106 protein-coding genes, 1 tRNA gene, 3 pseudogenes and 1 riboswitch (1 of these 111 running past the window's edge) are annotated in these 112,868 nt (G+C 74.6%); of the genes and pseudogenes, 55 read left to right on the forward strand and 55 right to left on the reverse strand.

Annotated features, from left to right (window positions below):
• The coding region (locus LWC33_RS11485) for an HNH endonuclease signature motif containing protein (protein ID WP_233304283.1) at positions 1–264 on the forward strand (264 nt) is incomplete at its 5' end.
• Here the strand turns inward: LWC33_RS11485 and LWC33_RS36500 are convergent.
• The 3 genes from LWC33_RS36500 to LWC33_RS11495 all read right to left on the reverse strand — a co-directional run bounded on the left by LWC33_RS36500 (position 188) and on the right by LWC33_RS11495 (position 2,220).
• A complete protein-coding gene (locus LWC33_RS36500; protein WP_372476591.1) occupies positions 188–727 on the reverse strand; it encodes a PASTA domain-containing protein in 540 nt (179 codons plus the stop codon). The genes LWC33_RS11485 and LWC33_RS36500 overlap by 77 nt on opposite strands.
• Complete coding sequence (locus tag LWC33_RS11490) at positions 702–1,418, reverse strand: DUF4097 family beta strand repeat-containing protein (protein ID WP_233304284.1); 717 nt, start codon at positions 1,416–1,418, stop codon at positions 702–704. Before LWC33_RS11490 ends, LWC33_RS36500 begins: the two co-directional genes overlap by 26 nt.
• Before the next feature lie 166 nt (positions 1,419–1,584).
• Entirely contained in the window at positions 1,585–2,220 is a 636-nt protein-coding gene (locus LWC33_RS11495) for a flavin reductase family protein (RefSeq protein ID WP_233304285.1), read from the reverse strand.
• 33 nt (positions 2,221–2,253) lie between these two features.
• Between LWC33_RS11495 and LWC33_RS11500 the strand changes: the two genes are divergently transcribed.
• Positions 2,254–3,222 (forward strand): cobalamin biosynthesis protein, encoded by a 969-nt coding sequence (locus LWC33_RS11500; RefSeq protein WP_233304286.1) that lies wholly within the window; start codon positions 2,254–2,256, stop codon positions 3,220–3,222.
• A 72-nt stretch (positions 3,223–3,294) separates the two neighbouring features.
• On the opposite strand, the gene LWC33_RS11505 is transcribed toward LWC33_RS11500, so the two are convergent.
• Positions 3,295–4,158 (reverse strand): SURF1 family cytochrome oxidase biogenesis protein, encoded by an 864-nt coding sequence (locus tag LWC33_RS11505; protein WP_233304287.1) that lies wholly within the window; start codon positions 4,156–4,158, stop codon positions 3,295–3,297.
• A 110-nt stretch (positions 4,159–4,268) separates the two neighbouring features.
• Between LWC33_RS11505 and LWC33_RS11510 the strand changes: the two genes are divergently transcribed.
• From LWC33_RS11510 to LWC33_RS11540, 7 genes are all read left to right on the forward strand, one after another.
• Positions 4,269–5,798: a cobyric acid synthase gene (locus tag LWC33_RS11510; RefSeq protein WP_233304288.1), complete on the forward strand. Its 1,530-nt coding sequence runs from the start codon at positions 4,269–4,271 to the stop codon at positions 5,796–5,798.
• The gene (locus LWC33_RS11515) at positions 5,795–7,978 is read left to right on the forward strand and encodes a putative cobaltochelatase (RefSeq protein ID WP_233304289.1); all 2,184 of its coding nucleotides are present in this window, start codon (positions 5,795–5,797) and stop codon (positions 7,976–7,978) included. Before LWC33_RS11510 ends, LWC33_RS11515 begins: the two co-directional genes overlap by 4 nt.
• Positions 7,979–8,054: 76 nt before the next feature.
• Positions 8,055–8,669 carry a cob(I)yrinic acid a,c-diamide adenosyltransferase gene (gene cobO / locus LWC33_RS11520; protein WP_233304290.1) on the forward strand — a complete coding sequence of 205 codons (615 nt, stop codon included), beginning with the start codon at positions 8,055–8,057 and terminating at the stop codon, positions 8,667–8,669.
• Positions 8,670–8,727: 58 nt separating this feature from the next.
• Positions 8,728–10,113 (forward strand): cobyrinic acid a,c-diamide synthase CobB, encoded by a 1,386-nt coding sequence (locus LWC33_RS11525; protein ID WP_233304291.1) that lies wholly within the window; start codon positions 8,728–8,730, stop codon positions 10,111–10,113.
• Complete coding sequence (locus tag LWC33_RS11530) at positions 10,110–10,520, forward strand: cobalamin biosynthesis protein (RefSeq protein ID WP_233304292.1); 411 nt, start codon at positions 10,110–10,112, stop codon at positions 10,518–10,520. Before LWC33_RS11525 ends, LWC33_RS11530 begins: the two co-directional genes overlap by 4 nt.
• Before the next feature lie 164 nt (positions 10,521–10,684).
• Positions 10,685–11,896, forward strand: coding sequence for a uroporphyrinogen-III C-methyltransferase (gene cobA / locus LWC33_RS11535; protein ID WP_372476592.1), 1,212 nt, complete (start codon positions 10,685–10,687; stop codon positions 11,894–11,896).
• Positions 11,893–12,477 (forward strand): histidine phosphatase family protein, encoded by a 585-nt coding sequence (locus tag LWC33_RS11540; protein WP_233304293.1) that lies wholly within the window; start codon positions 11,893–11,895, stop codon positions 12,475–12,477. The genes cobA and LWC33_RS11540 overlap by 4 nt, the downstream gene beginning before the upstream one ends.
• Positions 12,478–12,486: 9 nt before the next feature.
• Here the strand turns inward: LWC33_RS11540 and LWC33_RS11545 are convergent.
• A tRNA-Gly gene (locus LWC33_RS11545) sits at positions 12,487–12,562 on the reverse strand.
• Positions 12,563–12,722: 160 nt separating this feature from the next.
• Positions 12,723–12,916: riboswitch (cobalamin riboswitch) on the forward strand.
• A gap of 4 nt (positions 12,917–12,920) precedes the next feature.
• On the opposite strand from LWC33_RS11545, the gene LWC33_RS11550 reads away from it, so the two are divergent.
• Complete coding sequence (locus LWC33_RS11550) at positions 12,921–13,340, forward strand: hypothetical protein (protein ID WP_233304294.1); 420 nt, start codon at positions 12,921–12,923, stop codon at positions 13,338–13,340.
• 14 nt (positions 13,341–13,354) lie between these two features.
• Positions 13,355–15,100, forward strand: coding sequence for a nicotinate-nucleotide--dimethylbenzimidazole phosphoribosyltransferase (gene cobT, locus LWC33_RS11555; protein WP_233304295.1), 1,746 nt, complete (start codon positions 13,355–13,357; stop codon positions 15,098–15,100).
• 49 nt (positions 15,101–15,149) lie between these two features.
• On the opposite strand, the gene LWC33_RS11560 is transcribed toward cobT, so the two are convergent.
• From LWC33_RS11560 to LWC33_RS11570, 3 genes are all read right to left on the reverse strand, one after another.
• Entirely contained in the window at positions 15,150–16,574 is a 1,425-nt protein-coding gene (locus tag LWC33_RS11560) for a DNA polymerase IV (RefSeq protein WP_233304296.1), read from the reverse strand.
• A gap of 157 nt (positions 16,575–16,731) precedes the next feature.
• Positions 16,732–17,100: a helix-turn-helix transcriptional regulator gene (locus tag LWC33_RS11565; RefSeq protein ID WP_233304297.1), complete on the reverse strand. Its 369-nt coding sequence runs from the start codon at positions 17,098–17,100 to the stop codon at positions 16,732–16,734.
• 107 nt (positions 17,101–17,207) lie between these two features.
• Positions 17,208–17,768: a DsbA family protein gene (locus LWC33_RS11570; RefSeq protein ID WP_233304298.1), complete on the reverse strand. Its 561-nt coding sequence runs from the start codon at positions 17,766–17,768 to the stop codon at positions 17,208–17,210.
• Between the two features lie 25 nt (positions 17,769–17,793).
• On the opposite strand from LWC33_RS11570, the gene nhaA reads away from it, so the two are divergent.
• Positions 17,794–19,128, forward strand: a complete 1,335-nt coding sequence (nhaA, locus tag LWC33_RS11575; RefSeq protein ID WP_233304299.1) for a Na+/H+ antiporter NhaA — start codon at positions 17,794–17,796, stop codon at positions 19,126–19,128.
• Between the two features lie 43 nt (positions 19,129–19,171).
• On the opposite strand, the gene LWC33_RS11580 is transcribed toward nhaA, so the two are convergent.
• Entirely contained in the window at positions 19,172–19,840 is a 669-nt protein-coding gene (locus LWC33_RS11580; protein ID WP_233304300.1) for a 4'-phosphopantetheinyl transferase family protein, read from the reverse strand.
• 270 nt (positions 19,841–20,110) lie between these two features.
• Positions 20,111–20,353, reverse strand: coding sequence for a hypothetical protein (locus LWC33_RS11585; protein ID WP_233304301.1), 243 nt, complete (start codon positions 20,351–20,353; stop codon positions 20,111–20,113).
• Between the two features lie 326 nt (positions 20,354–20,679).
• On the opposite strand from LWC33_RS11585, the gene LWC33_RS11590 reads away from it, so the two are divergent.
• The 7 genes from LWC33_RS11590 to LWC33_RS11620 all read left to right on the forward strand — a co-directional run bounded on the left by LWC33_RS11590 (position 20,680) and on the right by LWC33_RS11620 (position 28,283).
• Positions 20,680–21,783: an NAD(P)/FAD-dependent oxidoreductase gene (locus tag LWC33_RS11590; protein WP_233304302.1), complete on the forward strand. Its 1,104-nt coding sequence runs from the start codon at positions 20,680–20,682 to the stop codon at positions 21,781–21,783.
• A gap of 33 nt (positions 21,784–21,816) precedes the next feature.
• The gene (locus tag LWC33_RS11595; RefSeq protein WP_233304303.1) at positions 21,817–23,013 is read left to right on the forward strand and encodes a cytochrome P450 family protein; all 1,197 of its coding nucleotides are present in this window, start codon (positions 21,817–21,819) and stop codon (positions 23,011–23,013) included.
• Between the two features lie 57 nt (positions 23,014–23,070).
• Positions 23,071–25,128, forward strand: coding sequence for an ATP-dependent Clp protease ATP-binding subunit (locus LWC33_RS11600; RefSeq protein ID WP_233304304.1), 2,058 nt, complete (start codon positions 23,071–23,073; stop codon positions 25,126–25,128).
• A 32-nt stretch (positions 25,129–25,160) separates the two neighbouring features.
• Positions 25,161–26,054 carry a bifunctional helix-turn-helix transcriptional regulator/GNAT family N-acetyltransferase gene (locus LWC33_RS11605; RefSeq protein WP_233304305.1) on the forward strand — a complete coding sequence of 298 codons (894 nt, stop codon included), beginning with the start codon at positions 25,161–25,163 and terminating at the stop codon, positions 26,052–26,054.
• 52 nt (positions 26,055–26,106) lie between these two features.
• The gene (locus LWC33_RS11610) at positions 26,107–26,391 is read left to right on the forward strand and encodes a hypothetical protein (RefSeq protein ID WP_233304306.1); all 285 of its coding nucleotides are present in this window, start codon (positions 26,107–26,109) and stop codon (positions 26,389–26,391) included.
• Positions 26,392–26,416: 25 nt separating this feature from the next.
• Positions 26,417–27,241, forward strand: coding sequence for a poly(3-hydroxyalkanoate) depolymerase (phaZ, locus tag LWC33_RS11615; RefSeq protein ID WP_233304307.1), 825 nt, complete (start codon positions 26,417–26,419; stop codon positions 27,239–27,241).
• A gap of 160 nt (positions 27,242–27,401) precedes the next feature.
• Positions 27,402–28,283: a crotonase/enoyl-CoA hydratase family protein gene (locus tag LWC33_RS11620; protein WP_233304308.1), complete on the forward strand. Its 882-nt coding sequence runs from the start codon at positions 27,402–27,404 to the stop codon at positions 28,281–28,283.
• Between the two features lie 39 nt (positions 28,284–28,322).
• Here LWC33_RS11620 and LWC33_RS11625 read toward each other — a convergent pair whose 3' ends face one another.
• From LWC33_RS11625 to LWC33_RS11640, 4 genes are all read right to left on the reverse strand, one after another.
• Positions 28,323–28,469, reverse strand: coding sequence for a DUF1059 domain-containing protein (locus tag LWC33_RS11625; protein WP_232869325.1), 147 nt, complete (start codon positions 28,467–28,469; stop codon positions 28,323–28,325).
• Positions 28,470–28,527: 58 nt separating this feature from the next.
• A complete protein-coding gene (locus LWC33_RS11630) occupies positions 28,528–29,265 on the reverse strand; it encodes an SDR family oxidoreductase (RefSeq protein ID WP_233304309.1) in 738 nt (245 codons plus the stop codon).
• 30 nt (positions 29,266–29,295) lie between these two features.
• Entirely contained in the window at positions 29,296–30,405 is a 1,110-nt protein-coding gene (nicT, locus tag LWC33_RS11635) for a Nickel transporter NicT (protein ID WP_504937499.1), read from the reverse strand.
• Between the two features lie 113 nt (positions 30,406–30,518).
• Positions 30,519–31,664 carry a glycosyltransferase 87 family protein gene (locus LWC33_RS11640; protein ID WP_233304310.1) on the reverse strand — a complete coding sequence of 382 codons (1,146 nt, stop codon included), beginning with the start codon at positions 31,662–31,664 and terminating at the stop codon, positions 30,519–30,521.
• 84 nt (positions 31,665–31,748) lie between these two features.
• On the opposite strand from LWC33_RS11640, the gene LWC33_RS11645 reads away from it, so the two are divergent.
• The 4 genes from LWC33_RS11645 (at position 31,749) to LWC33_RS11660 (ending at position 35,119) form a co-directional block, all read left to right on the forward strand.
• A complete protein-coding gene (locus LWC33_RS11645) occupies positions 31,749–32,111 on the forward strand; it encodes a hypothetical protein (protein WP_233304311.1) in 363 nt (120 codons plus the stop codon).
• A 62-nt stretch (positions 32,112–32,173) separates the two neighbouring features.
• A complete protein-coding gene (locus LWC33_RS11650) occupies positions 32,174–32,707 on the forward strand; it encodes a MarR family winged helix-turn-helix transcriptional regulator (RefSeq protein ID WP_233304312.1) in 534 nt (177 codons plus the stop codon).
• Between the two features lie 110 nt (positions 32,708–32,817).
• Positions 32,818–34,137 carry an MFS transporter gene (locus LWC33_RS11655; RefSeq protein WP_233304313.1) on the forward strand — a complete coding sequence of 440 codons (1,320 nt, stop codon included), beginning with the start codon at positions 32,818–32,820 and terminating at the stop codon, positions 34,135–34,137.
• 19 nt (positions 34,138–34,156) lie between these two features.
• The gene (locus tag LWC33_RS11660) at positions 34,157–35,119 is read left to right on the forward strand and encodes an MBL fold metallo-hydrolase (RefSeq protein WP_233304314.1); all 963 of its coding nucleotides are present in this window, start codon (positions 34,157–34,159) and stop codon (positions 35,117–35,119) included.
• Positions 35,120–35,122: 3 nt separating this feature from the next.
• Here the strand turns inward: LWC33_RS11660 and LWC33_RS11665 are convergent, their stop codons facing one another.
• Positions 35,123–36,124: a LysR family transcriptional regulator gene (locus tag LWC33_RS11665; protein WP_233304315.1), complete on the reverse strand. Its 1,002-nt coding sequence runs from the start codon at positions 36,122–36,124 to the stop codon at positions 35,123–35,125.
• Positions 36,125–36,335: 211 nt separating this feature from the next.
• Here LWC33_RS11665 and LWC33_RS11670 point away from each other — a divergent pair, with 211 nt between their 5' ends.
• Positions 36,336–37,631, forward strand: a complete 1,296-nt coding sequence (locus LWC33_RS11670) for a Glu/Leu/Phe/Val dehydrogenase dimerization domain-containing protein (protein ID WP_233304316.1) — start codon at positions 36,336–36,338, stop codon at positions 37,629–37,631.
• 83 nt (positions 37,632–37,714) lie between these two features.
• Here LWC33_RS11670 and LWC33_RS11675 read toward each other — a convergent pair whose 3' ends face one another.
• Complete coding sequence (locus LWC33_RS11675; RefSeq protein ID WP_233304317.1) at positions 37,715–38,218, reverse strand: SRPBCC family protein; 504 nt, start codon at positions 38,216–38,218, stop codon at positions 37,715–37,717.
• Positions 38,215–38,709: a MarR family winged helix-turn-helix transcriptional regulator gene (locus LWC33_RS11680; protein WP_233304318.1), complete on the reverse strand. Its 495-nt coding sequence runs from the start codon at positions 38,707–38,709 to the stop codon at positions 38,215–38,217. Before LWC33_RS11680 ends, LWC33_RS11675 begins: the two co-directional genes overlap by 4 nt.
• A gap of 76 nt (positions 38,710–38,785) precedes the next feature.
• Between LWC33_RS11680 and LWC33_RS11685 the strand changes: the two genes are divergently transcribed.
• On the forward strand, positions 38,786–40,603 hold the full coding sequence (locus LWC33_RS11685; RefSeq protein WP_305080858.1) for an ABC transporter ATP-binding protein: 1,818 nt from the start codon (positions 38,786–38,788) through the stop codon (positions 40,601–40,603).
• Positions 40,604–40,640: 37 nt separating this feature from the next.
• On the opposite strand, the gene LWC33_RS11690 is transcribed toward LWC33_RS11685, so the two are convergent.
• Positions 40,641–41,612, reverse strand: a complete 972-nt coding sequence (locus LWC33_RS11690; RefSeq protein ID WP_233304319.1) for an aldo/keto reductase — start codon at positions 41,610–41,612, stop codon at positions 40,641–40,643.
• 128 nt (positions 41,613–41,740) lie between these two features.
• On the opposite strand from LWC33_RS11690, the gene LWC33_RS11695 reads away from it, so the two are divergent.
• Positions 41,741–42,589, forward strand: coding sequence for a dioxygenase family protein (locus LWC33_RS11695; RefSeq protein ID WP_233304320.1), 849 nt, complete (start codon positions 41,741–41,743; stop codon positions 42,587–42,589).
• Between the two features lie 70 nt (positions 42,590–42,659).
• Here the strand turns inward: LWC33_RS11695 and LWC33_RS11700 are convergent, their stop codons facing one another.
• Positions 42,660–43,382, reverse strand: a complete 723-nt coding sequence (locus LWC33_RS11700; RefSeq protein WP_233304321.1) for a dienelactone hydrolase family protein — start codon at positions 43,380–43,382, stop codon at positions 42,660–42,662.
• 97 nt (positions 43,383–43,479) lie between these two features.
• A complete protein-coding gene (locus LWC33_RS11705; RefSeq protein WP_233304322.1) occupies positions 43,480–44,946 on the reverse strand; it encodes a T6SS phospholipase effector Tle1-like catalytic domain-containing protein in 1,467 nt (488 codons plus the stop codon).
• A 274-nt stretch (positions 44,947–45,220) separates the two neighbouring features.
• Between LWC33_RS11705 and LWC33_RS11710 the strand changes: the two genes are divergently transcribed.
• Entirely contained in the window at positions 45,221–46,954 is a 1,734-nt protein-coding gene (locus LWC33_RS11710; protein ID WP_233304323.1) for an ABC transporter ATP-binding protein, read from the forward strand.
• Between the two features lie 62 nt (positions 46,955–47,016).
• Positions 47,017–48,951, forward strand: coding sequence for an ABC transporter ATP-binding protein (locus tag LWC33_RS11715; protein WP_233304407.1), 1,935 nt, complete (start codon positions 47,017–47,019; stop codon positions 48,949–48,951).
• Between the two features lie 104 nt (positions 48,952–49,055).
• Here the strand turns inward: LWC33_RS11715 and LWC33_RS11720 are convergent, their stop codons facing one another.
• Complete coding sequence (locus LWC33_RS11720; protein WP_233304324.1) at positions 49,056–50,072, reverse strand: Dyp-type peroxidase; 1,017 nt, start codon at positions 50,070–50,072, stop codon at positions 49,056–49,058.
• A gap of 195 nt (positions 50,073–50,267) precedes the next feature.
• On the opposite strand from LWC33_RS11720, the gene LWC33_RS11725 reads away from it, so the two are divergent.
• Positions 50,268–51,422, forward strand: a complete 1,155-nt coding sequence (locus tag LWC33_RS11725) for an acyl-CoA dehydrogenase family protein (protein ID WP_233304325.1) — start codon at positions 50,268–50,270, stop codon at positions 51,420–51,422.
• Between the two features lie 105 nt (positions 51,423–51,527).
• Here the strand turns inward: LWC33_RS11725 and pruA are convergent, their stop codons facing one another.
• Together pruA and LWC33_RS11735 are read right to left on the reverse strand one after the other, a co-directional pair.
• Positions 51,528–53,153 (reverse strand): L-glutamate gamma-semialdehyde dehydrogenase, encoded by a 1,626-nt coding sequence (gene pruA / locus LWC33_RS11730; RefSeq protein ID WP_233304408.1) that lies wholly within the window; start codon positions 53,151–53,153, stop codon positions 51,528–51,530.
• Positions 53,154–53,190: 37 nt separating this feature from the next.
• The gene (locus LWC33_RS11735) at positions 53,191–54,096 is read right to left on the reverse strand and encodes a proline dehydrogenase family protein (RefSeq protein ID WP_233304326.1); all 906 of its coding nucleotides are present in this window, start codon (positions 54,094–54,096) and stop codon (positions 53,191–53,193) included.
• A 137-nt stretch (positions 54,097–54,233) separates the two neighbouring features.
• Here LWC33_RS11735 and LWC33_RS35045 point away from each other — a divergent pair, with 137 nt between their 5' ends.
• The 5 genes from LWC33_RS35045 (at position 54,234) to LWC33_RS11760 (ending at position 59,038) form a co-directional block, all read left to right on the forward strand.
• A complete protein-coding gene (locus tag LWC33_RS35045; RefSeq protein ID WP_305080859.1) occupies positions 54,234–55,382 on the forward strand; it encodes a PucR family transcriptional regulator in 1,149 nt (382 codons plus the stop codon).
• 126 nt (positions 55,383–55,508) lie between these two features.
• Entirely contained in the window at positions 55,509–55,793 is a 285-nt protein-coding gene (locus LWC33_RS11745) for an ATP-binding protein (protein ID WP_233304327.1), read from the forward strand.
• A 139-nt stretch (positions 55,794–55,932) separates the two neighbouring features.
• The gene (locus LWC33_RS11750; protein ID WP_233304328.1) at positions 55,933–57,579 is read left to right on the forward strand and encodes a PP2C family protein-serine/threonine phosphatase; all 1,647 of its coding nucleotides are present in this window, start codon (positions 55,933–55,935) and stop codon (positions 57,577–57,579) included.
• Positions 57,576–58,679, forward strand: a complete 1,104-nt coding sequence (locus tag LWC33_RS11755; RefSeq protein ID WP_233304329.1) for a cobalamin B12-binding domain-containing protein — start codon at positions 57,576–57,578, stop codon at positions 58,677–58,679. The genes LWC33_RS11750 and LWC33_RS11755 overlap by 4 nt, the downstream gene beginning before the upstream one ends.
• Positions 58,676–59,038: an STAS domain-containing protein gene (locus LWC33_RS11760; RefSeq protein ID WP_233304330.1), complete on the forward strand. Its 363-nt coding sequence runs from the start codon at positions 58,676–58,678 to the stop codon at positions 59,036–59,038. Before LWC33_RS11755 ends, LWC33_RS11760 begins: the two co-directional genes overlap by 4 nt.
• 6 nt (positions 59,039–59,044) lie before the next feature.
• Here LWC33_RS11760 and LWC33_RS11765 read toward each other — a convergent pair whose 3' ends face one another.
• Complete coding sequence (locus LWC33_RS11765; protein WP_233304331.1) at positions 59,045–60,280, reverse strand: sensor histidine kinase; 1,236 nt, start codon at positions 60,278–60,280, stop codon at positions 59,045–59,047.
• 54 nt (positions 60,281–60,334) lie between these two features.
• On the opposite strand from LWC33_RS11765, the gene LWC33_RS11770 reads away from it, so the two are divergent.
• Complete coding sequence (locus LWC33_RS11770; protein WP_233304332.1) at positions 60,335–60,991, forward strand: response regulator transcription factor; 657 nt, start codon at positions 60,335–60,337, stop codon at positions 60,989–60,991.
• Between the two features lie 92 nt (positions 60,992–61,083).
• Here LWC33_RS11770 and LWC33_RS11775 read toward each other — a convergent pair whose 3' ends face one another.
• On the reverse strand, positions 61,084–61,857 hold the full coding sequence (locus tag LWC33_RS11775; RefSeq protein WP_233304333.1) for a peptidoglycan-binding domain-containing protein: 774 nt from the start codon (positions 61,855–61,857) through the stop codon (positions 61,084–61,086).
• 495 nt (positions 61,858–62,352) lie between these two features.
• Between LWC33_RS11775 and LWC33_RS11780 the strand changes: the two genes are divergently transcribed.
• The 3 genes from LWC33_RS11780 to LWC33_RS11790 are packed head-to-tail and all read left to right on the forward strand — an operon-like array spanning position 62,353 to position 63,998.
• On the forward strand, positions 62,353–62,754 hold the full coding sequence (locus tag LWC33_RS11780; protein ID WP_233304334.1) for a hypothetical protein: 402 nt from the start codon (positions 62,353–62,355) through the stop codon (positions 62,752–62,754).
• Positions 62,755–62,778: 24 nt separating this feature from the next.
• A complete protein-coding gene (locus tag LWC33_RS11785; protein ID WP_233304335.1) occupies positions 62,779–63,360 on the forward strand; it encodes an RNA polymerase sigma factor in 582 nt (193 codons plus the stop codon).
• Positions 63,357–63,998 carry a hypothetical protein gene (locus LWC33_RS11790; protein ID WP_233304336.1) on the forward strand — a complete coding sequence of 214 codons (642 nt, stop codon included), beginning with the start codon at positions 63,357–63,359 and terminating at the stop codon, positions 63,996–63,998. The genes LWC33_RS11785 and LWC33_RS11790 overlap by 4 nt, the downstream gene beginning before the upstream one ends.
• A gap of 16 nt (positions 63,999–64,014) precedes the next feature.
• Here the strand turns inward: LWC33_RS11790 and LWC33_RS11795 are convergent, their stop codons facing one another.
• Complete coding sequence (locus LWC33_RS11795) at positions 64,015–64,296, reverse strand: DUF2795 domain-containing protein (protein ID WP_233304337.1); 282 nt, start codon at positions 64,294–64,296, stop codon at positions 64,015–64,017.
• Positions 64,297–64,525: 229 nt separating this feature from the next.
• On the opposite strand from LWC33_RS11795, the gene LWC33_RS11800 reads away from it, so the two are divergent.
• Complete coding sequence (locus LWC33_RS11800) at positions 64,526–65,293, forward strand: SDR family NAD(P)-dependent oxidoreductase (protein WP_233304338.1); 768 nt, start codon at positions 64,526–64,528, stop codon at positions 65,291–65,293.
• Between the two features lie 34 nt (positions 65,294–65,327).
• Here the strand turns inward: LWC33_RS11800 and LWC33_RS11805 are convergent, their stop codons facing one another.
• A complete protein-coding gene (locus LWC33_RS11805; protein ID WP_233304339.1) occupies positions 65,328–66,701 on the reverse strand; it encodes an NtaA/DmoA family FMN-dependent monooxygenase in 1,374 nt (457 codons plus the stop codon).
• 20 nt (positions 66,702–66,721) lie between these two features.
• Positions 66,722–67,876 carry an LLM class flavin-dependent oxidoreductase gene (locus tag LWC33_RS11810; RefSeq protein WP_233304340.1) on the reverse strand — a complete coding sequence of 385 codons (1,155 nt, stop codon included), beginning with the start codon at positions 67,874–67,876 and terminating at the stop codon, positions 66,722–66,724.
• 176 nt (positions 67,877–68,052) lie between these two features.
• On the opposite strand from LWC33_RS11810, the gene LWC33_RS11815 reads away from it, so the two are divergent.
• On the forward strand, positions 68,053–68,937 hold the full coding sequence (locus LWC33_RS11815; RefSeq protein ID WP_233304341.1) for an alpha/beta fold hydrolase: 885 nt from the start codon (positions 68,053–68,055) through the stop codon (positions 68,935–68,937).
• Positions 68,934–70,073: an LLM class flavin-dependent oxidoreductase gene (locus LWC33_RS11820; RefSeq protein ID WP_233304342.1), complete on the forward strand. Its 1,140-nt coding sequence runs from the start codon at positions 68,934–68,936 to the stop codon at positions 70,071–70,073. The genes LWC33_RS11815 and LWC33_RS11820 overlap by 4 nt, the downstream gene beginning before the upstream one ends.
• A gap of 39 nt (positions 70,074–70,112) precedes the next feature.
• Here the strand turns inward: LWC33_RS11820 and LWC33_RS36505 are convergent, their stop codons facing one another.
• A complete protein-coding gene (locus LWC33_RS36505) occupies positions 70,113–70,253 on the reverse strand; it encodes an AMP-binding enzyme (RefSeq protein ID WP_372476597.1) in 141 nt (46 codons plus the stop codon).
• Positions 70,254–70,318: 65 nt separating this feature from the next.
• Positions 70,319–71,728, reverse strand: a pseudogene (locus LWC33_RS11825) (AMP-binding protein); the annotation flags it as partial.
• A gap of 199 nt (positions 71,729–71,927) precedes the next feature.
• Between LWC33_RS11825 and thiC the strand changes: the two are divergent.
• Positions 71,928–73,517 (forward strand): phosphomethylpyrimidine synthase ThiC, encoded by a 1,590-nt coding sequence (gene thiC / locus LWC33_RS11830; RefSeq protein WP_233304343.1) that lies wholly within the window; start codon positions 71,928–71,930, stop codon positions 73,515–73,517.
• Positions 73,518–73,560: 43 nt separating this feature from the next.
• On the opposite strand, the gene LWC33_RS11835 is transcribed toward thiC, so the two are convergent.
• Positions 73,561–75,966: a CaiB/BaiF CoA transferase family protein gene (locus tag LWC33_RS11835; RefSeq protein WP_233304344.1), complete on the reverse strand. Its 2,406-nt coding sequence runs from the start codon at positions 75,964–75,966 to the stop codon at positions 73,561–73,563.
• A gap of 427 nt (positions 75,967–76,393) precedes the next feature.
• Positions 76,394–77,617: a saccharopine dehydrogenase family protein gene (locus tag LWC33_RS11840; protein ID WP_233304345.1), complete on the reverse strand. Its 1,224-nt coding sequence runs from the start codon at positions 77,615–77,617 to the stop codon at positions 76,394–76,396.
• Between the two features lie 130 nt (positions 77,618–77,747).
• On the opposite strand from LWC33_RS11840, the gene zwf reads away from it, so the two are divergent.
• Positions 77,748–79,244 (forward strand): glucose-6-phosphate dehydrogenase, encoded by a 1,497-nt coding sequence (gene zwf / locus LWC33_RS11845; protein ID WP_233304346.1) that lies wholly within the window; start codon positions 77,748–77,750, stop codon positions 79,242–79,244.
• Here the strand turns inward: zwf and LWC33_RS11850 are convergent.
• Complete coding sequence (locus LWC33_RS11850) at positions 79,241–79,852, reverse strand: hypothetical protein (RefSeq protein WP_233304347.1); 612 nt, start codon at positions 79,850–79,852, stop codon at positions 79,241–79,243. The two genes, zwf and LWC33_RS11850, sit on opposite strands and share 4 nt — an antisense overlap.
• Before the next feature lie 135 nt (positions 79,853–79,987).
• On the opposite strand from LWC33_RS11850, the gene LWC33_RS11855 reads away from it, so the two are divergent.
• Both LWC33_RS11855 and LWC33_RS11860 read left to right on the forward strand, forming a co-directional pair.
• The gene (locus LWC33_RS11855; RefSeq protein ID WP_233304348.1) at positions 79,988–80,761 is read left to right on the forward strand and encodes a DNA-formamidopyrimidine glycosylase family protein; all 774 of its coding nucleotides are present in this window, start codon (positions 79,988–79,990) and stop codon (positions 80,759–80,761) included.
• Between the two features lie 170 nt (positions 80,762–80,931).
• On the forward strand, positions 80,932–81,345 hold the full coding sequence (locus LWC33_RS11860; RefSeq protein ID WP_233304349.1) for an STAS domain-containing protein: 414 nt from the start codon (positions 80,932–80,934) through the stop codon (positions 81,343–81,345).
• Between the two features lie 4 nt (positions 81,346–81,349).
• On the opposite strand, the gene LWC33_RS11865 is transcribed toward LWC33_RS11860, so the two are convergent.
• The 5 genes from LWC33_RS11865 to LWC33_RS11885 all read right to left on the reverse strand — a co-directional run bounded on the left by LWC33_RS11865 (position 81,350) and on the right by LWC33_RS11885 (position 87,613).
• Positions 81,350–82,078 carry a glycosyltransferase family 2 protein gene (locus tag LWC33_RS11865; protein WP_233304350.1) on the reverse strand — a complete coding sequence of 243 codons (729 nt, stop codon included), beginning with the start codon at positions 82,076–82,078 and terminating at the stop codon, positions 81,350–81,352.
• A complete protein-coding gene (locus LWC33_RS11870; protein WP_233304351.1) occupies positions 82,075–83,361 on the reverse strand; it encodes a bifunctional PIG-L family deacetylase/class I SAM-dependent methyltransferase in 1,287 nt (428 codons plus the stop codon). The genes LWC33_RS11865 and LWC33_RS11870 overlap by 4 nt, the downstream gene beginning before the upstream one ends.
• The gene (locus tag LWC33_RS11875; protein ID WP_233304352.1) at positions 83,358–84,416 is read right to left on the reverse strand and encodes an acyl-CoA dehydrogenase family protein; all 1,059 of its coding nucleotides are present in this window, start codon (positions 84,414–84,416) and stop codon (positions 83,358–83,360) included. Before LWC33_RS11875 ends, LWC33_RS11870 begins: the two co-directional genes overlap by 4 nt.
• Positions 84,417–84,514: 98 nt before the next feature.
• Complete coding sequence (locus tag LWC33_RS11880; RefSeq protein WP_233304353.1) at positions 84,515–85,723, reverse strand: NAD(P)/FAD-dependent oxidoreductase; 1,209 nt, start codon at positions 85,721–85,723, stop codon at positions 84,515–84,517.
• 63 nt (positions 85,724–85,786) lie between these two features.
• Positions 85,787–87,613, reverse strand: coding sequence for a flavin-containing monooxygenase (locus tag LWC33_RS11885; protein ID WP_233304354.1), 1,827 nt, complete (start codon positions 87,611–87,613; stop codon positions 85,787–85,789).
• 129 nt (positions 87,614–87,742) lie between these two features.
• Between LWC33_RS11885 and LWC33_RS11890 the strand changes: the two genes are divergently transcribed.
• The gene (locus tag LWC33_RS11890; protein WP_233304355.1) at positions 87,743–88,732 is read left to right on the forward strand and encodes an aldo/keto reductase; all 990 of its coding nucleotides are present in this window, start codon (positions 87,743–87,745) and stop codon (positions 88,730–88,732) included.
• Positions 88,733–88,843: 111 nt separating this feature from the next.
• Here the strand turns inward: LWC33_RS11890 and LWC33_RS11895 are convergent, their stop codons facing one another.
• Entirely contained in the window at positions 88,844–89,884 is a 1,041-nt protein-coding gene (locus tag LWC33_RS11895) for a zinc-dependent alcohol dehydrogenase family protein (RefSeq protein WP_233304356.1), read from the reverse strand.
• A gap of 79 nt (positions 89,885–89,963) precedes the next feature.
• The gene (locus LWC33_RS11900) at positions 89,964–90,377 is read right to left on the reverse strand and encodes a hypothetical protein (protein ID WP_233304357.1); all 414 of its coding nucleotides are present in this window, start codon (positions 90,375–90,377) and stop codon (positions 89,964–89,966) included.
• Between the two features lie 107 nt (positions 90,378–90,484).
• Here LWC33_RS11900 and LWC33_RS11905 point away from each other — a divergent pair, with 107 nt between their 5' ends.
• Together LWC33_RS11905 and LWC33_RS11910 are read left to right on the forward strand one after the other, a co-directional pair.
• Positions 90,485–91,057, forward strand: coding sequence for a DUF6069 family protein (locus LWC33_RS11905; RefSeq protein ID WP_233304358.1), 573 nt, complete (start codon positions 90,485–90,487; stop codon positions 91,055–91,057).
• 212 nt (positions 91,058–91,269) lie between these two features.
• Positions 91,270–92,469 (forward strand): MFS transporter, encoded by a 1,200-nt coding sequence (locus tag LWC33_RS11910; protein WP_233304409.1) that lies wholly within the window; start codon positions 91,270–91,272, stop codon positions 92,467–92,469.
• Here LWC33_RS11910 and LWC33_RS11915 read toward each other — a convergent pair.
• Genes LWC33_RS11915 through LWC33_RS11925 form a run of 3 tightly spaced genes read right to left on the reverse strand, consistent with a single transcriptional unit; the run spans position 92,444 to position 95,295 of the window.
• Positions 92,444–93,319 (reverse strand): TIM barrel protein, encoded by an 876-nt coding sequence (locus tag LWC33_RS11915; RefSeq protein ID WP_233304359.1) that lies wholly within the window; start codon positions 93,317–93,319, stop codon positions 92,444–92,446. The genes LWC33_RS11910 and LWC33_RS11915 overlap by 26 nt on opposite strands.
• A 26-nt stretch (positions 93,320–93,345) precedes the next feature.
• Positions 93,346–94,119, reverse strand: a complete 774-nt coding sequence (locus LWC33_RS11920; protein WP_233304360.1) for an SDR family oxidoreductase — start codon at positions 94,117–94,119, stop codon at positions 93,346–93,348.
• Positions 94,120–95,295, reverse strand: coding sequence for a phytanoyl-CoA dioxygenase family protein (locus LWC33_RS11925; protein WP_233304361.1), 1,176 nt, complete (start codon positions 95,293–95,295; stop codon positions 94,120–94,122). It abuts the gene before it with no gap.
• Positions 95,296–95,516: 221 nt separating this feature from the next.
• Here LWC33_RS11925 and LWC33_RS11930 point away from each other — a divergent pair, with 221 nt between their 5' ends.
• Positions 95,517–96,557 carry a LacI family DNA-binding transcriptional regulator gene (locus LWC33_RS11930; protein ID WP_233304362.1) on the forward strand — a complete coding sequence of 347 codons (1,041 nt, stop codon included), beginning with the start codon at positions 95,517–95,519 and terminating at the stop codon, positions 96,555–96,557.
• Positions 96,558–96,705: 148 nt separating this feature from the next.
• On the opposite strand, the gene LWC33_RS11935 is transcribed toward LWC33_RS11930, so the two are convergent.
• The 6 genes and pseudogenes from LWC33_RS11935 to LWC33_RS11960 form a co-directional block, all read right to left on the reverse strand.
• Positions 96,706–97,713 (reverse strand): Gfo/Idh/MocA family protein, encoded by a 1,008-nt coding sequence (locus LWC33_RS11935; protein ID WP_233304363.1) that lies wholly within the window; start codon positions 97,711–97,713, stop codon positions 96,706–96,708.
• Positions 97,710–98,756 carry a Gfo/Idh/MocA family protein gene (locus LWC33_RS11940; RefSeq protein WP_233304364.1) on the reverse strand — a complete coding sequence of 349 codons (1,047 nt, stop codon included), beginning with the start codon at positions 98,754–98,756 and terminating at the stop codon, positions 97,710–97,712. Before LWC33_RS11940 ends, LWC33_RS11935 begins: the two co-directional genes overlap by 4 nt.
• 79 nt (positions 98,757–98,835) lie before the next feature.
• A complete protein-coding gene (locus LWC33_RS11945) occupies positions 98,836–99,651 on the reverse strand; it encodes an ATP-binding cassette domain-containing protein (RefSeq protein ID WP_233304365.1) in 816 nt (271 codons plus the stop codon).
• A gap of 14 nt (positions 99,652–99,665) precedes the next feature.
• Positions 99,666–100,736 (reverse strand): ABC transporter permease, encoded by a 1,071-nt coding sequence (locus LWC33_RS11950; RefSeq protein WP_233304366.1) that lies wholly within the window; start codon positions 100,734–100,736, stop codon positions 99,666–99,668.
• Positions 100,737–100,806: 70 nt separating this feature from the next.
• The gene (locus LWC33_RS11955; protein WP_233304367.1) at positions 100,807–101,784 is read right to left on the reverse strand and encodes a substrate-binding domain-containing protein; all 978 of its coding nucleotides are present in this window, start codon (positions 101,782–101,784) and stop codon (positions 100,807–100,809) included.
• Between the two features lie 44 nt (positions 101,785–101,828).
• Positions 101,829–102,491: pseudogene (locus LWC33_RS11960) on the reverse strand (Cgl0159 family (beta/alpha)8-fold protein); the annotation flags it as partial.
• Positions 102,492–102,689: 198 nt separating this feature from the next.
• Here LWC33_RS11960 and LWC33_RS11965 point away from each other — a divergent pair.
• From LWC33_RS11965 to LWC33_RS11980, 4 genes and pseudogenes are all read left to right on the forward strand, one after another.
• Positions 102,690–103,445, forward strand: a complete 756-nt coding sequence (locus tag LWC33_RS11965) for a GntR family transcriptional regulator (RefSeq protein ID WP_308190933.1) — start codon at positions 102,690–102,692, stop codon at positions 103,443–103,445.
• A gap of 39 nt (positions 103,446–103,484) precedes the next feature.
• Positions 103,485–103,817: pseudogene (locus LWC33_RS11970) on the forward strand (LLM class flavin-dependent oxidoreductase); the annotation flags it as partial.
• 196 nt (positions 103,818–104,013) lie between these two features.
• Positions 104,014–104,187 (forward strand): hypothetical protein, encoded by a 174-nt coding sequence (locus LWC33_RS11975; protein ID WP_233304368.1) that lies wholly within the window; start codon positions 104,014–104,016, stop codon positions 104,185–104,187.
• A gap of 143 nt (positions 104,188–104,330) precedes the next feature.
• Positions 104,331–105,086 carry a DUF3152 domain-containing protein gene (locus LWC33_RS11980; RefSeq protein WP_233304369.1) on the forward strand — a complete coding sequence of 252 codons (756 nt, stop codon included), beginning with the start codon at positions 104,331–104,333 and terminating at the stop codon, positions 105,084–105,086.
• Positions 105,087–105,132: 46 nt separating this feature from the next.
• Here the strand turns inward: LWC33_RS11980 and LWC33_RS11985 are convergent, their stop codons facing one another.
• The 5 genes from LWC33_RS11985 to LWC33_RS12005 are packed head-to-tail and all read right to left on the reverse strand — an operon-like array spanning position 105,133 to position 110,077.
• Entirely contained in the window at positions 105,133–106,473 is a 1,341-nt protein-coding gene (locus tag LWC33_RS11985; RefSeq protein WP_233304370.1) for an ABC transporter substrate-binding protein, read from the reverse strand.
• On the reverse strand, positions 106,473–107,612 hold the full coding sequence (locus LWC33_RS11990) for a branched-chain amino acid ABC transporter permease (RefSeq protein WP_233304371.1): 1,140 nt from the start codon (positions 107,610–107,612) through the stop codon (positions 106,473–106,475). Before LWC33_RS11990 ends, LWC33_RS11985 begins: the two co-directional genes overlap by 1 nt.
• The gene (locus tag LWC33_RS11995; protein WP_233304372.1) at positions 107,612–108,490 is read right to left on the reverse strand and encodes a branched-chain amino acid ABC transporter permease; all 879 of its coding nucleotides are present in this window, start codon (positions 108,488–108,490) and stop codon (positions 107,612–107,614) included. Before LWC33_RS11995 ends, LWC33_RS11990 begins: the two co-directional genes overlap by 1 nt.
• A 37-nt stretch (positions 108,491–108,527) precedes the next feature.
• Positions 108,528–109,259 (reverse strand): ABC transporter ATP-binding protein, encoded by a 732-nt coding sequence (locus tag LWC33_RS12000; RefSeq protein ID WP_233304373.1) that lies wholly within the window; start codon positions 109,257–109,259, stop codon positions 108,528–108,530.
• A complete protein-coding gene (locus LWC33_RS12005; RefSeq protein ID WP_372476594.1) occupies positions 109,256–110,077 on the reverse strand; it encodes an ABC transporter ATP-binding protein in 822 nt (273 codons plus the stop codon). The genes LWC33_RS12000 and LWC33_RS12005 overlap by 4 nt, the downstream gene beginning before the upstream one ends.
• Positions 110,078–110,283: 206 nt before the next feature.
• On the opposite strand from LWC33_RS12005, the gene LWC33_RS12010 reads away from it, so the two are divergent.
• Positions 110,284–111,594, forward strand: a complete 1,311-nt coding sequence (locus LWC33_RS12010) for a PucR family transcriptional regulator (protein ID WP_233304374.1) — start codon at positions 110,284–110,286, stop codon at positions 111,592–111,594.
• A 64-nt stretch (positions 111,595–111,658) separates the two neighbouring features.
• Positions 111,659–112,417, forward strand: coding sequence for an HAD family hydrolase (locus tag LWC33_RS12015; protein ID WP_233304375.1), 759 nt, complete (start codon positions 111,659–111,661; stop codon positions 112,415–112,417).
• Here the strand turns inward: LWC33_RS12015 and LWC33_RS12020 are convergent.
• Positions 112,369–112,868, reverse strand: the 3' portion of a protein-coding gene (locus LWC33_RS12020; RefSeq protein WP_233304376.1) for a flavin reductase family protein. It continues 28 nt past the right edge of the window; 500 of the gene's 528 nt are visible here — the last part of the coding sequence; its start codon lies off the right edge, out of view; it ends in the stop codon at positions 112,369–112,371. The two genes, LWC33_RS12015 and LWC33_RS12020, sit on opposite strands and share 49 nt — an antisense overlap.

The following is a 112,868-nucleotide window of genomic DNA, read 5'->3' on the forward strand; positions in this document are numbered from 1 at the left end:
CGCGACGGCGGCTGCGCCTTCCCCGGCTGCGACCGCCCACCCTCCTGGTGCGAAATCCACCACGTGCGCGAGTGGCAACACGGCGGCCCCACCACGCTGCACAACCTCGTCATGCTCTGCGCGATCCACCACCGACTCATCCACCACTCGCACTGGGAAGTCCGGATGGTCGACGGCCTGCCGGAGTTCATCCCGCCCTCCTGGATCGACCTGAGCCGCACCCCCCGCCGTCGGCCACCACCGCTCCTGCAGCCAATCGGATGACATGCGCAGCACTCGACGTGCGCAGCCTCGACCATGCGCTCCTACACGACGGCCGGGGCGGTTGGGGGGCCGGCGCTGTGTCGGCTTCGCCGAGCGTGATCGGGTCGCCGGCTGAGGCCTGCGCGGCCGCGCCCGGCAGCTGGGGCGTGACGGTGCCGGCCGCGACCCCGGCGATCGAGCCCGTCGACGGGCCGAGCACCACGTTGGTGAAGCCCGCCGCCGTCAGCGCCTCGCGGGCCTGCGCGTCGCTCATCCCGACGACGTTGGGGACGGGGAGCAGCACACGCCCGGCGCGGGACAGCAGCAGGGCCGGGATCGTGACCGCCGGCCCCACGATCGGCCCCCAGCCGAGACGAGGCCGACCAGCCCGCGCGCGAACCCGGCGGTGCAGGGGTGTCGCCCAGCCGCAGCCACCCACTACCTGCACGGTGGCCGGGTCAGGCCGGGGAGACGACGACGTCACCGACGCTGGTCCGCAGGTCCAGCGCGAGGTCGGCGCCCGGCACGTCGGGTACGCGGACGGACATCTGGCCGAGGTCGGTGTGCGCGCTCACCCGGTACGGCGCCTGCGGCACGGTGACGGTGATGTCGCCGTTCTGGGTCTCCACCCGCACGTTGGCCGGGGTGACGAGCCCGAGCCGGACTTCTCCGTTCCCGGTCCGGGCCAGCACGTCGCCGTCCCGCAGTGTCCGGCCGGTGATCGAGCCGTTGCTGGTCCACGCCCGGGCTGGGCCGGTCACGGTGTCGAGGGTGATCCCGCCGGCGTCCGTCGCCACGTCGACCGCGCCCACCTGCGTCAGCGTGAGGCTGCCGGCGCGGGTCCTTCCGGTGACCGGCAGCCCGGCAGGCACGTGCACCGTGTAGTCGACGCCGCAGTTGTCGCCGCAGCCGGCGAGGACGAGGACCCCGCCCTCCATCCGATGGCTCGGGCCGGGAGCCGTCGCACCCCGGTAGGTGACCGTCCGCTCGAGCGAAGCCCCGCCGTCGCCGACGACGGTGACCCCGCCCGCCTGGTTGTCGATCCGGATCCCGGTGACGGTGCCGTCGAGCGCGGCCCCGTCCCGGGCCGTCTGCCCGACGCCGACGCCGCATCCGGCCAGCGTCGCCACCGCGGCCAGCACACCCGCGGCCGCCAGCACACCCCACCGGCCCATGAGGCTTCCCTCCCCGCGCCCGCCCGGGGCGGACGGTAGGGCCGCCGGCGGTGCCGTGACCAGGGACGTTCGGCTCGGAGATGAGCGGACGCTCCGCCGGCCGCTCAGTGCCCGTCTTCGCTCCGCGCGCTCCGCTCAGTGCCCGTCTTCGCTCCGCGAGCTCCGCTCAGTCCTCCCGGCGGTAGTGGCCCGGCCAGTCCTCGAACGGGATCCGGGTGATGTCGAGGACCTTGCCGATCGTCGACCACTCGTTGCGGCCCAGTCGGGCGAGCGGGCGCAGCCGCTCGATGGAGGGCAGGCTGTGGCCGCGGGCGTCGGTCTCGAAGACGTCCGAGTCGATGGCGGCGTGCAGGACCCGGCCGATCACGACGGTCGAGTCACCGAGCTCGAGGGCCTGCTCGAGCCGGCACTCCAGTGCGACCGGGGACTCCCTGACCCGCGGCGGGGCGACGGTGGTGCTCGGCTCCGCGGTGAGCCCGACCTCGGCGAACTCGGAGAGGTGGGCGGGGAAGTTCGTGCCGGTGGCGTTGATCCGCTCGAACATGGCCTCGTTGGCGAGGCAGACGACGAACTCGCCGGTCTCGGTGGCGTTGCGCAGCGAGTCCTTCTTCCCGACCGACGTGAACTGCACCATGGGCGGGTCCACGCACGAGACGGTGAAGAACGAGTGCGGGGCGAGGTTGTCGACGCCCGCAGCCGACCGGGTCGAGACCCAGGCGATGGGCCGGGGGACGACGACGCTGGTCAGGACCTTGTAGAAGCGGCCGTGCCCCAGCTCGCCGGGGTCGATGTCCGTGCGCATCCACCGATCATCCCCCGGGCTACGGTGACCGGCATGCGGCGCGGCCTCCTCCACCGGTTCCCCGGCTCCGATCGGGCGTGCGGCCTGGCACTGGGCGTGGCGGCGGACCTGGTCCTCGCCGACCCGCGGCGCGGGCACCCGGTGGCGGGCTTCGGCCGGCTGGCGGCGGGGCTGGAACGGCGGCTGTACGCCGACTCCCGGCGCGCCGGCGTCGCCTACACCGCGGCGCTGGTCGGGGGTGCGGTGGCGACCGGGGTCGTGGGGGAGCGGCTCGCCGGGCGCGGGTCCCGTGTCCTGCTGACGGCGGTGGCGACGTGGGCCGTGCTCGGCGGCACCTCGCTGGTGCGGGAGGGGGCGGCGCTGGGGAGGTCCTTGGAGCAGGGCGACCTCGAGGCCGCACGGGCCCGCATCCCGCACCTCTGCGCCCGCGACCCCGCCCTGCTCGACGCGGCCGGGATGGCGCGGGCCGGCGTGGAGTCGTTGGCGGAGAACACCTCCGACGCCGTGGTGGCACCCCTGTTCTGGGGCGCGGTGGCCGGCGTGCCGGGGCTGCTGGGGTACCGCGCGATCAACACCCTGGACGCGATGGTGGGATACCGCTCGCCGCGGTACACCCGCTTCGGCTGGGCGTCGGCGCGCCTCGACGACCTGGTCAACCTGGCACCGGCCCGGCTGGCCGCGGTGCTCACGGCCGTTGCCGCACCGCTGGTCGGAGGCCGTCCCTGCGCGGCGGTGGCGGCCTGGCGCCGCGACGCCCGCGAGCACCCCAGCCCCAACGCGGGCCCGGTGGAGGCCGCCGCCGCCGGGGCGTTGGGCGTGCGGCTGGGCGGGCGGACGGAGTACTCCTACGGCGCCGAGGACCGCCCCTCCCTGGGGCACGGCCCCGCCCCGGTCCCGGCCGACCTCGTCCGCGCCGCCCGGCTCTCCCGCGCCGTCGGCCTGCTGGCTGCGGGGGTGGGAGCGGCGGTGGCACTGCTCCGGCCGCCACCGCGGTGGCCGTGATCACCAGGAGCTGACGGGTCGCGGCGGGCTCGCGAAGAACCCTCAGCGCCTTCTTCGCCGGTACCCGTCCGATCAGCGGGGGGCGGGCGTGTCGCGGCCGTCGGTGCCCGGCTGGTCGGGGCGGTGCTCGACCGGGTCGCCGGCGGGGTCGAGGTCGCGGCCGGCGAGCGCGTCGCGCAGGCTCGCCTTCCGCTCCCGCCGCCCGCGCCGCTGCAGCACCTCGAGCCGGATGAAGTAGCCGAGCGCGATGATCGCGATCGCGCCGAAGGTGAGCCACTGCAGGGCGTAGGAGCCGTTGGTGAACGGCGCCGCGGTGGTGGCCGGAGTGACCGGGATCGGGGTCAGGACCCCCGGCTGGCCTGCGGCGAGCTGCACGTACCCCTCGACCATGTCGGGTGTGCCGGTCGCCTTCGCCAGCTGCCGGGAGTCCGCGGCGTAGATCTGCAGGTGACCGGCCTCCGTCAGCGGCGCCCGACCGCTGGTGTCGGTCTCGTCGACGCGCAGCCGGCCGGTCAGGGTGACCGGGCCGGACGGGGCGGCGGGGAAGTCGGGGACGGTCTGGGCGTCGCCCGTGGTGATCGAGCCGCGGTCGACGGCGACGGTGCGGCCGTCGTCGAGCCGGACGGGGGTGAGCACCTCGGAGGCGGGCTTCCCGTCGACGACCCGCAGCCGGACCAGCGCCTCGGCCTGCGGGAGGTAGGTGCCCGAGAGCGTGACCTGCCGCCACTCGTCATCCGCGGCGACCTCGGAACCCGGGACCAGCTGGGCGAACGGGACCGGCGGGGTGGTGTTGGCGACGTCGATCGCGTGCTGCTGCGCCTCGCGCTGCGCCTCACGACCGAACTGCCAGGGGGCCAGCAGCGTGTAGCACGCCACGGCGAAGCCGACGACCACCACCACGAAGGCGATCCAGCCCGGACGCAGCAGGAAGCGCATGCCCCTACGGTAGGCGTCCGGCGGTCGGCGGGTGCCGTCGCCTCGGTGCCCGGCCCGCGTGGCGACACCCGGCGGGCCGCCGTCGCGTCGTCTGACGCAGACTGCTCGGCGTGGATCCGAGCGGCGCCCTGCTGGTGGCGGGTACGACGTCCGACGCCGGCAAGAGTGCCCTGGTGGCGGGCGTCTGCCGCTGGTTGCGCCGGCGGGGGGTGTCCGTCGCCCCGTTCAAGGCGCAGAACATGAGCAACAACTCCGTCGTCACCGTCGACGGCGGGGAGATCGGCCGGGCCCAGGCGATGCAGGCGCACGCCTGCGGCCTCGAGCCGAGCGTCGCGTTCAACCCCGTGCTGCTCAAGCCGGGCAGCGACCGGACCTCGCAGGTGGTGGTCCGGGGCCGGGCCGACGGGCAGGTCTCCGCCCTGTCCTACCGGACGCGGACGGCCGCGCTGCTCGAGGTCGTCACCGAGACCCTGGCCGACCTGCGCTCGCGGTTCGACGTCGTGGTCTGCGAGGGCGCCGGCTCGCCCGCCGAGATCAACCTGCGGACCACCGACCTCGCGAACATGGGCCTCGCGCAGGCCGCGGACCTGCCGGTGATCGTGGTGGGGGACATCGACCGGGGCGGCGTGCTCGCGCACCTGTTCGGCACCGTCGCCGTCCTCGACCCGGCCGACCAGGCGCGGATCGCCGGCTTCGTGATCAACAAGTTCCGCGGCGACCCCGCGCTGCTCGCGCCGGGGCTCGAGCAGCTGCGCGCCCTGACGGGGCGGCCGACCCTCGGCGTCGTGCCCTGGTCGGACCGGCTGTGGCTCGACGCCGAGGACTCCCTGTCCGCCGTCGCCGACGGGGTGCTCGGTCGCCCGGCGCCGCCGATGGGCGAGCAGTGGCTGCGCGTCGCGGTGGTCCGGCTGCCCCGGATCTCCAACGCGACCGACGCCGAGGCCCTGGCCTGCGAGCCGGGCGTCGCCGTGCGGTACGTGACCGAGCCCTCGCGGATCCCCGACGCCGACGTCGTGGTGCTGCCCGGGTCCAAGGCGACCGTCTCGGACCTGGCCTGGCTGCGGGCCTCGGGTCTGGCCGAGGCGATCGCGGCACATGCCGCCGAGGGCAAGCCGGTTCTCGGGATCTGCGGCGGCTACCAGATGCTGGGGACCCGGATCACGGATCCGGGCGTGGAGGTGCCGGGCGGCGCCGACGTCGCCGGGCTCGGGCTGCTGGACCTGGAGATCGCGTTCGACGCCGAGAAGCACCTCGGCACCCCCACCGGCACGGCGCTCGGCGAGCCGGTCCGTGGCTACGAGATCCACCACGGCCGGGTCGTGCGCTCCGGCGACCCCGAGCTGCTCGACGGCGAGGGATCCGACGCGGGCACGGTGCTCGGCACGCACTGGCACGGCCTGCTGGAGAACGACTCCTTCCGCCGCGTGCTGCTGGCCCGGCTCGCCGAACAGTCAGGTCGGTCCGGATTCCGCCCGGCGCCCGACACCTCCTTCGCCGCCGAGCGGACCGCCCAGCTCGACCTGCTCGCGGACCTCGTCGAGCAGTACCTGGACACGCCCGCACTTGAGCATGTGATCAATCACGGTGCTCCGGCGGATCTCCCGGTCCTGGCGACCGGTCTGGCAGAGTCGCGCCGGTGAGCAGCGGTACCGCCTTCCCCTTCTCCGCGGTCGTCGGGCACGACGACCTGCGCCTGGCCCTGGTCCTCAACGCCGTGCACCCCGGCGTCGGCGGCGTGCTGGTGCGCGGCGAGAAGGGCACCGCCAAGTCGACCGCGGTGCGGGCGCTGGCGGCCCTGCTGCCGCCGGTCGAGGTCGTGGCGGGCTGCCGGTTCGGCTGCGACCCTGCCGCCCCCGACCCGTCCTGCCCCGACGCGCCGCACACCGCGGGCTCGACGACCAGGCCTGCCCGGCTCGTCGAGCTGCCGGTGGGCACCACCGAGGACCGGCTGGTCGGCTCGCTCGACCTGGAGAAGGCGCTGTCCGCGGGCACCCGCGCCTACCAGCCCGGCCTGCTGGCCGAGGCGCACCGCGGCGTGCTCTACGTCGACGAGGTCAACCTGCTGCACGACCACCTGGTCGACCTGCTGCTCGACGCGGCGGCGATGGGTCGCGCGCACGTCGAGCGCGACGGCGTCTCGGTCTCGCACGCGGCGCGGTTCCTGCTGGTCGGGACCATGAACCCGGAGGAGGGTGAGCTGCGGCCGCAGCTGCTCGACCGGTTCGGGCTGACCGTCGAGGTCAAGGCCGCGCGCGAGGTCGACACCCGGGTCGAGGTCGTCCGGCGCCGGATGGCGTTCGAGGCCGACCCGGCCGGGTTCGCCGGGACCTGGGCCGCGGCCGACGCCGAGGTCGCGGCGCGGATCGTCGCCGCCCGGGACCGGGTCGACGCCGTGCGGCTGAGCGACCGGGAGCTGCGGCGGATCGCGTTCGTGTGCGCCCGGTTCGACGTCGACGGCATGCGCGCCGACCTGGTCATCGCCCGGACCGCGGTGGCGCATGCCGCCTGGCGCGGCGGCGACGCCGTCGGGGAGGACGACGTGCGGGTCGCGGCCCGGCTCGCCCTGCCGCACCGCCGCCGTCGGGACCCCTTCGACGAGCCGGGGATCGACGAGAAGGACCTCGAGGAGGCCCTGCGCGACGCCGAGGAGGACCTCGGCCCGGAGGACCCGGACGACGACCCGGGCGGCGGGGAGCCCGACGGACCCGACGACCCGACCGACGGGCCGGACGACGCTCCCGGGGCGGACGGGGGCCCGGACGCCGGTGCGGACGCGGATGGTCCGGACGCCGGTGCCGACGCGGACGGTCGGGATGCGGACCGCCCGGACTCCGCCCCGGCCCCGCCCCGCGGCGCCGCCGAACCCGGCCCCGACCAGCCCGGACCCGGAGCCACCGACCCCGCGCCGCGCTCCGACGCCGCCGAAGACTCCGCCGATCCGGTCGAGGCCCCGCAGGACCGCCCGGAGGTCATGGGGGCCGGCAGCGCGATGCCCGCGGGCGCGCCCGCCCGGCTGAGCCGCGTCGCGGCGCGCCGGTTCACCGTGCCCGGCGTCGGCGACGGCGCACCGGGGCGCCGCTCGCGTGCCCGGACCGACACCGGACGCGTCGTCCGGCCCTCCGACGCCACCCCGCGCCGGGCCGCCGACCTGCACCTTCCCGCGACGATCGCCGCCGCGGCCCCGTTCCAGCGGGAGCGCGGGCGCCGCGGCCCGGGCCTGCTGCTGCAGCGCGCCGACCTGCGGGCGGCGCTGCGCGAGGGACGCGAGGGGAACCTCGTGCTGTTCGTCGTCGACGCCTCGGGCTCGATGGCCGCCCGCAAACGCATGGCCACCGTCTCGGGCGCCGTCCTGGCCCTGCTCCGCGACGCCTACCAGCGCCGGGACAAGGTCGGGCTGGTGACCTTCCGCTCGGCCGGGGCGGAGCTGGTCCTCCCGCCGACGACCAGCGTTCCGACCGCCCAGGTCCGCATGGCCGCGATGCGCACCGGCGGCCGCACCCCGCTGGCCGACGGCTTGCTGCTCGCCCGCCGCACCCTCGCCGCCGAGCGGGTCCGGGACCCACGGCGCCGGCCGCTGGTCGTCCTGCTGACGGACGGGCGGGCGACGGTCGCCACCCGGCCCGGCGGCGATCCCGTCGCCGACGCCCGCCGCGCCGCCGGACTGCTCGCCGCCGACGGCGTGCACACCGTGGTGGTCGACTGCGAGTCCGGCTTCGTGAAGCTGGGTCTCGCCGGGCAGGTCGCCGCGGCCGCCGGCGCCCCCGTGGTCACGGTCGACGAGCTGACCGTCGCGGACCTGACCGCCGCGGCGAGCGCCTGACCCATCAGATACCGACCAGAGCGCCGAACCAGTGCAACCAGTGCACCGACCAGCGCACTGACCAGGGAGGACGACGATGCCCCAGGGCCAGGTCACCAGCGTTCCGCAGGACGGGCTCACCACCCGCCAGCGCCGCAACCGCCCGCTGCTCGTGGTGCACACCGGCGAGATGAAGGGCAAGTCGACGGCGGCCTTCGGGCTGGCCCTGCGTGGCTGGAACCAGGGCTGGTCGATCGGGGTGTTCCAGTTCGTGAAGTCCGCGAAGTGGAAGGTCGGCGAAGAGGAGGCCTTCCGGGCCCTCGGCCGGCTGCACGAGCAGACCGGCGAGGGCGGGCCGGTCGAGTGGCACAAGATGGGCTCGGGCTGGAGCTGGAGCCGCAAGGCCGGCAGCGAGGAGGACCACGCGGCCGCCGCGCTCGAGGGCTGGCGCGAGATCCGCCGCCGCATCGAGAACCAGGTGCACGAGGTCTACGTGCTCGACGAGTTCACCTACCCGCTGAAGTGGGGCTGGGTGGACGTGCGCGAGGTCGTCGAGGTGCTCGCCGCACGCGAGGGTCGCCAGCACGTGATCGTCACCGGGCGGGACGCGGCGCCCGAGCTGATCGAGGCGGCAGACCTCGTCATGCAGACGACCAAGATCAAGCACCCGATGGACGCCGGGCAGAAGGGACAGCGGGGGATCGAGTGGTGAGCCCCCGACTCTCAGAGCGCGACTCACCGAAGCCCAGAGCCCGACTCGCGGGATCCTCGTGACGCGCGCGCTCGTCGTCGCGGCCCCGGCGTCGGGGTCCGGGAAGACGACGGTCGCGACCGGCCTGATGGCGGCGCTGGCCCGGCGCGGGACCGCCGTCGCGCCGTTCAAGATCGGGCCGGACTACATCGACCCCGGCTACCACACCCTTGCCGCCGGGCGGCCCGGCCGGAACCTCGACCCGGTCCTCGTCGGCGAGCACCGGATCGGGCCGCTGGTCCGGCACGGGGCCGCGAGCTGCGAGATCGCGGTGATCGAGGGCGTCATGGGGCTGTTCGACGGCCGGGTGGCCGACGGCTACGGCTCCACGGCCCAGGTCGCGGCGATGGTCGGCGCACCCGTGGTGCTCGTCGTGGACTGCCGGGGACAGTCGCGGTCGGTCGCGGCGTTGTTGCACGGCTTCCGCAGCTTCGACCCGACGCCGCGGAGCGCAGGCGGAGCGCCCACGGGCAGAGCGCGCATCGCCGGGGTGATCCTCAACCGGGTCGGCTCGGCGCGGCACGAGGAGGTGCTCCGCGCGGCGTGCGACGAGATCGGGCTGCCGGTGCTGGGGGTCCTGCCGCGGCGGGCGGAGCTGGCCGTGCCCTCGCGGCACCTCGGGCTGGTCACGGCCGTCGAGCACGGTGCCGCGGCGACCGCCGCGGTCGACGCGATGGCGGAGCTGGTCGCCGAGCACGTGGACCTCGACGCGGTCGTCCGGGTCGCCGAGCCGCTGCCGGCGGGGGCGGTCTGGGACACCGCGGTGGAGCTGGGCGGATACCGCGCCGCGCCGGGATCACGGACCGCGGTGCTGGGCGGCGCGGCCTTCTCCTTCGGCTACGCCGAGCACGTCGAACTGCTGGCGGCGGCGGGGTCGGAGGTCGTGCTCGTCGACCCGTTGCGCGACGAGACCCTGCCCGCGGCCGTCGGCGGGCTCGTGCTGCCCGGTGGGTTCCCGGAGGAACACGTCCGCGACCTCGGCGCCAACACCGGCCTGCTCGCGGCGATCCGGGCGCTCGCGGCGGCGGGGGCGCCGATCCGGGCGGAGTGCGGCGGCCTGCTCTACCTGTGCCGGGAGCTCGACGGCGTCCCGCTGGTCGGTGCCCTCGATGCCACCGCCGCGATGACCGGCCGGCTCACGCTGGGATATCGCGACGCCGTGGCGCTGAGCGACTCGACCGGCTTCGCGGCGGGGGAGCGGGTCGGCGGGCACGAGTTCCACCACTGCGCGGTCACCCCGCGGGCCGGCGCGGCCGCGGCCTGGGGGTGGCGGGGCGGGCAGCCGGAGGGGTTCGTCGCGGGCGGGGTGCACGCCTCGTTCCTGCACACCCACCCGGCCGGCACTCCCGGGTCGGTCGCGCGCTTCCTCGCCGCCCAGATCCCCGCAGCGCGGGCCGGGCTGTGAGCGTCCGGCACGTCGTCGGGATCGGGGCGCGGCGCGGGGTCTCGGCCGAGGCGGTGCGGGCGGCGCTGGCGGTCGTCCGGGACGCGATCGGGGCCGGGTCCGAGCTGGTCTACGCCTCGGCCGAGGCCAAGGCGGCCGAGCGGGGCATCCTCGACGCGATCGCGCCCGCCCGGTTGGAGGTGCGGCCGGCGGCGGCGCTCGCGGCCGTCGCCGTGCCCGGCAGCATGCGCGTCGACGAGGCGGTCGGCACGCCGTCCGTGGCGGAGGCCGCGGCGCTGCTCGTGGCGGGCGAACAGGGCCGGAAGCCGCGGCTCGTGCTGCCCAAGACGATCGTGGGGGATGTGACGGTCGCCGCCGCCCGCGTCGAGCACACGCCCCTGACCAGCGGGAACTGCCCATCGGGATAGGCGTCCCCCGCCCGGGACCGTTCAGCTCGCATCGCCGGCTCGTTATGCTTCCGCGGTCGGCGTCAGGGAACCCCGGACCACACCGGGCGCGTCCCGCCACCCTCTCTCCGGGCCCGCCGGCCCACGACCAGCCCGCCGGGCCATCCGCGGAAGGACACCTGCACGTGACCCAGCACGACCAGTACCTCGTCGGCCTCGAGCTCGCCGGCCGCAAGGTGGTCGTCGTCGGGGGAGGCCAGGTCGCGCAGCGCCGGGTCTCCCGGCTGATCGCGTCGGGGGCGCTCGTCGAGGTGGTCTCACCCGAGGTGACCCCGGCCGTCGAGGGCATGGCCTCGGCGCGGGAGATCACCTGGACCGCCCGCCGGTACGCCGACGGCGATCTCGACGGCGCCTGGTACGCCATCGCCTGCACCGACGACGCCGAGGTCAACGCGGCCGTCGGCGCCGAGGCCGAGCGCCGCCGGGTGTTCTGCGTCCGGGCCGACGACGGCCGCCTCGGCACCGCCGTCACCCCCGCCACGGGCGAGTACGACGGCCTGACCGTCGGCGTCCTCGCCGAGGGCGCGCACCGCCGCTCGGCCGCCGTCCGGACCGCCCTGGTCGAGGCCCTGCAGGCCGGCGTGGTGGCCGACTCCGCCGAGCCCGTGCTCCCGGGCGTCGCGCTCGTCGGCGGCGGACCCGGGGACCCCGAGCTGATCACGGTCCGCGGGCGCCGACTGCTCTCCCGGGCGGACGTGGTGGTCGCCGACCGCCTCGGCCCGCGGGACCTGATCGAGGAGTTGGGCCCGCACGTCGAGGTCATCGACGCCTCCAAGATCCCCTACGGCCGCGCGATGGCCCAGCAGCGCATCAACGAGCTGCTGGTCGAGCACGCGAAGGCCGGGAAGTTCGTGGTGCGGCTCAAGGGCGGCGACCCGTTCGTCTACGGGCGCGGGTTCGAGGAGGTCCAGGCCTGCACGGCCGCCGGGGTCCCGGTCACCGTCGTCCCGGGCATCACCAGCGCCTTCGCCGCGCCGGCTGTCGCGGGGATCCCGGTCAGCCACCGCGGGGTCGCGCACGAGATCGTCGTCGTGTCGGGGCACGTCGCGCCGGACGACCCGCGCAGCCTCGTCGACTGGCAGGCGCTCGGCCGCATGCGCGGCACGATCGTGCTGATGATGGCCGTCGAGCGGATCGCGCAGTTCGCCGCCGCGCTGATCGAGTACGGCCGACCCGCCGACACCCCGGTCGGCGTGATCCAGGACGGCACCACCCGCATCCAGCGCACCCTGCACGCCACCCTCGGCACGGTCGCGGTGCAGATCAAGGAGCAGGAGATCAGCCCGCCGGCGATCATCGTGATCGGGCCGGTCGCGGGGCTCTCGGCGGACGGGTGAGCACCGGGCCGGTGCTGCACCTGGTCCGGCACGGCGAGAGCACGTGGAACGCCGCCGGGCTGCTGCAGGGCCGCACCGCGCACGTCGGGCTGACGGCGCGGGGCCGGGCGCAGGCACGGGCCGCGGCGCAGGCGCTGCGGATCGCCGCGGACGCGCTGGTCCTCACCAGCCCGCAGCGTCGTGCGGCGGAGACGGCCGCGGTGGTCGGCCGGGTCCTCGGCCTGCCGGTGCTCGAGTGCTCCGGCCTGTGTGAACAGTCCCACGGCGAGTGGGAGGGCCGCCCGGCCGCGGAGTGCGCGGCGGCACTGGCCGGCGCGGACCCGGACTGGGCGCCGCCGGGCGGGGAGACGGGCCGCGAGTTGCACGCCCGCGCACAGCGGGTGCTCGCCGCCCTGCCCGGGGCCGCGTCGATCGTGCTGGTCACCCACGGCGAGACGCTGCGGGCCCTGGTCGCGGCGGGGTGCGGGCTGGGCGTGGAGGACACGCCGAGAGAGGTCCCGCCCAACGGCACGGTCGTGGACCTGTGCCCGGTGGGGCCGGGGAGATGGGAGCGGGCGGAGGAGCTCGCTCAGCACCGCTGAGAGAGATCGTGGAGCGGACGACGGGACTCGAACCCGCGACCCTCACCTTGGCAAGGTGATGCGCTACCAGCTGCGCTACGTCCGCATCGGCACCCGGTGACCGGGGCCCCGCCGGGCTGTCCGCCCGACACCGAGAACAGTACCCCACCCGTCGACCGGCCTCCGACCAGGGGGTGATCACCCAGCGCGACGGGGTCGTGCGGTATGGGGCCTCACCGGTCGACGGGGTGTGACGCCCGGCCGCTTGCTTCTGCGGCCGCGGCGTGGTGTCGTCGTGGCCGACGGCAGTGGAGGAAACCGGTGTGAGTCCGGTGCGGTCCCGCCACTGTGACCGGGGAGCGCGTCCCCGCCCGATGGCCACTGCCCCGCCGGGGCGGGAAGGCCGGGAGGCGCGCCGCGATCCGGGAGCCAGGACACTCGCCGCCGTCGATGTGGTTCCGACGATGAGGGCGCGGACCCTCGAGGAGGCCTGGATGACCGGCGACGGTCGCGCCACCGCTGCGCACACCCCCACCGTGACCGTGCTCGGTGCCGGCGGGGGTGACCCCGAGACGGTCGAGGGCGCCGACCTGCTCGCCGCCGCCGACGCCGTCCTCACCACCCCCGACGTCGAGTCGACGGTCCTGTTCTACGCCGAGGCCTGGCGCGTCGAACGCCTGCCGGACCTGGCCGGGGCGGCCGCCGCCGTCGCCGACGCGATCGGTCTCGGGGCTCGACGCGTGGTGCTCGCCGTGTCCGGGGACCCCGCGACGAACCCCGGATGCCGCGCGCTGCTCGACGGGCTGCGGGTGGCCGGGATCGAGGCGGTCGCGCGGCAGGGCGTCTCGCTCGTCCCGCCGAGACTGAGCCCGATGCCCTGGTGAACGGTGCGAACGGCGTGAACGGAGCCGACACGGCGAGCGGGGCGGACGGTTTCTACGAGGTCGTGCACGGCCGCCGGGACGTCCGGACGGGCTTCCTGCCCGACGAGCCCGTCGACGACGCCGCGCTGCGCCGCGTCCTCGAGGCCGCGCACGCCGCGCCGAGCGTGGGGTTCTCCCAGCCCTGGGACTTCGTCGTGGTGCGGGACCGGGCGACCCGCGAGCGCGTGGCCGCGCTCGTCGCGGCGCAGCGGGCGGCGTTCGCCGCGTCCCTGCCGCGCGCCCGGGCGGCGGCGTTCGGCGCGCTCAAGGTGGAGGCGGTGCTCGACACCCCGGTCAACGTCGTCGTCACCTCGGACCCCACCCGTGGCGGCCGGCACGTCCTCGGCCGGTACGGCCGCCCCGAGATGGCCGCGCACTCCACCGCGTCGGCGGTGCAGAACCTGTGGCTGGCCGCCCGCGCCGAGGGCCTCGGCGTCGGCTGGGTCAGCTTCTTCGACGACGCCGGACTGCGCGCCCTCGCCGACCTGCTCGGGCTGCCCGCGCACGTCGAGGTGGTGGCGTACCTGTGCGTCGGGCACGTGCGGGAGTTCGCACCGGAACCGGAGCTGGCGAGCGCGGGCTGGGCCCGCCGCCGCCCGCTGCGGTGGGCGGTGCACCAGGAGCGGTACGGAGACCGGGCGCTGCCCGGGGAGGTGGCCATGACCCTGCTCGACGAGACCGTGGCCGCGATCCGGCCCGCCGAGGCCGCCGCCGAGGCGGAGGCCCGGGACCGGCTCGACCGGATGACCAAGCCGCGCGGCTCGCTCGGCCGGGTCGAGGACCTCGCGGTGCGGCTGGCCGGGATCGCGGGGCAGTGCCCGCCGCCGGTGCCCGAGCCCGCGGCCGTCGCGGTGTTCGCCGGCGACCACGGCGTCCACGCCCAGGGCGTGACCCCGTGGCCGCAGGAGGTCACGGCCCAGATGGTCGGGAACTTCCTGGCCGGCGGAGCAGTGGTCAACGCGTTCGCCCGCCAGCTCGGCGCCGAGGTCCAGGTGGTCGACGTCGGCGTCGCGGCCCCGCTCGACCCCGTGCCGGGGCTGCTCCCGCGCCGGGTCGCGGCGGGCACCGCGGACATGACGGCCGGTCCGGCGCTGACCCGGGACCAGGCCCGTCGGGCGGTCGAGGCAGGCATCGAGGTGGCCCGGGACCTGGTCGCAGCCGGCAACCGCTGTCTGGTCACGGGCGACATGGGCATCGCCAACACGACCGCCGCCGCCGCGCTGATCTGCGCCGTCACCGGGGCGGACCCGGCCGAGGCCACCGGGCGCGGCACGGGGATCGACGACGAGACGCTCGTCCGCAAGACGGACGTCGTCCGGCAGGCGCTGGCCCTGCACTCCCCGGAACCGGCCGACGGGCTCGGCCTGCTCGCCGCGTTCGGCGGGCTCGAGCACGCCGGCATCGCCGGGTTCGTCCTCGGCGCCGCCGCGCTGCGCGTCCCGGTGCTGCTCGACGGCGTCAACGCGGGTGCCGCCGCGCTCGTCGCCTCGGTCCTGGCTCCCGACGCGGTGGCCGCCTGCGTGGCCGGGCACTGCTCCGCGGAGCCGGGGCACCGGATCGCGATGGCGCACCTCGGCCTGGAGCCGCTGCTCGACCTCGGGATGCGGTTGGGGGAGGGCACGGGCGCGCTGCTCTCCCTGCCGGTGGTGCAGGGGGCGGCGCGAGCGCTCGCCGACGTCGCCACCTTCGACGCCGCGGGAGTGGCGGACAAGGACGCGTGAGAGAACGCGTTATGGAACCATGACGCGATTCTCCAGCGCGCTCTCGCGGTCAGTGCGCCGGTGAGGGCAGGCGCCAGCTCTCGACCGGGTCGGCGAAGGAGAGGGCCGGGTCGTCCGCGTCGAACGTGCGTGCCGGACCGGGCCCGGTCGCCCGCGTCTCGAAACGGACCGTGACCCGGCCGTGCCCCGCGCCCTGCACCCAGCCGTGCCCGTGCTCGGTGTGGGCGACGTCGTCGCCCGCCCGCCAGGGGCTGGCCGGGTCGCGCGGCCCGTGCCGGCCGCCCGGGCGCGGCCCGAACTCGGTGCCGGGCTCCGGGTGGGCCTCCTCGGCGGTCTCGACGGTGAGCACCGTGTCCGGTTCGACGGCCGCCGACGGCTCGGCGAGCGGGGCCGTGGTCCAACCCGACTCCGACGGGACCGCCTCGAACAGCGCGGGCGGGGGGCTCTCGGACAGCCCCGACAGCGACACCCCGACCAGCCGCACCCCGCCCTCCGGCACCGCGGTGCGGGCCAGGCGCTGCGCGACCGCCGTGAGCGTGGCGAGGTCGGTGGAGGCGAAGGCGGTGGTCTCGGAGCGCGTGTGCGTCTGGAAGTCCGCGTTGCGGGCCTTCACCGTGACGGTGCGCGCCGCCCGGCCGTCGACGACGAGCCGCCGGTGGGCCGCCGCCGTCATGCGCCCGACCTCGCGCAGCACGTCGTCCATCGCGGTGAGGTCGTGCTCGAACGTGGTCTCGGCGGAGATCTGCTTGGCGGCGCCGCGCGGCGCGACCGGCCGCTCGTCGATGCCGCGGGCGAGCCGGTGGAGCTCGGTGCCGACCGCGGAGCCGAGGACCCCGGCGACCTCGCGGGCGTCCATCGCGGCGAGGGCACCGATCGTCTCGATCCCGACCTTGCGCAGCGCCGCCTCGGCCACCGGGCCCACGCCCCACAGCGATCGCACCGGCAGCGGGTCGAGCACCTCCCGCTCGACCTCGGGCGCGACGACCTTCAGCCCGTCCGGCTTCGCCAGCTCCGAGGCGATCTTCGCCACCTGCTTGCCCGACCCCGCCCCGACCGACGCGGGCAGCCCGGTCCGCGCCCGCACCTCGGCCCGCAGCGCGACGCAGAACTCCTCGACCTCGGCGGCGGTCGCACCGGCGAGCGCGGGCGGCTCGAGGAACGCCTCGTCGACGGACACGGGTTCGAGCACCGGCGCGGCCTCCCGCAGGACGGCCATGACCTCCTCGGAGATCACCTTGTAGAGCGGGAACCGCGTCGGCAGGACGGTCGCGTGCGGGCACCGACGGCGCGCCTGGCCCATCGGCATCGCCGACCGCGCGCCGAACACCCGCGCCTGGTAGCTGGCCCCCGCCACGACGCCGCGCCCGCCCGTGCCGCCGACCAGGACCGGGCGGTCCGCCAGGGTCGGCCGGGTGAGCTGCTCGACCGACGCGAAGAACGCATCCATGTCGAGATGCAGGACCCACCGACTCACCCCGCCATTGTGACGGTCGGGTCCGACAGGCTCCGGCGGCGCGTCGGTCAGGGCCCGCGTCGGTAGGGCCCGCGTCGGCCAGGGCTGCGTCGCTCAGTGTGCGCGTCAAGCAGGGTCCGCCCGTGTCTGCCAGGCCCGCGTCGACGGGGCGGGTCGCTCAGACCGGCCCGCGGACCTCGCCCGGCGGGATCCCGCGCTCCCGGGTGAACACGGCGACGAACGAGAAGGGGTCCGCGTACCCGATACGGCGGGCCACCGCGGCGACGGTGGCCGAGGGCTCGGCGAGGTACTCCTCGGCCAACGCCATCCGGCGCCGGCGGAGGTAGGCCAGCGGAGCCGCGCCCACCACGTCGCGGAACCGGAGGGCGAACGCGGTCGGGGCGACCCCCGCCTGGGCCGCGAGCTCCGCGACCGTCCAGGGGCGCGCCGGGTCGGCGTCGATCGCCAGCAGCGCCGGCCCGACGAGCGGGTCGGCCGAGGCCGGCGGCCCGCCGACCGCGCGGATCCCGTGGGGCGGCGCCGTCATGCAGCCAGGGTAGGGGGCCGGTTCCCGGCGCGGTGCCCGCCCGTCATGATCGTTGTCCCGGACCGACCGCGGCCGATCACGGCCTGCTCCGTCCCGGAGGTGGGTGCCTAGGAGTCCGAGGGGACCGTGGTGAGGGCCGTGATCACCCGGTTGACGCTGACCTCGCCGCGGTACGGCTCGCCGTTGACGAACAAGGTGGGGGTGCCGCGCACCCCGCTACGCACCCCGGAGTTGAAGTCGGCCTCCACCCGGTCCTCGACCACCCGCGTCGCGGGCCAGACCACGCGGTCGGGGTCCACGCCCGCCCGGACGGCGTGGTCGCGCAGGTCCGCCTGGGTGAGGCGGGGCGGCCCCGGGGTGTAGAGGCTGTCGTGCATCGGCCAGAACCGGCCCTCGAGCGCCGCCATCTCCGCGGCCGTGGCCGCGGCCAGCGCGTGCGGGTGCAGCTCGTGCAGGGGAAAGTGTCGGAAGCCGAAGCGCAGGTCGTCGCCGAGCCGCTCCCGCACCTCCTCGATCACCGGCGCGGCGGCACGGCAGTAGGGGCACTCGAAGTCGCCGTACTCCACCAGCGCCAGGGGCGCGTCGGCCCGTCCGACGACGTGGTCGTACGGCCCGAGCGGCGGGTCCAGCTGTCCGATTTCGCCCACCTCCTCGCGCCCGCGTTCCACCGCCGGGCAGGATGATCCGGTGGCGGTGACGACCCTATCCGAGCGCGGAGACCTCTCCCGCGCCGCGCGGCAGTTCCTCCGCACGGAGTCGGGTTCGGCGGTGATGCTCATCGGCGCGGCCGTGGTCGCGCTGCTCTGGGCGAACCTGCCGCTCGGCTACGAGACCTTCTGGCACACCCCGCTGACGATGGGGCTCGGCGAGTGGTCGTTGAGCCTGGACCTGCGGCACTGGGTCAACGACGGCCTGATGGTCCTGTTCTTCTTCAGCGTCGGGCTGGAGATCGCGCGGGAGATGACCCTCGGCGAGCTGCGCGGCTTCCGGGCCGTGGCGGCGCCGGCGGCCGCGGCGATCGGCGGGCTGGTGATCCCCGCGCTGGTCTTCCTCGCGTTCAACGCCGGGACGCTCGCCCAGAACGCCTGGGGCATCACGATCTCCACCGACACGGCGGTGCTGCTCGGCGTGCTCGCCCTCGTCGGCCCGCGCTGCCCCGACCAGCTGCGGGTCTTCCTGCTCGCGCTGGCCATCGTCGACGACATCGGCGCCGTCATCGCCATCGCCGTCTTCTACACCGAGCGGGTCGACGTCCTCGCCCTGTTCCTCGCGATCCTGCTCTTCGTCGCGCTCCTCGGGCTGCGGTTCGCCCGGTTCTGGCGCACGCCCTTCTACGCGGTCATCGGCGTCGTCATGTGGGTCGCCGTGCTGGCGTCGGGGGTGCACCCGAGCGTGGTCGGGGTGGCGCTGGGTCTGCTGGTCAACGCCTACGCGCCGCGGCGTCAGGACATGAAGCGCGCGCTGCTCGTCGGGAAGACCTTCATCCTCGACCCGACGCCCGAGCGCGCCCTCGCCGCGCAGGCCGCGGTCACCGAGGCGGTCTCGCCGAACGAGCGGCTGCAGCTGAAGATCCAGCCCTGGTCGAGCTACGTGATCGTGCCGTTGTTCGTGCTGGCCAACGCCGGGGTGGTGCTCGACCGGCATACCCTCTCCGCGGCGTTCGGCTCGCCGCTGACCTGGGGCATCATCGTCGGGCTGGTGCTGGGCAAGCCGATCGGCGTCAGCCTCGGGACGTGGTTGGCGCTGCGCACCGGCATCGGCCGGGTGCCGGACACGCTGCGCTGGGGGCAGCTCTTCGGTGGGGCCGGGCTGTCCGGGATCGGGTTCACGGTCGCCCTGTTCGTGACCGAGCTCGCGCTCGACGACGAGCTCCTCGTCAGCGAGGCCAAGATCGGCATCCTGACCGGGTCGGTGCTGGCGGCCCTGGTCGGCTGGCTCGTGTTCCGGCTGGCGGGAGAACGCGGCGGGCAGTGCTCGCCGTCCGGGCTGCCGACGCTCCCGCCGCGGCCCTGGCGGCCGGTGGAGTAGGCCGGCCGACGTGGCTCGGCGGGTGTGGTTCAGCCGGCGACGGTCAGCGGAGCAGTGCGTCGCCGTCGTGGACCCGGACCTCCGGGGCCGCGGCGCCGAGCCCGGCCAGCGCGGCCGGATGGTCGGGTCCGGCCTCGAGGTCGACGACCCACGCCTCGCCCGGCCCGTCCGCCCAGGCCTCGACGACGCCCGTCGGGCCGAGGGTGATGGCGTCCATGGGGCTCGCGAGGCCCTCGCCGGTGGCCTTGAGCAGGGCTTCCTTGCGCGTCCAGATGGTGAGGAAGGCCCGGGTGTCCGTCGGCGGACGGGTGCGCTCGGCGGGGGAGAGGGCGTGCTCGGCGAGGCGGTCGAGGTCGGAGAGGGTGCGGAGCTCCTCGACGTCGAGTCCGACGGGGCCGTCGTCGCTCAACGCGACGCCCACGAAGCCGCCGGAATGCGTCAGCGAGAAGGCGGGCGCGGTGCCCGTGGCCAGGCGCGGCTTGCCGTGGGGCTCGCCGCAGCGGCAGGTTCGGTCGAGCGTGATCGCGGCCGGGTCGGCGTCGAGGTGGGCGCCCAGCAGCAGTCGGGTGAGGGCGTGCGCGGCGAGGTAGCGGGCCTGGTCGGCGGGTCGGCGGAAGGCCGCCAGCCGGGTGCGCTCGTGGGCGTCGAGCAGCGCGACAAGCCGCGGTGCCGACGACGGGTCGACGGGCCGGGCCCACCACACGTCCGCCACGAGACGAGCCTAGTCGGTTGCGGTGCACGGATCGCGCCACCGCACCGCGCGCATCCCGCGGCGCACGCGACACGGTGAAGGTGACAGCGCGACTCGCGGGAGCGGAGAGCGCGACTCGCGGGAGCGGAGAGCGCGACTCGCGGGAGCAGGAACCCGCGAGTCGGGGCCTGGGCTTCGGTGAGTCGGGGTGTGGGCTTCGACGGTGTGGTCTCGGCACCTGCGCGAGGGTGCGGCGGGGCCGGCGCCAGGAGTGGCCGGCCCCGCCGCGCTTCAGCCGCTGCGACGTGCGGCGAAGTCGGTGCGGAAGTGCACCGGGGTGGTGCTCGCCCGGCCGATCCGGCCGAGCGCGCGCGGCGCCTCCGCACCGCCGGCCTGCGGGGCCTTCCCACGGGCCGCGGCGCGTCGGGCGGCGCGGTTGGTGGCGCCCGTTGTGGCGCCGATGGTGGCGCGGTCGTCGGCGCCGTCGGTGGTGGCGGCGGTGGGCTGGGTCGGGCTGGTGTCACGAATTCGCACGAGGACCTCCTGGAGGAGATATGGGGCCGCCCCGAGGAGCGGTGTGCGGGTCCTCCTCGTGGACCCCGCGCCGCACAACGCGGCGGCGTCAGGGGGATCCGCGGATCGCGGGCCGCAACACGCGCGCGATCCGAGCAGGGAGGACGTCCGGCCACGACGGGGCGGCCCGGACGGACAGGAACCGGCCGGCGCACGACTCGGCGCCGGGAACGGGCGGCGTGCCTCAGGGCGGAGGACTGCCGCGCCGTCTCACAGGGTGATGAGGTCCATGGCCGAAACCCTAGGGACACCTCCCGCAGGGGCGCGACCGAATTACGGTGACCGGTGTGGACGGCTCCCCGGACGTGATCGTGATCGGCGGCGGGATCGCCGGTGCCTCGGTGGCCTACGAGGTCGCCGCGCACCGCTCGGTGTTGCTGCTGGAGGCCGAGCCGTCGCTGGCGGTGCACTCGACGGGCCGCTCGGCGGCGACCTACATCCCCGGCCACGGCACCGCTGTCTTCCGCGCGCTCATCCGGGCGAGCGCGCCGCGGTTCGCGGCGCTGGCCGAGGAGCTGGAGGCGCCGCCGTTCCTGCGGCGGTTGCCCGTCGTCTGGGCGGCGTTCGACGAGGACGGCGAGCGCGAGCTGCAGCAGCTCCTGGCCGAGTGGGCCACCGAGCCCGACGGGCCGCACGCCCTCACCGGCGCCGAGACCGCCGCGGCCTGCCCCGGTCTGCGGGAGGTGCGCTCGGGCGCGATCACCGAGGCGGCCGCCGACGCGGACGCGATCGGCCTGCACGGCGCCTACGTCCGCGGGCTGCGCCGCCGCGGCGGCCGGGTCGTGCAGGGCGCCCGGGTCAGTGCGATCACGCGCAGCGGCGAGGCGTGGCGGGTCGAGACCGCGGAGGGCTCCTGGACCGTGCCCGACGTCGTCGACGCGGCCGGGTCGTGGGCCGACGCCGTCGCCGCGCTGGCCGGTGTCCCGCGGGCCGGCCTCACCCCGTACCGGCGCACGATCGCGATCTCCCCGTGCACGCTGCCGGCCGGCATGCCGATGCTGATCGACGCGGCCGAGCGCTTCTACTGCAAGCCGGAGGGCGACACGCTGCTGCTCTCGCCGGGCGACGAGACGGCCGCCGAGCCCGGCGACGTCCGCCCGGACGAACTCGACGTCGCCCTCGCCCTCGAGCGGGTCGAGGAGGCGCTGCACCTCGGGCTGCGGTCGGTGCGGACCGCGTGGGCCGGCCTCCGGACCTTCGCCCCGGACCGGGACCCGGTCGTCGGTGCCCGCCCGGAGTTCCCCGGGTTCCACTTCTTCGCCGGTCAGGGCGGGTCGGGGATCGAGTCGGCCCCCGCGCTGGCCGCGCTCGGCGCCGCCGTGGTGACCGGGACACCGGTGCCTCCGGACGTCCCCGTCGGGCCGGACCAGGTGTCTCCGTCACGCTTGTAAGCGCGCGCTGACTTCTTCCGGCACGATGGGGGCATGGCGCCGACCACCACCTCCGGCCTCGACCTCTTCGACGGCCCGTTCTGGAGCGATCCCTACCCGGCCTACGCCGAGCTGCGCGCGGACGAGCCGGTGCGCAGGCTGGACCTGCCCGACGGCCCGATGTGGATCGTCGCCCGGTACGAGGACGCGCGGGCCGCGTTCGTCGACGCGCGCTTCTCGAAGGACTGGCGCTTCACCCAGCCGGCCGACCAGCGCGCCGCGATGCCGGCCACTCCCACGCCGATGATGCTGCTGATGGACCCGCCGGACCACACGCGGCTGCGCAAGCTCGTCAGCCGCTCGTTCACCGCGCGGCGGATGGCCGAGTTGCGACCGCGCGTCCAGGAGATCGCCGACGACCTGCTCGCCGCCCTGCCCGCCGACGGCACCGTGGACCTCATGGCGCACTACGCCTTCCTGCTGCCGGTCCGCGTGATCTGCGAGCTGCTCGGGGTTCCGGCGGAGGACCGCGACGACTTCGGCCGCTGGTCGTCGACCATGATCGACGAGTCGCCGCAGGACGAGAAGAAGGCCGCCTCCCAGAAGCTCTCGGAGTACCTGGCCGGGCTGATCGACCGCAAGCGCACCGAGCCGGACGACGCGCTGCTCAGCGCCCTGACCCAGGTGTCCGACGAGGACGGCGACGCGCTGTCCCAGGAGGAGCTCGTCGCCATGGCGATGCTGCTGCTCATCGCCGGTCACGAGACCACCGTCAACCTGATCGGCAACGGGATCCTCGGCCTGCTCACCCACCCCGACCAGCGCGAGATCCTCGCCGAGAAGCCCGAGCTGTGGCCGGGCGCGGTCGAGGAGTTCCTGCGCTGGGACGCGCCGGTCACCAACGCCCCGGTCCGGTTCGCCGCCGAGGACGTCGAGGTCGCGGGCACGACCATCCCCGAGGGCGCCGTCGTCATCCTGGGTATCGCCTCGGCCAACCGCGACGACGCCCGGTTCGCCGACGCCGCCCGGCTCGACGTGACCCGCGACGACCGCGGGCACCTCGCCTTCGGCTACGGCCTGCACCACTGCCTGGGTGCACCGCTGGCCCGGATCGAGGGCGAGGTCGCGCTGCGCAGCCTGTTCACCGCGCGCCCGGAGCTGGACCTGGCCGAGCACGACCTGACCTACCGGCGCAGCACGCTGGTCCACGGCGTGACCGCGTTGCCGGTCCGGCTCGGCGCCCCTGCCTGAAGGCGGCCCGGCGCGGGTACAACTGGGAGGACAGGTCGTCGAGCCGGAGGTCGCGCGATGCCCCAGCCCCAGGACCCGTTCGGCGGCGGGCTCGGCCCGTTGGAGGACCTGCTGCGCGGGCTCGTCAACGGCCTCGGGTTCCCCGACGACGACCGCGACGACGGCCGGGACGACCGGGACCACGGGCCGCGCGGGCAGGAACGCGGCCCGGGGCGTCCGCGGCGCACCTCGACCCGGCGGCTGGACCGGCACGGCCGCGACCTGACCGCGGACGCCCGCGCCGGCCGGCTGGACCCGGTGATCGGCCGGGACGCCGAGATCGACCAGGTCGTCGAGGTGCTGGCCCGCCGCACCAAGAACAACCCGGTGCTGGTGGGGGAGCCGGGCACGGGCAAGACGGCGATCGTCGACGGGTTGGCGCAGCGCGTCGCGGCCGGGCGGGTCCCCGTCGCGCTGCGCGACGTCCGGGTGGTCGCGCTCGACCTGGCCGGGATGGTCGCCGGGACGAAGTACCGCGGCGAGTTCGAGGAGCGGCTCACCGCGGTGGTCGACGAGATCGTGGCGGCCGGGAGGTCGCTGGTCGTGTTCGTCGACGAGCTGCACCTGGTCGTCGGCGCCGGGTCCGCGCAGGACCAGGCGATGGACGCGGCCAGCATCCTCAAGCCCGCCCTCGCCCGCGGCGACCTGCAGCTCGTCGGCGCGACCACACCCGAGGACCACCGCCGGTACATCGAGCGCGACTCCGCCCTGGAGCGGCGGTTCGAGGTCGTCCGGGTGTCGGAGCCGACGCCGGAGGCCACCGTGGAGATCCTTCGCGGGCTGCGGCCGCGGTACGAGGAGCACCACCGGGTCCGCATCACCGACGGGGCGATCGACGCCGCCGTGGCCCTCTCCGTGCGTTACCTGCGGGACAAGCACCTGCCGGACAAGGCCGTGGACCTGGTCGACCGCGCCGCCGCGCGCTCCGGGCTGCGCGGCGCCGGGCCCCAGCCGGACCGGCGGGTCGAGGAGCTGGTCCGGGCGCGCGAGGTCGCCGCCGACGCCGGCGACTCCGAACGCGTCGCGATGCTCGACCGCGAGCTGGAGCGGCTGGTGCTGGAGAACGGGCCGCGGGACGGTGCCGAGATCACCGCGCGGGAGGTCGCCGAGGTCGTCGCCGACCGCACCGGCATCCCGGTCGCCGACCTCACCACCTCCGAGCGCAAGCGCCTGCTGGAGCTGGAGGAGCACCTGCACCGGCGGGTCGTGGGGCAGCACCGGGCCGTCGAGGCGGTCGCCGACGCGGTGCGCAGCGCGCGGGCCGGGCTCGCGAGCCCGGACCGCCCGTCGGGCTCGTTCCTGTTCCTCGGCCCGACGGGCGTCGGCAAGACCGAGCTGGCCCGCGCCCTGGCCGCCACGCTGTTCGGCTCCGACGAGCGCATGGTCCGCCTCGACATGAGCGAGTACGCCGAGCGTGCGGCCACCACCCGGCTCGTCGGCGCGCCGCCCGGCTACGTCGGGCACGAGGAGGCCGGCCAGCTCACCGAGCCGGTGCGCCGCGACCCGTACACCGTGGTACTGCTCGACGAGATCGAGAAGGCGCACGCGGACGTCGTCGCCACGCTGCTGCAGGTGCTCGACGCCGGACGGCTCACCGACGCCCGCGGCCGGACCGTCGACTTCCGGCACGCGATCGTGGTCATGACCAGCAACATCGGGGCCGAGGAGGTCCTCGCGGCGGCCGCGGCCGGCCGGCCGGTGGAGTCGATCCGCGAGCAGCTGATGTTCGCCGTGCGGCGGAACCTGCGGCCGGAGTTCCTCAACCGGATCGACGACGTCGTCCTGTTCGAGGCCCTCGACCGGGCCGAGATCACGGAGATCGCCGGGATGATGCTGGCCGGCACCCGCGCGCGGCTCGCGGCGCAGGGCGTCGAGCTCGTGGTGGAGGCGGAGGCGCTCGACCGGCTCGCGGAGCTGGGCCACCAGCCCGAGTACGGGGCGCGGCCGCTGCGCCGGGTCGTGGCGCGGGAGGTCGAGCGGCGGTTGGCGCGGCTGCTGCTGGCCGAGGAGCTGCGCTCGGGCGGCCGCGCCCGGCTGCGGGTCGTGGAGGGGGAGCTCGCCCTGGTCGCCGACTGACGGCGGAGGGATTTCTGACTACAGTCAGAGTTGTGGGCGCGAACAGCGACGAGATCGCGGCGGTGCGGCGGTTCCACCGGGCGGTGGTCCGCCGCGTCGGCGCGCTCGAGGAGGGCTATCTCGGCCGCGACCGGCCGCTCGGGCAGGCCCGGCTCCTGTGGGAGATCGGCCCGGGGGCCGAGCTGCGGGACCTGCGGACCCGGCTCGGCCTCGACTCGGGCTACCTCTCGCGGATGCTGCGGTCGCTGGAGGCGGCCGGGCTCGTGGCCGTCGACGCCGGAGCGGCCGACGCGCGGGTGCGGCGGGTCCGCCTCACCGCGGCCGGACGGGAGGAGCGGGCCGAGCTGGACCGCCGGTCGGACGCGCTGGCCGCGTCGATCCTCGACCCCCTCAATTCCGCGCAGCGCAGCCGGCTGACCGCCGCGACGGCCGAGGTCGAACGCCTGCTCCTCGCGTCGACGGTCCGCGTGGCCGTCACGCCGCCGACGCGACCGGAGGCCCAGAAGTGCCTGCGGGCCTACGTGGCCGAGCTCGCCGAGCGGTTCGAGGAGGGTTTCGACCCGTCGATCGGACCCGCCGGGGGAGCCGCCGAGTTCACCCCGCCGGCCGGGGAGCTCCTGGTCGCGATGCTCGACGGCGAGCCCGTCGGGTGCGTCGGCGTGCGGTTCCGTCCGGAGGTCGCCGAGATCAAGCGGATGTGGGTCGCGCCCGCGGCCCGGGGTCTGGGGCTCGCCCGGCGGCTGCTCGCCGAGATCGAGGAGCGGGCCCGCGTGCACGGGCTCCGGGCGACGCGGCTCGACACGAACGGGGCGCTCGTCGAGGCGATCGCGCTGTACGGGTCGGCGGGCTACCGCGAGGTGCCGCCCTTCAACGACAACCCCTACGCCCAGCACTGGTTCGCCAAGGACCTCGACCCGGCCGGGTAGGGACGCCAGCCCGTCGGGGATGACCCGGGGCCACGGTGGTGTTGGGACAGGCATGACGATCCTCGCCACCGGGCCGCGCACCCTCGACGACCTGTTCGCCGACTCGCTGCGCGACGCCGAGCGCATGGCTCCCGGCCTGCTCCTGCTCGCGTTCGACGGCTCGGACGAGGTCGAGGCCGACGCCCGCCGCCTCCTCACCACCGACCCCGGTTGCGCGTTCGTGCGGTTCGCCGTGCACCGCGAGGACGGCGAGGTCGTGGTGGAGGTGCGGGCGCCCGAGTCCCGCCCGGACATCCTCGAGGCGCTCGTGGTGAGGGCCATGTCCGCGGGACGCTGAGCCGGAGATCCGCCAGACTGGGCGCATGACCGGCACCCTCGGCGAGGTGTCCACCCGCACCGTCGGAGGGCGCACGCTCCGCGTCGCGATCCGTCGCGGCGACCGCTCCCGGACCCCGTTACTGCTGCTCAACGGCATCGGCGCGCGCCTGGAGATGCTCGAGCCGTTCGTCGAGGCGCTGCCGCGGGAGCTGGAGGTCGTCCGCTTCGACGTCCCCGGCGTGGGCGGGTCGCCCCGGCCCCGGGTCCCGTACCACATGGCGACCTTCGCGCTGACCGTCGGCAAGCTCGTGGGTGCCCTGGGCTACGACAAGGTCGACGTCCTGGGCTACTCGTGGGGCGGCGGGCTCGCCCAGCAGTTCGCGCTCACCCAGCGGGACCAGGTGCGTCGCCTGGTGCTGGTGGCCACGGGGACCGGCTCGTTGATGGTGCCGGCCCGGCCCGCGGTGCTGAGCAAGATGCTCACCCCGCGGCGCTATCGCGATCCCGGCTACGCGGCGCGGGTGGCCGGCGAGATCTACGGCGGCACCATGCGCACGCACCCCGAGCGCGCCGCCCGCATCCTGCAGGCCTCGGGCGACGGCGACCCTTCGGGCTACGAGCGCGGCTACCTCTACCAGCTCCTCGCCGGCGCCGGCTGGACCACGCTGCCCGTGCTGCGGCTGATCGCCGCGCGCACCTTGGTCGTCTCCGGGGACGACGACCCGCTCATCCCGCTGGTCAACGCCCACGTGCTGCACCGGGGCATTCGCGACTCGCAGCTGCACGTCTACCGCGGCGGGCACCTCGCACTGCTCACCGAGTCCCGCGAGCTCGCCCCCGTGATCGACCGGTTCCTCGCCGCCCCCTGATCACGCGAGGTCGTCCGGCCGCCCGCTGGCACCACCGCCACGGGGGTCATCGGGGCAACGCACCCGGCCATTTCCTCTCGCCGGCACCGGGCTCGCCGCGACCGCCGGGAACCCGCCGGGAACCCCTCGACCCCGGCGGCGCGGCAGGCATGATCGGGGCATGACGTACGAGACCCTCGACTACACGGTGCGCGACGGCATCCTCACCCTCACGCTGAACCGGCCGGACAAGCTCAACTCCTTCACCGTGACCATGGCGGACGAGCTGATCGCGGCCTACGACCGGGCGAGCGCCGACGACGAGGTGGGCGCGATCGTCGTGACCGGAGCCGGCAGGGCCTTCTGTGCGGGGATGGACCTGTCGTCCGAGGGCAACGTCTTCGGCCTCGACGAGTCGCAGCAGCCGACGTTGCGCGACCTGGAGGAGCGTTTCGAGGACCCGGAGATCGTGCAGGGCGTCCGCGACACCGGCGGGCAGGTCTCGCTGGCCGTCTACCGCTGCACCAAGCCGGTGATCGCCGCGATCAACGGCGCCGCGGTGGGCATCGGGGCCACGATGACGCTGCCGATGGACGTCCGGCTGGCCTCCGACGACGCCCGGATCGGCTTCGTGTTCGGCCGGCTCGGGATCGTGCCCGAGGCGGCCTCCACCTGGTTCCTGCCCCGGATCGTCGGGATCACCCGGGCCCTGGAGTGGGTCTACTCGGCCGACATCCTCAGCGCGCAGGAGGCGCTCGACGGCGGCCTGCTCCGCTCCGTCGTCCCCGCGGACCAGCTGCTGGACACCGCCTACGCGCTGGCCCGCAAGTTCGTCGACGGGCACTCGCCGGTCGCCACCGCGCTGATGCGGCAGATGATGTACCGCAACAGCGCGGCACCGCACCCGGTCGAGGCGCACCGCGTCGACTCGCTCGCGATGTTCTACACCTCGATCGCCGACGGGAAGGAGGGCGTGCGCGCGTTCCTGGAGAAGCGGCCGGCCGAGTTCACCGGCCGGGCCAGCGCGCTGCCGCCGTTCGCCCCGTGGCAGGCCGACGAGTAGTCCCCGGTCCTGGTCGATCGGGACCCGCTCGGCTGCGGCTCAGTAGGCGATGAACAGGATCTCGTCGCGCGAGTACTCGTGGCCCGGGTGCTTCTCCTTGAGGTGCGCCTGGGTCTTGGCGACCAGGTCGTCCTCGTCGGTGCCCTCGATGTGCTCGCCGCACGGGCAGTTCAGGCGCGTCTTCATCCGGCTCTCCTCTCGCAAGGTGTGCACCGACCCTAATGCGGGAGCACGACGGACGTGATCAGCCCCGGCCGATGAACGGCATGGTCGTGGCCGTGATGGTGAGGAACTGCACGTTCGCGTCGAGCGGGAGGTTCGCCATGTAGCGGACGGCGTCGGCGACGTGGCCGGCGTCGAAGGTCGGCTCCGGCCGCACCGACCCGTCCGCCTGGCGGGCGCCGGTGGCGATGCCGGCGGTCATGTCGGTGGCCGCGTTGCCGATGTCGATCTGCCCGCAGGCGATGCCGTACGGGCGGCCGTCGAGCGAGATCGACCGGGTCAGCCCCGTGATCGCGTGCTTCGTGGCGGTGTATGCGGCGCTGCCCGGACGCGGCACGTGGGCCGAGATCGAGCCGTTGTTGACGATCCGGCCGCCCTGCGGGTCCTGCTCGCGCATCACCGCGAACGCCGCCCGGGCGCAGAGGAACGAGCCGGTGAGGTTGGTGTCGACGGCCGCGCGCCACCCGGCGACCTCGATCTCGTCGGGGGTGCCGGTCGGGCCGAAGGTGCCGGCGTTGTTGACCAGCAGGTCCACCCGGCCCCACGCCCCGACGGCCGCCCGGAACAGGGCCGCGACCGACTCCTCGTCGGCGACGTCGGTGGGCACGGTGAGCGCGTCGGCGAACCCCTCGGCGGTCCCGGCCAGCGGCTCGGCGCGGCGCCCAGCCAGGGCGACCGCCCAGCCGTCCTCCAGGAGGGCGCGGCCGATGACCCGCCCCAGCCCCGACCCTGCTCCGGTCACCATCGCGGTGCGCTGCATGCGGAGGTTCTACCGGAATCGACGCCGGAGTCAGTCCGCCGGTCGGTCGGTGAGGGCCCAGCGCTGCTCGATCCGTCCGAAGCGCCAGACGGCCAGCGCCCCCAGCCAGGTGACGACGAAGAGGGCGACGACGAGGTAGCCCACCACCTCGAGGTCGACCGACGCCAGCGCGGCCAGCGGCCCGGTGGCGACGTCGAGCTTCTCGGCCAGCAGCTGCAGCAGCTCGACGAGCCCGATCACCAGCGCCACGATCACCGACAGCGCGGTGACGGTGAGGTTGTAGAAGACCTTGCGCACCGGGGTGACGAAGGCCCACTGGTAGGCGGCGGACATGAACACGCCGTCGGCGGTGTCGAACAGGCTCATCCCGGCGGCGAACAGCACCGGGATGACCAGGATCGCGTACCAGGGCAGCTGCGCCGCCGCCGCGCCGCCGGCGAGGACGAGCAGGGTGACCTCGGTGGCGGTGTCGAACCCGATGCCGAACACGAACCCGACCACGTACATGTGCCAGGGCCGGCTCACCGCCCGCAGCGTCCGGCCCAGGATCCGGGCCATCAGCCCGCGCGCGGCGAGGTGGCGCTCCAGGGCCTCGTCGTCGAGCGGCTCGGTGCGCATCCGGGCGAAGACCCGTCCGATGCCGATCATCGCCTGCAGGTTGAGCAGGCCGATCAGCACGAGGAACCCGCCCCCGACCAGGGTGCCGACCAGGCCGAGGGTCTCCTTGACCGACGACGAGTCGTCGCCCAGCTCGCCGACCAGCGTGCGGACGCCGAGGGCGAGCAGCAGGGCCATCACGAACACGACCGAGGAGTGGCCCAGCGAGAACCAGAAGCCGACGCCGCGGGCCCGCTTGCCCTCGGTGACCAGCTTGCGGGTGGTGTTGTCGATCGCGGCGATGTGGTCGGCGTCGAAGGCGTGCCGCATGCCGAGCAGGTAGGCGGTGAGCCCGACGCCGAGCCCGAACGTCCCGCCCGAGGCCAGCGCGAGGTGCTGCGGCGCGATCACCGCGGCCATCAGCGTCCAGCCGCCGAGCGTGAGCAGCAGGACCACCGCGGCCATCCCGGCGAGGTGCCGGCGGTCCGTGCGGTCGAAGCGGGTGCGTGCCGGCGCGGCGGGCTGCGCGGGGGGAGCGGTCACGACCGTGATGCTCGCATGCACAGTTCTTCAGATGAAAGACCTTGTGTCCTGTCGTCCGCGGACGGGCCCGCGTTATGGGCCCATGACGCCCGATTTATGGCGCTGAATGACCGTTATGGATCGATAGTGCGGTTCGGGCGCCTCAGCTGGAGGGCGGCCGCGACCAGGAGGACGACGAAGCCCGCCAGGTAGACGTCGGGCTGCAGGGAGATCGCGCCCGTCGCGGGGATCGGGCCGACCGCGGGCCCGGGGAGCTTGGTGATCACGGCGGCGGTCATCACCAGCAGCACCGTGACGCCGAGCCGGGCGTGCCGGACGGTGAGCAGGACGAGCAGTGGGACGCACCAGACGTAGTGGTGCGACCAGGCGAAGGGGGCGACCGCCGCCGAGGCGAGCCCGACGACCGTGAGGGCGAGCAGGTCGTCCCCGCGCCGGTGCGCCCGTACCGCGACGGCCAGCGCGGCGGCGCCCAGTACCACCGCCGGCACCAGGTAGGCCGGCGTGCTCTCGCCGAGGGTGCGGGCGACCAGGCCGCCGACCGAATGGTTGCTGGTCGCCGCCACGTCGGAGATCCGGTTCGCGGCCGCGAAGGTCCCGCGCAGCCAGTACTGCACCGACTCGGCGGGCGCGACGGCGAACCCGAGCCCGGTCGCCGCCACGAACGTCCCGACGGCCACGGCCGCCTCCCGGCGGCGTCCGACGAGCAGCAGGTAGACCACGAAGAGCAGCGGCGTGAGCTTGAGCGCCGCGGCCAGCCCGACCCCGGCGCCCCGCCACCGCGACGGCCGGCCGGTGAGGTCGAGCAGCACCAGCGCGAGCAGCACGACGTTGATCTGGCCCAGGTAGAAGGTCGTCCGTACCGGATCGAGCCAGAGCGCGGCGGCGACCAGTAGGGCGACCGTCCCGGCCGCCGGCGCCGCACCGGTGAGGGCCGCCGACCGTCGGACCACCAGCACGAGCAGCGCCACCCCCAGCGCGGTCCAGAGGATCTTGAGCAGCGGCAGGGGGAGCAGCGCCAGCGGCACGAACAGCACCGCGGCCACCGGCGGGTACACGAACGGCAGGTCGAGCAGGACCCCGCCGACGTACAACGGCTGGTGGTGCAGCACGTGCTCGCCGCCGGCCCGGTACACCTGCAGGTCGATCATGAGCAGGTGTGGGGCGGGCCAGACCGCGAGCACCGCGAGCTGCAGGGCGACCAGCGCGCCTGCACCGACCCAGCAGGCGCGGGCGCGGACCCCGGGGCGGGTGAGCGTCACCGGGAGACCGTAGGGCGACGGACCGGCGCGGCTGTTGGCCGGTCGGAGTGTGACGACGGCCACATCATCTGCCATGCTGGCGCCATGCGTTGCGCGTTCGCCCACACCGCCGAGATCGAGCTCGCCGAGGACGGCGACCGGGCCGCCCCGGGGGCGGCGATCACCGCCGCGCTGTGCGGGAGCTGGGAGCACGAGCCGCCGTGCCCGATCGCCTCGCACCGCACCGCGTCGTCGCGGGCGGGCAGCCGGGTGCGGCTGCGGGTGATCTTCGCCTGCGACGTGGACCTGGAGGACGAGGTCCGCAGCCGGATCGACGCCGCGCTCGCCCGCGGCCTGCTCACCGGGCCGGACGGCAGGGTGTCGCACTGGTCGTTGCGCGACGCCCTGCCCGGCAGCGTCCAGGAGTGCGAGCGCGCCGCCGCCGAGCGCCTGCTCGCCGACGCCTGACACACCGCCTGACACACCGCCTGGCACACCGCCCGGCGTCGGGCCGGCCGTAGGATCCGGCCGTGTCGGTCGACCCCCCGCCCGAGAGCGACTTCCTGTCCCTCGCCGGTTTCGCCCTCGACGAGACCCAGCGCCGGCTGCCGGAGACCGACCGCTCGGCGATGGCCATGGTCCTGCTGCTCACCCGGGTCGCGAGCGGGCTGGTCTACGACCTGGAGTCCACCGTGCACCGGCCGGCGGGCTGGAGCTGGTCGGCCTGGCGGCTGCTCTTCACGATCTGGGTGGCCGGGCCGCAGGAGTCCCGGCGGGCGGCCGAGCTGTCCGGGATGAGCCGCGCCGCCGTCTCTGCGCTGACCAACACGCTGAGCGCCGGCGGCCTGCTCGACCGCACGCCGGGCTCGGCCGACGGGCGGTCGGTGGTCCTGGCGCTCACGGAGAAGGGCACCGCGGCGATCGAGGAGACCTTCCTGCGGCACAACGCCCGCGAGGCCGAATGGGCGCGGCTGCTCGGCCCCGAGGACCTCGCCGCCCTCAACCGGCTGCTCGCCAAGCTCGCGGGGGCCGCGCAGGCGGCGGAGTGGGTCAACCGCCGCTGATCCCGGATCGACCGGCACCCCACCCTGGCCGTCCGGCGCGGGACGGGTTAGCGTTCCGCACGGTCAAGGCTTTGACTGTTTTCCCAGTGCCGGGAACGAGGGGATTTCCGATGACGCAGACCCCGGGAGCGGCCGCCTCCGCGGTCCACCCGCCGTCGAGCCAGCTACGCCGCGTGATCGGCGCGAGCCTCGCCGGTACGACCATCGAGTGGTACGACTTCTTCGTCTACGCCTCGGCCGCCGGCCTGGTGTTCGGCAAGCAGTTCTTCCCGGGCCTCGACGGCACCGCGGCCCTGCTCGCCTCCTTCGCGACGATCGGTGTCAGCTTCATCGCGCGCCCGATCGGCGGCGTGGTGTCCGGGCACCTCGGCGACCGCTTCGGGCGCAAGCCGGTGCTGGTCGGGACGCTGCTGCTGATGGGCCTGTCGACGGTCGGGGTCGGCCTGCTGCCCTCGTACGCGTCGATCGGCGTCGCGGCGCCGATCCTGCTGGTCGCCCTGCGGATGCTGCAGGGCCTCTCGGCCGGCGGGGAGTGGGGTGGCGCGGCGATGATGTCGGTCGAGCACGCCCCGCCCGGTCGGCGCGGCTACTTCGGGGCCTACCCGCAGATCGGCGTGCCGATCGGACTGCTGCTGGCCAACCTGGTCTTCTTCGCGGTGTCGGCCACGACCACGCCCGAGCAGTTCCAGGCCTGGGGCTGGCGGATCCCCTTCCTGCTGTCGATCGTCCTGATCGTCGTCGGGTTCTGGATGCGGTCCCGGGTCGCGGAGAGCCCGGTGTTCGAGGAGCTGCGCGAGCGCCGGTCCGCGCCGCTGGCCGAGGTGCTGCGCGGCAACCGGCGCGAGCTGCTCGTGGCGATCGGGCTGTTCGTCGCGAACAACATGATCGGCTACATCCTGATCGCCTTCATCACCTCCTACGGCACCCGCACGCTCGGCCTCTCCAGCACGACGATGCTGGTGGTCGGCATGGTCGGGGCGGTGGCGTGGGGCGTGTTCACGCTCCTGGCCGGCCGCTGGTCGGACACGTGGGGGCGCCGGCGCACGTACCTGATCGGGATCGTCGCGCTGGCCGCATGGTGTTTCCCGTTCTTCCTGCTCTTCGACACCCGCTCGGTCGGCCTGCTGATCGTCGCGGTCGTGGTGCTGGCCTTCGGCCTCGGGCTGACCTACGGGCAGCAGGCCGCGACCTACGCGGAGATGTTCCCCGCGCCGGTCCGGTACTCCGGCGTCTCGTTCGCCTACGCGTTCGGTGCGATCCTGGGTGGCGGCTTCGCGCCGCTGCTGGCGACCTGGCTCATCGCCGTCACCGGGACCTCGCTGTCGGTCTCGGCCTACATGTTCGTGATGTGCCTGGTCACCCTCGCCGCGGTGCTGGCCCTGCGCGAGGGCACGCCCGCGGAGCGCGAGGCCTTCGTCACCGCGACCTGAGCAGGAGCAGGAGGACAACATGGCCGCCAAGCCCTTCGCCTCGTCGGCGGACCTGGCCGCGAAGGAGCAGAGGCTCGAGGTCCTGGCCGACGGCGTCTACGCGCTCACGGCCGAGGGCGACCCCAACATCGGGGCGGTCGAGGGGGAGGACTTCCTCGTCTGCTTCGAGGCCCTGGCCACGCCCGTCGCCGCGCGGAAGTGGCTGACCCGGTTGCGCGAGCACACTGACAAGCCGATCCGCTACCTCGTGCTCTCGCACTACCACGCCGTCCGGGTGCTGGGGGCCAGCGCGTTCGACGCGAAGATCATCGTGGCGCACGAGAACACCCGCGCCCTCATCGCCGAGCGGGGCAAGGAGGACTGGGAGTCCGAGTTCGCGCGGATGCCGCGGCTGGCCGAGGCCGCGGACTCGGTGCCGGGGCTGACCTGGCCCACGCTGACCTTCGCCGACCGGCTGACCATCGACCTGGGCGGGGACCGGGGTGACCTGGTGCTGCAGTACCACGGCCGGGGGCACACCGAGGGCGACATCACCGGCTGGCTGCCGCGGCAGCGGATCCTGTTCGCCGGCGACCTCGTCGAGGCCGAGGCGGCGCTCTACACCGGCGACGCGTTCCACCGGGACTGGGCGGGGGACACGCTCGACCGCGTCGCGGCGCTGGGTGCCGAGCAGCTCGTCGGCGGGCGCGGCGCCGTCACACAGGGCCGCGCCGCCGTCGACGCGGCGATCGCGCAGACCCGTGGGTTCCTGCAGGTGATGATCCGCGAGGTCGGCGGGGTGCAGCAGCGCGGTGGCACGCTGAAGGAGGCGTTCGAGGCCACCCACGCCGCGCTGGTGGACGACTACGGGCAGTGGCCGATCTTCGAGCACTGCCTGCCCTTCGACGTCTCGCGGCTGTGGGACGAGCTGTCGGGCGTCGAGCGCCCGGTGATCTGGACGGCCGAGCGCGACCAGGAGGTCTGGGCCCAGCTGCAGGGGTGACGGTCAGGGGAGCGGCAGGCGGGGGCCGTGTGCCCCGGACGCGCCTCCGTCGAGCGAGCCCTCCGCCGGAAGGCCGAAGCTCGCCTCCGCGCCGAGCCCCTTCGCGGCGGCCGCCTCCCGCACCGCCGCGATCACCAGGTGCAGCGCGGGCCGGCGGGTGGCCTTGGTGCGGTAGGCGATCGAGACCGTGCGCATGACGGGCTCGGTCAGGGCCACGACGTCGATCGCGTCGTCGGTCCCGGGCGGCCGCTGCACCAGCCCGAGGTCCGAGACGAGGGTGACGCCGAGCCCCGCGGCGACCAGGGCGAGGGCGGTGAACTGCTCCTCGACCTCGTGCAGGGTCGCGGGGTCGAACCCGGCGCGGCGACAGGCGACGCGCACCGCCCGGCCGAAGTGCGACCGCGGGCCGGCGAGGATCCACGGCTGGTCGGCCAGCTCGCCGAGGGTCACGGTCGCGCCCGGGACGGTGCCGGCCGGGACGGCCGCGTAGAGCCGCTCGACGGCCACGACCTCCCGGGTCAGCGCGGGGTCCCAGGACATCGGGTGCCCCGAGTAGTCGAGGACGAACGAGAAGTCGAGGGCGCCGTCGCGGACCGCGCCCGCCGTCTCCTCGGGGGCGAGCTCGCGGGTCCGGACCTGGATGCCGGGGTGCTCGGCGGCGAGCGAGGCCAGCGCGTCGGGCAGCAGGCCGGAGGCGACCGACGCCCAGACCCCGGCGGTCAGCCGCACCGACCGGTCCTGCTGGGCCTCCTCGACGGCGAGCTCGGCGCGCTCGACCGAGGCGAGGATCTCCTCGGCGTGCTCGGCGAGCACCATGCCCAGCTCGGTGAGCTGCACCCGGCGGCCGAGCCGCTCGAAGAGGGTGCCGCCGACGTCGCGTTCCAGTTGGGCGAGCTGCTGCGACACGGCCGAGGCGGTGTAGTGCAGGGCCGCCGCCGCGGCCGTGACGGTGCCCCGCCGGTGCAGCTCCCGGAGCATCCGCAGGCGCGACAGGGAGAGCTCCACGGGGCCCACCGTAGGCGGGCGGTTCCGCTCGTGCAGGAACCGTGAACGCGACCCTCCACGATTCCTTGATGGACGCCGGCCGCGGTGCTCCCCCACAGTGGGGGCACCGGCGGAGCTCGCCGGCCACCCCGGCACGACCCCGACGCCGCCGCCCGCCCGGGCCCGGCGCGGTCCGTCGTGCCCCGATCCGCAGACCGGGAGGTCAGCCGACGTGACCACGATGCAGGAGCCGATCGGGCCGGTGGGGACGCCGATCGAGGTGCCGGCCACGCCGGCGGCCTCGTTCGCCCCCGCTGCCGACCTCGCCGCCGCTCCCGCCCCGCGGGACCGCGAACCCTATCTGCGCGTGACGTGGAACGACCCCGTCACCGGCGCTCGCGGCCATCTCGTCGTCCACACGCTGCGCTCCGGGATCGCCACCGGCGGGACCCGGATGCGCGCCGGCTGCACCCTGTCCGAGGTCGAGGACCTGGCCCGCGGCATGGCCGCGAAGACCGCCGCCTTCGACCTGCCGGTCGGCGGGGCCAAGAGCGGCATCGACTTCGACCCGAAGGATCCCCGCGCGGTCGGGGTGCTGGAGCGCTTCTGCGAGGCCATGCGCCCGTGGATCGACGCCCACTGGGTCACCGCCGAGGACCTCGGCGTGCCGCAGCACCTGATCGACGAGGTGTTCGCGCGGATCGGCCTCGGCCAGTCGTACCACGCGGCCATCTCGCGCTCCGCGGACCCGGCGGCCACCCTCGCGCGGGTCCGTCAGGGCCTCGACGCGCGCGTGCCCGGTGGGCTGCTCGGCGACGTCATCGGTGGCTACGGCGTGGCGCACGCCTGCCTCGGCGCCGCCTCCGCCTTCGGCTGGGCCGTCGAGGGCACCACCGTCGCGATCCAGGGCATCGGCACCATGGGCGGCGGCGCCGCCTGGTACCTGCACGAGGCCGGCATGCGCGTGGTCGCGATGGCCGACGCCGCCGGGACCCTCTACGACCCCTCCGGCCTCGACGTCCCGGCCCTGCTCGCGCTGCGCGACGGCTTCGGCGAGATCGACCGCACCCGGCTGCCCGCCGGCGTCACCCGCCTGCCCCGTGCCGCGGTCGTCGGGCTGCCGGCCGACGTGTTCGTCCCGGCCGCGATCTCCTACGCGATCACCCCGGACAACAGCTACGACGTGGCCGCCAAGGTCGTCGTCGAGGCCGCGAACGCCGCGACCACCCCCGAGGCCGAGGCCATGCTCACCGCCCGCGGCGTGCCCGTGGTGCCGGACTTCGTGGCCAACGCCGGCGCGGCGGCCTGGGCCTGGTGGCTCCTGCTCGGCCGGGTCGGCATGTCCCGCGACGACGCCGTGACCGCCGACGAGTCCTTCGCCCTGCTGCGCACGCAGATGACGGAGAAGGTCCGGCTGCTGCTCGACCGCTGGGTGGCCGAGGGCGTCCCGCCCCGGCTCACCGGGCTCGGCCTGGCCGTGAGCGACCTCGACGACACCACGGCACGGTCCGCGCTCGTCATCCCCTGACGCTCCGGGGCCGACGTCCGGGCCGACGTTCGGAGAAGGTCCGGCGGCCCCCCCGACGACGTGGTCGGGGGCCGAGGGCGCGCTCAGCGGGTGACCCGGCTGCCGGGGACCTCGTCGGCGTCGAGGTGGCGCAGGAGGTTGGTGACGAACCGGTCCCCGGTGCGCTGCAGCGTGACGTTCATCAGCCCGACGACGGCGGGCGAGGCGAGCCGGGAGAGCGGCAGCTCCACGTGCAGGGCCAGCCGGATCGCCAGGTGCGTGCCGCCCTCGACGTCCCGCAACCGGTACCAGCCCTCGGCCCCGGTGAACTCGGACGTGCCCGGCGGCGGCTCGTGCGTGAAGTCGATGCGGGACTCCTCGGGCCCGTCGGTGAACCGCATGCGCTCGGTGAAGGTCGGCTGGATCCCGACCCCCAGCACGGCCAGGCGCATCATGCTCCACCGCCAGCGGTCGCCGTCGGTCTCGATGCTGGTCAGCAGCGGGGTGAGCCGGGGGAGCAGCTCCGGATCGGTGAGCGCGGCCCAGATGGCGGCGCGCCCGGCCTCGACGACGGCCTCCGACTCGGTGGTCGTGGTGAAGCGGTTCACGTCGACGAGGTTCCCGTTCCGGCGGCCGGCTGCACATCACCCCGACCGGACGGGACGGCCCCTGCCTCCTCGGGGCCCGCCGCGCGCAGGGTGCGCAGGATCCGGGCGAGGTCCGCGCGGTCCCGCTCGTCGAGCCCGGCGAACAGGCTCTCCGACTGCGCCTGCCGTGCCGCCCGCACCTCGTGGGCGAGCGCATGGCCCTTCGCGGTCAGCGCGACGAGCGTGGCCCGCCGGTCCGCGGGATCGGGCGTACGCTCGGCGAGACCGCGTTCCTGCAGGTCGTCGACCACCTCGGTGGCCGAGCGCGGGGCGATCCGCAGGTGCTCGGCGAGCGTCGACAGGCGCACCCGGCCGTGCCGGGCCAGCGTGGCGACCGCCCGGAACTGCGACGGCGTGACGTCCCACGGCGCCAGCGCCTCCTTGTTGCGGCCGCGGAGCATGCGCGCGACGGCCCAGAAGGCCTCGGCCAGCGTCTCCTCCCCCTCGCTCACCGGAATACCGTACCAGCGGGTCGTGTTGTTCCCTCATGTTGAGGTAACCTCAGCAATCGAGAGAGGGGACACGCACTTGGATCCGCAGACACAACACGCCCAGGGCCGCCCGGACCGTCCCGGGCGCCCGGGCCGACGCGCCCCGTCGGCCGCCGAGAAGCAGCAGGCCCGTGAGGTCTCGCTGCGCCGGATCGGCCGGCTCTTCACCCCGTACCGCGGGCCGCTCGCCCTGGTCGTGGCGATCATCGTCGCCTCGTCCGTGGTGGGCATGGCCTCGCCCTTCCTGCTCCGCGAGGTGCTCGACGTCGCACTGCCGAACCGCGACGTGCGGCTGCTGGCGTGGCTGGTGGCCGGCATGGTCGGCGTCGCCGCCCTGACCGCCGCCTTCGGCGTGGTCCAGACCTGGATCTCGACCCGGGTCGGCCAGCGGGTCATGCACCGGCTGCGCACGGACGTCTTCGCGCACCTGCAGCGCCAGTCGCTCGGCTTCTTCACCCGTACCCGCACCGGCGAGGTGCAGTCCCGCATCACCAACGACATCGGCGGCATGCAGTCCGTGGTCACGAGCACGGCCACGTCGATCGCCTCGAACCTCACCACGACCGTCGCCACGCTGGTCGCGATGCTCGCCCTGTCCTGGCAGCTCACGCTGATCTCGCTGCTCGTGCTGCCGCCCGCGGTGCTGCTCTCCCGCCGGGTCGCGCGGATGCGCCGCACCATCACCGCGCGCCAGCAGCGCGAGCTCGCCGACCTCAACGTGACGATCGAGGAGGGCCTCTCGATCTCCGGCATCCAGCTGAGCAAGACGCTCGGCGCCGGCCCGGCCCTCGTCGACCGCTTCACCGCCTCCTCGGAGCGGCTGGTCGACCTCGAGCTGCGCAGCCAGCTGGCCGGCCGCTGGCGGATGGCCACGATGAGCATCATCTTCGCCGCGATCCCCGCGGTGATCTACCTGTCCGCCGGGCTGCCGATCACCGCCGGCGCGATGACCGTCGGCACGCTGATCGCCTTCACCAGCCTGCAGGGCAGCCTGTTCCGGCCGCTCACCGGCCTGCTCGACGTCGGCGTCTCGGTGGTCAGCTCGCTGGCGCTGTTCGCCCGGATCTTCGAGTACCTGGACCTCCCGGTCGAGGTCGACGACCCGGCCGAGCCCGTCGCCGTCGACCCGGCGCGGGTGCGTGGGCACGTCCGGTTCGAGAACGTGACCTTCGCCTACCCGGGCAGCGACACCGCGGCCGTCGCGGGCGTGACCGTCGACGTGCCCGCCGGCGCCACCCTCGCCCTGGTGGGGGAGACCGGCTCCGGTAAGTCGACGCTCGCCTCGCTGGTCCCGCGGCTGCGCGACCCCGACGCCGGCCGGATCACGATCGACGGCGTCGACGTCCGGGACCTGCGCCTGGCGGACCTCGCGCGGATCGTCGGTGTGGTGAGCCAGGAGACCTACCTGCTGCACTCCACCGTGCGGGAGAACCTGCGGCACGCCAAACCCGACGCGACGGACGCCGAGATCGAGGCCGCGGCCCGCGCCGCCCAGGTGCACGACCTGATCGCGAGCCTGCCCGAGGGCTACGACACCGTCGTCGGCTCCCGCGGGTACCGCTTCTCCGGCGGCGAGAAGCAGCGGATCGCGATCGCCCGCACGCTGCTGCGCAACCCGAAGGTGCTGGTCCTCGACGAGGCCACCAGCGCGCTGGACACCGAGACCGAGCGCGCGGTGCAGCGCGCCTTCGCTGAGCTCTCGAAGGGCCGCACCACGATCACCATCGCCCACCGGCTCTCCACCGTGCGCGACGCCGACGAGATCGCCGTGCTCGACCACGGCCGCGTCGTCGAGCGGGGGACGCACGACACGCTGGTCGCCGACGACGGCCGCTACGCCGCCCTCGCGGCATGACGGGCGGCGTGGCGGGCGTGATCGGCGGCGTGGCGGGTCAGACGAAGCCCGCCACCTCGTGCGGCCGGTACGGCTCCTCGAGGAAGGCGACCTCCTCGGCCGACAGCGTGACGTCGACCGCGGAGAGCGCGTCCTCGAGGTGCTGGCGCTTCGTGGCCCCGACGATCGGTGCCGTCACCGTGGGCTTGCCGAGCAGCCACGCCAGCGAGATCTGCGCGGGCAGCAACCCCCGGCGCTCCGCCAGCTCCAGGACCCGGTCCACGATCTCGCGGTCCTCGTCCCGGTAGAGGCTGCGGCCGAACTCGTCGGTCTCCGTGCGGGCCGTCGTCGAGTCCCACGGCCGGGTCAGCCGCCCGCGCGCCAGCGGGCTCCACGGAATCACCCCGACGCCCTGGTCCGCGCACAGCGGCAGCATCTCCCGCTCCTCCTCGCGGTAGAGGAGGTTGTAGTGGTTCTGCATGGTCGCGAACCGCGTCCAGCCGTGCCTCTCGGCGGTGTGCTGGGCCTTGGCGAACTGCCAGGCCCACATCGACGAGGCGCCGATGTGCAGCACCTTGCCCGCCTTCACGACGTCGTGCAGCGCCTCCATCGTGACCTCGATCGGCGTGTGCGGGTCCCAGCGGTGGATCTGGTAGAGGTCCACGTGGTCCACGCCGAGGCGGCGCAGGCTCGCGTCGAGCTCGCCGACGATCGCCTTGCGCGACAGGCCCTGCCCGTTCGGGCCCGGGCGCATCCGGCCGTTCACCTTGGTGGCCAGCACGATCTCGTCCCGGTGCCCGTACTCGGCCAGGACCTTCCCGAGGATCTCCTCGCTGCCGCCCGCGGAGTACACGTTGGCGGTGTCGACGAAGTTCACGCCGGCCTCGAGCGCGCGCAGGACGACCGGGCGCGCGTCGTCCTCGTCCAGCGTCCAGTCGTGCCGCCCTCGTCCGGGTTCGCCGAAGCTCATCGCCCCCAGGCAGATGCGGGACACGTCCAGGCCGGTCGATCCCAGCTTCACGTACTGCATGCGCTTCTCCTCCCGGGTGTCTTCCCCAGGCCTTCCCGATCTCGGCCTTTGACAGTCGTCCCGGCGCGGCCTATCTTTATTGAGAGTTCAGTTGAACATTGAACGAACTGGGACGAACGGAGTCGGAGATGCCGGTGCACCCCTACGAGACCCACCTCGCCCGGGTCGCGCGGGCGGGCGAGCACGCCGCCTGGACGCCGGCCGACGGGCCGCTGCCCGCCCTCTACCTCAGCCACGGCGCGCCGCCGCTGTTCGAGGACCCGGCGTGGATGGAGGAGCTGTTCACCTGGGCGCGGTCGATGCCGCGGCCGACCGCCGTGCTCATCGTGTCGGCGCACTGGGAGGAGGCGCCGCTGGCGATCTCCAGCAGCGGCGCGCACGTCACGCCGGTCTACGACTTCGGCGGCTTCGACCCGATGTACTACCGGATGCGCTACGACACCCCCGGGGCGGGCGACCTCGCCCGGCGCGTGCTCGGGGCGTTGAGCAGCGAGAACGTCCACGAGACCGGCCGCGGGCTGGACCACGGCGCCTGGGTGCCGCTCAAGGTGATGTACCCGGAGGCGGACATCCCGGTGCTGCAGCTGAGCCTGCCGACCGCGGACCCGACGACGCTGCTCTGCCTCGGTGCGAAGCTGCGGGCGCTGCGCGAGGAGGGCGTGCTGGTGATCGGCTCCGGCTTCACCACCCACGGGCTGCCCTTCCTCACCCGCGAGGCGATCACCGGCGACGCCGCGCCGGGCTGGTCGCGGCAGTTCGACGCCTGGGCCGCGGAGGCCCTGGCCCGCGGCGACGTCGACGAGCTGGCCGCCTACCGGGCCAAGGCGCCCGGCATGCCCTACGCGCACCCCACCGTCGAGCACTTCACCCCGCTGTTCGTGACCCTCGGCGCCTCCGCCGACCCCGAGGCGCCGCGGGAGGCGACGATCGACGGGTTCTGGTGGGGCCTGTCCAAGCGCTCCTTCGCCGCCGCCTGACCCCCGTCCCCGCGAGTCGCGCTCTGGGCTCCTGCGAGTCGGGCTCTGGGCTTCGGCGAGTCGGGCCGGATCAGGCGAGGTGCTGCCGGAAGAAGGCGTCGATGCGCTGCCACGCGTCGGCGGCGCTCTCCGGCTCGGGCCCCAGCCCCGCGACCCGCAGCAGCGGGCGCAGCGGGCGGGGCCCGTTCGCGTGCTCGTTGAGGAACGAGTGGTTGGCGGCGGGGTACTCGGCCACGTCGTGCGGCACGTCGGCGCGGGTCAGGGCCGCCTCCAGCTTCCCGGCGGCGCCCTTGAGCGAGATGTCCCTCGCCCCGTAGCTGGCCACGATCGGGCAGGCACCCGCCACCGCGGCGTCGAGGTCCTTGGGCAGCTGCCCGTAGTTGACCGACGACGCGTCGAACCCGCGCGAGGCCGTGAGCAGCGCGAACCCGCCGCCCATGCAGAAGCCGATCACGCCGACCCTTCCGGTGCACGCGTCCATCGCGGCCAGTTCGGCCCGCGCCGCCTCGATGTCGGCGAACGCGCGACCGGTTCCGGAGGACAGGGCGCGGAAGGTGGCGACGAGGCACTTACGGGCGCCGCCCGCACTGAACAGGTCGGGCGCCAGGGCCAGGTATCCGCGTGCGGCGAGGCGGTCGGCGTGCCCGCGCATCTCGTCGTCGAGCCCGAAGGCCTCGTGCACCACGACCACGCCCGGCCAGGGGCCCTCGCCCTCCGGTGTGGCGAGGTATCCGCGGAGGGTGGGGGAGCCGCCGGTCGCGGCGGCCCGGGCGGTGAGGTCGACGTCGGTCACGGGGACGCACCGTAGCGTGGTGCGCCCGTCCGGCTGCGGAGGGAGCACACGGATTGCCCCTCGTCGAAGGAGCCTCGGCTTCGGGGCCGATGGGGTCTCAGGAGAGGCGCTCCACCTGCACCGTGACCGCCCCGGAGTTGTTGCCGTAGCAGCCCAGGGCGTCGTTCGGGTAGGCGTAGAGGTAGCCCTCGGCCGGGACCTCGGCCGTCGTCCCGGCCCCGATCGCGAACACCGTGTCGTCGCCGTCCGGGGTGGGCGCGTCGGCGACCGAGCCGATCAGGCACATCCACGGCAGGTCGTCGTGCCGGCGGGTGAAGGCGAGCTCCGCCCGCTCGTCGCGGACCACCCGGCGCAGGCCCCGCTCCAGCGCGGAGAACACCCCGCCGAGCGGGCCCGAGCGGCCCGGCCCGCCCTCCGGCCCGCAGGAGCGTCCCGCGCTGGACCAGCGCCCCTGCGCGGAGAACCGGTACTCGCCCTTCTCCAGCCAGAGGCCGGTCGCGGTCCACGCCCGGTCTGCAGGGACGGTGAACGTGACCGACTGGCCCGCGGCCGGCGTCGTCGTGGTGCGGTAACCCTGCGCCACCTGGCGCTGCAGGGCGACGTCCGAGACGGCGGGCTCGGGTCGGGCCGCGTCGACCCGGGGGACGGTCCGCGGGCGCGGCTGGAAGGCGATCTCCAGGGCCGCGCCGACCAGCCCGTCGGCCATGGTGTGCGAGGGCGCGGTCGCCGACGGGGCGAACCCGGCCACCGCCTGCAGGTCGAAGGTCAGGTGCGTGGCCGCGGCCGCCATCCAGGCCAGCGCGGTGTCGCTGAGCCCCTTCTCCCGGTGCCCGCCGCCGACGTCGCCGTGGTCGCCGGGGAACCAGACCTGCGTCATGTCCTGCCCGGGCGCGGGCGGGTCCCAGAGCGTGGGGCGGAACGGGCCGCGCAGCTCGTCGAGCGACACGGCGTGCCGGGCGACCGGGATCCGGGGGTCCAGCGTGACGTCCAGGAACTGGTAGTGCTCCCGGGAGTGCAGCAGGTCGGGCACCCCCACGTACCCCGGGATGCCGAGCGCGCCGACGGTGTCCCAGACGCCGACGAACTCGATCGGCGACGTCGGCTCGTCGGCCTCGTAGGCCAGGACGAGCCCGGTGCTCCAATCGGGGTCGTCCGGGTGCTGCCGCAGGTCGCGGTAGCGGCGGTAGGCGCGCCGGACGGCGTCCTCGCGGGCGGCCGGGTCGAGCCCCGTGCCGTCGACGATGCCGACCCGGCCGACCATCCCGCCGAGGCTGCGCGCGGTGTACGCACCGCGGCTGAAGCCGAACAACGAGATCCGGTCACCGGGGCGGTAGGTGTCGACCAGGAAGCGGTACCCCTCCGTGATCGACCGGTCCAGCCCGGCCCCGGTCAGCCCGGCGCGCAGGTTGCCGAGCGGATTCAGCGCCGACGTGCCCACGCCCGGCACGTACTTCGCCGGTGGCGACCCCGGATCCGCGCGGTGGGCCCGGTGCAGCCGGGCCACGTTGCTGTCCGCGGCGGTGTTCTGCCAGGTGCCGTCGCAGCACACCACGAGCCGACGCATCCGACCTCCCGATCACCGCTCGCCCGCTGACCACTGCACCGTCGAGGGTGCGCCCGGGCAGGCGCCCGGACCAGTGCGACAAGTACGTAGTTGCGGCGACCACGTGATCCGATCTCCGCCGTCGGCGAAATCCGGTCGGCACGCCCCGCCGGACGGACTAGCGTTGCGCGGCGCGACGATCGCCCGCCGGAACCGTCGGACCCCGCGGCTATCGTCGGCTTCCCACCACACGTCCGCCCGCGGCGGGCCTCTCACGACAGGGGTGTGTCGACGCATGTTGCTGCGCCTGCTGCGGCGGTACCTGCAACCCTTCCGCAGACCGCTCGCCCTCGTCGTCGTCCTGCAGCTGATCGGGACGATGGCGGCGCTGTACCTGCCCAGCCTGAACGCGGACATCATCGACCGCGGGATCGCGCGCGGCGACACCGGCTTCATCCTCGGCACCGGCGGCTGGATGCTCGTGGTCTCGCTGGTCCAGGTCGTCTGCTCGATCGCCGCGGTCTGGTTCGGCTCCCGGACGGCGATGGGCTTCGGGCGGGACGTGCGGGCGGCCGTGTTCCACCGCGTCGGCGAGTTCTCCGTGCGCGAGGTGAACCGCTTCGGGGCGCCGTCGCTGATCACCCGCAGCACGAACGACGTGCAGCAGGTCCAGATGCTGGTGCTGATGAGCTGCACCATGCTCGTGTCGGCGCCGATCATGTGCGTCGGTGGCGTGGTCATGGCGCTGCAGGAGGACGTCGGGCTGTCCTGGCTGGTCGCGGTGTCGGTGCCCGTGCTGGCGCTGAGCATCGGCGCCGTCGTCGTGCGGATGGTGCCGAAGTTCCGGCTCCTGCAGACGCGGATCGACGCCGTCAACCGCGTGCTCCGCGAACAGATCACCGGCATCCGCGTGGTGCGCGCCTTCGTGCGCGAGCCGCACGAGCGGACCCGGTTCGACGTGGTCAACCGCGAGGTCACGGAGGTGGCCACGGCGGCGGGGCGGCTGCAGGCGCTGATCTTCCCGATCGTCATGCTGGTACTCAACGTCTCCAGCGTGGCGGTGCTGTGGTTCGGCGCCGTCCGGGTCGACGCGGGGGAGATGCAGATCGGCGCCCTCACCGCTTTCCTGGCCTACCTGCTGCAGATCCTCATGGCCGTCATGATGGCCACCTTCATGGCGATCATGGTCCCGCGCGCCGCGGTGTGCGCCGAGCGGATCACCGAGGTGCTCGACACGGAGTCGTCCGTGTCCCCGCCGCGGGAGCCCGTCGTGCCGGCTGCGGTCGAGGGCGTGCTGGAGTTCCGCGACGCCACCTTCCGGTACCCCGGGGCCGTCGCGCCGGTGCTCCGCGGGATCACCCTCACGGTCCGGCCGGGGGAGACCACGGCGATCATCGGTAGCACCGGCGCGGGCAAGACCACGCTGCTCTCGCTCGTGCCGCGCCTGTTCGACGTCACCGAGGGCGCGGTGCTGGTCGACGGGGTCGACGTCCGCGACCTCGACCCCGAGGAGCTGTGGCGGCGGATCGGACTGGTGCCGCAGAAGCCGTACCTGTTCTCCGGCACGGTCGCGAGCAACCTGCGCTACGGCGATCCAGCCGCCACCGACGCGCAGCTGTGGGAGGCCCTGCGGATCGCCCAGGCGGAGGACTTCGTGCGTGCGATGCCGGAGGGCCTGGACTCGCCGATCTCCCAGGGCGGCACCACCGTCTCGGGCGGGCAGCGGCAGCGGCTCGCCATCGCCCGGGCGCTGGTCAAGCGGCCCGCGATCTACCTGTTCGACGACTCGTTCTCCGCGCTCGACCTCGCCACGGACGCCCGGCTGCGGGCCGCCCTGGCGCCGGTCACCGCCACCGCGACCGTGGTGGTCGTGGCCCAGCGGGTGTCCACGGTGGCCGGCGCGGACCGGATCGTCGTGCTCGACGACGGCGTGGTCGTCGGCGTCGGCCGGCACGAGGAGCTCCTGGCGGACTGCCCGACCTACGCCGAGATCGTCGAGTCCCAGCACGCCGTCGAGGAGGCCGCGTGACCACGACCGCCCCCGGCGGCCGCCCCCGGCAGGACGCCGACACCGTCTCCGCCGCGCGCGGCATGGCCGCTCAGCGTCGTGGCGGCGGGCCGCCGTGGGGCGGCATCGGCCAGCCCACCGAGAAGGCCGCGACCTTCGGGCCGTCGGCGAAGCGGCTGATCGGCCGGCTCGCGCCGGAGCGGCTGGGCGTCTCGGTCGTCGTCGTGCTCGGCGTGATCAGCGTGGCGCTCAACGTCGTCGGCCCCCGGATCCTCGGGCACGCCACGGACGTGATCTTCGCCGGCGTGATCGGGTCGCAGCTGCCCGCCGGGCTCACCGCGGCCGAGGCCGCCGCGGAGGCGCGGGCCGCGGGCAACGACACCGTCGCCACCCTGATCGAGAGCCAGGGCGTGGTGCCGGGGCTGGGGATCGACTTCCGCGCGCTCGGCCTCGTGCTGCTCGGGGTCATCGCGATCTACCTGGCGGCCTCGGTGTTCTCCTACGCGCAGGGCTACCTGCTCAACGGGATCGTCCAGCGCACCGTGTACCAGCTGCGTCGCGAGGTGGAGGAGAAGATCCACCGGCTGCCGCTGCGGTACTTCGACGGCCGGCAGCGCGGCGAGGTGCTCAGCCGCGTCACGAACGACATCGACAACGTCCAGCAGTCGCTGCAGCAGACGCTGAGCCAGCTGCTGACCTCGCTGCTCACGATCGTCGGCGTGCTGGCGATGATGCTCGTGATCTCGCCGCTGCTCGCCCTGGTCGCGCTGGTCACGGTGCCGGTGTCGATCGGGCTGACCCGGGCCATCGGGCGGCGCTCGCAGAAGCAGTTCGTGGCCCAGTGGCGCAACACCGGCATCCTCAACGGGCACATCGAGGAGGCCTTCACCGGGCACGAGCTGGTGCGGGTGTTCGGCCGGCGGGCCGAGGTCGAGGAGCAGTTCCGGGAGAAGAACGCGAACCTCTTCGGCGCGAGCTTCCGGGCCCAGTTCATCTCCGGGATCATCATGCCGTCGATGATGTTCGTCGGGAACCTGAACTACGTGCTCGTGGCCGTGATCGGCGGCCTGCGGGTGGCCTCGGGCACGCTCACGCTGGGCGACGTCCAGGCGTTCGTCCAGTACTCGCGGCAGTTCACCCAGCCGCTGACCCAGGCCGCGTCCATGGCGAACCTGCTGCAGTCCGGGGTGGCGTCGGCCGAGCGGGTGTTCGAGCTGCTCGACGCCGAGGAGCAGACCCCGGACCCGGCGGTCCCGGAGGTGCGAACCGAGCGCCGCGGGCGCGTCGCGTTCGAGCACGTGTCGTTCCGGTACGAGCCCGAACGCCCGCTGATCACGGACCTCTCGCTGGTCGCCGAGCCCGGCCAGACCGTCGCGATCGTCGGGCCGACCGGCGCGGGCAAGACCACGCTGGTCAACCTGGTGCTGCGGTTCTACGAGCTCGACGGCGGCCGGATCACGCTCGACGGCGTGGACATCGCCCGGATGACCCGCTCCGACCTGCGCTCGGGCGTCGGCATGGTCCTGCAGGACACATGGCTCTTCCACGGCACGATCCGGGACAACATCGCCTACGGTCGGCCCGACGCCTCGGAGGAGGAGATCCTCGCGGCGGCCCGCGCCACCTACGTCGACCGGTTCGTCCGGAGCCTGCCCGCCGGCTACGACACGGTGATCGACGAGGAGGGCACCGGCGTCAGCGCGGGGGAGAAGCAGCTGATCACGATCGCGCGGGCTTTCCTCGCCGACCCTTCGCTGCTGATCCTCGACGAGGCCACCAGCTCGGTCGACACCCGCACCGAGCTGCTGGTGCAACGGGCCATGGCCGCGCTGCGGGCCGAACGCACCAGCTTCGTGATCGCCCACCGGCTCTCCACGATCCGCGACGCCGACCTGATCCTGGTCATGGAGGAGGGCTCGATCGTGGAGCAGGGCACGCACGAGGAGCTGCTCGCGGCCGGTGGCGCCTACCACCGGCTCTACCAGGCCCAGTTCGCCGGGGCGACCGCGCCCGAGTGAGCCGGGCGGTACGGCAGGGCTGTTCGATCATGGTCGGACAGCCCTGGGGTCCCACTCAGCGGGGGACGCGCAGGCGCCCCTCAGCGCAGGACGCGCAGGCGCGCTCAGCGCGGGACGCGCAGGCCGCCGATGCCGAGGTCCACGCGCGCGGCCGGCGGATCGGACGGCGCGGCCGCGCCGGGGTTCGCCGCCTGCGGCAGGGGTGGCGGGTCGTCGAGGAGGTCGACGGTGGGCGCGAAGAACAGCCCGCCGGTCACCGCGTGCGACACCTCGAGGATGCGGTCGGACCTCCCGGGCGGCTCGCCGACCACCATCCGCGTGAGCATCAGCTCGGTGACCCCGGGATCCTTCGCGTAGCCGGCGAAGAAGGTGCCGTACTCGCCGCCGGCGATCGAGCCGAAGGGCATGTTGTCGCGCAGGATCTCGCGCTCCGTGCCGTCCGGGTCCTCGATCGTCGTGAGGGCCACGTGGGAGTCGGCGGGCTTGGTGGCGTCGTCGAGCTCGACGTCGTCGAGCATCCGGCGGCCGATGGTCAGCTCCCGGTCCTCGACGGTCATCGCGTTCCAGGCGTCGAGGTCGTGCAGGTACTTCTGCACCATCAGGTACGAGCCGCCGGTGAAGTCGGGGTCCTCGTCGCCGACCAGCACGGCGACGGCGGCGCCCGGGCCCGTCGGGTTCTCGGTGCCGTCGACGAAGCCCAGCAGGTCACGGCGGTCGAAGTAGCGGAAGCCCTGCACCTCGTCGACCACGCGCGCCGCCGGGCCGAACGCCGCGACGATCCGCCGGGCCAGCTCGAAGCACGGGTAGGTGCGGCGGGCCCGGATGTGCAGGAACAGGTCGCCGGGCGTGGCCGGGGCGTGGTGCCGCTCGCCGGTGACCTCGCGGAACGGGTGCAGGTGCGCGGGCCGGGGCCCGGCGAAGAGGCGGTCCCAGGCCGCGGACCCGATGCCGAGCACGCAGGTCAGGCCCTCCTCGGGCATCCGGAACCCGACGGAGCGGATCATGCCGCCGACGTCGGGCAGCAGGTCGTGCACCGTGGCCTCGCCGCCCGGCTCGACCATGAGCGTGAGGAACACGGCGCTCTCGGTCAGCGGGGCGAGGACCGCCTGGGGTTCGGGCACGGGCACCTCCGGTCGGTGGGCTGGCGCCATGATCGCGGGTGCCCGGCGCGCGGTCGAGGCCCGACCGGCTCAGCGGGTGCGGGCGGGCGTCGACCGGGGCAGGGTGGACGGTCTCACACCGGAGCGGGCTGGCCGGGGCGCGACGGCAAGTTCTATATTCTGCAGAATCCTGAGAGGCGCGACGAGGGGTCCAGCATGAGCACGTTGAGCACCGAGGAGCGGGCGGTCGTCGAGACGGTCCGGGACTGGGTCGACCGCGAGGTCAAGCCGGTCGTCCGGGACCTCGAGCACGCGAACGAGTACCCCGAGAAGCTCATCGAGCAGATGAAGGAGCTCGGGATCTACGGGCTCGCCATCCCGGAACCCTGGGGCGAGGCCCCGGTCTCGATGCCCTGCTACGCGCTGGTCACCGCGGAGCTGGCCCGGGGCTGGATGTCGCTCGCGGGCGCGATGGGTGGGCACACCGTCGTCGCGAAGCTGCTGCTGGCGTTCGGCACGCAGGAGCAGAAGGACCGCTACCTACCGCGGATGGCGACCGGGGAGCTGCGCGCGACGATGGCGCTCACCGAGCCCGGCGGCGGGTCGGACCTGCAGAACATGGCCACCCAGGCCCGGCTGGACGGAGACGAGTACGTGGTCAACGGGTCCAAGACCTGGATCTCCAACGCTCGCCGGTCGGGTCTGATCGCGCTGCTGTGCAAGACCGACCCGAAGGCCGAGCCCAAGCACCGCGGCATCTCGGTGCTGCTGGTCGAGCACGGACCCGGGCTGACGGTGTCCAAGGACCTCAAGAAGCTGGGCTACAAGGGCGTCGAGGCCTGCGAGCTGATCTTCGACGACATGCGCGTGCCGGCCGACGCGGTGCTCGGCGGGGTCCCCGGTAAGGGGTTCGCGCAGATGATGAAGGGGCTGGAGACCGGCCGGATCCAGGTCGCCTCGCGCGCGCTCGGGGTCGGGCAGGCGGCGTTCGACGACGCCCTGCGCTACGCCCAGGAGCGGGAGAGCTTCGGCAAGCCGATCTGGCAGCACCAGTCGATCGGCAACTACCTGGCCGAGATGGGCACCAAGCTGACCGCCGCCCGCCAGCTGATCCTGTTCGCGGCGGAGAAGTTCGACGCCGGCGAGCGCTGTGACATGGAGGCGGGCATGGCGAAGCTGTTCACCTCCGAGATCGCCATGGAGGTCGCGCTCAACGCCGTCCGGATCCACGGCGGCTACGGCTACTCCACCGAGTTCGACGTCGAGCGCTACTTCCGCGACGCCCCGCTGATGATCGTCGGCGAGGGCACCAACGAGATCCAGCGCAACGTCATCGCCGCCCAGCTGGTCAAGCGCGGCGGCCTCGGCTGATCGCGTTATGGAACCATAATGCGAATTCCGAGCCGTTCTGAGCGCATCATGGTTCCACAACGCGAGATTCCGACCGCTCCGAGCGCGTCATGGTTCCATAACGCGTCACTGCATGTGCGGGTAGGTGTGGTCCGTGGGCGGGACGAGGGTCTCCTTGATCGCCCGGGGGCTGGTCCAGCGCTGGACGTTGAGCAGCGAGCCCGCCTTGTCGTTGGTGCCCGATCCCCGGCTGCCACCGAAGGGCTGGCGGGAGACGATCGAGCCGGTGGGCCGGTCGTTGACGTAGAAGTTGCCGGCGGCGTGCCGCAGCACCCGGTGCGCCTCGTCGATCGCGGAACGCTCGGTGGCGAAGACCGCCCCGGTCAGGGCGTAGGCACTGGTGCGGTCCACGAGCTCCAACGTCGGTAGCCACTCCGCGTCGTCGTAGACGTGCAGGGCGAGGACGGGGCCGAAGTACTCGGTGCCGAACGCCTCGTCGCCGGGGTCGGTCCCGACCAGCACGGTCGGGTCGACGAACCAGCCCTCGGCGGCGTCGCTGCCCCCGCCGACCAGGACGTCGAGCGAGGCGGTGTTCTTCGCGCGGTCCAGCGCGGCGCGTACCCGGCCGAAGGCGCGGGCGTCGATCAGGGCGCCGCCGAAGTTCCGCAGGTCGGCGACGTCGCCGTAGGTCAGTGAGCCGGTGACGTCGGCGAGCTCCTCGCGCAGCGCCGGCCACAACGAGCGGGGCACGTACGCCCGCGAGGCCGCCGAGCACTTCTGGCCCTGGTACTCGAACGCGCCGCGGACCAGCGCGGTCGTCAGCGGCGCCGGATCGGCCGACGGGTGCACGACCACGAAGTCCTTGCCGCCGGTCTCTCCGACGATCCGCGGGTAGCTGCGGTAGCGGTCGAGGTTGTCGGCGAGCGTGCGCCACAGGGTCTTGAAGGTCGCGGTGGAGCCGGTGAAGTGCAGGCCCGCGAACCCGGGGTCGGTGAGCGCGACGCGGGAGACGGCCAGCCCGTCGCCGGTCACCAGGTTGATCACCCCGGGCGGCAGTCCGGCGGCCTCGAGCAGCCGCATCGTGTACTCGGCGGCGAGCTGCTGGGTCGGCGTGGGCTTCCAGACGACCGTGTTGCCCATCAGCGCGGGCACGGTCGGGAGGTTGCCGGCGATGGCCGTGAAGTTGAAGGGGGTGATCGCCACGACGAACCCGTCGAGCGGGCGGTGGTCCATCCGGTTCCACTCGCCGGGCACGCTGCGGGGCTGCTCGGCCAGCACACGGCGCGCGTAGTGGACGTTGAACCGGAGGAAGTCGATCAGCTCGCAGGCGGCGTCGATCTCGGCCTGCTGCACGGACTTGGACTGCCCGAGCATGGTGGCGGCGTTGAGCGTGTCCCGCCACGGCCCGGCGAGCAGGTCGGCGGCGCGCAGCAGGACCGCGGCGCGCTCGTCGAAGGGCAGGGCGGCCCAGTCGGGCGCGGCGGCCTTCGCGGCGGCGACCGCCTCGGCCACGTCGGCGTCGGTGGCGTTTGCCGACACCCCGACGACGGACCGGTGCCGGTGCGGCTCGACGACGTCGAACCGCTCGCCGGAGGCCATCCGGCGCTTCCCGCCGACGGTCATCGGCAGCTCCGGCCGCTGCCCGCGCAGCTCGGCGAGCCGGGCCTCGAGGGACGCGCGTTCGGCGGTGCCGGGGGCGTAGGTGCGGACCGGCTCGTTGACCGGCTCGGGCACGACGGTGATCGCATCCATGATCGACTCCACCATGATCAACTCCTCGGGCGACGGATCAGCGGGTGACGAGGGCGCGGAGCAGGAAGCCCAGGTTCGCGGGGCGCTCGGCGAGGCGGCGGGCGAAGTAGCCGTACCAGTCCGCGCCGTAGGGGACGTAGACGCGCATCCGGTGCCCGGTGGCCGCGAGCCGGTGCTGCTCGGGGACCCGGATGCCGTAGAGCATCTGGAACTCGAAGGTCGCGGGGTCGCGGCCGATCCCCTCGGCGAGCGCGATCAGGTGCGGGTCGTGGGTCGCGATCATCGGGTGGCCCGACCCGGCCATGAGGATGCGCAGGCAGCGCTCGTACGACGCGTCGACCTCGGCCTTCGCCGCGTAGGCGACGGCCGTGGGCTCGGCGTAGGCGCCCTTGACCAGGCGCACCCGCGAGCCCTCCCGGGCGAGGTCGGCGCAGTCGGTCTCCGTGCGCCGCAGTGCGGCCTGGACGACGGCCCCCACCCAGGGATGCTCGGCGCGCAGCTTGGCCACCGTCTCCAGCGTGGTGTCGACGGTCGTGTGGTCCTCCATGTCGACGGTGACCGTGGTGCCGGCGCGATCGGCGGCGGCGCAGATGGCGGCGGCGTTGTCCAGGGCCAGGGTGCCGGGCAGGGCCCCGCCCAGGGCCGAGAGTTTGACCGACACCTCGGCTCGGTCCGCGAGGCCGTGCGCGGCCAGGCCGTCGAGGGCGGCGACGTAGGCGTCGCGGATCGCGACGGCCCGGGCCGCGTCGGTGGTGTCCTCGCCGAGGTGGTCGAGGGTGACGAGCAGGCCGTCGCCCGTGAGGTCGGAGGTGGTGGCGAGGGCGGCGTCGAGCGTGTCGCCCGCGACGAAACGCTCGACGACCCGGCGCGCGGCGGGCGCCCCGGTCACGAGGCGGCGCACGCCGGGGCGGCGGCTGACGGCGAGGACGGACGCGCTGAACACGGCAGGTCTCCCTTCCGGCCTCCGGCGCGCCGGGCGGACCGACGGGCGCCGGTGTGCAGTCACGGTAGGGACTTCCGGCTCCGCCGCCCATGGACGGATGTCCGACGTTCTGGCCCGATCCCTCATACACTTGTCCGATGGAGCTGCAGGAGCTCGTCGACGAGGTCTCCCGCGTCCTGGGCGAGCCCGTCGTCCTGGAGGACCGGGACTTCAACCTCGTCTGCTACGGCGCGCACCCGGACGAGCTGGATCCCGTGCGGCAGCGGTCGATCCTGCACCGTCGCTCCGCGCCCGAGGTGCAGGACTGGTTCGAGCGCTTCGGCATCGCGACCAGCGAACGGCCGGTGCACACGCCCGCGGACCCGGGCTTCGGCGTCGTCGCGCGCGTCTGCCTGCCGGCGCGGTGGAACGGCGTGACCTACGGCTACGTCTGGGTGCTCGACGGCGCGGGTCGCCTCGCCGGGCCCGAGGCCGACGAGCGGCTCCACCGGGTCATGCGGCACGCGGCCCGCGCCGGGACGATCATGGCCGGCCAGGCGCGCACCCGGGAGCACCTCGCCGAGCGGGCCCACGACCTGCTGGCCGGCGACCCGGCGACCGCGGAGATCGCGGCCGCCGAGATCGACCGGCTGGGTGCGCTGGCGCGCGACGTCCCGGTCCGCGCGATCGCCCTGCACCTCGCCCGGGGCGGCCCGGTGCCCCCGCTCAACCTGTGGCGGCTGCCGCGCGCGGCCGTCGCGACCGCCGCCGACGATCCCGCCGACCCGACCGTGCTGCTGCTGACGCCCTCGGCCGACGCGGACCACCTCGCCGAGGCCGCGCGCCGGCTCTACGCCGACCGGCTCGACCGCGTCGATCCCGCCCGGCTGGTCGCCGGGATCGGCGGGGCGCTGGCAGACCTCGTCGGCCTGCGGGACAGCGTCCACGAGGCGCGGCTCGCCGCCCGGGTGGCCCACGAGGTGCCCCGGCTGCGCCCGGTCGCGCGGTGGGACGACCTCGGCCCGTACCGGCTGCTCGCCTGCGGTCCGCGCCCGGCGCTGCGCGAGGGCGCGATCGACGCCGCGGTGCGCCCGCTCTTCGACCACCCGGTGCTCGCCGAGACGGCGGCGACCTATCTGGACCTCGCCGGCAACGCGCAGCGGACCGCCGAGGCGCTCGCCGTGCACCGGCAGACGCTCTACTACCGATTGGGCCGGATCGCGCAGCTCACCGGCCTGGACCTGGCCGACGGGCGGGACCGGCTCACCCTCCACCTGGCCCTCACCTTCCGGCCGCTGGTGGGGTGAACGATCCCCGCCGCGGCGCTGGTCGACGCCGCACGCACACGGACGGGTGGTCGCCGGACGACGCGGGCCTGGACGTCGTCCGGATCGGGAACCTCGGCCCCGCGAGGCGTTAGCGCCCGCGCCCGGGTGTACGAGTACCCGGACGTCGCCCTCGTCGTCAACGAGCTCGTCGCCAACGCCGTCGAGCACGCGAAGACGACGTTCACGCTCACCGTGACGCTCGACCGGAACGGCCTCCGGATCGCCGTCGGCGACCGTTCGCCGCTCGCGCCCGTCCTCCGGCCGCACGATCCCGGCGCCGCGCGGGGCCGTGGCCTGCAGCTCGTGGACTCGCTGGCCGAGGAGTGGGCGGTGGTCGACCGCGGCGAGGGCAAGCTCGTGTGGGCTCGGGTGGCGGTCCGCCGGGCCTGATCCGGGGAATTCCCGGCCGCCCGTCGCCGTTGCACGGGGATCGTGCCCTTTGGACAGCGCCATCGGCGTGCGCGACACTGATCGGACCCGATCGGAACGGGATGAGGTGAGAAGGGGTCGCCGCGGCGCCCCCGTATCCGTGACAGAGCCCGAGCACGCCCCTCGCGGGTCGGTCCTCGAGATCGACGCGCGGATCGACACCGCGCCGTATCCGGCCGTGGTCGCGGACGCTGCCGGGATCGTCCAGGCCCTCAACCGGGCCGCGCGCACCCTGCTGCCCGGTGTGCGCCTCGGCGAGACCCTCACCGCGTCCGCTCCCGCATGGCTGGCGGAGTCCCACGCGCGGCTCGCCGTTGCCGCCGGCCCGGGACCCACGGCGCAGGGCTGGGTCGACCGCCGCAGCCTCGAGGGCCACCCCGTCCGGCACGACGACGGCACCGTCACCTGGTGGCTCGTCGACGACACCGACACCCGCCTCGCGCGCGAGGCGCTGCGCTCCGAACAGGCCCGCACCGCGTTCCTCACCGAGGTCTCCACCGCGCTGCTCGGGTCGCTGAACCTGCAGCGCTGCATGGAGATCACCGTCGGCCTGGCGATCCAGCACCTCTGCGACGCCGCGATGGTGATCGCCCCGGCGGCCCGCGGCGGCCGGTACCCGACGGTGAGCGGCGTCCGCGGCTCCGAGGTCGTGCACGACGTGCTCGACGTCGACGTCGAGGAGGTCCCGGGTCTCCCCGAGGCGTTGCAGGGCTTCCCGCCGGTGCCCTCCCGGTGGCTCGACCCGATGTCGTTGCCGGACTGGCTCCGGCCGGCGGGCTTCGGCGAGGTCGGCTCGATCGTCGTCACCCCGCTGCCCGGACACGGCGTGCCGGCGGGCGCGCTGATCCTGGTGCGCGGCGCGGGCGCGGGGGAGTTCACCGAGGACGAGGAGGTCGTCGCACGGCTGTTCGCCACCCGTGCCGGCGTCGCGATGTCCGCGGCCCGCATGTACGACCAGCAGGCGTCGATCACCGAGACGCTCATGCGGGACCTGCTGCCGCCCCCGGTGCACCAGCTCAGCGGTGTGGAGTTCGCTGCCCGCTACCGCGCGTCGCAGGACGGCGAGCGGGTCGGCGGGGACTTCTACGACGTGCACCCGGCGAGCCGGGAGGACGAGGAGTCGCTGGTCGTGCTCGGCGACGTCTGCGGCAAGGGGCTCGACGCCGCCGTCCTCACGGGCAAGATCCGCAGCACGCTCCACGCGCTGCTCCCACTGGCCGGCGACCACCTGCGCATGCTGAAGCTGCTCAACGGCGCGCTGCTGAACATCCACGACGCGCGGTTCGCCACGCTCGTGCTCGCGTCCGTCGCCCGTGCCGGCGCCGGCGTGCGGCTGCGCCTGACCTGCGGCGGCCATCCGGCGCCGCTGGTCGTGCGGGGCGACGGGAGCGTCGAGGAGGCCCCCACGCGGGGCACCCTCATCGGCGCGATGCCGCAGGTCAGGGCGACCACGGCCGAACTGACCCTCGGCCCCGGCGAGACGTGCCTGATGTACACGGACGGCATCACCGAGGCGAAGGGCGGTCCCTTCGGCGACGAGCTGTTCGGCGAGCGGCGCCTGCACCGGGTGCTCGGCGAGTGCGCCGGGATGCCCGCGGAGGCCGTCGTGGAGCGGGTGCAGATGCTGGCGTCGCAGTGGCTGGGCCGCGGCGCGCACGACGACATGGCCGTACTGGCGATCACGGCCCCCCGCGGTCAACACCTCACCGCGGTCGGGGGGCACGGACGAGGCAGGTACACCGCATGACCGATCCGACGACCCGTACCCCGACCGGGCCCGAGGAGTCCCTCCCGCAGCACCCCCTCCAGCAGTACCGCGACGCGTTGTGGGCCTCCGCGATCGCCGGCGACGAGTACGGGGCCACCGACGCGGTGCTCGGCGCGCTCGAGGCCGGCGTCGACCCCGAAGCCGTCCTGCTCGACGTCGTGGGGGCCGTGCAGCGCAAGGTCGGCCTCGAGTGGGCCGCCAACCGGATCAGCGTCGCGCAGGAGCACACCGCGACGGCCATCGACGAGCGCGTGATCGGGGCGATCGGGCACCGGGTGCGCACCGAGCCGCACCGTGCACGCATCGCCGTGGCCTGCGTCGACGGAGAGTGGCACGCCCTGCCCGCCCGGCTGCTCTCCGAGGTGCTGCGGCTGCGCGGGTTCCGGGTCGACTACCTCGGCGCGCAGGTGCCCGCGCCGCACCTGGTGGAGCACCTGCACCGCACCGCGCCCGAGGTCGTCGCCATCTCGGGTTCGATCGCGACCCGGCTGCCCACCGCGCACGCCACCATCACCGCCTGCCGCGCCACCGGCGTCCCCGTGATCGCCGGCGGGGCCGCCTTCGGCCCGGACGGCCGTTTCGCCCGGCTCCTCGGGGCCGAGGCCTGGGCGCCCGACGCCCGCGCCGCCGCCGACCGGCTCGCCGCGGGCCCGCTGCCCCGGCCGGAGAACAGCACACAGGCCATCGACGACCTGCCGCACCTCGCGGACCAGGAGTACACGATGGTCACGCGGACCGCACCGCAGCTGGTCAAGGCGATGTACACGGGCCTGGAGCTGCGGCTGCCGGTGATGGAACGCTACACCGACCAGCAGCGCCAGCACACGGCCGAGGACCTCGACCACATCGTGCAGTTCCTGGCGACCTCGCTCTACACGGGCGACGACGAGCTGTTCGGGCACTTCCTCCGCTGGACCGCGGACATCCTGGAGGCCCGGTCGGTGCCGGCGGCCTTCCTGGTGCCCGCCCTGGAGCTGCTCGGCGAGGAGCTGCGGGACTTCCCGCGGGCCACGGCCCTGCTGGAGGGTGCCCGGGCGGAGCTCTCGGCCGCCCTCGCCGGTACGAAGGAGTCCGCGTGACGGCGGGACAACGGCTCACCTGCACCTGGGCGGTCGCCGGGCGGCGGACCGGCCGGCTCACGATCGTCGGCGATCTCGACAACGACCACGCCGACGAGATCAACCGCGTGCTCGTCGAGGGCCTGGCGGCGCACCCCGGGCTGCGCGCGGTGCACCTGGACTGCGCCGAGGTCGCCTTCTGCGACTCCTACGGTCTCGCCGCGCTGCTCATGGCGCACCGGCACATCCGCGACGCGGGGGCGCGGCTGCACCTGGACAACCTCCAGCCCGGCCTCACCCGCCTGCTCGAGCTCACCCGCACCCTGGAGTTCCTCACCGCCGAGGCCGCGCCCTCGCGGGCGGAGAAGTTCGACACCTGACTCCGGTCAGACCGGCTCCGCCGGCACCTCCACCGTGACGACCGTGCCCGAGGAGGTGCCCGGGGCGAGCGTCAGGCGGCCTCCCGCGGCCTCGATCCGCACCGCGTGCGAGGCCAGGCCGATGTGGCCGCCGCCCGGGTCGGCGGCGTCGGGGCCGATACCCGCGCCGTCGTCGGCCACGACCATCCGGGCGCGGCCGTCGGCGAAGGTCAGGGTGACGTCCGCGGTGCGGGCGCGGGCGTGCTCGGCGACGTTGGCCAGCAGCTCCCGGGCGGTGCGATGGAGCAGGGGATCGGCGGTGGTGCGCAGGTCGGCGGGCCAGCCGTCGGCCCGGACGTCGGCGGTGAACCCGCCGCGCGCGGCGGCGGTCGTGGCGAGCTCGCGCACCGCCGCCGGCAGCCCGGCCTTGGCCAGGACCGCCGGGTGCAGCTCGGCGACCGTGGAGCGCAGCAGCCGGGAGGTCTCGGTGAGCGCGCGCTCGAGCCGCTCGAACGCCTCCGGGTCGCCGGAGTCGCGGGCGTCGTCGAGGTCCATGCGCGCGGCCAGGACGTACTGGAGCGCACCGTCGTGCAGGTGCTCGGAGAGCGAGCTGCGTTCCCGCTGCTCGAGGTCGCCGAGCTCGCCGAGCAGCTCGCCGCGGGTCTGCACGAGCCGCCCGATCTGGGCGACCCGGGACCGCTCGATCCGGGAGATCCCGACGCAGCCGGCGGCCACCCCGGCCGCGATGGCCGTGCGCAGCAGCAGCGAGCTCCACGGCTCCTCGTTGGCCCCCATCGTCGCGATCCCGGCGACCAGGTAGACGAGGACCGTGGGGATCACGACCACCGCACACGCCCGCGGGCGCAGCTGGGTCGCGGCCAGCACCGGCAGCAGGAGGAACCCGGTCGTCACGACGTCGGAGGTCCAGCTCTCCGGGGTCGAGACGCCCGTGAGCAGGGTGAGCACGCCGAGGACCACGAGGTCGCCCAGCAGCGCGACCCAGGCGAGCCGGACCGGCCATTCGCCGCCGCGGTACACCCAGGTGGCGACCGCGAGCGCGAACACCGCGTAGCAGGCGGCGATCACTGCGCACGCCACGACGTCGTGCGCGGGGGGCACGAACGCCACCGTCAGCGCCACGAAGGCGACCAGCACCCAGCGCAGGGCGACCTGCAGCCGGACGCCGCGGCGGGCGTGCTCGACGGTCACCGCCAGCACCGCGGGACCCCCGGGTGGGGCGGGTGCGCCGGTCGGAGTGCTCATCCATCCGCCCTTCGGTCGTGGTGTCGGCATCCTGACCCTCCCTATGCTTCACCCGTGACCGCCGGCCGAGGGGGCGACGCGCGCATCCGCGTGCTGGTCGCCGACGACCATCCGTTCTTCCGCGACGGCGTGGCGCGCGGACTCGTGCAGAGCGGCCGGATCGAGGTCGTCGGCGAGGCGGGCGACGGGCGCGAGGCGCTCGAGGTGATCCGCACCGAGTCCCCGGCCGTCGCGCTGGTGGACTACGAGATGCCCGACATCGACGGGCTCGGGGTCGTCCGCGCCGTCGTCCGGGACGGGCTGCCGACGCGGATCCTGCTGCTCTCCGCCCACACCGAGAGCGCCGTGGTCTACCAGGCGCTGCAGGAGGGGGCGGCCGGCTACCTGGCCAAGGACGCCCGCCGGGCGGAGATCGTGCAGGCGGTGCTCGACGTCGCCCACGGCCGCACCGTGGTGCCGCCCGAGCTGGCGGCCGGGCTGGCCGGCGAGATCCGGATGCGGGCGGCGTCGGACGGGCCGGTGCTCAGCGAGCGGGAGCGGGAGGTGCTGGCGGCGTTCGCGCGCGGGCTGTCCATCCCGCAGGTGGCGAAAGAGCTGGTCATCGGGGTCAGCACGGTCAAGACCCACACCCAGCGGCTCTACGAGAAGCTCGGCGTCTCGGACCGGGCGGCCGCGGTCGCCGTCGCGATGCGGCGGGGGCTGGTGGAGTAGGCGCGGCCGGCCGGGCACGTGCCCGGATCGGCCCGGCTCGCGGCGACGGGCCCGCGCGGGGCGGGCCGTCGGCGGTCGTCGGGCGGTCGGCCTCACATGCCCGGCATCCCTGCCATCCGACCGCTGCTCCCGGTCGAGCCGGTGCCTCCCATCTGGTTGCCGTTCATCTGGCTGCCACTGTTCATCGAGCTGCCGCCGTTCATCTGGCTGTTCCCGGTCGCCAGCATCTTCGTGAGCGCGGCCTGGGTGGCGGCGTCCATCTTCCCGGTCTGCGGGAGCCCGGCGTCGCGCTGCAGGTAGGTGATCGCCTGCGTGGTCTGCTTGTTCATCACGCCGGTGACGGGGCCCTCGTAGTAGTTCAACTGGCCGAGCTCGTTCTGCAGGGTCTCGATCGCGGCCGAGGGCGTCGGCGGTGCCGGCGGGGTGACGTGCCCGCCGCTCGACGAGCCGCCGTTCGCGGTGCCGCTGCCCGCGGTCCCGCTCGTCGGGTCGGCGGGCATGACGGTCGCGTGGTGCACCGGCGCCGTGGCGACCGGGGCGGAGGCGTCCGGCGCAGGGGCCGGGGAGCCGGGGCCGTAGCCGAGCCCGAAGACCAGTCCGGTGGCGATCCCGGCCGCCACGACCAGGGCGCCGACGGTCAGCGCGACGGTGCGCCCGGTGTGCTTCTCCGCGCCGGCCGGGCGGGCACCCGTCGCGTAGGCGTCGTGGGCCCGGGCCCAGTCGTAGAGGGCGGGCGAGTACGGGGCGTCGGAGAACCGGGGGTCGACGAACGGGTTCTCGCCCGACGGGGCGCCGTGGCCCCCGCGCCCGCGGGAGTCGCGCGGGTCCTGCGGGGTCGGGGAGGGGACGGTGTCGGTGGTGCTCATCGGATTCTCCTTCCGAGGTGGTCCGGGGCGTTTCGCCCCGTTGCCGAGGACTCTCCTGCGGAAGGGGGTCCGCCACCGTCGGCCCGGCGGCCGATGGGGAGGCGGACGTCGCTGTCGGGTGATCGGGGGACAAGGCAGTCATCCGGTGTTGACGAGAGCGCCGGACGGCCTACAACGAACACACCCACGTCTTGGTCCGTCGGCTCCTCCTGCCCCCGCTGTTCTGGCACGTGCTCGGGGCGTTGATCGGGCTCGCCTGCCTGTGGATCGGTGGCGGCTACCTCGTCACACGGTGAGCCCACGGTCCGGAGGGTCGATGGTCGACCGGAGTCGAGGACTCCGGGGGTCGTCGGACGGAGACTTCGGTCCCTTCTCCGCGGCCGGGTGCGCGAGCACGGTCACGGGACGGTCACGATCGGGGGCGGTCGCCATCCCGCCCGGCCGTTCTGCCGTATCCACCGAAGCCGGGGAGGTCCGGCCGACGAGAGGAGCCCCATGACCCGCTTGCATGCCGCGACCGCCACCTCGACGGCGGCCGTGACCCTGCTGCGCGTCCTGGCCGCGCTGTCCGTGCTGATGATCGTCGTCCAGGGGGTGACGGCAGGCGCGATCATCTCCCGCGACCGCAGTGCCTTGATGCTGCACTACGGCGGCGCGATCGTGGTGCACGTGCTCACCGGCCTCACCGCGATCGCGGCGATCCTGGTCGTGCGCGGCCGCGGCGGCCCGTGGTGGCCGGCCATCGTCGCCTCCGCCCTGTTCCTGGTGACGTTCCTCCAGGCCGGTCTGGGCGACGCGGGCGTGATGACCGTGCACGTGCCCCTGGCCATGGTTTGCCTGGTGGGGGCGGTGTCCGTGCTGATGTGGTCGCTGGTCGCGGGGCGAGCCCGGGCCTGAGCGCCGGTTTCGGAGGGGGTCCGGATGGCCTGGCGGGCGCGACCGGTCGACGGGTTCCCCGACGACCTGCTGCTCGCCGGCCTGGCCTCGGGCGACGCCGAACTGTCGGTGGCCTTCGTCCGGCGCTTCCAGAGCCGGGTCTTCGGGGTCGCGATGAGCGTGCTGGGCGGCGACGCGCGCCAGGCCGAGGACGTCGCGCAGCAGGCCTTCGAGCGGGCCTGGCGGCACGCCGCGGTGTTCGACCCGCGCCGCGGTTCGGTGACGACCTGGCTGACCGCGATCACCCATCACCTCGCGATCGACGCGGTGCGGGCCCGGCGGGCCGCCCCCGTCGACCCGATGGATTTGGAGGAGATCCTCGGCGCCGCCCCGGACGGCCCGGAGCGGGCCACCCTTGCAGCCGAGTCCGCCGCGGAGCTGCGGGCCGCGATCCGCGCGCTGCCCGCCGAGCAGGGCCGCGCCCTGGCGCTCGCGGCCTTCCGGGGGCTGACGGCCCGCGAGATCGCCGAGAGCGAGGGCATCCCGCTCGGCACGGCGAAGACCCGCATCCGGACGGCCATGCTGCGGCTGGCGGCGGCCCTCGAACCCAAGTGGGACCCGTCGTGACCGGCCCGGACTGCACCCGGTGCCGCGGCTACGCCCCCGAGCTCGCCCTCGGCCTGCTCGGCGGGCACGAGCGCGCGGAGGCGCTCGCCCACCTGGAGCGGTGCCCGCCGTGCCGCGACGAGGTCTCCCGGCTCGTGGGCCTGCACGACCGGCTTCGGGCGCTCGTCCCGCCCGTCGAGCCGCCGGCCGGGTTCGAGGAGCGGGTCCTGCGCCGCATCGGCCCGGTGCGGCCCCGCCCGCGGCTGCCCGGCTGGGGGCGGGTCGCCGCGGCGGCCGTGCTGGTCGTGGCCGCCTTCGCCGGCGGCTGGCTCACCGGCACGACGACCGCGACGACGGCGCCGAGCGCGCCCATGGTCGCCGCCCCGCTGCTGATGGGTGACCGGCACGTGGGCGACGTCCTGGTCAGCCGGGCCCGGCCGGACTTCCTGTCGGTCTACCTGGACGTGGAGCAGCCGGGCCGACTGACCTGCGATCTCCTCCGGAAGGACGGCACGGTGGCCGCCACCGCCGTCTACGACGCCTCGGGCGACGGCACGGAGTGGTGGGGCGTGGAGAGCCCCACCGACGCCGTCGCGAGCGTCCGGATCGCCGACGCGGCGGGCGGGGTGGTCGCGTCGGGGGAGGTGCCGCGGCCCTGACCCGGTCCGACTCCGATCAGGACCGGTCGACGTGCCCGGGCCGCGGCACGGCCACCCGCGTCACGCCGTCCAGCACCGTGTCGAGGACGGTGTCGAGATCGGGGTAGGTGCGGTAGGGCAGGCGGGCGAGGCGGTAGGCCGTCACCCGGTCGGCGCCCCGGGCGGCGGCCCCGGCGATGATCTCCCAGCGCTCCGCCGGGTAGCGGACGTCGCACAGCACGTCGACGAGCCGTTCGTGCAGGGAGCGCGCGTCCCGTGGCGCAGGGCGGGCCGCGCGTGCCTCGGACGGTTCCGGCATCCTGGCGGCCTCCCGTCGACCCGGGGCCGCAGGTGGGTGTCCGGTGGACGGCGGCGGCCCGTCGACGCTGCAAGTTACGGAGTGGCCGGGCCGCCCGGCAAGGGCCGGAAGGGGCCCGGACCTCGGGTGGCGTCGGATGACCCGCCTCACCTGAACGAACGTTTGACAAGATCGCGGGCGGCGGCCTAGCGTCGATCCGCCCCGTCGTCGACGCCCGTGAGGTGTGCCCGTGTCCCGTGAGCTCGAGGGGCAGGTCGCCCTCGTCACCGGTGCGACGTCCGGTCTCGGCCGGCGCTTCGCCGAGGTCCTGGCCGGTGCCGGCGCCGTCGTGGCCGCCGCCGGTCGCCGCGTCGAGCGGCTGGAGCAGCTGGCCAAGGAGATCGAGGCCGGCGGCGGCCGGTGCCTGCCCGTACCGCTGGACGTGTCGAACGCCGAGGAGATCCCCGCGGCGGTCGACCGCGTGGAGGCCGAGCTCGGCACGGTCACGACCCTGGTGAACAACGCCGGTGTCCCCGACGCCAAGCGGGCGCACCGGATGCCGCTCGAGGTCGTCGACGCCGTGCTCGACACGAACGTCCGCGGCCCCTGGCTGCTCGCCACCGAGGTCGGCCGCCGGCTGATCGCCGCCGAGCAGCCGGGCCGGATCGTCAACGTCTCGTCGATGGGCTCCTTCGACTACAAGCCGACCGGCGCCGCGGCCCTCTACTCGGTGAGCAAGGCGGCCGTGAACCGGATGACCGAGGTGCTCGCCGTCGAGTGGGCCCGGTACCGGATCAACGTCAACGCGATCGCCCCCGGCGCCTTCCTCACCGAGATGATGGAGGGCATGATCGAGCGCCTGCACACGGACGCCGAGGGCCTCGCGGACCCGTTCCCGCGCAAGCGCCTCGGGCTCCCGGAGCAGCTGGACAGCACCTTGCTGTACCTGTGCTCGCCGGCGTCGGAGCTCGTCACCGGCACGGTGATCAAGGTCGACGACGGCCAGCACGGGCGCTGACCCGGCGCCCGGCCCGACACCGCGGCCCGACACCTCAGCCCGACACCGCGGTCCCGAGGTCACCGGCCGCGGTGGTCGGGGCCGGCTTCAGGCCGAGGTGCTCGCGCAGCGTGCTGCCCTCGTACTCGGTCCGGAACACGCCCCGCTCCTGGAGCAGGGGCACCACGGTGTCGGCGAAGTCGTCGAGCCCGCCGGGCGTGATGTGCGGGACCAGCACGAAGCCGTCCGAGGCGTCGGCCTGCACGAACTCGTCGAGCAGCTCGGCGACCCGGCCCGGGGTGCCGATGAAGTTCTGCCGGCCGGTCACCTCGATGATCACCTCGCGGGTGCTCAGGTGCTTGGCCTCGGCGAGCTCGCGCCACTCGTTGGCGGTCCTGATCGGGTCCCGGTACATCCGCACGCTCGCGCGGCCGCGGGAGATGGTGTTCTCGCCGACGACCGGGTCGACGGTGGGCAGCGGGCCGTCCGGGTCGTGGTCGGACAGGTCCCGGTTCCACAGCTGCTCGAGGAACTTGATCGCGGTCGCCGGGCTGACCTGCTGGTACCGGACGTGCCGGGCCTTCTCCTGCGCCTCGGCCTCGGTGTCACCCAGCACGAACGTGGCCGCGGGCATGATCTTGAGGTCCTCGGGGGAGCGCCCGTACTTCGCCAGCCGGCCCTTGACGTCGGCGTAGAAGGCCTGGCCCGCCTCGAGCGTGCCGTGCCGGGTGAAGATCGCGTCGGCGCCGGAGGCGGCGAACTCCCGGCCCTCCTCGGAGTCCCCGGCCTGCAGGACGACCGGGCGGCCCTGCGGGCTGCGCGGGACCGGGAACCGGCCGTGGATGTCGAACTGGTCCGAGCGGATCGCGAAGTCGCCGGCCGGGCGCCAGAACTCGCCGGACTCCTTGTCCGCCACGATCTCGTCGCCCCGCCAGGAGTCGAACAGCTCCCACGTGGCGGCGAGGAACTCCTTGGCGCGCAGGTACCGCTTGTCCTGGGGCAGGAAGCCGGCGCGGCGGAAGTTCTCGCCGGTGAACTCGTCCCAGGAGGTGACGACGTTCCACGCGGCACGGCCGGCGGAGAGGTGGTCCAGGGAGGCGAACTGGCGGGCGACCTCGTAGGGCTCGTTGAAGGTCGAGTTGATCGTCCCGGCCAGCCCGAGCCGGTCGGTGACGGCGGCGAGTGCGGCCAGGATCGTGAACGTGTCCGGCCGCCCGACGACGTCGAGGTCGTAGATCAGGCCGTGCTGCTCGCGCAACCGCAGTCCCTCGGCGAGGAAGAGGAAGTCGAACTTGGCCCGCTCCGCCGTCCGGGCGAAGTGGACGAACGAGTCGAACTCGATGTGGCTGCCCGCCTCCGGGTCGCTCCACACGGTGGTGTTGTTGACGCCGGGAAAGTGCGCGGCGAGGTGGATCTGCTTGCGCGGCATGCGATGTCCTCCCGGGCCGGTCAGGCGGCGTAGCGGTTGGCGGGGCGGTCGAGGCCGAACAGTCCGCGCAGGGTGTCGGCCTCGTAGGCGGTGCGGAAGGCGCCGCGGCGCTGCAGCTCGGGAACCAGCCCGCGGGTGATCTGCACGAGGTCGTGGTCGACCGAGCCGGGGCGCAGCCGGGCTCCGGCCAGCCCGGCCTCCTGCCACTCCAGCAGCAGGTCGGCGAGCTCGGCGGGGGTGCCGACGACGATCCGGGCGTCGCTGATCAGCTCCCGGCCGAGCCGCGAGTCCATGCGGCCCTTGCGGTCCTGCGCGGCCTCGGCGCTCTCGTCGAGGAACACCACGACGTCGCCGAGCACGTGCAGCGGCTCCTCCGCCCGCCCGGCCGCCTCCTGCTCGCGGCGGATCTCGGCCAGGATCGGCGCCACGTCGGCGGTCTCCTGCGGGGTCACGAAGCCGAGGTCGCAGGAGCGGGCGACGAGCCGGTACGCGTAGTCGCGGTGCGCGAGCGCGGTGACCAGCGGCTGGCCCTGCGGCGGCCGCGGGGTGATGGAGGGGCCTCGCACGGAGAAGAACCGGCCCTCGAAGTCGATGTAGTGCAGCTTGTCCCGGTCGACGAAGCGGCCGGTCGCGGCGTCGCGGATCTCGGCGTCGTCCTCCCAGCTGTCCCAGAGCCGGCGGACGACCTCGACCCAGTCCGCGGCCTCGTCGAACAGCGCCGGTGCGTCGTCCCGGCTGATCTCGCGGCGGCCGACGAGGGCCGCCTCGTCCGGGCGCGTGGACACCCGCACACGCACGCCGGCGCGCCCGGTGCTGACGTAGTCGAGCGTCGCGACGCCCTTGGAGAAGTGGAAGGGCTCGGTGTGGGTGGTGACCGCGGTCGGCACGATCCCGATGTGCGAGGTCAGCGGCGCGACCCTGGCCGCGACGAGCAGCGCGTCGAGCCGGCCGCGGACCTGGTCGGTGCGCTCGTCCGGCTCGAAGGGGCGCGAGGACTGGATCGCGAAGCCGTCCTCGATCGTGACCAGGTCGAGCAGGCCGTGCTCGGCCTCGCGGACCTGGCCGGCCCAGTAGCCGGCGTCGAACAGGGCGGTGGGGCGGGCCTCGGGCTCGCGCCACGAAACGGGGTGCCAGCCGGTGCCCTCGAGGGCGACGGCGAGGTGCAGGGGGGTCATGCGACGGCTCTCCCTGGGAACGGGTCGAGGAACGGGCGGGCGGATCAGCCCGCGCGACAGCCGGTGGTCGTGACGAGGCAACGGTCGATCCACCGCCGCTGCGTCAGTACCCCGGGGACCACACCGTCGACACTAACCGCGGGCCGGGCGGATGACGACGTCGTAAGGTCGTTCGGGTGGCAGGGACGACACGCACCGCCCCGGACGGCGACGGCTACGCGCTCGCGTACGAGCGGGCGGGGACCGGCGGTCCCGTCCTGCTGCTCCACGGCTGGCCCGGCGACCGCGGGGACTGGGCGGCGGTCGCGCACCTGCTGGCGGAGGCCGGCACCGCCGACGTCGTGTGGCCGGACCTGCGCGCCTTCGGCGAGTCGGACAAGCACGGCGGCGACGTCGCGGCCGCGGGGCAGGCCCGTAGCCTGCTCGCGCTGCTCGACGAGCTCGGGATCGAGCGTGCCGTGGTGGCCGGCTACGACGTCGGCAGCCGGGTCGCGCAGACGCTCGCCACCGAACACCCCGACCGCGTCGCGGCGCTGGTTCTCGCCCCGCCGTTGCCGGGAGCGGGCCGCCGCGTGCTGGAGCCCGGGGCGGCCGCCGAGTTCTGGTACCAGCACTTCCACCGGCTCGGGCTGCCCGAGCACCTGGTCGACGGCCGGCCCGGCGCCGTGCGCGCCTACCTGCGGCACTTCTGGGACCACTGGTCGGGCCCCGGCTTCACCGTCGAGGAGGAGCGGCTCGACCGGCTGACCGAGTCGTACTCGCCGCCGGGCGCGTTCACGGCGTCGATCGGCTGGTACCGCAGCGGCTCGGGGATGATCGCGCGCTCGCTCGCCGAGGAACCGCCCTCGAGCCGGATCACCGTTCCGACCACCGTGCTGTGGCCCGAGCACGATCCGCTGTTCCCACGGGCGTGGTCCGACCGGCTCGACGACTGGTTCGAGAAGGTGGAGCTGCGCCCGCTCGACGGCGTCGGGCACTTCTCGCCGGTGGAGGCACCGGAGCGGTGGGCCGAGGTGCTCGCCGAGGTGGTCGCCGGGGTGAACGCCGGGCTGCCCGGATGAGGCTCCCGCTGTCCGTCCTCGACCTCTCGCCCGTGCCCGCGGGCGGCACCGCCGGCGACGCCCTGCGGAACTCGATCGACCTCGCGCAGGCCGCCGAGCGGGCGGGCTACCACCGCTACTGGGTGGCGGAGCACCACCTCGTCACCGGCGTGGCGTCGTCGTCCACGCCCGTGCTGGTCGCCCTGATCGCGGGGGCGACCGAGCGGATCCGGGTGGGCTCCGGGGCGGTGCAGCTGCCGAACACGCGACCGGTGCAGGTGGCCGAGCAGTTCGGCACCGTCGCCGCCGTCCATCCGGGACGGATCGATGTGGGGCTCGGGCGGTTCGACCTGCACCGCATCCTGCGGCTGATCACGCACGGTCCGGACGGCCGTCGCGGCAGCCGACCGCGCGAGTCCCGCACGGTCGACGGGCTGCTGCTCCCGAAACCGGGAAAGGTCCCGTCGGACCTGTGGCTCTACGGCTGCCTCGCCGAGCTGCTCGGTTTCGAGCCGGACCAGGAACCGCCGGACTACGGCCGCGAGGTCGCCGACATCCTCGCCTACTTCGCCGGCACCGCGCACGGTCCCGGTGGCGAGCCGCTGCACGTCACGCCCGCGGAAGGCGCCGACGTCGAGGTGGTCGTGCTCGGCTCGACGCCGGGGGAGAGCGCGCGGGTGGCCGGGGAGCACGGGCTGCCGTTCGCGGTCAGCTACCACCTCGTGCCGCACCTGGTGCTCGACGCCGTCGCCGCCTACCGCGAGGCCTTCCGGCCCGGCCGGGTGGCCGAGCCGCGCGTGATCGTGTCCGCGGACGTCGTCGTCGCGGAGACGGACGAGCGGGCCCGCGAGCTCGCCGCGCCGTACGGCCAGTGGGTGCTCGACATCCGCGCGGGCCGCGGCGCGCAGCCGTACGTGACGCCGGCCGAGGCGCGTGCCCGGGAATGGACACCCGAGGAGCGGGCCGGAGTGGCCGACCGCGTCGACACCCAGTTCGTCGGTGCGCCGGACACGGTGTGCGAGCGGCTCGCGACCCTCGCCCGCGTGACCGGGGCCGACGAGCTGCTGGTCACCACGATCACCACCGACCACGCCGACCGGGTCCGCAGCCACGAGCTGCTCGCCGACGCCTGGGCGGAGTGGCGGCCGGGCGCCTGACGACGGGTTGCCCGCGGCCGCCCGACGCGGTCGACCCCGCTAGCGCTCCCGCTGCCGCAGGAGGAAGCGCTGCACCTTCCCGCTCGGGGTCTTGGGCAGGGCGTCGACGACGTGGACCCGGCGCGGGTAGGCGTGGGCGGCGTAGCGGGTCCGGACCAGCTGCGCGAGCTCGTCCGGCAGGTCGGGCCTGCCTCCGCGCCCTCGCGCAGCACCACGAAGGCCTCGACGACCTCGCCGCGCAGCTCGTCCGGCATCCCGACGACGGCGACCTCGGCGACCGCCGGGTGCGTCGACAGCACCGACTCGACGTCGAACGGGCCGATCCGGTAGCCCGCCATGATGATCACGTCGTCGTCGCGGGCGGAGAAGTACAGGTGACAGTCGGCGTCGGCGCGCCCGGCGTCGCCGGTGAGGTACCAGCGGCCGTCCTCGCTGAACCGGTCGCCGCGGACGCCGCCCGCGTAGCCCTCGAACCACAGCAGCGGGCTGGCCGGCACGTCGAGGGCGACCCGGCCGGGGGTGTCCGGCGGCAGCTCCTTCTCCGCGCCGGCCGCGCCGTCCTCGCCGTCGTCCGCCAGGACCGCGACCCGGAACCCCGGCAGCGCGCGGCCCATCGAGCCCGGCCGGATCTCCTCGCGAAGGTCCGGGTGCCAGGCGTTGGCGACGACCATGCCCAGCTCGGTCTGTCCGTAGTGGTCACGGATCTCCACGCCGAGGACCTCGCGGCCCCAGGTCACGAGGTCCGGGTTCAGCGGCTCGCCCGCGCTGGAGCAGGTGCGCAGCCGCAGCCCCTCGGGCGGGGCGATCCCCGACGCCCGCAGCCCGCGGTACACGGTGGGCGCCGCGGCGAAGGCGGTGACCCCGAAGCGGCCCAGCACGTCCCACGTGGACCGTGCGGAGAACCCGGCGTTGAGCAGCAGCGTGCGCCGGCCGGTGGCCAGCGGGGCGAGCAGGGCGTAGTAGAGCCCGTAGGCCCAGCCCGGGTCGGCGGCGTTCCAGAACACGTCGTCGGCCGTGACGTCGAGGGCGAACTCCTGGTAGGCGACGATCGACGCCAGCGCCTTCGCCGGCACGATCACGCCCTTCGGCTTGCCCGTGGTGCCGGAGGTGTAGAGCTGCACCATCGGGCCCTCCGGCCCGACGACCGCAGCCGGGGCGCCGGTCGGGGAGGCGCCGGTGAGCCGGGCCCAGTCGTCCGACCCGACCGTCACGACCGTCCACGGCGCGTCGGCCGGGATGTCCTCGCCCGGGTCGAGCTTCGGGCGCTGCGTCTCGTCGGTGATCACGACGGAGGTGCCGGAGGCCGTCAGCCGCAACGCGATCGCCTGCGGGGCGAAGGCGGTGAACAGCGGCACGTAGACCGCGCCGAGCCGCAGCACCGCCAGCACCGTGACGAGCAGGTCCGCGGTCTTGGGCAGCAGGGTCGCCACCCGCGAGCCCGGGCCGACCCCCAGCCCGGCGAGCCCGGCGGCGAGCCGCTCGGAGCGTTCGCGCAGCTCGCCGTAGGTGAGGTCGACGGCGGACAGGTCGCCGGCGATCAGCGTGGCCGCCACGTCACCGGCGGGGTGCCGGTCGCAGAGCTCCGCGGCCAGGCAGACGTCCGCCCGCCCGTAGTGCTCCCGCAACTCCTGGGCTCGCGTCGTCGCGTCGTTCATGTGGGTGATCGTGGCACAGCCGCGTGGCGCCTACGGTCGAGCCCGCACCGAACGAAGCGGGAGCTCGTCGCGACGGGCTGAGAGGGCGGAACGCGTCCGCCGACCGCGGAACCGGCCGGGTAATGCCGGCCAGGGAGGACGTCCGTCCGTGTCTTCATCCCCTGCTGCCCCGTCCACCGCTGCTCCGAGCACGGCCGCAGTGACCACCGGCCCGATCACCGGGTCCGTCAAGGCGCACCTCGACGGACCCGACGGCCTGCGGGTCCCGGTCCGCCGGATCCTGCTGTCCACCGGCGAGCACCACGACGCGTACGACACCTCAGGTCCCTACACCGACCCGACCGTGCAGGTCGACGTGCGCCGCGGGCTGCCCGCGCGGCGCACGCCCGGGGACCGGGGCACGACCCAGCTGACCGAGGCCCGCGCGGGCCGGACCACCCCCGAGATGCGGTTCGTCGCGCTCCGCGAGGGGGTCGACGCCGAGGTCGTCCGGGCCGAGGTCGCCCGCGGCCGCGCGGTGATCCCGGCCAACCGCAACCACCCGGAGTCCGAGCCGATGGTCATTGGCCGCGAGTTCCTGGTGAAGGTCAATGCCAACATCGGCAACTCCGCGGTGACCTCCTCGATCGAGGAGGAGGTGGAGAAGATGGTGTGGGCCACGCGCTGGGGCGCCGACACCGTCATGGACCTCTCCACCGGCCGGGACATCCACGAGACGCGGGAGTGGATCCTGCGGAACTCGCCCGTCCCCATCGGGACCGTGCCGATCTACCAGGCGCTGGAGAAGGCCGGCGGCGACCCGGCCCGGCTCTCCTGGGAGCTCTACCGCGACACCGTGGTCGAGCAGTGCGAGCAGGGCGTGGACTACATGACCGTGCATGCCGGCGTGCTGCTCCGGTACGTCCCGCTGACCGCGCGGCGGGTCACCGGGATCGTCTCCCGCGGTGGCTCGATCATGGCCGCGTGGTGCCTCGCGCACCACCGCGAGTCCTTCCTGTACACGCACTTCGCCGAGCTGTGCGCGATCCTGCGGGAGTACGACGTCACCTTCTCCCTGGGTGACGGGCTGCGGCCCGGGTCCATCGCCGACGCCAACGACGAGGCCCAGCTGGCCGAGCTGCGCACCCTCGGCGAGCTCGTCGGGGTGGCCCGTGAGCACGGCGTGCAGGTGATGGTCGAGGGGCCCGGGCACGTGCCGATGGACAAGATCGACGAGAACGTCCGGCTCGAGGAGGAGTGGTGCGACGAGGCGCCCTTCTACACCCTCGGCCCGCTGGCCACCGACATCGCACCGGGGTACGACCACGTCACCTCGGCGATCGGCGCCGCCCAGATCGCCCGCAGGGGCACCGCGATGCTCTGCTACGTCACGCCCAAGGAACATCTCGGCCTTCCCGACCGCGACGACGTCAAGACCGGCGTGATCACCTACAAGATCGCCGCGCACGCCGCGGACCTGGCCAAGGGGCGCCCGCGGGCACAGGAGCGTGACGACGCGTTGTCCCGCGCCCGGTTCGAGTTCCGCTGGCGGGACCAGTTCGCGCTCTCGCTCGACCCGGACACCGCGGAGGCCATGCACGACGAGACGCTCCCGGCCGAGCCGGCGAAGACCGCGCACTTCTGCTCGATGTGCGGCCCGAAGTTCTGCTCGATGCGGATCACGCAGGACGTCCGGGCGTACGCCGAGGAGCACGGGCTGACGAGCCAGGAGGCGATCGAGGCCGGGATGGCCGAGAAGGCCGGGGACTTCCGCGAGGCGGACGGCCGGCTGTACCTGCCGATCGCCTGACCCTCACCCGGCCGGCCGCGGCGGTGCGGCCGGCCGAGCGGTGTCACACGGTGACGCCCTCGCGCTCCAGGGCGTCGAGCTCGCCGTCGGACAGGCCGAGGATCTCGGCGAGGACCTCGCGGGTGTGCTGGCCGAGGGCCGGGGCGGCGCCCTGCGGCCCCATCGCGCTGCGCGAGGCGATCCAGCCGACGGACGGCAGCCGGCGCTCGCCGATCACGGCGTGCACTGTCGCGGGGAAGAAGCCGCGGGCCTCCAGCACGGGGGAGCGGTACACCTCGTCCACCCGCGCGACCGCCTCCGCCCCGACCCCCTTGGCCTGCAACGCCTTCGCCGCCTCCGCCGGGATCCGCTGTTCCGTCCACCGGGTCACCAGCGCCTCGAGCACGTCCTCGTGCACCCGACGCGAGGCCAGCGTGGCGAAGCGGGGGTCCGTGGCCAGCTCGGGGGAGCCGATGACCACCGCCAGCGCGGCGAACTGGGCGTCGTCCTCGCAGGCGATCGCGACCCACTCGTCCTCGCCCTGACAGCGGAAGGTGCCGTGCGGGCTGGCGAGCTCGTCCCGGTTCCCGATGACGGGCACCTCGCCGCCGGTCGCCCCGGCGTAGAGCACCGGCCACGGGAACGCCGCGAGGCAGGCCTCGAACATCGCCGTCTCGACGCGCACGCCCACGCCGGCGGCCCGCGCCTGGTACAGCGCGGCCACCGTGGCGATCGCCGTGGTGATCCCGGCCATCGGGTCGGGCAGCGACATCACCAGGTCGGTCGGTCCACCCCGGACGTCCCCGTTGGACGACGCGATCCCGCTCAGCGCGTCGATCAGCGAGCCGTAGGCCGTGCGGTCCCGGTAGGGACCGGACTCGCCGAAGCCCGTCATGGACACGGCGACGATCCGCGGGTTGATCTCCTTCAGCGTCTCGTACGGCAGGCCCATCCGGGCCAGCGCGCCGGCGCTCATGTTGTCGATCACGACGTCGGCGGTCGCGATCAGCCCGCGCAGCAGCTCCATCCCGCGCTCGGTCTTCAGGTTCAGCGCGATGCCACGCTTGCCCTGGTTGTACTGGTTGAAGTAGCCGGACCGGTCGCGCCCGACGATGCCGTCGGCGTACGGGCCGAGACCGCGGGTGGTCTCCAGCCGGGTCCCGGTCTCCACCCGGATGACGTCCGCGCCGAGGTGGGCCAGCTGCATCGCGGCGAACGGGCCCGCCCACACCCAGGTCAGGTCGATCACCCGGACGCCGGCGAGCGGGCGCTCGGCGGGGGTGCCGGAGCCGGCCGGGTGCTCCGTGGCGCCGGACCACAGCGACGACGGGTCGGCCTCGGCGTGGGCCGGCGCGGCGTCGCGCGGCGGGGGGACGGTGCCGTCGACCCGCCAGGGCCGGCCGGGCACCGGGAGCGTCTCGCCCGCGGTGCCGCCGAGCTCGATCGGCGGGAGGGACCCCCGGACGGCGAGGTGGTCCCACTCGACGATGTCCCGGGCGCCGTGGATGGGCGCGGCCGCGATGCGGTGGACGCTGGCGAGCTCCAGGAACTCGGCGAGGGTGAACTCCGCGAGGTGCTCGGCGACGAACACGTCGAGGACGTCGGCGTTCTCGTCGCGGCCCGCGGTCGTCTCGAAGATCTCGAGCGTGCCCCAGTCCGGCGAGCCGAGCATCGCGACCAGGCGGCGGAACTCCTCGTCGCGGGTGATCTGCATGAGGACCGTGCCGTCGCGGCAGGGGTAGAAGCCCCACGGCCCGACGCTGCGGTGGCCCTGCCGCACCGGCAGCTCGCCGGTGTAGTGGTAGCGCGACATCGCCGTGGCCAGGACGCTCGCGACCGAGGCCTGCAGCGAGACGTCGAGCCGCTGGCCCAGCCCGCTGCGGCGGCGCTCGAACAGGGCGCCGAGCAGCGAGAGCACCGCCCCGCACGCCGCGTGCACGCTCGAGAGCTCGCCGCGGTAGCGCAGGGGGAGCGGGTCGGGGCCGCGCAGCGTGGTCGAGTTGATCGACAGCAGGCCGCCTGCGGCCAGCGCGACCAGGTCGTTCGTGGGGTGCGGGCCGTCACGGCCGGTGCGGCCGAAGGTCGAGAGGTCGACGACCACCAGCTCCGGCCGGGCAGCCTCGAGCTCGGCGACGAGGTCGTCGCCGATCCGGTCGGAGCCGTCCCGGGTGGAGCGGATCAGGACGTCCGCGCGGGCGGCGAGCGCGCGGACCGCGCCGTCGTCGGCGACGACGGAGCGCTTGCCCGCGTGGAAGTAGGCGAACGAGGCGCTGCGCTCGGCGTCGGGAACCGACTTCGCGAACGGCCCGAGGCTCCGGAACGGGTCGCCCTCGGGGGCCTCCAGCAGCACGACCTCCGCCCCGAGGTCGGCCAGGAGCCGGCCCGCGTAGGCCGCGGCCAGCGTGTCCCCGGCCTCGAGGACCCGCAGGCCCGCGAGGGGATGGTCGAACGACTGCGAACGTGACGTCATCGTCATTTCCTTCCGACGGTGACGCACGCTACAGGGCGATCGGCGCGAGCGGGAGGGGGTGTCGGGGGTCGGCTCGGGTGGTCCGTGTGCCTGACGGGCGGGACCGTCGACAGGGTGTGCCGCCCGAAGCCGCGGGTGTGAGGACCGGCCAGAGCGGTTGTGCCGCAACGCAACGGGTGTGCGGCCGACGTCGGCGCTCCGGCGCAGTGTGGCTGCAGAACGCACCAGGCGATGTCAGGCAGCGCGTCTGGATCCACAACGCGATCAGAGCCCGTCCAGAGACGCGTTATGGAGCCATGACGTGTCCAGCCCGCCCCCGAGAACGCGCTATTGATCCATAACGCGTTCAGGCGGGCCTCTGGAAGGCGTTGTGGAGCCATAACGCGTCCAGGAGCGCGTGCGGAAGGGCGTCGGGGAGTGCGGGGCGCTACTCCAGGGACGCCTCGTAGGTGTGGCCCGCCTTGCGGAGGCGCTCGATCAGGGCGCGACCCATGGCCGTGGCGGGGGTGAGGGAGCCCGCGCGGTCGGGGAGGTCGGCGTCGAGGGCCAGGCAGAGGGCGCTCTCGCCCAGCATCACCGCGGTGGCGGCGTAGCCCGGGTCGCCCGACCCCGCGACGCGGGCGGTGACCGTCCGGCCGTCCACGGTGGTGCCGGTGAGGACGTGCCGGAAGAAGCCCTTGGCGCGGGCCTGCTCGCTCGGGCCGCTGCCCGGCTTCGGCAGCACCCGCTCCAGCAGTGCGCGGGTGGGCGGGAAGGCCGCGGCACCGACCAACGCCCCCACGCCCCCGGTGATGGCGGCGGAGGTGGCCGCACCGGCGATCCCGCGGCCGGCTGCCATGCGCTCCTCGTAGCGCAGGCCCCGCCCGTAGGCCCAGTCCTGCAGGGCGTTGCTGCGCCGCACGATCCGGGTGTTGTAGGGCGCCATGACGAACGGGGCGGTCCACGCGCCGTCGGGCTCCCGGCGGGGCGGGCCGGCGTCGCGCGGCTGGTCGGGTGCCGGCTCGGCGGCCGGGTCGGGGCTCAGCGAGTGCGGCCGCAGCGCGATCCGTCGCGCCGCCGGGTCACCGGCCACACTCTCGACGTGCCCGAGCAGCGAGGCGAGGGTGCCGCCGCTGAACCCGCCGCGTGCCGTCGCGACGGCCCGGACCCGGTCCAGGTCGGCGCCCGCGGCCTCCCGCAGCAGCAGGGTGCCGAGGTCGGACGGGATGGAGTCGTAGCCGCACGAGTGGACGATCCGCGCGCCCGACCCCCGGGCGACGGCGTCGAACCGGTCGATCGCCTCCCGGACGAACAGCACCTCACCGGTCAGGTCGCAGTAGTGCGTGCCGGCCCGCGCGCACGCCTCGACCAGCGGCAACCCGTATTTCGTGTACGGGCCCACCGTCGTCGCGACGACGCGCGCCGACCCGGCGAGGGCCGCCAGCGAGGGGGCGTCGGTCGAGTCCGCGGTGACGAGCGGCCACTCCCGGGCCCGCTCCGGCAGCCCGGCCCGCACCCGCTCCAGCTTCTCCCGCGACCGCCCGGCGAGCGCGACCCGCACGCCGTCCGGCGCCGCGCCGGCGAGATACCCGGCCAGCAGCTCCCCGACGAACCCCGTGGCGCCGAAGACGACCAGATCGTGCGCGCGCCCCCTGCCCGTGTCCGTGCTCATGCCCGCATCGTGCCGGGTGGCCGCCCGGGCCGCGCGCGGAACCCGATCACGGACGGGACGGCGGGAGTCCGAGGCGCTAGGGTCGGCCCCGACGTCGCGTGCCCACCGGTCCGTCTCCGAGGAGCCCCGCGTGCCCGAGTCCCGCCCCCAGTCGATCGCCTACCCCGGTCCCGGCTCGCGTCCCTTCCGTCGCGACCAGGAGCCGTTGAAGCCGCACGTCATCGTGCTGTTCGGCGCCACCGGGGACCTGGCCAAGCGCAAGCTGCTGCCCGGCCTCGCCTACCTCTGCGAGTCGTCGCTGGCCCCCGAGGTCCGGATCGTCGGGACGGCGATGGAGGACATGTCCACCGAGCAGTTCCGCGAGCTCGCCCACCACGCGGTGCAGAACTTCGGGACGCACAAGCTCCAGGACGAGGCGTGGGAAGGCTTCGCCGACAAGCTGACCTACGTGCCGCAGGGCGCCGGGCCCGAGGGCCTCACCGCCGCGGTGAAGGAGGCGGAGACGAAGCTCGGCGAGGACGTGCACCGGCTGCACTACCTGTCGGTGCCGCCCAAGGCCGCCCAGGCGGTGATCGCGATGCTGCGCGACGCCGACCTCGTCGGTCGCTCCCGGGTGGTCATGGAGAAGCCCTTCGGGCACGACCTGGCCAGCGCGATCGAGCTCAACGACTACGTGCACCAGGTCTTCGACGAGTCGCAGATCTTCCGGATCGACCACTTCCTGGGCAAGGAGGCGGCGCAGAACATCCTGGCGTTCCGGTTCGCCAACGGGCTGTTCGAGCCGATCTGGAACCGCAACTTCATCGACCACGTCCAGATCGACATCCCGGAGACGCTCGGGCTGGACCAGCGCGCCAACTTCTACGAGTCGACGGGCGCGTACAAGGACATGGTCGTCACGCACTTGATGCAGGTCATGGCGTTCGTGGCGATGGAGCCGCCGACGGCGCTGGAGCCGCGGGCGATCAGCGAGGAGAAGAACAAGGTCTTCCGCTCGCTGCTGCCGGTGCACCCGTGGGACGTCGTGCGTGGCCAGTACAGCGGGTACCGGGACGAGGAGGGCGTCGCCCGCGACTCCGACACCGAGACCTTCATCGCGCTCAGGGTCGGGCTGGACAACTGGCGCTGGGCGGGCGTGCCGTTCTACCTGCGCACCGGCAAGAAGATGGCCGAGGGCGAGCGGATCATCTCGATCGCGTTCAAGGAGGCGCCGCGGACGATGTTCCCGGCCGGCTCCGGGGTCGGCACCCAGGGCCCGGACCACCTGACCTTCGACCTCGCCGACTCCTCCAAGGTCTCGCTGTCCTTCTACGGCAAGCGCCCCGGCCCGGGCTTCCGGCTGGAGAAGCTGTCGATGCAGTTCTCCACGCAGGAGACCGAGTCGGCCGCCGACGTTCTCGAGGCCTACGAGCGCCTGATCCTCGACGCCATGCGGGGCGACCACACCCTGTTCACCACGGCCGAGGGCATCGAGTCGCTGTGGGAACGGTCGATGCCGCTGCTGGAGGACCCGCCGCCGGCGAAGAACTACCCCGTCGGCTCGTGGGGGCCCAACGCGATCCACCAGCTGATCGCGCCCAACGCCTGGCGGCTGCCGTTCGAGCGGGCCTGGCGCGAGCGCCGTTAGCGGTCCCAGAGGGGGTGCGGGTCGCGGCCGGCGAGCATGAGGAACCGGTCGCGCCAGGACACGTCCGCGGGCACGGGGGTCAGCGGCGCGCCGAACCAGCCGAGCTCGCGCCAGCGCGCGGCCTCCGGCTCGGTGTGCTCCCACAACGCCCGGGCCAGGACCTCGGTCAGCGGGTTGACCGACCCGCGGTGCACGGAGACCTCGTGGGCGGTGAAGGCGGTGCCGACCGCGCGCCGCCACAGCAGCTCGCCGGCGGGAAGCCCGTCGTCGCCGGTGGGTCTCGCCGGGTCGGCGACGGCCGCGGCCGCCGCGCAGGCCTTGTCCGAGACCTCGCGGGCCAGCGCGGGCAGGTCCCGCCGGTGCTCGAGATCCGTGAGGTCCGCGAACTCGGCCGCGCCCTCCGGCGCGCGTCCGGCCAGCAGGTCCGGCAAGGCCGCATTGGCCCGGACATGGTGCCGGACCAGGGCGTCGAGCGCGGTGGGCCGGGCGGGATCGGGCCCGTCGGGCAGCGGCGGGACGCGGATGCGCCACTGGTCGGGCGCCACCCCGTCGAGCACCTGGTTCAGCACCCGCTCGGCCTCGATCAGGCATTCCGCCGCCTGCAGCATCCGCGCTCCCGTCCACAGCCCTGTCGACGTCCGCCGACGATCACAGCACGCCGGCGTCCGCGCACCGGCCGAATGGAGCAAAGTGAGGCACCCGGTCGACAGGTGTACGCGCGGCGCAGCGCGTAGCGTGCGGGCGTGGCCGAGGGCGACTCCATCGCGCGGCTGGCCGCTCGGCTGCACGCGGCGACGGCGGGCCGCACGATCGTCGCCGGCACCTTCCGGCATCCCCGCCTCGCTCTGGCGGACCTCACCGGGCAGCGGATCGAGGCCTGGCTGCCGCGCGGCAAGCACCTGCTGATGCGGACCTCGGCCGGCCTGACCCTGCACTCGCACCTGCGGATGAGCGGATCCTGGTCGGTGCTGGGGCCGGGGAAGCGACTGCCGCGGTCGGTGGAGGCCCGTGTCCTGCTCCGGCTCGACGACGGCCGCACGCTGGCCGGCGTCGCGCTGCCCGTCCTCGACCTGGTCCGGACGCGGGACGAGGCGCGCGTCGTCGGGCACCTGGGCCCGGACCTGCTGGCCGACGACTTCGACGCCGACCGCGCCGCACGCCGGCTGCGGGCCGAGCCGGACACCGCCGCGGTCGCCGCGCTGCTGGACCAGCGTCGGGTCGCCGGGCTGGGCAACCTGTGGGCCGGTGAGCTGTGCTTCCTCCACCGCGTCGAGCCGTGGCGGGCGATCGGGACGGTCGACGTCGGCCCGCTGCTCGACGACGCCCGGGCCCGGCTGCGCGAGGCCGTCGCCGGCAACCCTCGGCAGGTCACGACCGGCGACCCGCGCCGTCCGCACTGGGTCTACGGCCGCGCCCGCCGGCCCTGCTACCGCTGCGGCACGCCCGTCTCCTTCCGGCCGGCCGCGCGCCCGCCGCACGGTCGCGAGACGTGGTGGTGCCCCGGCTGCCAGCGGTAGGACGATCGCGAATCCGGGTGGTCGCCCGCGCGCCGCGGCGGCTGCGGAGCGGTACGGTCGTGGGCACACTGGTCGGAGTCGAGAAGCCTGCTCCCACGCCGAGAGGACGAGATCCCGTGTGCCCCGCTCCGGAGAGTGCCGAGCGTGCCGGAACCGGCCCCCTGCCGGACGTGCCGCCCGACCTGCCCGAGGTCGCGGCGTGGTGCGCCGAGGCCGGGGCCTGGGAGCGCCTCGACGAGCCCGGCGGCGGCATCGAGCTGTACCTGTGCCGTGGGGGCGAGCGCATCCGCGTCCTCGCGGTCCGGGGGGAGATCGACGCCGCGGAGGCCACCGCCTTCCAGGACGCCGCGATCGACCTGGTCCGCACGGCGAAGGTCCTGGTCGTCGATCTCTCCGGCGTCCGGTTCCTGGCCTCCCGCGGCCTCGCCGCCCTCGTCCGCGCACAGCGCGCGGCCGATGCCCTCGGGGCCACGCTCGCCGTGGTCACGGGCGGCAGCCGGGTGGTGCTCCGCCCGATGCAGGTGACGGGTGTCGACGGTCAGCTGCACCTGGTCGCCGCGCTCGAGGACCTCGGGCGCCTCTGAGAGCTCACGCACCCAGCCCGCGCAGCAGATCGGCGAGCCCACCGACCGCCCGGCCCTCGGTGCGCGCGCTCGTCCGGGCCCGGACGTCGGTGGGGGAGACCACCCGGTACCCGGCCGCCCGCAGCCGGGCGAGCAGCGCGTGCTCCTCGCCGGACGGGACGGCCGGGAAGCCGCCGACCTGCCGGAACGCCTCCGCCCGGACCCCGAGGTTGGCCGCGTAGGCGTGCGTGTGCCGGTCGACCGCGATCCCGGCGCCGACGAGGTCGGAGTAGCGGCACAGGACGTCCGGCGGCAGGGCGTCCGGGTCGTCGAGGTCGACGATCCCGACCACGGCGTCGGCCCCGCGCCGGGCGTGCCGGAGGTGGTCGGCGACCCAGCTCGGCGGCACGACCGTGTCCGCGTCCGTGCTGAGCAGCCAGGTCCGGCCGGGCAGCCGGGCCAGCAGCCGGGATGCGCCGAGCGTGCGCAGCTCGCCGATCGTGCGCGCCTCCGTGTTCCGGACGACCGCGGCGTGCGGGGCGGCGACGGCCTCGGTCGCGTCGGTGCACCGGTCCGCGACCACGCAGATCGCGCCGGGCAGCCCGGACCCGGCCAGCGCCACGCGGACCGAGCGCAGGCAGGCGCCGATCCGTTCGGCCTCGTCCCGGGCGGGGACCACGACCGCGACGGCCTCGACGTCCGCCGGGCCCGCCGGCACCGCCGCGTACGGGCCGTTCACGAGCGGGCCGTTCACGGGCGCCGCAGGACGTGCAGCAGGAACTCCTGGTCGACGTGCTCGACCAGGAGGTCGAAGCGGGGGTCGTCGAGCAGCCTGCGGTGGGTGGCGGCCGCGTCCTGCGGAGCCTCGGCCGGCCAGCCGCGCCAGTGCGCGAGCACCACGTCGCCACCCGGCACGAGAGCCCGGGCGAGCCGGTCGGCGACGGCGTCCACGTCCGCGGGGGAGAGGTAGTAGAGCACCTCGCTGAGCACCACGAGGTCGACGCCGTCGGGCACGGCCTGCGGATCGGGCAGCGCCGCCTCCAGCACCGTGACGCCGGGGAAGCCGCCGGTCGCCCCGCGGGTGGTGGCGACGGCGGCCGGTGTGTAGTCCGAGGCCGTCACGGCGGTGCAGCGCCCGGCCAGCACCCGGGTCAGCCCGCCGAGCCCGCAGCCGGGTTCGGCGGCGTGCGCGTAGTGCGGGTGCGGCAGGCATGCCGCGACCACGGCGCGCTTGCGCTCCTCGTACCAGCTGGTCCGCGTGTCCCAGGGGTCGGCGCCACCGGCGTAGAGGTCGGCGAACCGTTCGACCGGGGCGCTGTCCGGGCGCGGGACCCGGAAGAACAGCTCCCGGCCGGTGGCGAAGTGGGCCAGGACGTCCGGGGGCAGGATCGGCGGTCCGCCGTCGGGGGCCGGGGCGAGCTGCGAGGCGAAGCGCTCGATCGCGGCGGCCTTCGCGCGCCGGGCCGGCTCGTCGAGCCGGTGCTCACAGGCCGTCGCCCAGGGGACGGCCGGGTCGTCCGGCCGCATCCAGGGCCACATCCAGATCGGGTAGGCGAAGCGGTGCGCCCGCACCGGTGCCACCCGCTCGGCGGCCCGGCCCGCGGTCGCGTGGTCCGGGTGCGGATCGCCGGTCCAGGGTGCGAGGCAGGCGTCGGTCTCCCGCAGCAGCGGCGCGAGCGCGGCGGTCAGCTCGTCCTCCCGGTCGGCGAGGCCGGAGTCGGGCAGCCCGAGCCAGGTCACCTGGGTGCCGCCCAGGCCCAGGGACTCGAGGGCGGCGTGCAGCTCGGCGCGGCGCCTCCGGCCCAGCGCGGCCCGGTCGGCGGGCGTGGCGTCGGGGAACGCGGCCTCGCCGTCCGTCGCGACGACGAGCTCCACGGTTCCCCCCGCGGCGTGCACCGCACGCAGGAACCCCGCGGCGGCCAGCGTCTCGTCGTCGGGATGGGCGGCGACCACGACCAGGTGGCCGACGGCCGGGTCCATGGCGGGCGGGGCGTGCGTGGCGAGGGCCTCGGCCCAACCGGGGACGGTCGCGGTCACCGCTCCTCCCCGAGCCCGGCCCCGCTCGACCCGGCCCCGCTCGACCCGGCCCCGCTCGACCCGGCCCCGCTCGACCCGGTCTCGCTCAACACGGCCTCGCCCAGCGCCGCGAGATCGCGCTCGCCGTGGTGCTGCCGGACGTACATCCCCAGGTCGGCGAGCCGGTCGGCCGACCCGCCCGCCAGCGCGGGGACCCCGGCGACCCGCGGGGCGACGTCGAGGACGGTCCGGCAGAGCCGCTCGGCCGCGGCCCGCGCGGTCCAGGCGGCGGTGCGGTGGGGGGACTTGGGGTCGGCGTCGATCGCGTCGGCGGTGCGGGTGAGCAGCGCGTCGACCGCCTCGACCCCGGCGTGCAGCTCGCCGAGGTGGGCGAGCTGATGGGGATCGGCCTTCTCGCGCAGACGTTCCCGGAGGTCGTCGACGATCCCGGCAGCGCCGCCCAGCCACACGGCCGCGACCCCGGCGCCGCCCCACCAGAAGCCCGGTCGTTCGGTGTAGAAGCCGGGCTCGCCGACCAGGTCGGTCACCTCGAGGTCGTCGAGGTCGACGTCGAGGGTGTCGCTGTCGCGCATGCCGGCCGCGCGCCAGGAGTCCGGGTGCCGCCGGATCCCGGGCCGTGAGAGGTCGAGGTCGACGATCCGGCTCCCGCCGGGCGCGGCGGCCACGACGAGCGCGCGTTCCAGGTCCGGGGCGCCCGAGCAGAAGCGGACCCGGCCGCGCAGGACCCACGCCCCGGCGTCGCCGGTCAGCTCGGCGCCGGTGCCGCCCGCGCGGGCCGCCCATACGCCGTACCGGACGCCGGGCACCGGCTCGGTGCCGGCCTCGCGCAGGATCGCGACGGCGTCGGTGTGGCCCTCGGCGAGCCGGGCGAGCGGGAGACTCTCCCGGCCCCAGGCGGCCAGCCGTGCCCAGCGGCCTGCGGTCGCGCCCTGCCCGGGGGGCGGTAGCTCGAGCTCGCCGCGGCGCAGCAGTGCGGCGAGCCGGTCCGCCGCGCGGCCTCCCTCACGTCGGTCCTCCGCGGCCGACCCCGACGGTTCGGGCACCAACAGCGACACGCGCACCTCCCCGAGCCCCTGGCCGGGGCGTCGCACGTGACGCCGGGTCGCGCGGACCCGGCCGTGATCAGGGAGTGCGTACCCGGAGGCCCCTACGCCTACTCCGGTGTGAGCGCGGCCACGTCCGGGACCGGCCGACCGGCGGCGATGAGCTGCTGGCCGCGCTCGTAGTCCTCGTCCGCCTCGTGGGTGGCCACGCCGACCGCCCGGCCCTGCTCGTCGGCGTACCAGGCGGTGAAGGCGCCACTGCCGTGGTCGACCAGGCGGGCCCGGTCGAAGCCGTCGCCCCAGGCCGCGTACTTGAGGGTGCGGTCGCCGATCTCGGTCCAGAAGCCCGGCACGGCGTCCCAGCGCAGGTCGGCGCCCGCGGCCACGCCGCCGGCGACGGTACCCATCGCCTCCGCCTCGCCCCAGTGCTCGACGACGAGGTGGCGGCCCGCGGTGGCGTTGCGGGCGTAGGCGACATCGCCCGCCGCGTACAGGCCCGGCAGGGAGGTGCGCATGTGCTCGTCGACGACCACACGGTCCTGCTCGATCGTCGCGCCAGTGGCCCGCGCGAGGGTGACGTGCGGGTCGATGCCGCCGGCGACCAGCACCAGGTCGACCTCGAGCGGTTCGCGCCCGGCCACGCGGACCCGGCGCGGGCGCTCCTCGGGGTCGCCGAGCGGCTCGATCGCCTCGACCTGGGCGCCGCCGACCAGCCGGACGCCGTCGTCGGCGAGCCAGCCCGCGATGCGGCGGCCGACGTCGACGCCGAGGCGCTTCTCCTGCGGCAGCTCCTCGGTGCTCACGCACGTGACGTCGAGCCCGCGGCGGGCCAGCGAGGCGGCGGCCTCGCAGCCGATGAACCCGGACCCGACGACGACGGCGGTGCGGGCGACCAGGGCGGCCGAGCGCAGCTCCTTGGCGCTGTCGAGGGAGCGCAGCATGGCGACGGCGGGCGCGTCGGCGCCGGGCACCGGGAGCGGCTTCGGGGCGGACCCGGTGGCCAGCACGCAGGCCTTGAAGGTGATGCGGTCACCGCTCGACAGCTGCGCGGCGCGCTCCTCGCCGGACAGCGTGGTCACCATCTGCCGCAGCAGCAGCGTGATGCCGCGGTCGGTGTAGGTGGTGGCGGGGGTCAGCTCCGTGTCGCCCGCCTCGGACTCGCCACGGAGGTAGTCCTTCGACAGCGGCGGCCGGAAGTACGGCGGCGCGGTGTCGTCCGAGACGACCACGACCGCGCCGTCGCCCCCGTGGTCGCGGTAGCTGGTGGCGGCGGCCAGGGCGGCCGGCCCGCCGCCGACGACGAGGAGTTCGGCATGCATGGGACGCGGAGTACCCGGCGGCGCTGATCGACTACCCCCGCCGCCGGGTCTCCACGCCGGATCTCAGCTGGTGTGGTGCACCTCCTGCAGCCCGTACACCGGCGTCGGAACGCCCTCGAGGCGGGCCTTGAGCTGCAGCGCGAGGTAGAGCGAGTAGTGGCGGCTCTGGTGCAGGTTGCCGCCGTGGAACCACAGCCCCTCCTGCTGGGTGGGCTTCCACATGTTGCGCTGCTCCCCCTCCCACGGGCCGGGGTCCTTGGTGGTGTCGGAGCCCAGCCCCCACACCTTCCCGACCTTGTCGGCCACCCCCTGGCTGATCAGGTCGGCGGCCCAGCCGTTCATCGAGCCGTACCCGGTCGCGTAGACGACGAGGTCGGCCTCGAGCTCGGTACCGTCGTCGAGCTTCACGGTGTGCTCGGTCAGCTCGACGACCTGGCCCTGCACGAGCTTCACCTCGCCGTTGGCGACGAGGTCCGCCGCGCCGACGTCGATGTAGTAGCCCGAGCCGCGGCGCAGGTACTTCATGAACAGGCCGGAGTCGTCGTCGCCCCAGTCGTGGCGGAAGCCGGATGCCTCCAGCCGCTCGTAGAAGTCCTTGTCCCGCTCCTTGATCGCCGCGTAGACCGGCTGCTGGAACGTGTGCATGATCCGGTACGGGAGCGAGGCGAAGGTCATGTCGGCCTTCTGCGTGGTCACGCCGGCGGCGACCGCGCGCTCCGAGTACAGGTCGCCCAGGCCCAGGTCCATCAGCGAGTCCGACTTGACGATGTGGGTCGACGACCGCTGCACCATCGTGACGTCGGCGCCGACCTCCCACAGCGCCCCGCAGATGTCGAAGGCCGAGTTGTTCGACCCGACGACCACGACCTTCTTGTCCTTGTAGGCGTCCGGGCCCGGGTGCTTCGAGCTGTGGTGCTGCTCGCCCTTGAACACGTCCTGGCCGGGCAGCTGCGGCACGTTCGGCTTGCCGGACATGCCGGTGGCCAGCACGAGCTGCTTCGGGTGGAGGGTGATCTCGGTGGATCCGTCGGGGCCGTCGCGGTCGACGACGACCGTCCACTCCTTGGTCTTCTCGTCGTACGAGGCGGACCTGCAGGTCGTGGAGGACCAGTAGTTGACCTCCATGACCTTCGTGTACATCTCGAGCCAGTCGGCGATCTTGTCCTTCGGGGCGAAGACCGGCCAGTTCCTCGGGAAGTCGATGTAGGGCAGGTGGTCGTACCAGACCGGGTCGTGCAGGCAGAGCGACTTGTAACGGCCGCGCCACTGGTCGCCGGGCCGGGCGTACCGGTCGACGACGACGTGCGGGACCCCGAGCTGCTTGAGCCGCGCGCCGAGCGCGATGCCGCCCTGCCCGCCGCCGACCACGACGACGTAGGGCTGGCGGGTGCGGCCCATCTCCTCGGCCTCGGCCCGCCGGGCCTCCGCCCAGGTCACGCGCTCCCGGTTGGCGCCGTGCTCGGCGCCCATCGGCCGGCGCTCGCCCTGGGGCTCCTCGTGGTCCTTCAGCTCGTACAGCGTGGTGAGGAAGGTCCAGGCGCCCTCGTCGGTGAGCCGCAGGTGCCCGCGGCCCCGTCCGACGGCCGTCTCGAACGCGATCCAGGCGTCGACGACGCCGTCGGCCTCGGTGGGCTCCTCGGTGGTGTGGAAGTCGCGCGCGTCCGTCGACTCCATGGTCGCCCGCAGCAGGTCCGCGATCCCGTCGCGGTTCTCGACGGTCTTGATGTTCCAGGTGAACGCGACCAGGTCGCGCCAGAAGGACGTCGTCGCGAAGAGGCCGGCCGCCTGCTCGGCGTCCCGGGCCGCGAGGGCGGCCTCGAAGTCGGCGAGCCACGTGTCGACCCGCTCGCGGGGCCCGGTGGCGGCGGCCGGTTCGAGGGTCTGGGTCATGCGGACCTCCCTGTCCGTCTCCCGTATGTGGGGCGTGCCACTGCAGCCAAGCCCCCTCCGGCGCGGGGATCAAGGGTTGCAGCGTCGTTGCAACTCCGCGGCGGGTGCCCGATGTGGCAGCGTGGGGGCGTGACCTCCGTACGCCGCATCGGGATCGGGCTGGCCGCGGTCGGCAGGCCCGCGTACATCACCGCCGGACGGGAGCGCGACCTCGGCGGCGCGCGGGACGTCGAGGCGCTGCGCGAACGCACCTGGGCGGTGCTCGACGCCGCCTACGCGGCGGGGATCCGGTACGTCGACGCCGCCCGCTCCTACGGCCGGGCCGAGGAGTTCCTGGCGGGGTGGCTGGCGGCCCGCCCCGGGGCGACGGACGTCGAGATCGGGTCGAAGTGGGGGTACCGGTACGTCGGTGACTGGCGGCTCGACGGGGTGCCGATGGTCGACTCCGCAGGCTCCGTCTCCGGCACGCACGAGGTCAAGGACCACTCCGTGGAGGCCTTCGCCGAGCAGTCCGCCGAGTCGCTGGCGCTGCTCGGGGACCGGCTCGCCGTCTACCACGTGCACTCGGCGACGCTCGACACCGGCGCGCTCGACGACGCCGAGCTCCACCGTGCGATGGCCGACCTGCGTGAGCACGGGATCCGGGTCGGGATCTCGACGTCCGGGCCGCGGCAGGCCGAGGCGGTGCGGCGGGCGCTGGAGGTGACCGTGGACGGCGAGCCGCTGTTCACCTCGTTCCAGAGCACCTGGAACATCCTCGAGCCGTCCGTCGGACCCGCCCTCGTCGAGGCGGCCGACGCCGGCGCGCGGGTGATCGTCAAGGAGGCCGTGGCGAACGGGCGGCTGGCCCCCGGCGGCGCGACCAACTCCCGGGACGACCGGGTCGCGAACCTCGCCGAGGAGCTGGGCACCAGCGTGGACCGCCTGGCGTTCGCCGCGGTGCTGGCCGAGCCGTGGGCGGGGATCGTGCTCTCCGGCGCGGTCGACCCCGCGCAGGTCGCGAGCAACGCGGCCGCAACCGGGCTGAAGATCCCGGCCGAGGTGGAGGACGAGCTGCTCGACCTCGCCGAGCCGGCCGAGCAGTACTGGGCCGCCCGCGCCGCCCGCGCCTGGGCCTGATTCACGTTATGGAACCATAACGCGCATTCGGCTGGCTTCTGGGCGCGTTATGGAACCATGATGCGCAATTTCAGGCCCCGGAAGCGCACTATGGCTCCATAGTGCGCTTCCTCAGCGGACGCGCAGGACGGGCTTGCCGGGGGCGCGGTCGGGGGAGTCGAGGTAGGCGTGGGCGGCGGCGACGTCGTCGAACGCGAAGACCCGGTCGATCACCGGACGCAGCGCCCCGCACGCCAGGCCCGCCCGCACGAACGCGACCGCCCGGCGCAGCGCCGCCGGGTCGCCGGTGACCTCGAAGACCCGGTAGCGGCGCAGCCACACGGCCGCGTACCCGCCGCCGGGCAGAGGAGTGGGCAGCCCGGACAGCCCACCGTGCACGATCACGCTCGCTCCGGGGGCGCAGGCCTTCACCAGCTGGTCGACCTGCGGGCCGCCGACGGCGTCGAGGACCAGGTGCGCGCCCGCCGGCCCGCCCGGATCGGCGCGGTCCAGCGCGGTGCGCAGGGCGTCGGCGAGGGAACCGCCGCCGGGGACCTCCCGCCCGTCGCCGTCGTGGGGCCCGGTCACCACCACCTCGGCGGCCCCCGCCTCGCGCAGCGCCGCCTCCGGACCCGGCACCGGGACGGTCGCGACCGGCACGGCGCCGAGATACCGGAGGACCTGCAGCGCCGCCACGCCGATGCTGTTCGCCGCGGCCGTGACGACGACGCGGTCCCCGGACCGCACCCGCAGGACCTCGGCGACCATCCCGTACACGGTCACGTACGGCATCCATACCGCCGCGCCCGTCACGGCGTCCATCCCGTCCGGACGCCGGACCAGCGCCCCGGCTGGCACCACGGCCTCCTCGGCGTAGACGGGGTAGTCGTTCTGCGAGAAGGCGGGGACCACGCTGACGGCGTCGCCCGGCGCCCAGCCGGTGACCCCCGGCCCGACCTCGACGATCTCGCCTGCCGCCTCCGTGCCCAGCCCCGCCGGCAGGCGCGGGTCCTCGAGGTAGGTGCCGCGGCGGAAGTTGACCTCCGCCCGGTTCAGGCCGACGGCGTCGACCCGGATCCGGACCTCGCCGCGGCCCGGCGCGCGGACCGGGAGGTCCTCGACGCGCAGCACCTCGGGTCCGCCGAGCTCGTGAAATCTGATGGTCCGGGCCACGGGAGGATTCTGCCCTTTTCTGATCACGCGGACGCCCGGCGGTGACGGTGCGGCCGCCCGGGGGCGGCACCCCGACCGGTCAGCCCTGCTTGCGGGCCGCGTTCTCGGCCCGGCGCAGCACGGCCGCCGAGATCCGGACCACCGAGGAGTCGACGATCACCGCGGCGATGCCCCACGGCCCGACCCAGCCGGACACGGGGTGCCCGCCGGTCGCGAGCGCGGCGCCCAGTACGCCGAGGAAGCTCGCCACGCCGAGCATGCCGAACACCGCGGTGCCGAGCACGACGTGCGGCACCGGCCGCGCGATCAGCAGCGCGACGATGACCAGCGCCGCCGCGCAGAGGACGCCGGAGAGCACCTGCGCCCACAGCGCCCCGCTCACGACGGCCAGCCCGCCGTGCGCGACGGCCGAGGCGGCGACCAGCCCGAGGAGGAGCTTCGGCGGCTGCAGGGTGTCGCCCGGGAGCGCGGGCGGGATGGGGTCGGCGGGCACGGGCCCAGGGTAGGCCCACCCGGTCGTGGCGCCGTGGCGCCTTGGTCGGCGGGTGCCGCGCCGCCAGACTCCCCCCGACGACGTGCGGTGCGGCGAGGGGAAACGGAATGTCCGGCGGTTACGGATCGGGCGGCGGGTACGGCACCTGGGACCGCGGGGACGAGACCCGGCGGCTCCCCGACCACGACCCGCAGTACGGCGCGGCGCAGCAGTACGGGGACCAGCCGTACGCGCAGGAGCACGAGCCGCCCCGCGCGCCGAAGCCCTCGGTCGACGCGGGCCGGCTGTGGGCGGCCGGTGTGGCCACGGCGATCGTCGCGGCCCTGATCGCGATGGTCGGGACGCTCGTCGTGCGTGCGGTGCTGCGGATCGCCTTCAACGGCCCGGCGAGCTCCGGCGCGCTCGGCGACTCGCGCACCGTCCTGCTGTGCATCCTCTCCGCGGTGGCCGCGCTGGCGGCGACGGGTCTCGCCCACCTGCTGCTGCTCTCCACGCCCCGGCCGATGACCTACCTGACGTGGATCGTCGGGCTCGTCACCGTGGTCGCGGCCCTCCTCCCGCTGCTCGGCTCCGCACCGATCGGCGAGCGCGTGGCGAACGCGGTGATCCATCTGGTGATCGGGTTGGTGATCAGCAGCCTGGTGGCCGGCGCCGGGGCCTCGGCGCGCCGGATGCGCTGAGCCGCTCCGTCGGCGTCCTTTCTCGGCATCCTTCCGCGGCGGGGCGGGGCCCGCTCCCCGGAGTGACGCGGCGCTGACGTGCGCATCGCTCCCCGCGGTGAGTCCTGCGGACCGGCGTCCGGCGAGGCAGGGTGGCGGGCGTGGCGGGCGTGGCGGGCACGGCGGGGCTGGGGCGCGGCGGGTTGGGGCGCGGCGGGTTGGGGCGCGGCGGGTTGGGGCGCGGCGGGTTGGGACGCGGCGGGCTGCGCCGGGTGCTCGCCGTGCTGTGCGTCACCGAGGTGACCAGCTGGGGCGTGCTCTACTACGCCTTCCCGGTCCTCGCGCCGACGCTCTCCCGGGAGACCGGCTGGTCGATCGGCGCGGTCACCGGCGCCTTCTCGGCCGGGCTGGTCACGTCCGCGCTGGTGGGGATCCCGGTCGGTCGCGTCCTCGACCGGTGGGGGCCGCGGTGGATCATGACGGGGGCGTCCGCCGTCGGGGTACCCGCGATCGCCGCGGTCGCGCTCGCGCCCTCGTTCCCGCTGTTCCTCGGCGCCTGGCTGCTCGCGGGGTTCGCGATGGCCGGCACCTTGTACCCACCCGCGTTCGCCGCGCTCACCCGCTGGTGGGGGCCGCGACGGGTCACCGCGCTCACCGCCGTCACGTTGCTCGGCGGGCTGGCCAGCACGGTGTTCGCCCCGCTCACCGCCACGCTGCTCGGGCACCTCGGCTGGCGGCACGCCTACCTCGTGCTCGCCGGCGTGCTCCTGGTCGTGACCGTCCCGGCGCACCTCGTCGGGCTGCGCGGGCCGTGGCCCCGCGCCCCCGCCCCGGAGAACGGCCTGCACGCCGATCCCGGACCGATCGCCCGCAGCCGCCCGTTCGTGCTGGTCACGGTCGCGATCGGGCTCGGCGCCTTCACGGCGTTCGCGGTCGTGGTGAACCAGGTCCCGCTGCTGCTGCAACGGGGCCTGTCCACCGGCACCGCGGCGTGGGCGCTGGGCCTCGGCGGGATCGGGCAGGTGCTCGGCCGGCTGGGCTACGGACGGCTCAGCGCCCTGCCCGCGCGCGGTCGGTCCGTGCTCGTGCTCGGCGCGCTCGCCGGGACCACCCTGGTCCTCGGCCTGACCCCGGGGCCGGTCCCGCTGCTCGTCGCGCTGGGGATGCTGACCGGGGCCGCGCGCGGGGTCTTCACCCTGCTCCAGGCGACGGCGGTGAGCGACCGGTGGGGCGCGGCGCACTACGGGCGGCTGAGCGGCATCCTCTCCGCGCCCGCGATGACCGCCACCGCGGTCGCCCCGTGGGCCGGTGCCACCCTCGCCGCCGCGCTCGGCGGCTATCCCGAGCTGTTCGTGCTGCTCGCCGCCGTGGGCGCGGCGGCCGCGCTCCTCGCCGTCGGGACCCGGGTCAGGACCGGGCCAGCAGGGTCCTGAGCTGCTCGACGCTGGTGTGCACGTCGCCCGCCGGGCCGACGCCGGTGGGCGCCTCGGTGAGGATCGTGTCCTGCTCCAGCACGTACCAGCCCTGGTAGTCGCGGCCGCGCAGGCTCGCGACGATCGAGCCGAAGTCGACGTCCCCGGTGCCGAGCGGGCGGTACATGCCGGCCCGTACGGCCTCGGTGTAGGTCCGTCGCCCGTCCTGGACCTGGCGGGCCAGGCCGAGGTCGACGTCCTTGAAGTGGGTGTGCGCCACCCGCTCCGGGGCCTGGCGGGTGAGCTCGGCCGGGTCGGTGCCGCCGATCAGCAGGTGCCCGGTGTCCAGGCACAGCGCGATCGACGAGCCCTCGAGCACGCGCCGGACGTCGTCGCCGGTCTCGACCATGGTCCCGACGTGCGGGTGCAGCACGGTCTCGATCCCCGCCGCGGCGGCGACCGCGCTGATCCGGTCGAGGTTGAGCAGGAGGGTCTTCCAGCCGGCGTCGTCGAGCTCGGGGCGGGAGTCGTAGCCGGTGAGGCCCGTGTCGGCGGAGAGCACGAGGGTGCCGGCCGCGGCCGCGGCGTAGCCCGGCAGCAGCGCCTCGACGCCGGGGACGGGGTCGTGGTCGGGCAGGTGCAGCAGGGTCGGGGTGAAGCCGCCGACCGCGGTCAGGTGGTGCGCGGCGAGCGTCGCGGCCTTGGCGGCGGCGTCGGGGGGCAGGAAGCCGTCCGGGCCGAACTCGGTGGCGACCAGCCCCACCTCGGCCATCTCGGCGAGCACGCGCTCGGGGGTGAGCTGGTAGCCCCAGCCGGGGACCTCGCACACGCCCCAGGAGATGGGGGCGCCGGCGATCTTGGGAGTGGACATCGGTGTGCCTCTCGGGAGGTGGGGGATCAGTCGTGGGCGCCGATCACGGCCTGGTCCCAGTCCAGGACGGACCCGGTCACCACGCCGCTGCGGTCGGAGAGCAGGAGGACGACCATCTCGGCGATCTCGTCCGGGTCGGCGAGGCGGCCGGCGGGCAGCCGCTCCGCGGCGCGCTCGCGCCAGTCGTCGCCGGCGTCGTGGAACCGGCGCTGGGTGAGGTCCTCGCCCTCGGTGTCGGTCCAGCCGATGTTCAGCTGGTTGATCCGGATCCGGTCGAACCGGTGGGCGTGCGCGGCGTTCTTCGTCAGGCCCGCGAGGCCCGCCTTGGCCGCGACGTACGGAGCGAGGACGGGTGCGCCGCCGTTGGCCGCCTCGGAGCCGATGTTGACGATCGACCCGGGCGCCTTGCGCCGCAGCATGTCCTGCACGACGGCCTGCATCGCGAAGAACGGGCCCTTGAGGTTGACCGCGATCTGCCGGTCGAACAGCTCCGGGGTGGTGTCGACGAGGCTCCCGCGGTCGGTGAGGCCCGCGGCGTTGACCAGCCCGTCGACCCGGCCGAACTCGGCGACCACGGAGTCGACGGCGGTGCGCACCTGCGCGGGGTCGGCGACGTCGCAGGGCCGGTACAGGGCGGTCGCGCCCAGCTCGCGCAGCTCGGCGGCCACCTTCTCGCCCGGCTCCCGGCGGCGGCCCGTGACGGCGACCGAGGCCCCGGCCCGCGCGGCGGCGCGGGCGACGGCGGCGCCGACCCCCGACGTCCCGCCGCTGACCAGTACGACCTTGTCCTGCAACAGCATTCAGAAGCCTCGCTTCGCGGAGTGGGCCGCGAGGGTCGCGGCGAAGGTCTCGTCGTCGTGGCCGAGCAGGACCGCCTCGGTGAGCAGGTCGGCCTGCGAGGGCGGGGCCAGCCCGCCGACCGGCGGGTCGCGGTCCAGGTCGGTGGGGAAGGCGTAGCCCTCGGCCGAGGCCGCGATGACCTGGCGCAGCTGCGCCTCGTCGGCGCCGGCGGCCCGCATGCGGCGCAGTGCGGGCAGTACCGCGCGGCACACCCGCGCCCGGTCGACGTGCTCCATGGCCCGCCCGAAGGGCGACGAGACCTGCAGCAGGTTGGCGATCCGCCGGACGTCGGCCGAGCGGTTGGTGCCGGCCCCGTGCAGCAGCGCCGGGTTGAAGAACGCCGCGTCGCCGGTCGCCAGCGGCAGCTGGACGTGGTGCTCGGCGAAGTAGGCCAGGAACTCCTCGTGCTCGGCCACCAGGTAGCCGTGCGCGTACTTCTGGGAGTGCGGCAGGTAGAGCGTCGGCCCGGTCTCGACCGGCATGTCGCAGTGCGCGACGGCGCCCTGCAGCGTCAGTGCCGGCGTCAGCGCGTGCTGGTGGGCGGGGTAGCGGGCCGCACCGGCGGGGCTCATGAAGCCGAGGTGGTAGTCGCGGTGCGGGGACTGCGCCTTGCCACCGGGGTTCACGACGTTGACCTGGCTCGTGATCTGGTACGCCGGGCCGAGCCAGGCCTCGGAGACCAGGGCGAGGACGTCGTTGGCGTAGTAGGCGGCGAAGGTGTCCGGGTCGGCGACCGCGAGCTTCTCCAGGGCGTTCCAGATCCGGTCGTTGCTGCCCGGCGCGGCGAAGTGGTCGCCGACGGCGGCGCCGGCGGCCTTCTGCCGCTCGATCAGCGCGAAGAAGGCGTCCGTGGCCCGGTCGACGACGGCGTGGTCCGGGTAGGCGCCGGTGATCACGACGATCCCGGGGCCGTCGAGGAGGGCGCGCACCAGCTCGGCCTGGACCGCGCGGCGTCCGTCGCCGGCGGCCTCCCGGCGCAGCCGCTCGCCGTCGTAGACCGTGACGCCCGAGACGAGCTCGGCGAGGGGGAAGGCCGCCGGATCGGTCTCCTGCTCGACGACGGTGCGCAGGTCGTCGAGGCGGGCGTCGGCCGGGTCGAGCCACACGGGCGCGTGCGGGCGGACGGAGCTCGTCATCGAAGGTCCTCCGGGGATCGTGGGGCGGATCGTGACCGCCGGGAGCGCCGAGGTTTTAAAGCGCTTCAAACGCGAGTATCGTCCAGGCCGCGGAGGGTGGTGTCAAGGGGCTCCACGGCTCGTTCCGACGCGTCGTGGAACCACACTGCGATCGAAGACGCGGCTGGGGCGCGTTGTGGTTCCATACGGCGGGCTGCAGCGGGGTGCGGCGAGGAGGTGGGATGGCGGGCAACGGCGGTCGCCGGGTCCGGCTCGACGACGTGGCGGCCGAGGTCGGCGTCTCGCCCGCCTCCGTGTCGCTGGTGCTGCGCGGGGCGCCCGGCCCGAGTGCCGAGACCCGCGCCCGGGTCCTCGACGCGGCGCAGCGCCTCGGCTACCGCCCCGACCGCGCCGCGAGCCTGCTGGCCCGCCGCCGCAGCCGACTGATCGGCCTGCTCATCGACGTCCGCAGCCCCTTCCACGCCGACGTCGCCGAGCACCTGCAGGACGCCGCCGAGGCCCGCGGCTACGACCTCGTGCTCTCCACCATCACCCGCAGCCGGGGCGAGGACCGGGCGGTCGAGACGCTCCTCGACTCCCGGTGCGAGGCGCTCGTCCTCATCGGCCCGGACGCGCCCGTCGCGCGGTTGAGCGAGCTGGCGGCGACGGTCCCGCTGGTGCTGCTCTGCCGCCGTCTCGACCCGCCGCCGGGTGCGGACCGGCCTCGGCCCGACGTCGTGCGCACCGCCGACGAGGCCGGCACGGCGCTGGCCGTCGACCACCTGCACGGCCTGGGACATACCGCGATCGCGTACGTCGACGGCGGCCCCGGCACCGTCGCGCAGGACCGTCGCGAGGGCTACCTCCGCGCGATGGCGGCCCGCGGGCTGCCGCCGCGGGTCCTGCCGGGCCACGGCACCCCGTCGGGCACCGAGACCATCGGGATCCGGGCCGCCGAGGCCCTGCTCGCGGAGGACGACCTGCCCACCGCCGTCGTCGCCTTCAACGACCGGACCGCCGTCGGCCTGCTCGACGCGCTGGCCCGCAACGGGATCGACGTCCCCGGCCGGGTCTCTGTGGTCGGCTACGACGACGACCCGCTCGCCCGCATGGCCCACGTCGGCCTGACGACCGTGGGTCAGGACACGGCGGGCCTCGCCGGCCGGGCCGTCGAGGCCGTGGTCGCCCGGCTGGACGGCGACCGCGCCGAGGCGGGCCCCGAGCAGGTGCTCGAGCCCTACCTCACCGTCCGCCGCACCACCGCCCCACCCCGCTCGTCCTGAGCGGGCGCACGAGGTCGGTGAAGCTGCCCACTGATCGCGGTATGGCTCCGTAACGCGATCTCCGACGGCTCCTGGGCGCGTTATGGAGCCATAACGCGAGCTCGGGCGTGCTCTGAACGCGTTCTGGAACCATAACGCGACTTCCCGCTCAGCCCACCGCCGCCGCACTGGGGCGCAGGGGGAGGCCGGTGGCGAGGTAGATCGAGTCGAGCTGCTCCGCGATCTCCACGCTGAAGTCGGCGCCCGCGCCGCGGGGCAGCGGTGCGGTGCCGCCCACGTACTCCCGCAGCGCGGCGAGCTGGAAGTCGTAGGTCGGCGTGGTGCCGAGCCGCTCGACCCGCTCCTCGGTGCCGACCTGCACGATCAGCCGGTCGTCGCGATGCGGCAGGGGGAACATCGGCGCCATCACCGAGCCGCGCGTGCCGGTGACCTGGTGCGCCATCTCCCAGCCCGGTGCGGCGATGTGGCAGTGGATCCGGCCCTCCGCCCCGCCTGGGTAGCGGTAGGTGGCCTCGGCCCACTCGTCGACGCCGGGCGTGCGCTCGCCCGCCCGGGCGTCCGTCAGGGACGGCGCACCGCCGAGCCACGGCGTCGCCATCAGCAGCGTGTGCACCGCGTAGCAGCCGAGGTCCATCAGGGCGCCACCGGCGAGGGGGAGGGACCACCGGACGTCGTCGGGCGGGGGCGCGGGCATCCGCATCCGCGTCTCGACGGCCGTGACCTCGCCGATCTCGCCCGACGCCACCACCTCGGCGAGCCGCCGGTACAGCGGGTGGTGGAGGTAGTGGTAGCCGACGAACACCGGGACCCCACCGGCCGCGGCGGCATCGCGCACCTCGCGGCACTCGGCGGCTGTGCCGGCGAAGGGCTTCTCGGCGAACAGCGCCTTGCCCGCGACGACGATCCGCTGGTTCCACGGTGCGTGCAGGGCGTTCGGCAGCGCGTTGTAGACGACGTCGACCTCGGGGTCGGCGAGCAGGGCCGCGTAGTCGTCGACGACGCGTTCCACCCCGAACCGGCGGGCGAACGCCTCCGCCCGCGCCCGGTCCCGCGCGGCGACGGCGACGAGCCGGTCCTCGGTCGTCGCCGACGGCCGGACGAGGGCCTCGTCGGCGATCCGGGACGCGCCCAGCAGCCCGATCCGCAGCCCGGTCACATACTCACCTCGCTGACGGAGGCCCGCGCGTAGCCCGCGCCCGTGTACCGGACGGCGACGGTCCGGCCGGTCCGCCAGGAGTCGTCCGCGGCCTCGGCGAGGTCGAACGCGGCGAGCGCGTCCGCCCCGGAGACCCGCACCGGGGAGCGGTCGAGGACCGCGCGGGCGAAGCCGTCGAGCTCGGCGGCGTAGGCCAGCGGGTAGCGCTCCTGGAAGTCGGCGACGAGGTCGCGGCTGGTCAGGCAGGGGGTGCGCCACTCGTAGCCGTGGCGGTAGGGGTTGTCGATGCGTGCGGTGGCGCGGCTGCCCATGACCTCGGTGGAGCACTCGTAGCCGTAGCCCGAGGCCCGGCTGTTGTCGATCACACCGAGCGCGCCCGAGGCGAACCGGAGCACCACGACGGCGGTGTCGACGTCGCCGACGGCCGCGAAGCCCTCCGGGTCGGAGACGGCGGCGCCGTGCGCGGTCACCTCGACGACCTCGCCGACGAGCCAGCGGGCGACGTCGAGGTCGTGCACGGTGACATCGCGGAAGAACCCGCCCGAGCCGGCGAGGAACGACGCCGGCGGCGAGGCCATGTCCCGCAGCGAGCTGCGGAAGAGCGCGACCTCGCCCAGCTCGCCGGCCCGGATGCGCTCGGCCACGGCGGCCCAGTCCGGGTCGAAGCGCCGGTGGAAGCCGACCTGGAACTGCACGCCGGTCCGCTCCACCTCCTCGACGGTGGCGACGGTCGTCGCCCGGTCCAGCGCGATCGGCTTCTCGCAGAACACGTCCCGGCCCGCCCGTGCGGCGGCGACGGTCATCGGGGCGTGGGCGCCGGTCGGCGTCGCGATGGCGACGGCCTCGGTGGCCGGGTGCGCGAGCAGCTCCTCGAAGCTCGCGGTCCACGGCACGCCGTAGCGCTCGCCGGCCACCCGGGCGACCGCGGGGTCGGCGTCGTAGACCGCGCCGAGCCGGGCGACGGAGCACCGCCCGGCGAGGTTGTCGGCGTGGATGCGGCCCATGCGGCCGAGGCCGGCGAGGCCGATGCGGAGCGTGCTCATGGAGTCCTCTCGGGGTGGGGGTGGGCACACGCGTACGGCCGGTCCCCGTGGTGCGGGGACCGGCCGGGGACGCGCGCGGTCAGCGCTTGAGCTCGTGGGCGAGCTCCGCGAGCTCCTGGCCGCCGGCCATCTCGGCGGTCAGCTCCTCGAGGGAGACCTCGGAGCGCTTCCTGTCCAGCACCCGGCGGCCCAGCTTCAGGATGATGAAGTGGTCGCCGACCATGTAGGCGTGGTGCGGGTTGTGGGTGATGAACACGACGCCCAGGCCGGCGTCGCGGGCGGCGGCGGTGTACTTGAGCACCACGCCGGACTGCTTGACCCCGAGCGCGGCGGTGGGCTCGTCGAGGATCAGCACCCGGGCCCCGAAGTACACGGCGCGGGCGATCGCGACACATTGGCGCTGCCCGCCGGACAGGGTGCCGATGGGCTGGTTGATGTCCTTGACGAAGATGCCCATCTTCTTCAGCTCGGAGTCGGCGATCTCGCGCATCGCGGTGATGTCGAGCGGGGCGCCGGGCCAGCGGCCCTTGCGCAGCTCGGAGCCGAGGAAGAAGTTGCGCCAGACCTCCATCAGCCCGACGACGGCGAGGTCCTGGTAGACGGTGGCGATGCCGTGGTCCAGGGACTCGCGGGGGCTGCCGAAGTGCACCTCCTTGCCGTCGACCTTGACCGTGCCCTCGGTGTGCGGGTGCAGGCCCGAGATGATCTTGATGAGGGTGGACTTGCCGGCGCCGTTGTCGCCGAGCACGCAGGTGACCTCGCCGGCGTTGACGGTCAGGTTGACCCCCTCCAGGGCGCGGATGGCGCCGTAGGTCTTGCCGACGCCCTCCATCTCGACCAGGGGGGTGCCGACCTCGAGGCTGTGGTCGGCGTGTTCGATGATCGTGTCGGTCATTCCCGGTCACATCCCTACTTGCGCCGCGAGGCGGAGTTCTTGACGTACAGGTTGAGCAGGACCGCGAGCAGGAGCATGACGCCCAGGAAGGTCTTGAACCAGTTGGGGTCCCAGCCGGCGTAGACGATGCCCTGGGTGGTCATGCCGAAGATGAACGCGCCGATCGCCGCGCCGATCGCCGAGCCGTAGCCGCCGGTGAGCAGCGCGCCGCCGACGACCGCGGCCACGATGTAGATCAGCTCGTTGCCGACGCCGAGGCCGGCCTGCACGGTGGAGAAGTTGAACAGCAGGTGCTGGCCGAGGAACCAGGCGCAGAACGCGACGCCCATGAACAGCCCGATCTTGACCTTGGCGACCGGGACACCGACCGCGCGGGCGGAGTCCTGGTTGCCGCCGACGGCGAAGATCCAGTTGCCGGTGCGGGTGCGCAGCAGGATCCAGGTGGCGACCAGGGTGAACAGGATCCACCAGAACACCGAGGCCTTGACGCTGACGAAGCCGAGGTCGACGTCGGCGGCGAAGATGGCCTTGGCCGAGTCGAACCCGTCGAGCTCGGAGATGTTGTTGGTGGCCACGGCGCCGGTGAGCAGCTTGGTGACGCCGAGGTTGATGCCCTGGAGCATGAAGAAGGTCGACAGGGTGATCAGGAAGCTGGGCAGCTTGGTCTTGATCAGCAGCCAGCCGTTGAGGAAGCCGATGGCCAGCGCGATGACCAGGGACGCCACGGCGCCGACCCAGGCGTTGAGCGAGAACTGGTAGCTGATCATCGACGAGGCCAGGGCGGCCGTGGTGACCTGGACGCCGGACGACAGGTCGAACTCGCCGCCGATCATCAGCAGCGCCACGCCGAGGGCGACGATGCCGATGGTGGAGGCGGAGTAGAGGATCGTGGAGAAGGCTTCCGCGGTGCGGAAGGGCGGGGCGATCGCGAAGAAGAACACGAAGATCGCGATCGCCGCGGCGAGGGAGCCGACCTCGGGCCGGGAGAGGATGCGCGCGCCGAGGGAACGCTGCACGCGCACGGGCTCGGTGCCGGTGGACGGCGTGGACGGGGGCGACGGCGGGGTCGCGACTGGTGAGCTCATCGCTGGACGCTCCTGGGTCGGGTCCCGTCCGTGGGGGCCGCCGGGCGGCGGCCCCCACGGACGGATCGGGTCAGCGGGTGTTCTTCGCCGCGTACTCGGCGATCTTGCTGATGTTCGTGTTGTCGACGAAGGACGGGCCGGTGAGCACCGGCTTGCCGCCGCCGAGGTCGTTGCCGTTGGTCAGGTTCAGCCACAGCGACTGGACGGCCATGTAGCCCTGGACGTAGGGCTGCTGGTCGATGGAGAACTGGATCTGGCCGTTCTGGATGGCCTTGGCCACGTCGGCGTTGAGGTCGAAGGTCACGACCTTGGCCTGGCTGCCGGAGTCGGTCTTGGCCTGCAGCGCGGCGAGGGCGATCGGCGCGCCGAGGGTGACGACGTCGGTGATCGACGGGTCCTGCTGGAGCTTGGCCGCGATGGTCTGCTGGACCGAGGGCAGGTCGGCGCCGTTGACCTGCAGGTTCTCGGTGTTCGGGAGGCTCTTCTTGACGCCGGCGCAGCGCGCCTCCAGGGCCACCGAGCCCTGCTCCTGGACGACGCAGAGGGCCTTGCCGCCGCCGCTCTGCGCGATGCGCTGGCCGGCGGTCTGGCCGGCCAGGTCCTCGTCCGAGCCGAAGTACATCGGGATGTCGTACTTCTGGTACTCGTTGATGCCCGAGTTGAACGCGACCGTCGGGATGCCGGCCTTCACGGCCTTCTCGGCCGCCGGGCCGACCTGGTCGGCGTAGGCGAGGGTGACGGCGATGCCGTTGACCTTGGAGTCGATGGCGTTCTGGACCAGAGTGGCCTGCTGACCCGCGTCGTTGTTGTTCGAGTACTTCAGGTCGACGTTGAGCTCGCTGGCCGCCTGCTGCGCGCCCGCCCGGATCTTGTCCCAGAACGAGTCGCCCGGCTGCTCGTGCGTGATCATCGCGATCGTGAAGCGCTGGCTCGTGGCCGCGGTCGCATTGTTCTGGGCACCGCCCTGGCTGCTGCAACCGGCCGCGATGAGGGCCGCCCCCGCGAGGGTCGCCACGAGGGCGACGACCCGCTTGCTTGATCGGAACATCCTTGTCCTTCCCGAACTACTCATCGGTGAGTGGTGTGGTGCTTCTACAGCAACCGGACCGCGGCGTCGACGGCCCCCGAGACGTCGTCATCCGGTGGGTACAACAGGGACCGGCCGACGACCAGCCCCTGCACGGTGGGCAGGGCGAGCGCCTTGCTCCAGGTCGCGAAGGTGGCCGCCTGGTCGGCCGCCACCTCGCCGCCGAGGATCACCGCGGGGAGCGTGGTCGCCGCCATCGCACGTGCCATGTCCTCCCCGCCGTCCCCGATGATCGGCACCTTCAGCCAGGTGTAGGCCGACGTGGTGCCCAGGCCCGCGGCGACGGTCATCGCCCGGGTCATCGCCTCCATGGTCAGTTCGTTGCGGACCCGTCCGTCGATACGGCGGGACAGGAACGGCTCGACCATGGCCATCAGGCGGCGCCCGGCGAGGCCGGACACCGCACGCCCGCAGGACTCGAGCGTGGCGACGCTGGAGGCGTCGTCGGCGTCGATCCGCAGGAGCATCTTGCCGCCCTCGAACCCGGCGGCGGCGATGCTCGCGGGGTCGTAGGCGGTGAACCGGTCGTCGAGCTCGAAGGCGGTGCCGGCGAGGCCCCCGCGGTTCATCGAGCCGACGACGACCTTGTCGTCGAGGGCGCCCAGCAGGAGGAGGTCCTCCAGCACGTCCGGCGTGCCGAGCACGCCGTTGACGCCGGGACGGGAGAGGACGGCCTCACGCACCGAGACTCACGAGCGGCAGTGCCACGTGTCCCCTCCACCAGGCGACGCCCGGCAACCGTTGCCGGGCGGGTGATCGAATTCGTTGTGACTCCGAACACCGCCATAGGTGTACGCTCGTCAAGGCTGTACGTCAATGGTTTGTCCTGACATATTTTGTCAGGACATGGAAAGGAGCGGTGGGGCGTGGACCGACAGGCGAACGGAGCGTTGGTCCCGGACGTCACCCTCGACCGGACGAGTCCCGTGCCGCTCTACTACCAGGTCGCGACGAGGCTGCAGCAGCAGATCGAGGAGGGCGACATCCCCGTCGGCTCCCGGCTGGAGAACGAGGTCGAGCTGGCCGACCGGCTCGGGGTCTCCCGGCCGACCATGCGCCGCGCCATCTCCTACCTGGTCGAACGCGGGATGCTCGTGCGCAAGCGCGGCGTGGGGACCCAGGTCGTGCACCCCAAGGTCCGCCGGCCCGTCGAGCTCACGAGCCTCTACGACGACCTGCTCAAGAGCGGGCAGGCGCCCCGCACCGAGATCCGTGAGTTCGAGGTACGGCCCGCGCCGGACCAGATCGCGGAGGCCCTCGGGATCCCCTTCGGCGCCGAGGTCACCTGGATCGAGCGGCTGCGTTTCGCCGGCGACGAGCCGTTGGCGCTCATGCACAACGCCGTGCCCCTCGACGTGCTCCGGCTGCACCGGGAGGACCTGGAGCGCAACGGGCTCTACGACCTGCTCCGCGGCGCGGGGCACGTGCCGCGCATGGCGAACCAGGTCGTCGGGGCGCGCACGGCGAGCGCGGGGGAGGCGCGCATCCTCGACGAGGCGCGCGGCGCCCCGCTGCTCACCATGACCCGCACCGCCTGGGACGCCGCGGGCAAGGCCGTCGAGTACGGCTCGCACCTGTACCGCGCGAGCCGCTACTCGTTCGAGCTCAACCTCACCAGCTGACGCGGGAAGGTTGAACGCGCAACCAGCGTTGCCCGGGGCATGACGAAGAAGATCGGGTTCCTGTCGTTCGGGCACTGGCAGGACGCGCCCGGGTCGCGAACCCGCTCTGCCGCCGACGCCCTGCTGCAGACGGTGGAGCTGGCACAGGCCGCCGAGGAGCTCGGCGTCGACGGGGCGTACGTCCGCGTGCACCACTTCGAACGGCAGCTGGCCTCGCCGTTCCCGCTGCTGTCCGCGATCGCCGCCCGCACCAGCCGGATCGAGATCGGCGCCGGCGTGATCGACATGCGGTACGAGAACCCGCTGTACATGGCGGAGGAGGCCGCGGCCACGGACCTGATCAGCGGTGGGCGGCTGCAGCTCGGCGCCAGTTGGGCGTGGAGTACAACGCGCACCTCCTCGAGACGATCGTGCGGCACGTCGTGCCGGCCGTCGGCTGGTCGGACGCCGTCGCCGGAGTTCCTCAGATCTGACGATGTGAGCTGGTCCGGTTTCTGAAACACCCCCGGCGCCGCCGCCGTTGTCACCGGTGGACCGTGCTGGAACGTTCAAGAATCGGAGAAGTGAGATGAGTGAGCGCGTGCGTGCGCGGCTGCGGCTGCTGCACGACGAGTACGTCTCGGCGGTGAACTCCGCCGTCGAGGAGGGGCGCGAGGACCTGGTGGAGCGGCTGGTCGCCGACTACCCGGACGCCGCACTGCGGGTCATGGCCGAGTACGACGAGGTCCCGGACGCCGCCTGACCCGGCCGCTCGCCGCCGTCGATCACGGTCTTGCGACCAGGCGGTGAAGGGTGCGGCGCCCGGGGCCGGCTGGTGGCAGGCTCGCCGCCGTGCCATCACCCGGAGCGGCCTGCGCCCCGACCGCCCGCACGCGGAGCGGACGGGTGGCGGCGCTCCTGTGCCTGTCCGCCTGCCTGCTCCCGGCCTGCTCCCAGCAGGGTGTGGACCAGCTGGCCGCGAACCCCGGCGACCGCACCCCACCGGTCTCCGCACCCCCCACGCCGGCTCCGCCCCCCGCAGCCGCGTTCGCGGCACAGAGCGCGCCGCTGCCGAGCGCCGGCGCGGCCGCCCCCGTCCTCTCCGCGGACGACGTCCTGGCCGGCCTGACCGGGCGGGACGTGCCCCCCGACGGGGACGGCGACCTCGTGGTGGTGCCCGGCTCGACCCCGGCGCCGGGGCCCGGCCCGGTCCGCACGCTGAGCGTGGCGGTCGAGTCTGGTCTCCCCGTCGATGCGGGGGAGTTCGCAGCCTTCGTGATGACCACCCTGAACGACCCGCGGGGCTGGGGCGCGGGCGGCGTGATGTCCTTCGCCCGCACGGACGGGGAGGCGTCCATCCACCTGCTGCTCGCCACCCCGGGCACCACGAACCGGCTGTGTGCCCCGCTCGACACGGCGGGCGAGGTGTCCTGCCGCAACCAGGACCTGGTGGTGCTGAACTTCCGCCGCTGGGTGGACGCGACGGCGGAGTACGCCGACAACCCCACCGGCTACCGTCAGTACCTGGTGAACCACGAGGTGGGGCACGCGCTGGGGTACGGGCACGTCACCTGCCCGGGGCCGGGCATGCCCGCGCCCGTCATGCAGCAACAGACCCTCGGCCTGCAGGGCTGCACGCAGAACAGCTGGCCGAACCCGTGACGGGCCGGCCGGGACGTGCCCCGGCCGGCCCCTCGCGTCCCGGCTGTCAGGTCCCGCCCGGAGCCGCCGGAATCCCGTTGGGCGGCACGGGGGTCTCCCCGGCCGTCGCGTCGGTGATCGGGGCGTCGCCGTTGTTCGTGACCCGGACCGGGCCCAGTGCCGCGGTGCTGTCGCCGGTCACCCGGACGACCTTCGCGCCGGAGATGCCGCTGTGCTTGTCCGCGGTGAACCGGTACGGCGCGGCCCACGGGCCCGCGAACTGCGTGCCGCCCTTCTCGATCGCCTCGACCAGCCCCTCGCGGGTCGGGTTCGGCCCGGCGGCGAGCAGCGCCTGGACGAACGCGTAGCCCTGCGACATCCCGAAGATCCGGAAGTTGGTGAGGGCCCCGCCGTCGCCGTGCGCCTTCCAGATCGCGTCGAACTGTGCGGTCCACGCGTCCGACGGGTTGTCGGCGCGCGGCAGGTACTCGTCGGTGATCATCCCGTCGAGCAGGGCCGTGTCGGTCACCTGCCCCTGCGAGAACCGCCCGAGCAGCGACCCGACGAGCACGGGGTCCGCGCCGATGTTGCTGTACACCCACTGCGGCTTGTAGTTCAGCTTCAGGCCCTGCAGCTGCGTCAGCGCCGTGTAGGAGGGCACGTTGAAGCCGATGACGAGATCGGCGTCCGCCGCCTGCAGCGCGGACATCTGCGGCCCGATGTCAGTGTTGCCCGGGGTGTAGCGCTGCACGGACACGATCTGCTTGTCCAGGTACCGGCGGATGCCCCGCTCGGCGTCCTCGCCGACGTCGTCGTTCTGCAGGAACAGGCCGACCTTGGCCTGCGGGAAGGTCGTCGCGACGTGGTCGGCGAGGATCTTCGCCTCGATCTCGTAGTCCGGCTGCCAGCCGAAGGTCATCGGGTACTTCTGGGGCCGGTCCCACAGCAGCGAGCCGGAGGAGACGAAGAGGTCGGGCACGCCCTCGGCGTTGAGGGAGTCCAGCACCGCGCCGTGGGTCGGGGTGCCCAGCCCGCCCAGGATCGCGAAGACCTGGTCCTGCAGCACCAGCTCGTTGACGACCTGGCTGGTCTGGGTGGGGTTGTAGGCGTCGTCGCGGAAGACGTAGTCGATCTTCCGGCCGTTGACGCCGCCGTGCGCGTTGACCCAGTCGAAGTAGGCCTTGGTCCCGGTCGGGATCTCGCTGTAGCCCGGGGCGGCGACGCCGGTGAGCGGGAAGTGCGAGCCCACCTTGACCGAGTCGGCGGTGATGCCGATCGTCGAACCCCCGCCCGATCCTCCGCCGCCCGAGCCGGAGTCCGGCCGGCCGCCCGCCCCGCACCCCGCGAGCGCCAGGACGGCGCCGAGGGCGAGGGCCGCCAGCACCCGTACCCGCCTCGATCTGCGCATCAGGACCTCCCTGTCCTTTCCTCCGGCGCGCCGGCCGGAGCGGTCGTGCGTGCGCGCCACCGGGCCCGCACGGTCCCCACCACGCCGCCGGGCGCGAGCAGGATGACGAGAATGAGCACCGCGCCGTAGACGAAGGGCGCCAGTTGCGCGGCCTGCACGTCGGTGAGCCCGGCCGAGGTGCCGAGGTTGGTCACCGCGGGCGGCAGGAACACCAGCAGTGCGCTGCCCAGGACGGCGCCGAGGAGGCTGCCGAGCCCGCCCAGGACGACCGCCGTGAGCAGCGAGATCGACAGCACGATCGTGAACCCGGTCGGCGCGGCGAGGCGGACCACGACGCCGAGCACGCCGCCCGCGAGCCCGGCGCACGCCGCGCTGACCGTGAAGGCCAGCACCCGTACCCGGCTCAGCCGGACGCCGGCCAGCTCGGCGGCCACCTCGTCGTCGCGCACGGCCTTCCAGATCCGGCCGATCCGGCTCGCCGTCAGGTTGGCGAGCAGCAGGAACGCCACGATCGCGACCACCCAGCCGACGTAGGCGAGGTACTTGGCGCTGCTGGTCTCGTTGGCGGACAGGAAGTACACGGCGTCGGCGAACCAGTCCGGCGCTCGCGGGGAGGGGACCGGCAGGCCCTGCTCGCCGCCGAGCGCCTCGTCGAAATGGATCGCGAGCCCGGGCAAGGCGACGGCGAACGCCAGGGTGGCGCCGGCCAGGTACGGGCCCTTGAGCCGGGCGGCCGCGGCGCCGACGAGCACGCCGACCAGTGCGGTGATGCCCGCCGCGATCACCAGCACCACCAGCAGTGGGATGTCGGCGGGCAGCAGCAGGCCGGCCGTGTAGGCGCCGACGGCCATCAGCGCGCCGTGGCCCAGGGAGATCTGCCCGTTGAGCCCGGTGAGCACGGTCAACCCGGCCACGGCGATCGCGTAGTACGACATCGTGGCGAACTGGGAGTTCCGGAACGGCCCGGTCAGCTCCAGCACCAGCACCACGACGACCAGGGCCAGCAGCGCCAGTGCGGCGTGCCGGGCGAAGGTCGCCTTCGGCCGGAACCGCGCCGCGAGCCCCGCCCACCGGCCCGGTTCCCGTCCGGAGCGGGACGCGGTGCCCGCCTGCTCGGTGGGGCGTACCGGCGCGGCCATCAGACCCTCCGCGCCGCGGTGCGGGCGAACAGGCCCTGCGGCCGGACCAGCAGCACGGCAACCAGGACGGCGAGCGCGGCCAGCGGGACCAGGTCACTGCCGACGTAGCCGGTGACCAGCGCCAGGATCACGCCCATGGCCAGCCCGCCGACCACGGCGCCGCCGGGGGAGTCGAGCCCGCCGAGCACCGCCGCCACGAAGCCGTTGACGATCACGGTGTCCATGTAGGCCGGCCAGACCAGGCTGCCGCCCGCGATCAGCACGCCGGCGAGCGAGCCGACGAGCGCGGCCAGCGCCCAGCCGAGGGTGAGCATCCGGCCGACCGGTACGCCGAGCAGCCGAGCCACCTCGCCGTCGAACGCCGACGCGCGCATCCGCAGGCCGACGTCGGTGAACCGGAACAGCGCGACCAGCCCGAGCAGGACCACGGCGACCGCGCCGACGGTGATCAGCATGCTCGGGGTGAGCGCGATCGTCACGCCGCCGCGGGAGAAGCCCTCGAGCCCGGCCGGGGCCGGGAAGGACCGGAACTGGGCGCCGAAGAGGATCGAGGCCAGCGCCTGCAGCGCCACGAACAGGCCGAGGGTCACGATCACCGCGCCCAGTTCGTTGTGCGGCCCGACCCGGCGCACCACCACGCGCTCGACGCCGGCGCCCAGCACCAGGCCGGAGGCGAGGGCCACGAGCAGCCCGACCCACCAGCTCCCGGTCGACTCGACGACCAGCAGCGCCAGGTACGTGGTGAAGGCGGCCATCGCGCCCTGGGCGAAGTTCACCACCCGGGTCGACCGCCAGATCAGCACCAGGGCCAGTGCGAACGCGGCGTACACCGCGCCCTGGCCGAGGCCGGTGAGCAGGGTGTTCACGAACTGCAGCACGGGTCTCCTCCCGGTCGTGCCCGGTCGTGTGGGTCGGTCAGAAGCCCAGGTAGGCGTGTCGGAGGGCGTCGTCGGCGGCGAGCTCGGCGGCCGGCGCGCTCGCCACGACCCGGCCGAGGTTGAGCACGACCCCGATGTCGGCCACGGACAGGGCGCTGCGGGCGTTCTGCTCCACGAGGAGCACCGCGAGCCGGGACCCCTCGACCCGCTCGCGGAGCAGCTCGAAGATCTGGGCGACGACCCGCGGCGCCAGACCCAGCGACGGCTCGTCGAGCAGCAGGACGTCGGGTCCGCAGGCCAGCGCACGCCCGATGACCAGCATCTGGCGCTCGCCGCCGGAGAGGGTGTGCGCGTCCCGACGGCGGCGCTCGGCCAGCGGCGGGAACATCGCGTAGACGTCGTCGATCGCGGTGTCGGTGCGCCCGCGGGCCTTGCCCAGCAGCGCGCCGAGCCGCAGGTTCTCCTCCACGGTGAGCTCGGTGATCACGCCGCGCCCCTCGGGGACGTGCGCGATCCCGGCCCGGGCGATCCGCTCCGGCGCCGCCCCGGTGAGGTCGACGTCGCCGGCGTGCACGCTCCCGGACCGGGCGGGCACCAGGCCGGAGACGGTGCGCAGCAACGTGGTCTTGCCGGCGCCGTTGGCCCCGAGCACGGCGGTGATGCGGCCCGGCCCGGCCGTGACGTCGACGCCGTCGAGCGCGGTGACCGGGCCGTAGCCCGCGGTCAGCCCGGTGACCCGCAGCGCCGCGGTGGTGGCCGGGGCGCTCACCGGTGGGCCTCCTCGCCGAGATAGGCCGCGACGACGGCGGGATCGTCGCGGACCGCGTCGGGCGGGCCCTCCGCGACCACCTTCCCGAAGTCCAGCACCGTGATCCGGTCACACACGCTCATCACCAGGTCCATGTGGTGCTCGACCAGCACCACGGCCATCCGGCCGGCCAGCTCGCGCAGCAGCGCGCCCAGCTCGTCCATCTCGTCGCCGCCCAGCCCGCTGGCGGGCTCGTCGAGCAGCAGCAGCTCGGGCTCGGCGACCAGCGCCCGGGCCAAGGCGACCCGCTTCTGCACGGGGTATGGCAGGCTGCCGGGCAGTTGGTCGGCGTGGTGCGCCGCGCCCAGCTCGTCGAGCGCGGCGAGGGCGCGCTCGCGCAGCGCCCGCTCGTCGCGGTCCGAGCGGCGCAGGGCCAGCAGGCCGGAGAGGAACCCGGCACGGCGGTGCCGGTCGGCCCCGACCATGACGTTCTCGGCCACGGTGAGCCCGCGGAAGAGCCCGACGCCCTGCAGCGTGCGCGCGATCCCCATGCCCGCCAGCTGGTGCGGGCGCAGCCGGCGCACCGGGGCGCCGTGCCAGCGCAGAGCGCCGGAGTCGGGCCGCACGAATCCGCAGCAGACGTTGAACAGCGTGGTCTTGCCCGCCCCGTTGGGGCCGATCACGCCGTGCACACCGCGCGGCGGCACGGCGAGCGAGACCCGGTCCAGGGCGACGAGCCCACCGAACCGCACCGAGACGTCGTCGACGGCGAAGAGGACCGCGTCCCCGGCGGCGGACGGACCGCGGTCGGCGGCGTGATCGGCGGGGGGTGCGGTCACGGGCGGGCCTCCCGGGCTGCGGCGGTCGGGCGGGGTGCGACGGGGATCCGGTGACCGCTGGTGAGCGGGATCACTCGGTCGGGGACCACATTGGGCGCCGCGACCAGCGAAGGCCATGGGCGCGGCGCCCAGGATCCGTGTCCGAATGCTGGGCGGAACGCCCGAATGGGTGGACGGCCCGTTGTGACCTGTTGCACAGTGATCCGGTGCGTCCCGTCGACGAGGAGCGGCACGCCCCGGGCCGCCCCGCCGATCGCCCGCGGGCCGGCCGAGACCTGGACCCGGCCTCCGACGAGGCGCTGCGGGTGCTGGGGGCCGCGCTGTTCGACGAGCTCGACGCCCTCGCGGACCGGCTCGCCCTGCGGATCCTGCGGCGGGAGCGCTGCTACCTGGAACTGGACCTGGTCGACGAGCTGCGCCAGGCCTGTCGGGTGAACCTGTTGCGCGGCATCGAGGTGCTGGCCGACGTCGTGCCCGAGGGGGTCGACCCGGCGGACACCACGCGGGAGACCGGGCGGAGCCGGGCGCGGCAGGGCGTCCCGCTCGAGGCCGTGCTGCACGCCTACCGGCTCGGCTGCCGGATCCTGTGGGACGCGCTGCGCGAGGCCTCCCGGGCCCGGTTCGGCGGCGTGCACGACGCCGGCCTGCTCGACGCGGCCGGGTTCGTCCTGCGCACCAACGACGGCAGCTCCGCCGCGCTCGTCGACGCCTACCGGCACGAGGAGCACCGGATGCGGGGCCAGGACCTCGGCCGCCGGCGCGCCGTGCTCGACGCGCTGCTGGCCGGCCGGGGCCGCGACCCGGGCTTCGCGCGCGACGCCGCGGCGATCCTGGGCCTGCCGTCCGGCGGTCCGGTGCTGTGCGTGGTCGGCGGGATCGAACGGGCCCGGTGCGACCCCCTGCGGGACCCGCACGAGGCCCTGTCCGCGCACCGGATCGCCTCGTTCTGGATGCTGCGCGAGGACGAGCTGGTAGGGCTTGTCGCGCCGTCGGCGCGGCGGGCCGCGGAGGTGCCCCGCATCCTGGAGCCGCAGGTCGCGGGCCGGGTGGGGCTCTCCGCCGCCGTCGCCGACCTCGGTGCGGCCGACGCGGCGTACCGGATGGCCCGGACCGCAGTGCGGACCCTGAGCGGGCCCGGGCTCGCGGTGCTCGACGACCGGCTGCCGGAGGCCCTGCTCGCCGACAGCCCCGAGCTGCTCCCGCGGGTCCTCGACGCCGGGCTCGGCGGCCTCCCCGCCCTCCCCGAGGCCGACCGCGCCGTCCTGCTCGAGACCTTGGAGGCGCTGCTCGCGCACGGCGGCTCGCCCACGCACGCGGCGCAGGCGCTGTTCTGCCACCGCAACACGGTGATCTACCGGATGCGCCGGATCGAGGCGGTCACGGGGCGGCGGATCTCCGAACCGCGCGACCGCCTGCTGCTCAGCCTGGGCGTGATGGCGGCGCGCACCGCCGCGGGGGCGGCCCCGGACCCGCCCGCGCCCGGTCCCGACCAGGAGGTGGACACCCGGGCGCGGTGATCCGTTCACCCGCGCGCCGCCCGCCGTCCCCCCACCGCTCACCGGGGCGCGATGGAGTGCTGCGATGCGTCTGGCGGTCCTCGACCTGATCGGTACCACGATCGCCGACGGCGGCCTGGTGCTCGACGCGGTCCGCCGCGGCCTCGTGTCGGTCGGCGTGCCCGTCGCCGGCCCGCGGTACCCGGCGCTGCAGCGGCAGGCCCGGGCGACGACCGACCGCCCGGTCCTGCGGGTCTTCGCCGACCTGCTCGACGGCGACCTGCGCCGGGCGCGGCTCGCGGCCGACGCCTACGAGGCCCACCTGCGGGACGCGGCCGAGCGGGGTCGGGTGCGCGAGGTGCCGGGCGCGGGCGCGGCGATCACCGCGCTCCGCGAGGCCGGGACCACGGTGGCGCTGGTGGGTGGGGTCGGCGCGGAGACGCGGGACGTGCTCCTCGCAGGCGCGGGCCTGGCGGCCGACCTGCTGTTCGCCCCGGCCGACGTCGGCGGGCGCGGCTGGCCCGACCCGGACCTGGTGCTGGCGGCGGTGAAGGAGGTCGACGCCGAGGCCGCGGACTGCGTGGTCGTGGCGGACTCGACGGCGGGGATGGCCGCCGCGGCGCGGGCGGGCGCCGGGCTGGCGTTGGGGGTGCAGAGCGGGGCGCACTCGTCCGCGCGGCTACGCGCGGCGGGCGCCCACGACGTCCTCGTCTCGGTCGTGGAGCTCCCGGCGCGGCTGGGCCTGCCGCAGCCGCGGCGACAGCCGCCGGCGCAGCCCGGCCCGTGGGACGACGGTCAGCTGGTCTCCTCCGACTCGCTGGCCACCGGCGGGGTGAGCCCGTAGTTGCCCCGGTAGAACAGCAGGGGCAGACGGCTGGCGTCGGCGCCGAGGTCCGACACCCGGCCGAGGACGACCGTGTGGTCGCCGCCGTCGAACTCGTTCCACAGCGTGCAGTCGATCCAGGCGCTCACGCCCTCGAGCACGGGGGCGCCGGAGGGGGCGGGGGACCACCTGACGCCGGCGAACTTGTCCGTGCCGGAGCGGGCGAACCCGTTGCTGTACTCCTGGTGGTCCTCGGCGAGCACGTTCACGCAGAAGGAGCCGACCTCGCGGATCCGCGGCCACGTGGAGGAGGTCCGGGCGGGGGAGAAGGAGATCAGCGGCGGGTCGAGCGACAGCGAGGCGAACGACTGGCAGGTGAAACCCAGCGGCGCGTCCGGTCCCTGCGCGGTGATCACGACGACGCCGGACACGAAGTGCCCCAGCACGTCGCGCATCGTCTCGGGGGTCACCG

It is taken from the genome of Pseudonocardia terrae, assembly GCF_021343995.1.
Classification (GTDB): Bacteria; Actinomycetota; Actinomycetes; order Mycobacteriales; family Pseudonocardiaceae; genus Pseudonocardia; species Pseudonocardia terrae.

What these genes read in the sequence shown, in the direction of transcription:
- LWC33_RS11490 (WP_233304284.1), bottom strand. Translation starts at nt 1,418, where the DNA reads ATGGGCCGGTGGGGTGTGCTGGCGGCCGCGGGTGTGCTGGCCGCGGTG.
- LWC33_RS11495 (WP_233304285.1), bottom strand. Translation starts at nt 2,220, where the DNA reads ATGCGCACGGACATCGACCCCGGCGAGCTGGGGCACGGCCGCTTCTAC.
- LWC33_RS11500 (WP_233304286.1), top strand. Translation starts at nt 2,254, where the DNA reads ATGCGGCGCGGCCTCCTCCACCGGTTCCCCGGCTCCGATCGGGCGTGC.
- LWC33_RS11505 (WP_233304287.1), bottom strand. Translation starts at nt 4,158, where the DNA reads ATGCGCTTCCTGCTGCGTCCGGGCTGGATCGCCTTCGTGGTGGTGGTC.
- cobO (WP_233304290.1), top strand. Translation starts at nt 8,055, where the DNA reads ATGCCCCAGGGCCAGGTCACCAGCGTTCCGCAGGACGGGCTCACCACC.
- LWC33_RS11550 (WP_233304294.1), top strand. Translation starts at nt 12,921, where the DNA reads ATGAGGGCGCGGACCCTCGAGGAGGCCTGGATGACCGGCGACGGTCGC.
- LWC33_RS11565 (WP_233304297.1), bottom strand. Translation starts at nt 17,100, where the DNA reads ATGACGGCGCCGCCCCACGGGATCCGCGCGGTCGGCGGGCCGCCGGCC.
- LWC33_RS11595 (WP_233304303.1), top strand. Translation starts at nt 21,817, where the DNA reads ATGGCGCCGACCACCACCTCCGGCCTCGACCTCTTCGACGGCCCGTTC.
- LWC33_RS11600 (WP_233304304.1), top strand. Translation starts at nt 23,071, where the DNA reads ATGCCCCAGCCCCAGGACCCGTTCGGCGGCGGGCTCGGCCCGTTGGAG.
- LWC33_RS11610 (WP_233304306.1), top strand. Translation starts at nt 26,107, where the DNA reads ATGACGATCCTCGCCACCGGGCCGCGCACCCTCGACGACCTGTTCGCC.
- phaZ (WP_233304307.1), top strand. Translation starts at nt 26,417, where the DNA reads ATGACCGGCACCCTCGGCGAGGTGTCCACCCGCACCGTCGGAGGGCGC.
- LWC33_RS11620 (WP_233304308.1), top strand. Translation starts at nt 27,402, where the DNA reads ATGACGTACGAGACCCTCGACTACACGGTGCGCGACGGCATCCTCACC.
- LWC33_RS11625 (WP_232869325.1), bottom strand. Translation starts at nt 28,469, where the DNA reads ATGAAGACGCGCCTGAACTGCCCGTGCGGCGAGCACATCGAGGGCACC.
- LWC33_RS11630 (WP_233304309.1), bottom strand. Translation starts at nt 29,265, where the DNA reads ATGCAGCGCACCGCGATGGTGACCGGAGCAGGGTCGGGGCTGGGGCGG.
- LWC33_RS11645 (WP_233304311.1), top strand. Translation starts at nt 31,749, where the DNA reads ATGCGTTGCGCGTTCGCCCACACCGCCGAGATCGAGCTCGCCGAGGAC.
- LWC33_RS11655 (WP_233304313.1), top strand. Translation starts at nt 32,818, where the DNA reads ATGACGCAGACCCCGGGAGCGGCCGCCTCCGCGGTCCACCCGCCGTCG.
- LWC33_RS11660 (WP_233304314.1), top strand. Translation starts at nt 34,157, where the DNA reads ATGGCCGCCAAGCCCTTCGCCTCGTCGGCGGACCTGGCCGCGAAGGAG.
- LWC33_RS11690 (WP_233304319.1), bottom strand. Translation starts at nt 41,612, where the DNA reads ATGCAGTACGTGAAGCTGGGATCGACCGGCCTGGACGTGTCCCGCATC.
- LWC33_RS11695 (WP_233304320.1), top strand. Translation starts at nt 41,741, where the DNA reads ATGCCGGTGCACCCCTACGAGACCCACCTCGCCCGGGTCGCGCGGGCG.
- LWC33_RS11705 (WP_233304322.1), bottom strand. Translation starts at nt 44,946, where the DNA reads ATGCGTCGGCTCGTGGTGTGCTGCGACGGCACCTGGCAGAACACCGCC.
- LWC33_RS11710 (WP_233304323.1), top strand. Translation starts at nt 45,221, where the DNA reads ATGTTGCTGCGCCTGCTGCGGCGGTACCTGCAACCCTTCCGCAGACCG.
- LWC33_RS11715 (WP_233304407.1), top strand. Translation starts at nt 47,017, where the DNA reads ATGGCCGCTCAGCGTCGTGGCGGCGGGCCGCCGTGGGGCGGCATCGGC.
- LWC33_RS11725 (WP_233304325.1), top strand. Translation starts at nt 50,268, where the DNA reads ATGAGCACGTTGAGCACCGAGGAGCGGGCGGTCGTCGAGACGGTCCGG.
- pruA (WP_233304408.1), bottom strand. Translation starts at nt 53,153, where the DNA reads ATGGATGCGATCACCGTCGTGCCCGAGCCGGTCAACGAGCCGGTCCGC.
- LWC33_RS35045 (WP_305080859.1), top strand. Translation starts at nt 54,234, where the DNA reads ATGGAGCTGCAGGAGCTCGTCGACGAGGTCTCCCGCGTCCTGGGCGAG.
- LWC33_RS11755 (WP_233304329.1), top strand. Translation starts at nt 57,576, where the DNA reads ATGACCGATCCGACGACCCGTACCCCGACCGGGCCCGAGGAGTCCCTC.
- LWC33_RS11765 (WP_233304331.1), bottom strand. Translation starts at nt 60,280, where the DNA reads ATGAGCACTCCGACCGGCGCACCCGCCCCACCCGGGGGTCCCGCGGTG.
- LWC33_RS11775 (WP_233304333.1), bottom strand. Translation starts at nt 61,857, where the DNA reads ATGAGCACCACCGACACCGTCCCCTCCCCGACCCCGCAGGACCCGCGC.
- LWC33_RS11780 (WP_233304334.1), top strand. Translation starts at nt 62,353, where the DNA reads ATGACCCGCTTGCATGCCGCGACCGCCACCTCGACGGCGGCCGTGACC.
- LWC33_RS11785 (WP_233304335.1), top strand. Translation starts at nt 62,779, where the DNA reads ATGGCCTGGCGGGCGCGACCGGTCGACGGGTTCCCCGACGACCTGCTG.
- LWC33_RS11795 (WP_233304337.1), bottom strand. Translation starts at nt 64,296, where the DNA reads ATGCCGGAACCGTCCGAGGCACGCGCGGCCCGCCCTGCGCCACGGGAC.
- LWC33_RS11805 (WP_233304339.1), bottom strand. Translation starts at nt 66,701, where the DNA reads ATGCCGCGCAAGCAGATCCACCTCGCCGCGCACTTTCCCGGCGTCAAC.
- LWC33_RS11810 (WP_233304340.1), bottom strand. Translation starts at nt 67,876, where the DNA reads ATGACCCCCCTGCACCTCGCCGTCGCCCTCGAGGGCACCGGCTGGCAC.
- LWC33_RS11820 (WP_233304342.1), top strand. Translation starts at nt 68,934, where the DNA reads ATGAGGCTCCCGCTGTCCGTCCTCGACCTCTCGCCCGTGCCCGCGGGC.
- LWC33_RS11835 (WP_233304344.1), bottom strand. Translation starts at nt 75,966, where the DNA reads ATGACGTCACGTTCGCAGTCGTTCGACCATCCCCTCGCGGGCCTGCGG.
- LWC33_RS11840 (WP_233304345.1), bottom strand. Translation starts at nt 77,617, where the DNA reads ATGAGCACGGACACGGGCAGGGGGCGCGCGCACGATCTGGTCGTCTTC.
- LWC33_RS11850 (WP_233304347.1), bottom strand. Translation starts at nt 79,852, where the DNA reads ATGCTGCAGGCGGCGGAATGCCTGATCGAGGCCGAGCGGGTGCTGAAC.
- LWC33_RS11880 (WP_233304353.1), bottom strand. Translation starts at nt 85,723, where the DNA reads ATGCATGCCGAACTCCTCGTCGTCGGCGGCGGGCCGGCCGCCCTGGCC.
- LWC33_RS11885 (WP_233304354.1), bottom strand. Translation starts at nt 87,613, where the DNA reads ATGACCCAGACCCTCGAACCGGCCGCCGCCACCGGGCCCCGCGAGCGG.
- LWC33_RS11905 (WP_233304358.1), top strand. Translation starts at nt 90,485, where the DNA reads ATGTCCGGCGGTTACGGATCGGGCGGCGGGTACGGCACCTGGGACCGC.
- LWC33_RS11915 (WP_233304359.1), bottom strand. Translation starts at nt 93,319, where the DNA reads ATGTCCACTCCCAAGATCGCCGGCGCCCCCATCTCCTGGGGCGTGTGC.
- LWC33_RS11920 (WP_233304360.1), bottom strand. Translation starts at nt 94,119, where the DNA reads ATGCTGTTGCAGGACAAGGTCGTACTGGTCAGCGGCGGGACGTCGGGG.
- LWC33_RS11925 (WP_233304361.1), bottom strand. Translation starts at nt 95,295, where the DNA reads ATGACGAGCTCCGTCCGCCCGCACGCGCCCGTGTGGCTCGACCCGGCC.
- LWC33_RS11930 (WP_233304362.1), top strand. Translation starts at nt 95,517, where the DNA reads ATGGCGGGCAACGGCGGTCGCCGGGTCCGGCTCGACGACGTGGCGGCC.
- LWC33_RS11940 (WP_233304364.1), bottom strand. Translation starts at nt 98,756, where the DNA reads ATGAGCACGCTCCGCATCGGCCTCGCCGGCCTCGGCCGCATGGGCCGC.
- LWC33_RS11945 (WP_233304365.1), bottom strand. Translation starts at nt 99,651, where the DNA reads ATGACCGACACGATCATCGAACACGCCGACCACAGCCTCGAGGTCGGC.
- LWC33_RS11950 (WP_233304366.1), bottom strand. Translation starts at nt 100,736, where the DNA reads ATGAGCTCACCAGTCGCGACCCCGCCGTCGCCCCCGTCCACGCCGTCC.
- LWC33_RS11955 (WP_233304367.1), bottom strand. Translation starts at nt 101,784, where the DNA reads ATGTTCCGATCAAGCAAGCGGGTCGTCGCCCTCGTGGCGACCCTCGCG.
- LWC33_RS11975 (WP_233304368.1), top strand. Translation starts at nt 104,014, where the DNA reads ATGAGTGAGCGCGTGCGTGCGCGGCTGCGGCTGCTGCACGACGAGTAC.
- LWC33_RS11985 (WP_233304370.1), bottom strand. Translation starts at nt 106,473, where the DNA reads ATGCGCAGATCGAGGCGGGTACGGGTGCTGGCGGCCCTCGCCCTCGGC.
- LWC33_RS11990 (WP_233304371.1), bottom strand. Translation starts at nt 107,612, where the DNA reads ATGGCCGCGCCGGTACGCCCCACCGAGCAGGCGGGCACCGCGTCCCGC.
- LWC33_RS12015 (WP_233304375.1), top strand. Translation starts at nt 111,659, where the DNA reads ATGCGTCTGGCGGTCCTCGACCTGATCGGTACCACGATCGCCGACGGC.